General features: G+C 70.8%; 105 protein-coding genes, 1 tRNA gene and 1 pseudogene (2 of these 107 cut by a window edge). 43 read left to right on the forward strand and 64 right to left on the reverse strand.

The features are described from left to right. The 8 genes in view from nuoH to AZE13_RS14760 are tightly spaced (at most 50 nt apart) and all read right to left on the reverse strand, a layout consistent with a single transcriptional unit that may run on beyond the window. Positions 1–956, reverse strand: partial view of an NADH-quinone oxidoreductase subunit NuoH gene (gene nuoH, locus AZE13_RS14725; protein WP_066931093.1) — the 5' portion only. Its footprint begins 433 nt before the window's first position; 956 of the gene's 1,389 nt are visible here — the first part of the coding sequence; its start codon is at positions 954–956; its stop codon lies beyond the left edge, outside the window. Continuing rightward, complete coding sequence (locus AZE13_RS14730) at positions 956–3,484, reverse strand: NADH-quinone oxidoreductase subunit G (RefSeq protein WP_066931095.1); 2,529 nt, start codon at positions 3,482–3,484, stop codon at positions 956–958. Before AZE13_RS14730 ends, nuoH begins: the two co-directional genes overlap by 1 nt. Continuing rightward, entirely contained in the window at positions 3,481–4,863 is a 1,383-nt protein-coding gene (gene nuoF, locus AZE13_RS14735) for an NADH-quinone oxidoreductase subunit NuoF (protein ID WP_066931097.1), read from the reverse strand. Before nuoF ends, AZE13_RS14730 begins: the two co-directional genes overlap by 4 nt. Then, on the reverse strand, positions 4,863–5,633 hold the full coding sequence (gene nuoE / locus AZE13_RS14740) for an NADH-quinone oxidoreductase subunit NuoE (protein ID WP_066931099.1): 771 nt from the start codon (positions 5,631–5,633) through the stop codon (positions 4,863–4,865). Before nuoE ends, nuoF begins: the two co-directional genes overlap by 1 nt. A 50-nt stretch (positions 5,634–5,683) precedes the next feature. Next, positions 5,684–7,060 carry an NADH-quinone oxidoreductase subunit D gene (locus AZE13_RS14745; RefSeq protein ID WP_258527795.1) on the reverse strand — a complete coding sequence of 459 codons (1,377 nt, stop codon included), beginning with the start codon at positions 7,058–7,060 and terminating at the stop codon, positions 5,684–5,686. Then, positions 7,060–7,902 carry an NADH-quinone oxidoreductase subunit C gene (locus tag AZE13_RS14750; RefSeq protein WP_079123995.1) on the reverse strand — a complete coding sequence of 281 codons (843 nt, stop codon included), beginning with the start codon at positions 7,900–7,902 and terminating at the stop codon, positions 7,060–7,062. Before AZE13_RS14750 ends, AZE13_RS14745 begins: the two co-directional genes overlap by 1 nt. Continuing rightward, positions 7,899–8,453, reverse strand: a complete 555-nt coding sequence (locus AZE13_RS14755) for a NuoB/complex I 20 kDa subunit family protein (RefSeq protein WP_066931101.1) — start codon at positions 8,451–8,453, stop codon at positions 7,899–7,901. Before AZE13_RS14755 ends, AZE13_RS14750 begins: the two co-directional genes overlap by 4 nt. A 9-nt stretch (positions 8,454–8,462) precedes the next feature. After that, on the reverse strand, positions 8,463–8,822 hold the full coding sequence (locus tag AZE13_RS14760) for an NADH-quinone oxidoreductase subunit A (RefSeq protein ID WP_066931103.1): 360 nt from the start codon (positions 8,820–8,822) through the stop codon (positions 8,463–8,465). Between the two features lie 790 nt (positions 8,823–9,612). On the opposite strand from AZE13_RS14760, the gene AZE13_RS14765 reads away from it, so the two are divergent. Next, positions 9,613–10,470, forward strand: coding sequence for a C40 family peptidase (locus tag AZE13_RS14765; protein WP_066931422.1), 858 nt, complete (start codon positions 9,613–9,615; stop codon positions 10,468–10,470). 78 nt (positions 10,471–10,548) lie between these two features. Here AZE13_RS14765 and AZE13_RS14770 read toward each other — a convergent pair whose 3' ends face one another. Next, positions 10,549–11,868, reverse strand: a complete 1,320-nt coding sequence (locus AZE13_RS14770; protein WP_066931424.1) for a geranylgeranyl reductase family protein — start codon at positions 11,866–11,868, stop codon at positions 10,549–10,551. Positions 11,869–12,104: 236 nt separating this feature from the next. Between AZE13_RS14770 and AZE13_RS14775 the strand changes: the two genes are divergently transcribed. The 3 genes from AZE13_RS14775 to AZE13_RS14785 all read left to right on the forward strand — a co-directional run bounded on the left by AZE13_RS14775 (position 12,105) and on the right by AZE13_RS14785 (position 15,899). Next, positions 12,105–13,016: a LysR family transcriptional regulator gene (locus tag AZE13_RS14775; protein ID WP_220127577.1), complete on the forward strand. Its 912-nt coding sequence runs from the start codon at positions 12,105–12,107 to the stop codon at positions 13,014–13,016. A gap of 193 nt (positions 13,017–13,209) precedes the next feature. Then, a complete protein-coding gene (locus tag AZE13_RS14780) occupies positions 13,210–14,430 on the forward strand; it encodes an MFS transporter (RefSeq protein ID WP_066931105.1) in 1,221 nt (406 codons plus the stop codon). Between the two features lie 167 nt (positions 14,431–14,597). After that, entirely contained in the window at positions 14,598–15,899 is a 1,302-nt protein-coding gene (locus tag AZE13_RS14785; protein ID WP_066931107.1) for a glutamate--cysteine ligase, read from the forward strand. A 38-nt stretch (positions 15,900–15,937) separates the two neighbouring features. Here the strand turns inward: AZE13_RS14785 and AZE13_RS14790 are convergent, their stop codons facing one another. The 3 genes from AZE13_RS14790 to mqnC form a co-directional block, all read right to left on the reverse strand. Continuing rightward, on the reverse strand, positions 15,938–16,639 hold the full coding sequence (locus AZE13_RS14790) for a demethylmenaquinone methyltransferase (RefSeq protein WP_066931109.1): 702 nt from the start codon (positions 16,637–16,639) through the stop codon (positions 15,938–15,940). Between the two features lie 556 nt (positions 16,640–17,195). Further along, on the reverse strand, positions 17,196–17,933 hold the full coding sequence (locus tag AZE13_RS14795; protein ID WP_066931111.1) for an imidazolonepropionase-like domain-containing protein: 738 nt from the start codon (positions 17,931–17,933) through the stop codon (positions 17,196–17,198). 46 nt (positions 17,934–17,979) lie between these two features. Next, positions 17,980–19,179 carry a cyclic dehypoxanthinyl futalosine synthase gene (gene mqnC / locus AZE13_RS14800; protein ID WP_066931113.1) on the reverse strand — a complete coding sequence of 400 codons (1,200 nt, stop codon included), beginning with the start codon at positions 19,177–19,179 and terminating at the stop codon, positions 17,980–17,982. A 519-nt stretch (positions 19,180–19,698) separates the two neighbouring features. Here mqnC and AZE13_RS14805 point away from each other — a divergent pair. Then, positions 19,699–20,628, forward strand: a complete 930-nt coding sequence (locus AZE13_RS14805) for an alpha/beta hydrolase (protein WP_309302191.1) — start codon at positions 19,699–19,701, stop codon at positions 20,626–20,628. 42 nt (positions 20,629–20,670) lie between these two features. Here the strand turns inward: AZE13_RS14805 and AZE13_RS14810 are convergent, their stop codons facing one another. Then, positions 20,671–21,570 carry a menaquinone biosynthetic enzyme MqnA/MqnD family protein gene (locus tag AZE13_RS14810; RefSeq protein ID WP_079123998.1) on the reverse strand — a complete coding sequence of 300 codons (900 nt, stop codon included), beginning with the start codon at positions 21,568–21,570 and terminating at the stop codon, positions 20,671–20,673. Between the two features lie 253 nt (positions 21,571–21,823). Between AZE13_RS14810 and AZE13_RS14815 the strand changes: the two genes are divergently transcribed. The 4 genes from AZE13_RS14815 to AZE13_RS14825 all read left to right on the forward strand — a co-directional run bounded on the left by AZE13_RS14815 (position 21,824) and on the right by AZE13_RS14825 (position 24,030). Then, a complete protein-coding gene (locus AZE13_RS14815; protein ID WP_031008279.1) occupies positions 21,824–22,027 on the forward strand; it encodes a cold-shock protein in 204 nt (67 codons plus the stop codon). A 546-nt stretch (positions 22,028–22,573) separates the two neighbouring features. Then, the gene (locus AZE13_RS36890) at positions 22,574–22,711 is read left to right on the forward strand and encodes a hypothetical protein (protein ID WP_181690354.1); all 138 of its coding nucleotides are present in this window, start codon (positions 22,574–22,576) and stop codon (positions 22,709–22,711) included. 35 nt (positions 22,712–22,746) lie between these two features. Then, on the forward strand, positions 22,747–23,058 hold the full coding sequence (locus AZE13_RS14820) for a hypothetical protein (protein ID WP_066931117.1): 312 nt from the start codon (positions 22,747–22,749) through the stop codon (positions 23,056–23,058). Positions 23,059–23,361: 303 nt separating this feature from the next. Further along, positions 23,362–24,030, forward strand: coding sequence for a hypothetical protein (locus AZE13_RS14825; RefSeq protein WP_066931119.1), 669 nt, complete (start codon positions 23,362–23,364; stop codon positions 24,028–24,030). A 49-nt stretch (positions 24,031–24,079) separates the two neighbouring features. Here the strand turns inward: AZE13_RS14825 and AZE13_RS14830 are convergent, their stop codons facing one another. Next, positions 24,080–24,811, reverse strand: coding sequence for a TetR/AcrR family transcriptional regulator (locus AZE13_RS14830; RefSeq protein WP_258527796.1), 732 nt, complete (start codon positions 24,809–24,811; stop codon positions 24,080–24,082). 246 nt (positions 24,812–25,057) lie between these two features. Here AZE13_RS14830 and AZE13_RS14835 point away from each other — a divergent pair, with 246 nt between their 5' ends. Then, entirely contained in the window at positions 25,058–25,933 is an 876-nt protein-coding gene (locus AZE13_RS14835; protein ID WP_066931124.1) for an alpha/beta fold hydrolase, read from the forward strand. An 86-nt stretch (positions 25,934–26,019) separates the two neighbouring features. On the opposite strand, the gene AZE13_RS14840 is transcribed toward AZE13_RS14835, so the two are convergent. The 4 genes from AZE13_RS14840 to AZE13_RS14855 all read right to left on the reverse strand — a co-directional run bounded on the left by AZE13_RS14840 (position 26,020) and on the right by AZE13_RS14855 (position 30,358). Next, positions 26,020–27,453 carry a dicarboxylate/amino acid:cation symporter gene (locus AZE13_RS14840; protein ID WP_066931430.1) on the reverse strand — a complete coding sequence of 478 codons (1,434 nt, stop codon included), beginning with the start codon at positions 27,451–27,453 and terminating at the stop codon, positions 26,020–26,022. A 494-nt stretch (positions 27,454–27,947) separates the two neighbouring features. Beyond that, entirely contained in the window at positions 27,948–28,235 is a 288-nt protein-coding gene (locus tag AZE13_RS14845) for a DUF4229 domain-containing protein (RefSeq protein ID WP_066931126.1), read from the reverse strand. Positions 28,236–28,384: 149 nt separating this feature from the next. Then, positions 28,385–29,548: an aminofutalosine synthase MqnE gene (mqnE, locus tag AZE13_RS14850; RefSeq protein WP_066931127.1), complete on the reverse strand. Its 1,164-nt coding sequence runs from the start codon at positions 29,546–29,548 to the stop codon at positions 28,385–28,387. Positions 29,549–29,899: 351 nt separating this feature from the next. Next, complete coding sequence (locus AZE13_RS14855; protein ID WP_066931129.1) at positions 29,900–30,358, reverse strand: Lrp/AsnC family transcriptional regulator; 459 nt, start codon at positions 30,356–30,358, stop codon at positions 29,900–29,902. A gap of 121 nt (positions 30,359–30,479) precedes the next feature. On the opposite strand from AZE13_RS14855, the gene AZE13_RS38065 reads away from it, so the two are divergent. Beyond that, entirely contained in the window at positions 30,480–30,614 is a 135-nt protein-coding gene (locus AZE13_RS38065) for a hypothetical protein (protein WP_258527797.1), read from the forward strand. A gap of 98 nt (positions 30,615–30,712) precedes the next feature. Here the strand turns inward: AZE13_RS38065 and AZE13_RS14860 are convergent, their stop codons facing one another. After that, complete coding sequence (locus AZE13_RS14860) at positions 30,713–31,384, reverse strand: UbiX family flavin prenyltransferase (protein ID WP_066931432.1); 672 nt, start codon at positions 31,382–31,384, stop codon at positions 30,713–30,715. A 404-nt stretch (positions 31,385–31,788) separates the two neighbouring features. Here AZE13_RS14860 and AZE13_RS14865 point away from each other — a divergent pair, with 404 nt between their 5' ends. Next, entirely contained in the window at positions 31,789–32,445 is a 657-nt protein-coding gene (locus AZE13_RS14865; RefSeq protein ID WP_066931131.1) for a rhomboid family protein, read from the forward strand. Between the two features lie 135 nt (positions 32,446–32,580). Here the strand turns inward: AZE13_RS14865 and mqnP are convergent, their stop codons facing one another. Next, complete coding sequence (gene mqnP / locus AZE13_RS14870) at positions 32,581–33,483, reverse strand: menaquinone biosynthesis prenyltransferase MqnP (protein ID WP_066931133.1); 903 nt, start codon at positions 33,481–33,483, stop codon at positions 32,581–32,583. After that, a complete protein-coding gene (locus AZE13_RS14875; RefSeq protein ID WP_066931135.1) occupies positions 33,480–34,940 on the reverse strand; it encodes a menaquinone biosynthesis decarboxylase in 1,461 nt (486 codons plus the stop codon). The genes mqnP and AZE13_RS14875 overlap by 4 nt, the downstream gene beginning before the upstream one ends. Positions 34,941–35,028: 88 nt before the next feature. Here AZE13_RS14875 and AZE13_RS14880 point away from each other — a divergent pair, with 88 nt between their 5' ends. Further along, positions 35,029–35,436, forward strand: coding sequence for a PLD nuclease N-terminal domain-containing protein (locus tag AZE13_RS14880; protein ID WP_066931136.1), 408 nt, complete (start codon positions 35,029–35,031; stop codon positions 35,434–35,436). A 188-nt stretch (positions 35,437–35,624) separates the two neighbouring features. On the opposite strand, the gene ccsB is transcribed toward AZE13_RS14880, so the two are convergent. The 7 genes from ccsB to hemL form a co-directional block, all read right to left on the reverse strand. Beyond that, the gene (gene ccsB / locus AZE13_RS14885; protein WP_066931138.1) at positions 35,625–36,713 is read right to left on the reverse strand and encodes a c-type cytochrome biogenesis protein CcsB; all 1,089 of its coding nucleotides are present in this window, start codon (positions 36,711–36,713) and stop codon (positions 35,625–35,627) included. Then, on the reverse strand, positions 36,710–38,581 hold the full coding sequence (locus tag AZE13_RS14890) for a cytochrome c biogenesis protein ResB (RefSeq protein WP_066931140.1): 1,872 nt from the start codon (positions 38,579–38,581) through the stop codon (positions 36,710–36,712). The genes ccsB and AZE13_RS14890 overlap by 4 nt, the downstream gene beginning before the upstream one ends. 3 nt (positions 38,582–38,584) lie before the next feature. Beyond that, positions 38,585–39,343, reverse strand: a complete 759-nt coding sequence (locus tag AZE13_RS14895) for a cytochrome c biogenesis CcdA family protein (protein ID WP_066931142.1) — start codon at positions 39,341–39,343, stop codon at positions 38,585–38,587. Between the two features lie 4 nt (positions 39,344–39,347). Continuing rightward, positions 39,348–39,986 carry a TlpA family protein disulfide reductase gene (locus tag AZE13_RS14900; protein WP_066931144.1) on the reverse strand — a complete coding sequence of 213 codons (639 nt, stop codon included), beginning with the start codon at positions 39,984–39,986 and terminating at the stop codon, positions 39,348–39,350. A gap of 142 nt (positions 39,987–40,128) precedes the next feature. Further along, the gene (locus tag AZE13_RS14905; protein WP_066931434.1) at positions 40,129–41,346 is read right to left on the reverse strand and encodes a twin-arginine translocation signal domain-containing protein; all 1,218 of its coding nucleotides are present in this window, start codon (positions 41,344–41,346) and stop codon (positions 40,129–40,131) included. Between the two features lie 159 nt (positions 41,347–41,505). Then, on the reverse strand, positions 41,506–42,186 hold the full coding sequence (locus tag AZE13_RS14910) for a histidine phosphatase family protein (RefSeq protein WP_066931436.1): 681 nt from the start codon (positions 42,184–42,186) through the stop codon (positions 41,506–41,508). 20 nt (positions 42,187–42,206) lie between these two features. Continuing rightward, entirely contained in the window at positions 42,207–43,532 is a 1,326-nt protein-coding gene (gene hemL / locus AZE13_RS14915) for a glutamate-1-semialdehyde 2,1-aminomutase (protein ID WP_066931438.1), read from the reverse strand. 321 nt (positions 43,533–43,853) lie between these two features. Between hemL and AZE13_RS14920 the strand changes: the two genes are divergently transcribed. After that, a complete protein-coding gene (locus AZE13_RS14920; RefSeq protein ID WP_079123999.1) occupies positions 43,854–44,405 on the forward strand; it encodes a hypothetical protein in 552 nt (183 codons plus the stop codon). A gap of 136 nt (positions 44,406–44,541) precedes the next feature. Here AZE13_RS14920 and AZE13_RS14925 read toward each other — a convergent pair whose 3' ends face one another. Together AZE13_RS14925 and AZE13_RS14930 are read right to left on the reverse strand one after the other, a co-directional pair. Further along, on the reverse strand, positions 44,542–45,042 hold the full coding sequence (locus tag AZE13_RS14925) for a cupin domain-containing protein (protein WP_066931146.1): 501 nt from the start codon (positions 45,040–45,042) through the stop codon (positions 44,542–44,544). A 191-nt stretch (positions 45,043–45,233) separates the two neighbouring features. Continuing rightward, positions 45,234–45,884: a TetR family transcriptional regulator gene (locus AZE13_RS14930; RefSeq protein WP_079124000.1), complete on the reverse strand. Its 651-nt coding sequence runs from the start codon at positions 45,882–45,884 to the stop codon at positions 45,234–45,236. 250 nt (positions 45,885–46,134) lie between these two features. Here AZE13_RS14930 and AZE13_RS14935 point away from each other — a divergent pair, with 250 nt between their 5' ends. Continuing rightward, a complete protein-coding gene (locus AZE13_RS14935) occupies positions 46,135–47,958 on the forward strand; it encodes an FAD-dependent monooxygenase (RefSeq protein ID WP_079124001.1) in 1,824 nt (607 codons plus the stop codon). On the opposite strand, the gene AZE13_RS14940 is transcribed toward AZE13_RS14935, so the two are convergent. Beyond that, on the reverse strand, positions 47,912–48,655 hold the full coding sequence (locus AZE13_RS14940) for an AAA family ATPase (RefSeq protein ID WP_066931148.1): 744 nt from the start codon (positions 48,653–48,655) through the stop codon (positions 47,912–47,914). The two genes, AZE13_RS14935 and AZE13_RS14940, sit on opposite strands and share 47 nt — an antisense overlap. A 245-nt stretch (positions 48,656–48,900) precedes the next feature. Between AZE13_RS14940 and AZE13_RS14945 the strand changes: the two genes are divergently transcribed. Further along, positions 48,901–49,659, forward strand: coding sequence for an SDR family NAD(P)-dependent oxidoreductase (locus AZE13_RS14945; RefSeq protein WP_066931150.1), 759 nt, complete (start codon positions 48,901–48,903; stop codon positions 49,657–49,659). A gap of 157 nt (positions 49,660–49,816) precedes the next feature. On the opposite strand, the gene AZE13_RS14950 is transcribed toward AZE13_RS14945, so the two are convergent. Then, the gene (locus tag AZE13_RS14950; RefSeq protein WP_066931152.1) at positions 49,817–51,010 is read right to left on the reverse strand and encodes an RtcB family protein; all 1,194 of its coding nucleotides are present in this window, start codon (positions 51,008–51,010) and stop codon (positions 49,817–49,819) included. Positions 51,011–51,172: 162 nt separating this feature from the next. Between AZE13_RS14950 and AZE13_RS14955 the strand changes: the two genes are divergently transcribed. Together AZE13_RS14955 and AZE13_RS14960 are read left to right on the forward strand one after the other, a co-directional pair. After that, positions 51,173–52,207, forward strand: a complete 1,035-nt coding sequence (locus AZE13_RS14955) for a hypothetical protein (protein ID WP_066931155.1) — start codon at positions 51,173–51,175, stop codon at positions 52,205–52,207. 171 nt (positions 52,208–52,378) lie between these two features. After that, on the forward strand, positions 52,379–53,119 hold the full coding sequence (locus AZE13_RS14960; RefSeq protein ID WP_066931157.1) for a DUF3558 family protein: 741 nt from the start codon (positions 52,379–52,381) through the stop codon (positions 53,117–53,119). Positions 53,120–53,205: 86 nt separating this feature from the next. On the opposite strand, the gene AZE13_RS14965 is transcribed toward AZE13_RS14960, so the two are convergent. Further along, complete coding sequence (locus tag AZE13_RS14965) at positions 53,206–53,427, reverse strand: hypothetical protein (RefSeq protein ID WP_066931159.1); 222 nt, start codon at positions 53,425–53,427, stop codon at positions 53,206–53,208. A gap of 112 nt (positions 53,428–53,539) precedes the next feature. Then, positions 53,540–55,279 carry a lysine--tRNA ligase gene (gene lysS, locus AZE13_RS14970; protein ID WP_066931444.1) on the reverse strand — a complete coding sequence of 580 codons (1,740 nt, stop codon included), beginning with the start codon at positions 55,277–55,279 and terminating at the stop codon, positions 53,540–53,542. Between the two features lie 165 nt (positions 55,280–55,444). Here lysS and argS point away from each other — a divergent pair, with 165 nt between their 5' ends. Continuing rightward, positions 55,445–57,202, forward strand: coding sequence for an arginine--tRNA ligase (argS, locus tag AZE13_RS14975; protein WP_066931161.1), 1,758 nt, complete (start codon positions 55,445–55,447; stop codon positions 57,200–57,202). Positions 57,203–57,275: 73 nt separating this feature from the next. On the opposite strand, the gene hemB is transcribed toward argS, so the two are convergent. After that, positions 57,276–58,265 carry a porphobilinogen synthase gene (gene hemB / locus AZE13_RS14980; protein WP_066931163.1) on the reverse strand — a complete coding sequence of 330 codons (990 nt, stop codon included), beginning with the start codon at positions 58,263–58,265 and terminating at the stop codon, positions 57,276–57,278. Between the two features lie 291 nt (positions 58,266–58,556). Between hemB and AZE13_RS14985 the strand changes: the two genes are divergently transcribed. Together AZE13_RS14985 and AZE13_RS14990 are read left to right on the forward strand one after the other, a co-directional pair. Then, on the forward strand, positions 58,557–59,444 hold the full coding sequence (locus AZE13_RS14985) for an MBL fold metallo-hydrolase (protein ID WP_066931165.1): 888 nt from the start codon (positions 58,557–58,559) through the stop codon (positions 59,442–59,444). A 104-nt stretch (positions 59,445–59,548) separates the two neighbouring features. Continuing rightward, complete coding sequence (locus AZE13_RS14990) at positions 59,549–60,112, forward strand: YbaK/EbsC family protein (protein ID WP_066931445.1); 564 nt, start codon at positions 59,549–59,551, stop codon at positions 60,110–60,112. Positions 60,113–60,226: 114 nt separating this feature from the next. Here the strand turns inward: AZE13_RS14990 and AZE13_RS14995 are convergent, their stop codons facing one another. The 4 genes from AZE13_RS14995 to AZE13_RS15010 are packed head-to-tail and all read right to left on the reverse strand — an operon-like array spanning position 60,227 to position 65,062. After that, entirely contained in the window at positions 60,227–61,879 is a 1,653-nt protein-coding gene (locus AZE13_RS14995) for a uroporphyrinogen-III synthase (RefSeq protein WP_066931167.1), read from the reverse strand. Continuing rightward, positions 61,876–62,856, reverse strand: a complete 981-nt coding sequence (hemC, locus tag AZE13_RS15000; protein ID WP_066931169.1) for a hydroxymethylbilane synthase — start codon at positions 62,854–62,856, stop codon at positions 61,876–61,878. The genes AZE13_RS14995 and hemC overlap by 4 nt, the downstream gene beginning before the upstream one ends. Beyond that, on the reverse strand, positions 62,853–64,247 hold the full coding sequence (locus AZE13_RS15005; protein ID WP_066931171.1) for a glutamyl-tRNA reductase: 1,395 nt from the start codon (positions 64,245–64,247) through the stop codon (positions 62,853–62,855). The genes hemC and AZE13_RS15005 overlap by 4 nt, the downstream gene beginning before the upstream one ends. Next, positions 64,244–65,062, reverse strand: a complete 819-nt coding sequence (locus AZE13_RS15010) for a redox-sensing transcriptional repressor Rex (protein ID WP_066931173.1) — start codon at positions 65,060–65,062, stop codon at positions 64,244–64,246. Before AZE13_RS15010 ends, AZE13_RS15005 begins: the two co-directional genes overlap by 4 nt. Positions 65,063–65,429: 367 nt before the next feature. Between AZE13_RS15010 and AZE13_RS15015 the strand changes: the two genes are divergently transcribed. The 4 genes from AZE13_RS15015 to AZE13_RS15030 all read left to right on the forward strand — a co-directional run bounded on the left by AZE13_RS15015 (position 65,430) and on the right by AZE13_RS15030 (position 69,640). Beyond that, positions 65,430–65,708: a glutaredoxin family protein gene (locus AZE13_RS15015; RefSeq protein ID WP_066931447.1), complete on the forward strand. Its 279-nt coding sequence runs from the start codon at positions 65,430–65,432 to the stop codon at positions 65,706–65,708. Positions 65,709–65,841: 133 nt separating this feature from the next. Continuing rightward, positions 65,842–66,819 carry an HAD family hydrolase gene (locus AZE13_RS15020; RefSeq protein WP_066931175.1) on the forward strand — a complete coding sequence of 326 codons (978 nt, stop codon included), beginning with the start codon at positions 65,842–65,844 and terminating at the stop codon, positions 66,817–66,819. A 550-nt stretch (positions 66,820–67,369) separates the two neighbouring features. After that, the gene (locus tag AZE13_RS15025) at positions 67,370–68,152 is read left to right on the forward strand and encodes an ECF subfamily RNA polymerase sigma factor, BldN family (protein ID WP_066931177.1); all 783 of its coding nucleotides are present in this window, start codon (positions 67,370–67,372) and stop codon (positions 68,150–68,152) included. Positions 68,153–68,446: 294 nt separating this feature from the next. Continuing rightward, positions 68,447–69,640 carry a DUF5667 domain-containing protein gene (locus tag AZE13_RS15030; protein ID WP_066931179.1) on the forward strand — a complete coding sequence of 398 codons (1,194 nt, stop codon included), beginning with the start codon at positions 68,447–68,449 and terminating at the stop codon, positions 69,638–69,640. Positions 69,641–69,745: 105 nt separating this feature from the next. On the opposite strand, the gene AZE13_RS15035 is transcribed toward AZE13_RS15030, so the two are convergent. The 7 genes from AZE13_RS15035 to bldG form a co-directional block, all read right to left on the reverse strand. Then, positions 69,746–70,738 (reverse strand): lysophospholipid acyltransferase family protein, encoded by a 993-nt coding sequence (locus AZE13_RS15035; RefSeq protein ID WP_066931181.1) that lies wholly within the window; start codon positions 70,736–70,738, stop codon positions 69,746–69,748. 14 nt (positions 70,739–70,752) lie between these two features. Continuing rightward, positions 70,753–71,802 carry an NAD-dependent epimerase/dehydratase family protein gene (locus tag AZE13_RS15040; RefSeq protein WP_066931183.1) on the reverse strand — a complete coding sequence of 350 codons (1,050 nt, stop codon included), beginning with the start codon at positions 71,800–71,802 and terminating at the stop codon, positions 70,753–70,755. 253 nt (positions 71,803–72,055) lie between these two features. Next, positions 72,056–72,154: a 30S ribosomal protein bS22 gene (locus AZE13_RS34030; RefSeq protein ID WP_003948845.1), complete on the reverse strand. Its 99-nt coding sequence runs from the start codon at positions 72,152–72,154 to the stop codon at positions 72,056–72,058. A 132-nt stretch (positions 72,155–72,286) separates the two neighbouring features. After that, complete coding sequence (locus AZE13_RS15045) at positions 72,287–72,496, reverse strand: helix-turn-helix domain-containing protein (RefSeq protein WP_014144137.1); 210 nt, start codon at positions 72,494–72,496, stop codon at positions 72,287–72,289. Positions 72,497–72,624: 128 nt separating this feature from the next. After that, positions 72,625–73,440, reverse strand: coding sequence for a phosphatase (locus AZE13_RS15050; RefSeq protein WP_066931449.1), 816 nt, complete (start codon positions 73,438–73,440; stop codon positions 72,625–72,627). Between the two features lie 260 nt (positions 73,441–73,700). Then, the gene (locus AZE13_RS15055; RefSeq protein WP_066931185.1) at positions 73,701–74,147 is read right to left on the reverse strand and encodes an ATP-binding protein; all 447 of its coding nucleotides are present in this window, start codon (positions 74,145–74,147) and stop codon (positions 73,701–73,703) included. A 107-nt stretch (positions 74,148–74,254) separates the two neighbouring features. Then, positions 74,255–74,596 carry an anti-sigma factor antagonist BldG gene (gene bldG / locus AZE13_RS15060; protein WP_066931187.1) on the reverse strand — a complete coding sequence of 114 codons (342 nt, stop codon included), beginning with the start codon at positions 74,594–74,596 and terminating at the stop codon, positions 74,255–74,257. A gap of 162 nt (positions 74,597–74,758) precedes the next feature. Between bldG and AZE13_RS15065 the strand changes: the two genes are divergently transcribed. Further along, positions 74,759–77,158, forward strand: a complete 2,400-nt coding sequence (locus AZE13_RS15065; RefSeq protein ID WP_258527798.1) for a DEAD/DEAH box helicase — start codon at positions 74,759–74,761, stop codon at positions 77,156–77,158. A 111-nt stretch (positions 77,159–77,269) separates the two neighbouring features. Here the strand turns inward: AZE13_RS15065 and AZE13_RS34035 are convergent. The 7 genes and pseudogenes from AZE13_RS34035 to ssd form a co-directional block, all read right to left on the reverse strand. Further along, positions 77,270–77,542: pseudogene (locus AZE13_RS34035) on the reverse strand (Rv3654c family TadE-like protein); the annotation flags it as partial. After that, complete coding sequence (locus tag AZE13_RS15070) at positions 77,517–77,909, reverse strand: TadE family type IV pilus minor pilin (protein ID WP_079124003.1); 393 nt, start codon at positions 77,907–77,909, stop codon at positions 77,517–77,519. The gene AZE13_RS15070 and the pseudogene AZE13_RS34035, both read right to left, overlap by 26 nt. Before the next feature lie 22 nt (positions 77,910–77,931). After that, complete coding sequence (locus tag AZE13_RS15075) at positions 77,932–78,216, reverse strand: DUF4244 domain-containing protein (RefSeq protein WP_258527799.1); 285 nt, start codon at positions 78,214–78,216, stop codon at positions 77,932–77,934. Between the two features lie 182 nt (positions 78,217–78,398). Then, on the reverse strand, positions 78,399–79,343 hold the full coding sequence (locus AZE13_RS38070) for a type II secretion system F family protein (RefSeq protein WP_258527800.1): 945 nt from the start codon (positions 79,341–79,343) through the stop codon (positions 78,399–78,401). Next, positions 79,340–80,011, reverse strand: a complete 672-nt coding sequence (locus tag AZE13_RS15085; RefSeq protein ID WP_309302192.1) for a type II secretion system F family protein — start codon at positions 80,009–80,011, stop codon at positions 79,340–79,342. Before AZE13_RS15085 ends, AZE13_RS38070 begins: the two co-directional genes overlap by 4 nt. 311 nt (positions 80,012–80,322) lie before the next feature. Further along, positions 80,323–81,471: a TadA family conjugal transfer-associated ATPase gene (locus tag AZE13_RS15090; RefSeq protein WP_066931455.1), complete on the reverse strand. Its 1,149-nt coding sequence runs from the start codon at positions 81,469–81,471 to the stop codon at positions 80,323–80,325. A gap of 146 nt (positions 81,472–81,617) precedes the next feature. Then, a complete protein-coding gene (gene ssd / locus AZE13_RS15095) occupies positions 81,618–82,889 on the reverse strand; it encodes a septum site-determining protein Ssd (protein ID WP_079124004.1) in 1,272 nt (423 codons plus the stop codon). Between the two features lie 504 nt (positions 82,890–83,393). On the opposite strand from ssd, the gene AZE13_RS15100 reads away from it, so the two are divergent. Further along, positions 83,394–84,296, forward strand: coding sequence for an HAD family hydrolase (locus tag AZE13_RS15100; RefSeq protein WP_066931193.1), 903 nt, complete (start codon positions 83,394–83,396; stop codon positions 84,294–84,296). Between the two features lie 427 nt (positions 84,297–84,723). Here AZE13_RS15100 and AZE13_RS15105 read toward each other — a convergent pair whose 3' ends face one another. Beyond that, on the reverse strand, positions 84,724–85,581 hold the full coding sequence (locus tag AZE13_RS15105) for an oxidoreductase (RefSeq protein WP_066931195.1): 858 nt from the start codon (positions 85,579–85,581) through the stop codon (positions 84,724–84,726). Positions 85,582–85,681: 100 nt separating this feature from the next. On the opposite strand from AZE13_RS15105, the gene AZE13_RS15110 reads away from it, so the two are divergent. From AZE13_RS15110 to AZE13_RS15140, 7 genes are all read left to right on the forward strand, one after another. Then, positions 85,682–86,668, forward strand: a complete 987-nt coding sequence (locus AZE13_RS15110; protein WP_066931197.1) for an ATP-binding protein — start codon at positions 85,682–85,684, stop codon at positions 86,666–86,668. A gap of 308 nt (positions 86,669–86,976) precedes the next feature. Beyond that, entirely contained in the window at positions 86,977–89,325 is a 2,349-nt protein-coding gene (locus tag AZE13_RS15115; RefSeq protein ID WP_066931199.1) for a SulP family inorganic anion transporter, read from the forward strand. 147 nt (positions 89,326–89,472) lie between these two features. Then, on the forward strand, positions 89,473–91,461 hold the full coding sequence (gene acs / locus AZE13_RS15120) for an acetate--CoA ligase (protein WP_066931457.1): 1,989 nt from the start codon (positions 89,473–89,475) through the stop codon (positions 91,459–91,461). Between the two features lie 367 nt (positions 91,462–91,828). Further along, positions 91,829–93,181, forward strand: coding sequence for a Na+/H+ antiporter NhaA (gene nhaA / locus AZE13_RS15125; protein WP_220127581.1), 1,353 nt, complete (start codon positions 91,829–91,831; stop codon positions 93,179–93,181). 45 nt (positions 93,182–93,226) lie between these two features. After that, a complete protein-coding gene (locus AZE13_RS15130) occupies positions 93,227–93,685 on the forward strand; it encodes a phage holin family protein (RefSeq protein ID WP_066931201.1) in 459 nt (152 codons plus the stop codon). Further along, positions 93,682–94,620, forward strand: a complete 939-nt coding sequence (locus AZE13_RS15135; RefSeq protein ID WP_066931203.1) for an alpha/beta fold hydrolase — start codon at positions 93,682–93,684, stop codon at positions 94,618–94,620. Before AZE13_RS15130 ends, AZE13_RS15135 begins: the two co-directional genes overlap by 4 nt. 188 nt (positions 94,621–94,808) lie before the next feature. Further along, on the forward strand, positions 94,809–95,006 hold the full coding sequence (locus AZE13_RS15140) for a hypothetical protein (protein ID WP_066931205.1): 198 nt from the start codon (positions 94,809–94,811) through the stop codon (positions 95,004–95,006). A 25-nt stretch (positions 95,007–95,031) separates the two neighbouring features. On the opposite strand, the gene AZE13_RS15145 is transcribed toward AZE13_RS15140, so the two are convergent. The 3 genes from AZE13_RS15145 to nth all read right to left on the reverse strand — a co-directional run bounded on the left by AZE13_RS15145 (position 95,032) and on the right by nth (position 98,048). After that, entirely contained in the window at positions 95,032–96,231 is a 1,200-nt protein-coding gene (locus AZE13_RS15145; RefSeq protein ID WP_066931207.1) for a MarP family serine protease, read from the reverse strand. A 13-nt stretch (positions 96,232–96,244) separates the two neighbouring features. Beyond that, positions 96,245–96,997, reverse strand: coding sequence for an NUDIX hydrolase (locus AZE13_RS15150; protein WP_066931209.1), 753 nt, complete (start codon positions 96,995–96,997; stop codon positions 96,245–96,247). Between the two features lie 67 nt (positions 96,998–97,064). After that, positions 97,065–98,048: an endonuclease III gene (gene nth / locus AZE13_RS15155; protein WP_066931461.1), complete on the reverse strand. Its 984-nt coding sequence runs from the start codon at positions 98,046–98,048 to the stop codon at positions 97,065–97,067. A 418-nt stretch (positions 98,049–98,466) separates the two neighbouring features. Here nth and AZE13_RS15160 point away from each other — a divergent pair, with 418 nt between their 5' ends. Continuing rightward, entirely contained in the window at positions 98,467–99,141 is a 675-nt protein-coding gene (locus AZE13_RS15160) for a Crp/Fnr family transcriptional regulator (RefSeq protein ID WP_003981529.1), read from the forward strand. Positions 99,142–99,241: 100 nt separating this feature from the next. Here the strand turns inward: AZE13_RS15160 and AZE13_RS15165 are convergent, their stop codons facing one another. The 4 genes from AZE13_RS15165 to AZE13_RS35630 form a co-directional block, all read right to left on the reverse strand. Then, positions 99,242–100,081 carry an MBL fold metallo-hydrolase gene (locus AZE13_RS15165; RefSeq protein WP_066931212.1) on the reverse strand — a complete coding sequence of 280 codons (840 nt, stop codon included), beginning with the start codon at positions 100,079–100,081 and terminating at the stop codon, positions 99,242–99,244. Further along, positions 100,078–101,250 carry an NUDIX hydrolase gene (locus tag AZE13_RS38080; protein ID WP_258527803.1) on the reverse strand — a complete coding sequence of 391 codons (1,173 nt, stop codon included), beginning with the start codon at positions 101,248–101,250 and terminating at the stop codon, positions 100,078–100,080. Before AZE13_RS38080 ends, AZE13_RS15165 begins: the two co-directional genes overlap by 4 nt. A 119-nt stretch (positions 101,251–101,369) precedes the next feature. After that, positions 101,370–101,834, reverse strand: a complete 465-nt coding sequence (locus tag AZE13_RS15175; protein ID WP_066931214.1) for a RidA family protein — start codon at positions 101,832–101,834, stop codon at positions 101,370–101,372. Beyond that, positions 101,831–101,989, reverse strand: coding sequence for a DUF4177 domain-containing protein (locus AZE13_RS35630; RefSeq protein WP_107288346.1), 159 nt, complete (start codon positions 101,987–101,989; stop codon positions 101,831–101,833). Before AZE13_RS35630 ends, AZE13_RS15175 begins: the two co-directional genes overlap by 4 nt. Positions 101,990–102,205: 216 nt before the next feature. Between AZE13_RS35630 and AZE13_RS15180 the strand changes: the two genes are divergently transcribed. Further along, complete coding sequence (locus AZE13_RS15180) at positions 102,206–103,294, forward strand: ArsA family ATPase (protein WP_066931216.1); 1,089 nt, start codon at positions 102,206–102,208, stop codon at positions 103,292–103,294. Further along, the gene (locus AZE13_RS15185; protein ID WP_066931218.1) at positions 103,291–104,649 is read left to right on the forward strand and encodes an ArsA family ATPase; all 1,359 of its coding nucleotides are present in this window, start codon (positions 103,291–103,293) and stop codon (positions 104,647–104,649) included. Before AZE13_RS15180 ends, AZE13_RS15185 begins: the two co-directional genes overlap by 4 nt. 173 nt (positions 104,650–104,822) lie before the next feature. Here the strand turns inward: AZE13_RS15185 and AZE13_RS15190 are convergent, their stop codons facing one another. Continuing rightward, positions 104,823–105,164, reverse strand: a complete 342-nt coding sequence (locus AZE13_RS15190; protein WP_066931219.1) for a WhiB family transcriptional regulator — start codon at positions 105,162–105,164, stop codon at positions 104,823–104,825. A gap of 382 nt (positions 105,165–105,546) precedes the next feature. Between AZE13_RS15190 and AZE13_RS15195 the strand changes: the two genes are divergently transcribed. Then, positions 105,547–107,778, forward strand: coding sequence for a transglycosylase domain-containing protein (locus AZE13_RS15195; RefSeq protein WP_066931221.1), 2,232 nt, complete (start codon positions 105,547–105,549; stop codon positions 107,776–107,778). A 120-nt stretch (positions 107,779–107,898) separates the two neighbouring features. Here AZE13_RS15195 and AZE13_RS15200 read toward each other — a convergent pair whose 3' ends face one another. Continuing rightward, positions 107,899–108,363 carry a GatB/YqeY domain-containing protein gene (locus AZE13_RS15200; RefSeq protein WP_066931223.1) on the reverse strand — a complete coding sequence of 155 codons (465 nt, stop codon included), beginning with the start codon at positions 108,361–108,363 and terminating at the stop codon, positions 107,899–107,901. A 185-nt stretch (positions 108,364–108,548) separates the two neighbouring features. On the opposite strand from AZE13_RS15200, the gene AZE13_RS15205 reads away from it, so the two are divergent. From AZE13_RS15205 to AZE13_RS15225, 5 genes are all read left to right on the forward strand, one after another. Next, positions 108,549–109,475, forward strand: coding sequence for a metallophosphoesterase (locus AZE13_RS15205; RefSeq protein ID WP_066931225.1), 927 nt, complete (start codon positions 108,549–108,551; stop codon positions 109,473–109,475). A 166-nt stretch (positions 109,476–109,641) separates the two neighbouring features. Continuing rightward, a tRNA-Pro gene (locus AZE13_RS15210) sits at positions 109,642–109,715 on the forward strand. 618 nt (positions 109,716–110,333) lie between these two features. Next, entirely contained in the window at positions 110,334–110,789 is a 456-nt protein-coding gene (locus AZE13_RS15215) for a very short patch repair endonuclease (protein ID WP_066931227.1), read from the forward strand. After that, positions 110,786–111,793, forward strand: a complete 1,008-nt coding sequence (locus AZE13_RS15220; protein WP_066931229.1) for a DNA cytosine methyltransferase — start codon at positions 110,786–110,788, stop codon at positions 111,791–111,793. The genes AZE13_RS15215 and AZE13_RS15220 overlap by 4 nt, the downstream gene beginning before the upstream one ends. Further along, positions 111,790–113,109, forward strand: coding sequence for a DNA cytosine methyltransferase (locus tag AZE13_RS15225; RefSeq protein WP_066931231.1), 1,320 nt, complete (start codon positions 111,790–111,792; stop codon positions 113,107–113,109). The genes AZE13_RS15220 and AZE13_RS15225 overlap by 4 nt, the downstream gene beginning before the upstream one ends. On the opposite strand, the gene AZE13_RS15230 is transcribed toward AZE13_RS15225, so the two are convergent. Beyond that, on the reverse strand, positions 113,078–113,467 hold the final stretch of the coding sequence (locus AZE13_RS15230; RefSeq protein WP_066931233.1) for a DUF6339 family protein. 498 nt of this gene lie beyond the right edge of the window; only the last 390 of its 888 coding nucleotides appear in the window; its start codon lies off the right edge, out of view; it ends in the stop codon at positions 113,078–113,080. The two genes, AZE13_RS15225 and AZE13_RS15230, sit on opposite strands and share 32 nt — an antisense overlap.

Raw genomic sequence — 113,467 nt, forward strand, 5'->3', positions numbered from 1 at the left:
AACAGCAGCAGCTGCACCTTGACGGTGAACCAGAGCATCGGCCACCAGCCGTGGTTCGCACCCTCCCAGAACGTGGAGACCGGGTACGGGGCCCGCCAGCCGCCGAGGAAGAGGGTGGTGGCGACCGCCGAGACCGTCACCATGTTCACGTACTCGGCGAGCATGAACATCGCGAACTTGATGGACGAGTACTCGGTGTTGAAGCCGCCGACGAGGTCGCCCTCGGACTCCGGCATGTCGAACGGTGCCCGGTTGGTCTCCCCCACCATCGTCGCGATGTAGATCAGGAACGACACCGGCAGCAGCGCCACGAACCAACGGTTCTGCTGGGCCTCCACGATGGTCGACGTCGACATCGACCCGGAGTAGAGGAAGACCGACGCGAAGGCGGCGCCCATCGCGATCTCGTACGAGATCATCTGCGCGCACGACCGCAGACCGCCGAGCAGCGGGTACGTCGAACCGGACGACCAGCCCGCCAGCACGATGCCGTAGATGCCGACCGAGGCCGTGGCGAGGACGTAGAGGACGCCGATCGGCAGGTCGGTGAGCTGCATCGGGGTGCGGACGCCGAAGACGGAGACCTCGTTGCCGGCCGGGCCGAAGGGGATCACCGCGATCGCCATGAAGGCCGGGATGGCCGCCACGACCGGCGCGAGGAGGTAGACCGCCTTGTCGGCCCGTTTGACGACCAGGTCCTCCTTCAGCATCAGCTTCACGCCGTCGGCGAGCGACTGGAGCAGCCCCCACGGACCGTGCCGGTTGGGGCCGATCCGCAGCTGCATCCAGGCGACGACCTTGCGTTCCCAGACGATCGAGAACAGCACCGTCAGCATCAGGAAAGCGAAGCAGAACACCGCCTTGATGACGATCAGCCACCACGGGTCGCGGCCGAACAGCGACAGGTCCTCCCGGGCCAGCGCACCGCCCGCCGCGGCCAGTTGGTCGAGCCGCATCACGCGTCCACCTCCTTGGCCGCCGCCGGCGTGCCCGGGGCGGCGGAGATCCTCACCAGGTCCCCGGGGCGGGCCCCGGTGTCGGCGGCGACACCGCCGCCCGTGGAGTTGAGCGGCAGCCACACCACCCGGTCGGGCATCGGCGTGACCTTCAGCGGCAGGCGGACCGAGCCGGCCGGGCCGCTGACCGCCAGCAGGTCGCCGTCCTTGACGCCGGTCTCCTCCGCGGTGGCCGGCGACAGCCGGACGACGACGGCGTGCCGGGTACCGGCCAGCGCCTCGTCGCCCTCCTGCAGCACCCCTCGGTCCAGCAGGAGCCGGTGTCCGGCGAGGACCGCCTCACCGGTGTCGGGGCGGGGCAGCGGCCGCGCGGTCTCCAGGGGGGCGGCCGCGTACGGGCCGTCCCAGCTGCCGAGCCGGTCCATCTCGCGGCGTACGGAGCGGACGTCGGGCAGGCCCAGACGCCCCGCGCCGGAGCCGCCGGCGGCCGCCGCCATGGTGTCCGCGAGCATGGTCAGCACCCGGCAGTCCGGCTGGAGTTGCCGGCGGGTCATCTGGTCCGGTTTGACCGCCGCTTCGAACAGCCGGGCCCGTCCCTCCCAGTTGAGGAACGTTCCGGCCTTCTCCGTCACCGCCGCCACCGGGAGGACCACATCCGCCCGCTCGGTCACCTGGGAGGGCCGCAGCTCCACACTCACCAGGAAGCCGACCTCGTCCAGCGCCGTCAGGGCGCGGGCCGGGTCCGGGAGGTCGGCCGCCTCGACGCCCGCCACCAGGAGCGCGCCGAGTTCACCGGTCGCCGCGGCCTCGATGATCTGGCCGGTGTCCCGGCCGTGCCGGTGCGGCAGCTCGGCCACGCCCCAGGCGGCGGCGACCTCGTCGCGGGCCCGCGGGTCGGTGGCCGGCCGGCCGCCGGGCAGCAGACCGGGCAGCGCGCCCGCCTCCAGAGCACCGCGTTCGCCGGCCCGGCGGGGGATCCACACCAGGTGGGCGCCGGTGGCGGAGGCGGTACGGGCCGCGGCGGTCAGCGCGCCGGGCACCGCCGCCAGCCGCTCCCCGACGACGATCACCGCGCCGTCCGCGCGCAGCGCCTCGGCCGCGGCCCGCCCCTCGTCGTCCAGGGCGACGCCGCCGGCGAGTGCGTCCAGCCATTCGGTCTCGGTGCCGGGTGCGGCCGGGAGCAGCACGCCGCCGGCCTTGATCAGGCCGCGGGAGGCGTGACTGGCCAGCCCGTAGGTGCGCTGGCCGTGCTTGCGGTGGGCCTTGCGCAGCCGCAGGAAGACGCCGGGCGCCTCTTCCTCGGCCTCGATACCGGCCAGCAGGACGGCCGGGGCCTGCTCCAGGGAGGTGTATGTGACCCCGCCGTCCTCCAGGTCACGCCCCCGGCCCGCGACCGTCGCCGCCAGGAAGTCGGCCTCCTCGGCGCTGTGCACCCGGGCCCGGAAGTCGATGTCGTTGCTGTGCAGCGCGACCCGGGCGAACTTGGCGTACGCGTAGGCGTCCTCGACGGTCAGCCGGCCGCCGGTCAGGACGCCGGTGCGGCCCCTGGCCGCGGCCAGTCCGCGGGCCGCCGCCTGAAGGGCCTCCGGCCAGCTCGCGGGCTCCAGTTCACCGGACTCCCGGTTGCGCACCCACGGGTGCTCCAGCCGGTCGCGCAGCTGCGCGTAGCGGAACGCGAAGCGCCCCTTGTCGCAGATCCACTCCTCGTTGACCTCCGGGTCGTTGGCGGCCAGCCGGCGCAGGACCTTGCCGCGCCGGTGGTCCGTACGGGTCGCGCAGCCGCCCGCGCAGTGCTCGCACACCGACGGCGAGGAGACCAGGTCGAAGGGGCGGGAGCGGAAGCGGTACGCGGCGGAGGTGAGCGCGCCGACCGGGCAGATCTGGATGGTGTTGCCGGAGAAGTACGACTCGAAGGGGTCGCCCTCCCCGATGCCGACCTGCTGGAGGGCGCCGCGCTCGACGAGGTCGATCATCGGGTCGCCGGCGATCTGGTCGCTGAAGCGGGTGCAGCGCGCGCACAGCACACAGCGTTCGCGGTCCAGCAGCACCTGGGTGGAGATCGGCACCGGCTTGGCGAACGTGCGCTTGTGGCCCTCGAAGCGCGACTCCGGGTCGCCGACCTGCATCGCCTGGTTCTGCAGCGGGCACTCACCGCCCTTGTCGCAGACCGGGCAGTCCAGCGGGTGGTTGATCAGCAGCAGCTCCATCACCCCGCGCTGGGCCTTCTCGGCCACCGGGGAGGTCAGCTGCGTTTTGACGACCATGCCGTCGGTGCAGGTGATCGTGCAGGAGGCCATCGGTTTGCGCTGGCCCTCGACCTCGACGATGCACTGCCGGCAGGCGCCCGCCGGGTCCAGCAGCGGGTGGTCGCAGAAGCGCGGGATCTCGATGCCGAGCATTTCGGCGGCGCGGATGACCAGCGTCCCCTTCGGGACGGAGATCTCGATGCCGTCGATGGTCAGGGCGACGAGGTCCTCCGGGGGGACCGCGGCGGAGCCGCTGTCCGGCCCCGTTGTCGTGACGGTCATGCGTTCACCCCCAGGTGAGCGTCGTTGTCGGCCCAGAGGGTCGACCTGGCGGGGTCGAAGGGGCAGCCCCGGCCGGTGATGTGCTCCTCGTACTCGTCGCGGAAGTACTTCAGCGAGGAGAAGATCGGTGAGGCGGCGCCGTCGCCGAGGGCGCAGAAGGACTTGCCGTTGATGTTGTCGGCGATGTCGGCGATCTTGTCGAGGTCGCCCGGCACGGCCTCGCCGGCCTCGATGTCCCGCAGCAACTGGACCAGCCAGTACGTCCCTTCGCGGCAGGGTGTGCACTTGCCGCAGGACTCGTGTGCGTAGAACTCGGTCCAGCGGGTGACCGCCCGGACGACGCAGGTGGTCTCGTCGAAGCACTGCAGCGCCTTGGTGCCGAGCATCGAGCCGGCCGCGCCGACGGCCTCGTAGTCGAGCGGGACGTCGAGGTGTTCGGCGGTGAACATCGGCGTCGAGGAGCCGCCGGGGGTCCAGAACTTCAGCCGGTGGCCGCGGCGCATCCCGCCGCTCATGTCGAGCAGTTGGCGCAGTGTGATGCCCAACGGGGCTTCGTACTGGCCGGGGTTGGCGACATGGCCGCTGAGTGAGTAGAGCGTGAAGCCCGGGGACTTCTCGCTGCCCATCGAGCGGAACCATTCTTTGCCGCGGTTCAGGATCGCGGGAACTGACGCGATGGACTCGACGTTGTTGACGACAGTGGGGCAGGCGTAGAGGCCGGCCACGGCAGGGAAGGGAGGACGCAGCCGGGGCTGTCCGCGACGGCCCTCCAGGGAATCGAGCAGCGCGGTTTCCTCACCGCAGATGTACGCGCCGGCGCCCGCGTGCACGATCACATCCAGGTCGAGTCCGGAACCGAGGATGTTCCTACCGAGGAAGCCCGCCGCGTAGGCCTCGCGTACGGCTTCGTGCAGCCGGCGCAGTACGGGTACGACCTCACCGCGCAGGTAGATGAAGGCGTGGTGCGACCGGATCGCATGACAGGCGATCACGATCCCTTCGATGAGGGCATGCGGGTTCGCGAAGAGGAGGGGGATGTCCTTGCAGGTCCCCGGCTCCGATTCGTCGGCGTTGACAACTAGATAGTGCGGTTTGCCGTCGCCCTGCGGGATGAACTGCCACTTCATCCCGGTGGGGAAGCCCGCGCCGCCACGGCCGCGCAGGCCGGAGTCCTTGACGTAGGCGATGACGTCGTCGGGGGGCATCGCGAGCGCCTTGCGCAGGCCCTCGTAGCCCTCGTGCCGACGGTAGGTCTCCAGCGTCCAGGACTCCGGCTGGTCCCAGAAGGCGGACAGGACCGGTGTGAGGAGCTTCTCGGGGCTCGCCTCTCCCCCGGCCGGCGGCCGGGAGGCGCCTCCGTAGTCGGCTGCCACGGTCATCACTCCCCCTCCTCTGCGGTGGAGCCGGGATCGCCGGCGGGGCCGTCGGCGGCGGGGCCGTCGGTAGTCGTCCGCGGGGCGACGACGTGGTCGGTGCCACGGGCGGGGGCGGCCTCGCCCTTGGCCAGGCGCAGGCCGATCAGGGAGGCGGGGCCGGCGCCTCCGGTGGCCTCGACGGCACCGGGCCGCTCGTCCGGGAAACCGGCGAGCATCCGGGCGGTCTGCCGGAAGGTGCACAGCGGGGCGCCGCGGGTGGGCTCCACGGTCCGGCCGGCCCGCAGGTCGTCGACCAGCTGCCGGGCGGACTCCGGCGTCTGGTTGTCGAAGAACTCCCAGTTGACCATCACGACCGGGGCGAAGTCACAGGCCGCGTTGCACTCGATGTGTTCGAGGGTGACCTTGCCGTCCGCGGTGGTCTCGCCGTTGCCGACGTCGAGGTGCTCGGTGAGTTCCTCGAAGATGGCGTCGCCGCCCATCACCGCGCACAGCGTGTTGGTGCAGACCCCGACCTGGTAGTCGCCGCCGTCCCGGCGCCGGTACATGGTGTAGAAGGTCGAGACGGCGGTGACCTCGGCGGTGGTCAGGCCGAGCAGCTCGGCGCAGAAGCGGATGCCAGTGCGGCTGACGAACCCTTCCTCCGCCTGGACGAGGTGCAGCAGCGGCAGCAGGGCCGAGCGCGCCCCGGGGTAGCGCGCGATCACCTCCTTGGCGTCCGCCTCCAGCCGGGCCCGGACGTCGGCCGGGTAGTCGGGGGCGGGGAGCGCGGGCATCCCCAGTTCGGTGGGGGGTTCGGGGGTTTCCCCCCGGGGAGACACAGTGGTCACCGGTCGACGCCTCCCATCACGGGGTCGATGGACGCGACGGCGACGATGACGTCGGCGACCTGGCCGCCTTCGCACATCGCCGCCATGGCCTGCAGGTTGGTGAAGGACGGGTCGCGGAAGTGCACCCGGCAGGGGCGGGTGCCGCCGTCGCTGACCGCGTGCACGCCCAGCTCGCCCCTGGGTGACTCGACGGCCGCGTAGGCCTGTCCGGGCGGGACGCGGAACCCCTCGGTCACGAGCTTGAAGTGGTGGATCAGGGCCTCCATCGAGGTGCCCATGATCTTCTTGATGTGGTCGAGGGAGTTCCCCAGGCCGTCCGGCCCGAGGGCCAGCTGCGCGGGCCAGGCGATCTTCTTGTCCGCGACCATCACGGGGCCGGGCTCCAGCCGGTCCAGGCACTGCTCGACGATCCGCAGCGACTGCCGCATCTCCTCCAGCCGGACCAGGAACCGGCCGTAGGCGTCGCAGGAGTCGGCGGTCGGCACGTCGAACTCGTACGTGTCGTAGCCGCAGTACGGCTGCGCCTTGCGCAGGTCGTGCGGGAGCCCTGCGGAGCGCACGATCGGCCCGGTGGCGCCGGTGGCCATACAGCCGGCCAGGTCGAGGTAGCCGATGCCCTCCATGCGGCCCTTGAAGACCGGGTTTCCGGTGGCGAGCTTGTCGTACTCGGGGAGGTTCCTGCGCATCTTCCTGACGAAGGAGCGGACCTGGTCCACGGCGCCCGGGGGCAGGTCCTGGGCCAGGCCGCCGGGCCGGATGTAGGCGTGGTTCATCCGCAGGCCGGTGATCAGCTCGTAGATGTCCAGGATCAGTTCGCGGTCCCGGAAGCCGTAGATCATGATCGTGGTGGCGCCCAGCTCCATCCCGCCGGTGGCGATGGCGACGAGATGGGACGACAGCCGGTTGAGCTCCATCAACATCACGCGGATGACCGTGGCCCGGTCGGGGATGTCGTCGGTGATGCCGAGCAGCCGCTCCACGGCCAGGCAGTAGGCGGTCTCGTTGAAGAAGGGGGTGAGGTAATCCATCCTCGTGACGAAGGTGGTGCCCTGCGTCCAGGTCCGGTATTCGAGGTTCTTCTCGATGCCGGTGTGCAGATAGCCGATACCGCAGCGGGCCTCGGTGACGGTCTCCCCGTCGATCTCCAGGATCAGCCGCAGCACACCGTGCGTGGAGGGGTGCTGCGGCCCCATGTTGACGATGATCCGCTCGTCGTCGGACGTCACGGCGGAGGCCGCCACCTCGTCCCAGTCGCCGCCGGTGACGTTGTAGACGGTTCCCTCGGTGGTCTCACGGGCCAGGGACTGCGGTGTGTCGAAGTCGCTGGACGTGTGGTGGCCGCTGGAGGAGTGGGAGTGCGGTGCAGTAGTCATCAGCTGTACGACCTCCGCTGGTCGGGAGCCGGAATCCGGGCGCCCTTGTACTCGACGGGGATGCCGCCGAGCGGGTAGTCCTTGCGCTGCGGGAAGCCCTGCCAGTCGTCCGGCATCATGATCCGGGTCAGTGCGGGATGGCCGTCGAAGATCAGGCCGAAGAAGTCGTAGGTCTCGCGCTCGTGCCAGTCGTTGGTTGGATAGACCCCGACCAGCGACGGGATGTGCGGGTCGGCATCCGGGGCGGAGACCTCCAGCCGGATCAGCCGGTTGTGGGTGATCGAGCGCAGGTGGTAGACGGCGTGCAGCTCGCGGCCCTGGTCGCCGGGGAAGTGCACCCCGCTGACGCCGGTGCACAGCTCGAAGCGGAGCGCCGGGTCGTCCCGCAGGATCCGGGCGACGGCCGGCAGAGACTCCCGCGCGATGTGGAAGGTCAGCTCGCCACGGTCCACGACGGTCTTCTCGATGACGTTCTCGGGGACCAGCCCCTGCTCGTCGAGGGCGCCCTCCAGCTCGTCGGCGATCTCGTCGAAATCGCCGGACCCTCCCCCGTCGCCGCCCGGACCTCCGTACGGCCGCTGGGAGGCGCCGGGCAGCCGGACGGTCCGCACGAGGCCGCCGTAGCCGCTGGTGTCGCCGCCGTTGCCGGCACCGAACATCCCTCGGCGGGTGGCGATCACCTCGCCGGTGTCGTCGCGCTGCGCCGGGAGGGCGTCGGCGGTGCCGCCCGGCTCGCCGGGACGCTCCTGGGCCCGGCGCGCGGAATCCTGACCAGCGGGATCCTGACGGCCGGGATCCTGACCTCCGCGGCCCCGGTGCTCGGGGTTCTTCCGCTCACTCATCGCAGCAGCCCCTTCATCTCGATCAGCGGGCGTGCCTTGAGGGCCGCTTCCTCGGCCTCGCGGGCGGCCTGCTGCTGATTGACCCCGAGCTTGGAGTGCTGGATCTTGTCGTGGAGCTTGAGGATGGCGTCCATCAGCATCTCGGGACGCGGCGGGCAGCCCGGCAAGTAGATATCGACGGGGACGATGTGGTCGACCCCTTGCACAATCGCGTAGTTATTGAACATTCCACCCGATGAGGCGCAAACCCCCATGGAGATCACCCACTTCGGGTTCGGCATCTGGTCGTAGACCTGCCGCAGTACGGGGGCCATCTTCTGGCTCACCCGGCCGGCCACGATCATCAGATCCGCCTGCCGCGGGGAGCCGCGGAAGACCTCCATACCGAAGCGGGCCAGGTCGTACCGCCCGGCGCCGGTCGTCATCATCTCGATGGCGCAGCAGGCCAGTCCGAAGGTCGCGGGGAAGACCGATGACTTGCGCACCCAGCCCGCGGCCTGTTCGACAGTGGTCAGCAGAAAGCCGCTCGGCAGCTTTTCTTCCAGTCCCATGTGTGGCCCCTAGTCCCATTCCAGGCCGCCACGACGCCAGACATAGGCGTAGGCGACGAAGACGGTGAGCGCGAAGAGGAGCATCTCGACGAGCCCGAACAGCCCCAGGGCGTCGAAGGTGACGGCCCAGGGATAGAGGAAGACGATCTCGATGTCGAAGACGATGAAGAGCATCGCCGTCAGGTAGTACTTGATCGGGAAACGACCGCCACCGGACGGTTGTGGTGTCGGCTCGATTCCGCATTCGTACGCCTCGAGCTTGGCCCGGTTGTAGCGCCGCGGCCCGACGAGCGAGGCCATGACGACGGAGAAGATCGCAAAGCCTGCCCCGAGGGCTCCCAGTACGAGGATGGGCGCGTAAGCGTTCACCGTCCTCGCTCCCTTCAGTCGACGATGACTGGATGGCGGTCCGCTCGGGCTCTTCGAGTGCCCCCTGATTGCCCTATGGAGATCTCTCCCTGCCCTCACGGAGATCGTGCACATGTGAGGCAGTTCACAAGCCCAAGCCGCCTGCATCTTATGCCCGCCGGTCTGTGATCTGCGACACGGGGGCGGTCAACGCCTTTGTGATCTTTACCACCCGGCGAAGGATCATGAAGCGGGGCGAGGGGCGATCTTCATACGTGAAGCGCGCAAGTGATCACGAGAGGTGACATTCGCATGGGTTACCGCTGGCCAGGATCGACTGGCCAATATCAAGTGGTGGCCGCCACAGGCAAATTGGCACCCGGTGCCCCCAACTGATATAGGAGGCAGGCCCGTCGGCGCGACCCCGGCGCGCGGCGGCCGTCCGGGCGGATGGCACGCCGGCGCGCACGCCCTTTCACGGGCGATACCCGGACCGCGACCCGCTCCAGATCACGGTCGCATCACGGGAACATAACGGGCACTCAAGAGTGACCTATCCCACCCGAATTGCCGCGCCAGATCCTTGACGCCCGAGAGCCCTTGGCGTGGCGCGCGGAGAAGTGGTAAGCGCCCCGCAGGCCCGTACGGGGCAGCAAATGCCGTGCGCAGGAACATGATCACGAAATCCGGACATCGCGCCGCCGACTCGACGGGTAGTCAAAAGTCCGTTTTGTTCGTCGCGTACGCGTCAAGTGTGGCGCAACACACCTTTGTTGGCAGCAACCTGAGGCTCCTGATAGCCGTTATGCCCATGTCCCCGAACGCACTCATACCCAGCCACCGGAAGCCCCGTCGCTCCGCGTCCTCGCGCGCGCTGCGCGCGGGTGTGACCGGTGGCTTCCTCACTCTCGCCGTGACCGGCGCGACCGTACCGGCCAACGCCACGGACAAGCCCGTCGCCGAAACCCAGGAGATGCCGACGATCACGGCCGCGCTGGCGACCAGCGCGGCCAAGAGCGCCGACACCGCCGAGCAGGTCGCGTTCACCTACGAGCGTCAGGCGCTCCAGGACACCGCCTTCTCCCAGGCCGCCAAGGCCGCCGAGGAGCAGGCCACCGAGGCCGTGGAGAAGGCCAAGGCCGAGGCCGAGGCGAAGAAGAAGGCCGAGGAGGAGCGGAAGGCCGAGGAGGCCGCGCAGGCCCGCGCCTCGCGCTCCGCCGACCGTACGACCCTGACCGGCTCGTCGGCCGGTTCGTCCGACAGCTCGTCGTCCGGGTCCTCCGCCTCGACCTCGACCCCCTCGTCGTCCGCCACCGGTTCCGCCGCCACGCTGGTCTCCTTCCTCAAGGCGCAGCTGGGCAAGGCGTACGTGCTGGGCGCCACCGGCTCCTCGTCGTACGACTGCTCGGGCCTGACCATGGCCGCGTTCAAGCAGATCGGTATCGACCTGCCGCGCGTCTCGCAGGACCAGTCCACCACCGGTACCCAGGTGAGCCTGAGCAACCTCCAGGTCGGCGACATCCTGTACTGGGGCAGCGCGGGCAGCGCCTACCACGTCGCCGTCTACACCGGGGACGGCAAGTTCATCGGCGCCCAGAACCCGAGCACCGGCATCGTCGAGCGCCCGCTCAACTACGACATGCCGACCGGCGCGGTGCGCGTCCTCTGAGGACCCGTCCTCTGAGGAATCCCTCGCCGGAACCGCCCCTCCCGCCGCCCGGGAGGGGCGGTTCCGCGCGTACGGGCGTCACGCCTTCGGCGCGACCTTGCTCAGCCCGTTGATGATCCGGTCCATGGCGTCGCCGCCCGTGGGGTCGGTGAGGTTGGCCAGCATCTTGAGGGTGAAGCGCATCAGCAGCGGGTGGGTCAGGCCGCGCTGGGTGGCGATCTGCATGACCTTGGGGTTGCCGATGAGCTTCACGAAGGCGCGGCCGAGCGAGTAGTAGCCGCCGTAGGTGTCTTTGAGGACCTTCGGGTAGCGCTGCAGGGCCAGCTCGCGCTGGACGTACGTGGCGCGGGCGTGCGCCTGGACGATGACCTCGGCGGCGATCGCTCCGGACTCCATGGCGTACGCGATGCCCTCGCCGTTGAACGGGTTGACCAGGCCGCCCGCGTCGCCGACCAGCAGCAGTCCGCGCGTGTAGTGCGGCTGCCGGTTGAAGGCCATGGGCAGCGCCGCGCCGCGGATCGGACCGGTCATGTTCTCCGGCGTGTAGCCCCAGTCGGCGGGCATAGAGGCACACCACGCTTTGAGGATCTCCCGCCAGTCCAGCTCCCGGAAGCCCGCGGAGGTGTTGAGCACCCCCAGGCCGACATTGCTCGTACCGTCGCCCATGCCGAAGATCCACCCGTAGCCGGGCAGCAGCCGGTCCTGGGCGCCGCGACGGTCCCACAGCTCCAGCCAGGACTCCAGGTAGTCGTCGTCGTGCCGGGGCGAGGTGAAGTACGTGCGGACGGCCACGCCCATGGGGCGGTCCTCGCGCCGGTGCAGGCCCATGGCCAGCGACAGCCGGGTGGAGTTGCCGTCGGCGGCGACGACGAGCGGCGCATGGAAGGTGACCGGGGTCTTCTCCTCACCGAGCTTCGCGTGCACGCCGGTGATGCGGCCGGTCAACTCGTTGATGACGGGCGCGCCGACGTTGCAGCGCTCGTAGAGGCGGGCGCCGGCCTTCTGGGCCTGCCGCGCCAGCTGCTCGTCGAAGTCGTCGCGCCTGCGGACGAGCCCGTAGTCCGGGAACGAGGCCAGCTCCGGCCAGTCCAGCTGCAGCCGGGAGCCGCCGCCGATGATCCGCAGCCCCTTGTTGCGCAGCCAGCCCGCCTCCTCCGAGATGTCGATACCCATCGCGACCAGCTGCTTGACGGCGCGCGGCGTCAGACCGTCACCGCAGACCTTCTCGCGCGGGAACGCCGTCTTCTCCAGCAGGAGTACGTCCAGACCGGACTTGGCGAGGTGGTAGGCCGTGGTCGAGCCGGCGGGACCGGCCCCGACGACGATCACGTCCGCGGTGTGCTCCGAGCGGGCTGTGGTCACGGAATCGGTCACGGACGCGGACGCGGACTCGGTCACGGCGTAGTCTCCCGGAAGTCGATAGAAGTCGATATCCGGATATCTGGGCATCTGGGTACCGACCGGCACTGGGCACGCTCAGTCTATGGGGGCCCCGGCCGCGCAGAACCTGAAGGGTTGGCCCGTAGACGTCCCGTGGACGTCCGGCCCGTAGGCGTCAGGTGGGCGATCCGTGGCGTCCCGTGGGCGGGCATACCGTGCGCACGGTATGTGCGCGGCGTGAGTACCGTTACCGGATGCTGGACCGACTGGAGATCGAGAGCTTTCTGACCCTCGCCGAGGAGCTGCACTTCGGCCGCACCGCCGAACGCCTTCAGGTGTCGCGCGCCAGGGTGAGTCAGATCGTCCAGCGGCTGGAACGCCGGGTCGGCGCACCGCTCTTCGACCGCACCAGTCGCCGCGTACGGCTCACCCCACTCGGCCGGCGTCTGCTCGACGACGTGGAGCCGGGCTACCGCCGCATCGAACGCGGCCTGGCGGCGGCACAGGCCGCGGCGAAGGACATGGCGGGGCACCTGACCGTGGGCTATCTGGGCGCCGCGGCCGGGGAGTTCGTGCTGGACGCGATCCGCGTCTTCACCCGCCGCCACCGGGAAGCCGACGTCCAGATCTACGAGACACAGGTCAGGGACCTGCTCGGACCGCTGCGCTCCGGCGAGGTGGACCTCCTGGTCACGCAGTTCCCCGTGGAGGAACCGGACCTGGTCCGTGGCCCCGTGGTGCTCCGCGTCCCGCGGATGCTGGCCGTCCCTGCCAACCACTCCCTCGCCAAGCAGAACACCGCGTCACTGGAGGACCTGGCCCGTGACCGCGTCTTCGCCTGCTCCGGACACGTACCGGACTACTGGCAGGAACACCTGACGCCCTCGTCCACGCCGAGCGGCCGGCCGATCCGGCGCGGGCGGTCCGCGGCGACCGTGCAGGAAACACTGGCCATGGTCGGGGCGGGGCAGGGCATCTCCCCCGTGGGAGCCGATGTCGCCGCGTACCTCACTCCCGGAAACGTCGTCTACCTCCCGTTCCGCGACGCCGCCCCGCTGGAGTACGGGCTGGTCTGGCGCACGTACGGGACGACCGCCCGCAGCAGGGAGTTCATCGACGTGGCCACGGAGGTCGCGGCGGATACCCGTACCGCACGTGATCGGTAAACGTGGCTAACCGGTCGTTGAGCAACCAGTAGCTGATCAACAGCGATCGGGCCACAAAGCTGGCGGCATGACCAACGACCTGTCAGCCGCACCACCCCCCGGGCCCGCTGCGTCCTCTGTGTCGCCTGCGTCCTCTACGTCCGCTGTGTCTTCTGCATCGTCTGTGTCCTCTGTACCGTCCGCGCCTCCTGACATGGACAAGCGCCGCCCGGCCCGGGGCCGAGGCCGGGGCCGGGGATCCGCAGCCGGCACCCTGCCGGCGCTCGCGCTGGGGGCCTTCGCCGTGGGAACCACCGAAGTCGTCATCGCCGGCCTGTTGCCCGAGATCGCGGGCGACCTGGGCGTCCCGCTTCCCACCGCCGGACTGCTGGTGTCGGGCTACGCGCTGGGCATGGTGATCGGTGCTCCGCTGCTGGCCGTACTCGGGGCGAGAGCCCCCCGGAAACGGTTGCTGCTGTGGCTGGTCGGCCTGTTCATCGCCGCGAGCCTGCTCAGCGCCGTGGCGCCCGGATACGGAGTGCTGCTGGCGGGCCGGGTGCTCACCGCACTCGCCGGTGGCGCCTACGTCGGCACCGCCTCGGTGGTGGCCGCCGGCATCGTCGCCCCGCACCGGAAGGCCGGCGCGATCGCCGTCGTCTTCATGGGGCTCAGTATCGCCAACGTGCTGGGCGTGCCCGGCGGGACGGCGCTGGGGCAGGCACTCGGCTGGCGGGCCACCTTCTGGGCCGTGACCGTGATCGGCGTGGTCCTGCTGGTGGCACTGGCCCTGCTCGTTCCCTTCGTCCCCGCCGAAGAGGGGGCCGGCTTCCGCGCGGAACTGGCCGTCTTCCGGCGCGGCCGGGTATGGCGCGCCCTGGCCGCGACCGCCTTCGGCTGGGCTCCCTTCCTCACCGTGCTCACCTACATAGCGCCGATACTCGTGGACGTCACCGGATTCAGCGAGCGGACGGTACCGCTCATGCTGGTGCTGATCGGCGCCGGGATGGTGGCCGGAACCCCGCTCGCGGGCCGGCTGGCGGACCGGGCCCTGGCTCCCACGCTGTACGGGGCACTGACCGGTGTCGCCGTCGTGTCCCTGGCGCTTCTGGCGGCCGTACACAGCAAGCCCGCCGCGGTCGTCGGGTTCTTCCTGTTCGGCCTGGTCGGGGCCGCCGTCATCCCGCCCTTGCAGACCCGGGTCATGGCCACGGCCCAGGGCGCGGACAATCTCGCCTCGGCCGCCAACATCTCGGCCTTCAACATCGGCAACGCCGGTGGGCCCCTCCTGGCCGGAACCGCGCTCGCCGCCGGGGGCGGCTACACCGCCCCCCTGTGGATCGCCGCGCTGCTGGGGTTCGCCGGCCTGCTTCTGGCGTACACACCGAAGCCGAAGGCCTCACCACCGGCAACACCGGCAACACCGGAACCTCGATAGCGCACAACGGCGGGCACAACGCAGGCAGCCGAGGGCGGAGGCAGACCAAGCGAGGGCAAACCAAGGGCGAACCGAGAATGCCTCATTCGTGCCCAGCGCATCGCCCCGTGCCTCCCTACTGTGGGAGCCGCTTGGTCGTGCTGCGTGGTGTGGAGGGTGGAGGCGGCATGCGGGAGTCCTACGCGGTGGGTGCGGTGGGTGCGGGAGCCCGGGCAGGGCGCGGGGAACTGACGGTGGGGGTGGAGGAGGAGTTCATCCTGGCGGACCCGGTGACCCGCGAGGCGGTGCTCACGGCGAACGGCGTGGTGGAGACGGCCGACCGGCTGGCGGGGCACGGGCAGGTGGTGGCCGAGCTGGCGCTGGGCCAGGTGGAGACCGTCGGCGGGGTGTGCTCCGACGCGCGGCAGCTGCGCGCGGAGGTCACGCGATTACGCCGGTGTGCTGCCCGCGCCGCACATGAGGCCGGCCACCTGCTGGTGGCCTGCGGCACGGCGCCGCTGGGCGATCCCGGGCCGCCGCCGGTCGTGGACACCCGGCGCAATCACGCGATCACCGCCCAGTTCCGGAGCCTGGTGGACCAGCAGTGCGTCAACGCCTGCCATGTGCACGTAGGGGTGCCGGATCCGGAGGAGGCCGTCCAGGTGGTCAACCACCTGCGCCCGTGGACACCGCTCCTGCTGGCCCTGACCGCGAACTCCCCCTTCTGCCTCGGCCGCGACACCGGCCACGCCAGCTGGCGGGCGATGCTGTGGGGCCGCTGGCCGACCGCCGCGCCGCCGCCGTACCTGCGCTCGGCGGACCACTACGAGCGGGTCGTCTCCGCACTGGTGGACAGCGGGGCGGCGATGGATCCGGCCATGGTGTACTGGTCCGTCCGGCCCTCCCGGCACGTGCCCACCGTCGAGATCAGGGTCGCCGACGTCCTGCCCGGCGCCGAGGACACCGTCGCCTACGCCCTGCTGGTGCGCGGCCTGGTCGCCACGGCGCTGACCAAGATACGCAAGGGAGAACCGGCCCCGCCGGTGGAGGACAGCGTGCTGCGCGCGGCAGCCTGGCGCGCGGCCCGTGACGGAATGTCAGGCCGGCTGCCGGCCGTACCGCTGCCCGGCCCGGTCCGGACCGTCCCGGCCTGGTATCTGGCCACGGCCCTGGTGATGCGCGTCCAGGGCCACCTGCACGCCGCCGGCGACTTCGACACGGTCCGGCGCTGGCTGTCGCGCCTGCAAGGGCACGGCACGGGCGCCGCACGGCAACGCGCCGTGTACCGGCGCACCGAACGCCTGGAGAACGTGGTCGACACCCTGGCCGTCCCACTCCACGAGCACGCCGCCCCCGACTCCGACCGCGATCCCGATCACAGCCCCGCTCCCGATCACGGCCCCGGCCCCGGCCCTGATCATGGCCCCGGGCCCCGCCCCGGCGCCGGCCCCGACGACCGGACGACCTACGACACCGCCCAGCCGACCTGAGCCACCACCGGAGTCGGGCCTGAGTCACCCAGGATCTGTCATCCGCCGGACGGCTTCGCCCCCCGGTGCAGCGCCACGATCCCGCCCGTCAGATTGCGCCAGGCGACCTTGGTCCAGCCCACACCCTGCAACCGGGCGGCGAGTTCGGGCTGGTTGGGCCAGGTACGGATGGACTCGGCGAGGTAGACGTACGCGTCCGGGTTACTGCTGACCGCGCGGGCGACCGGCGGCAGCGCGCGCATCAGGTACTCGGTGTAGACGGTCCGGAACGGCGCCCAGGTCGGCTCGCTGAACTCGCAGATCACCAGCCGGCCGCCGGGCTTGGTGACCCGGTACAGCTCGGCCAGCGCGGCATCGGTGTCCTGGATGTTGCGCAGCCCGAAGGAGATGGTGACGGCGTCGAATACCCCGTCCGCGAACGGCAGCCGGGTCCCGTCGCCGGCGGTGAACGGCAGCCACGGGTGCCGCTTCTTGCCCTCCGCGAGCATGCCGACGGAGAAGTCGCACGGCACGACGTACGCACCGGTCCTGGCGAACGGCAGCGAAGAGGTGCCGGTACCGGCCGCGAGGTCGAGTACCCGCTCGGCGGGCCGTGCGGCCACCGCGCGGTCCACTTCCTTGCGCCACAGCCGCGCCTGCCCCAGGGAGAGCACGTCGTTGGTGAGGTCGTACCGCGCCGCCACGTCGTCGAACATCGCGGCGACTTCGTGCGGCTGCTTGTCCAGGGATGCTCGGGTCACCCGGCCATTGTCCACCGTGCCCCGGACGACGCCCGCACCGGGACGACCGCACCGGGCACGACCCCGGCCCTGCGCCCGACATACCCCCGGCCCGCCGCCGGTCCCCCGTCCGCCGCCGGTCCCCGGTCCGCGGCCAGTCCCCGGCTGGTCGGTAGCTGGTCGGGGACGGCCGGGATGCCCCCCTCAGAACATCCCGGCGGTCCAGCGGTGCGTACTGCTGCTGCCTGCATCTGCGTACTGCATCGCGAGCGGCCAGGTGCCGGCCGTCCCCGCGCCATCGATCTTGCCGACCCGAATCCGTCGTTCCGCTTGCGTTGACGCTGCCCTGACGCGCAAGGAAGGCGCGCTGACGGGTCCTTTACGGGCGACGGGTTCTTTACGGGGGCGAGGGCGGGTACCTTTCAGCGCGCTTTCCTTACGGGGCGAGGCAGGGCGGCCGGGTGGGCTTGGGCCTGCTCTGCACCTTTCGGGCCTCGTGTGCTGCGTCTCGGGCCTTGCGTGCTGCGTCCTTCGTTACTTCGGCAACGATTACGGAGAGTTATTTGTTCCTGCGTCGTCACAATGAGTGACGGAACGGTGGGGAGGGTGACGCCGGGCGCGGGCGGCGGTGGACGAGGCGGCCGGCGAGGACGGTGGCGAGGGCGGTGCCGTCGTCGGCGAAGACGGCGAAGGTGGCCACACCGCCAGGGGCCAGGGCTCGTGGGCCAGGACCGGAACCGAGGCCGGAGCTGGAGCCGGGGTCAGGGCTGGAGCCGGAGCCGGGGTCGGACAGTACGTCGAGGCCGGAGCGCTGGACGGCCGTACGTACCGCGGGGCGGGTGAACGGGCCGGTCAGCGCTGTCGTCCCGGATGCCAGCAGTCGCTGCAGGCCCCGGCGGGCGCTGGCGCCCCAGCGCATCTCGGTCATGCCGAGGGCCGCGAGCGCCTCGCCCGTGATCGGCTCGGTGCCGAGTTCATCGGCCTCGCGCGGGTCGGGGTGGTAGGCGGCTTCCAGGAACGCCCGGCCGTCCGGTTCGTGACGTCCGGGAGTCAGCACCCCGTCCCACTCACGGAGGCGGACCCGCCCCCGGACCGTCGACTCCTCCCCCGCGTCGCCGGCGTCCCCCGCGTCCTCCGCACCCTCCACGTCTTCCGCGTCGTCCACGGACAAGCCGTACGTCGCCGCCAGTTCCTCGTACGGGCCGATGGCGGCGATCCGTGCGCCGTCGACAACGACAGCCTGCACCGCATGCCCGGGGTCCAGCGGGCCCTCGTGCACCCGCCGGACTCCCCGCACCCGGTGAATCGTCAGCACGACCGCTCAATCCGCTCGACCACTCGCCCGCCGGCCGCCCTGCCGACTACTTGGCCTCGACGATCTGCAGCTCGGGATGGGCCTTGCCGCTCTCGATGGCCGTGGAGGAGAGGTGCGAGACGGCCTTGTCGTCGACGGGGTCGTCGGCCGGGTCGTCGTGCACGAGCAGGTGCTCGTACGTCGTGGTGCGCTGCGCCGGGACCCGGCCCGCCTTGCGGATCAGGTCGATGATCTCCATACGGTTGGAGCGGTGCTTGGCACCGGCCGAGGAGACCACGTTCTCCTCCAGCATGATCGAGCCGAGGTCGTCCGCGCCGTAGTGGAGCGACAGCTGGCCGATCTCCTTGCCGGTGGTGAGCCACGACCCCTGAATGTGCGCGACGTTGTCGAGGAAGATCCGGGCGATGGCGATCATGCGCAGGTACTCGAAGAGGGTGGCCTGCGTCCGGCCCTTCAGGTGGTTGTTCTCCGGCTGGTAGGTGTACGGGATGAAGGCGCGGAAGCCGCCCGTACGGTCCTGGACGTCGCGGATCATGCGGAGGTGCTCGATCCGCTCGGCATTGGTCTCGCCCGTGCCCATGAGCATGGTGGAGGTGGACTCGACACCCAGCTTGTGGGCCACCTCCATGATCTCCAGCCAGCGCTCGCCGGACTCCTTCAGCGGCGCGATGGCCTTGCGGGGGCGGGCCGGGAGGAGTTCGGCGCCGGCGCCCGCGAAGGAGTCGAGACCCGCCGCGTGAATCCGCTGGATCGCCTCCTCCACCGACACCTTGGAGATCCGGGCCATGTGCTCGACCTCGGAGGCGCCGAGGGAGTGGATGACCAGCTGCGGGAACTCCTTCTTGATGGCGGCGAAGTGCTTCTCGTAGTACTCGACGCCGTAGTCCGGGTGGTGGCCGCCCTGGAACATGATCTGGGTGCCGCCCAGTTCGACGGTCTCCGCGCAGCGGCGCAGGATGTCGTCGAGGTCGCGGGTCCAGCCCTTGGCGGTGTCCTTCGGCGGGGCGTAGAAGGCGCAGAACTTACAGGCCGTCACGCACACGTTGGTGTAGTTGATGTTGCGCTCGATGATGTACGTGGCGATGTGGTCGATGCCGGCGTAGCGGCGGCGGCGTACGGCATCGGCGGCCTGGCCCAGCGCGTGCAGCGGCGCGGAACGGTACAGGTCGAGGGCTTCCTGCGGCGTGATGCGACCGCCCTGCGCAGCGCGGTCGAGTACGGACTGGAGGTCGGCGTTCTCGGTCACCGGGCGTCCCTTTCGCAGGCGGGCATCACGACTCGACCAGCGTACGCCAGGGGTCCGACAGCCCCGCTGGGGGCCGGGACATGGCCCTGTGACGGCCAGGCCATGACCCCGCGGCGGGCCCGTGCGCGTCATACCGGTGACCCATGTCATGCCGGGTCACCGAAACCATCGCTCCGCTTTCCGCATCAAACAGGGAGCAACACGACCCATAAGACGCGCCCCCAAAGACGCGATCCAGAACGACGCGACCTCAGACGACGCGACCCCAGACCACGCCGCGCGACTCGACGAGCCCCACATCGACGAGCCGAAGAGAACCGAACTGGGCCCGCCCGCCGCGGTCAGCCGAACTCGACCATCTGCCCCCGGAGAGAGCCCGTGCCGCAGCCCGCGCCCCTGACCGTGCGCCCGCCCGTGCCGCAGCCCACGCCCCCTCCTGCCTCTCAGCCCGCACATCACCGCAGGTCAAGGCGGCGGGCGCGGCTTGTCACGGCGATCGTCGCGGCCCTGGGGATCGGCTTGTTCCCCGTCGTCAAATACGGAGACGTCCTCCCCGACACCGGCACTCCGATGTCGTTCGGCGGCCGGCCGACGGCCGGAGTGCGCGCGGACGGCCCGCAGGCGCGGTTCCTCACGGCCGACACCCTCGCGGACGGCACCAAGATCGGCGTCACCACGTTCCGCGGGAAGAAGTCCGGCTTCAGCGGCAAGGTGTGGGCCTGGGCGCCGCCGGAGTACTACGAGGAGCGCTACCGCGACAGTGCGTTCCCGGTACTGATCGCGCTGCCCGGCAGTTATGGCTACCCGCTCAACTACTGGATGCGTCCGAAGCTCGGGCTGGAGAGCGCCGTCACGGACCTGGCGGCGCTGGGCCGCGGCAAGCCGTTCATCCTCGTCATGCCGCAGCTCAATCCGGAGAAGCGCTACCACGACGGCAGTGACATACCGGGCCGGCCGAAGATCGGCACCTGGCTGGCCGATGACGTCCCCGACCTGGTCAGGGCCACTTTCCGGACGTTCGACACCCGCGACGGGTGGGCCTTCATGGGTTCCTCGTCCGGCGGCTTCGTCGCCCTCAAGCAGGTACTGCAGCATCCGGACCGCTTCCGGGCGGTGATCGCCAGCGGCCCGGACACGCGTCCGGACTCCCCGCTCTGGCGCGGCCACGAGAAGGAGCGGCGCGCGAACGACCCCGAGCGCCTCGCCGCGCACCTGTCCGCCCGTCCCGACGCGCCGCCCGTCCACCTCCAGTTCCAGATAGGTACGGAGGAACGCGGCCGGGCCAGGCTGGAGCAGTTCATCCGCCGGTACGCCAAGGGCCCGATCAGCGCCGATCTGCACGTCATCCAGGGCGGCGGCCACAACGCCAAGAGCTACGTCCGCGGTATGCGGGACGCGAGCCTGGAGGCGATCAGCAAGGTACTGCGCGGCCCGACGCCGAAGGACTGAGCGGGCCACCGAGAGCCGGGCAGGCCGCCGGCCGGCCGGCCCCTACGCCTGCCCCAGCAGCTCGACGCGCACATCCGCCGGGAACCCGGTCGTCGGCCCGACGCGCCGGGCGAATTCCGTCACGCCCCGCAGCTGGTCGGCACCGAAGCGGAAGTCCAGCGTGGTGAAGTACCGCTCCAGTACGGACTCGTCGAAGGCCTCCCAGCGCGCCGCCTGCTCGGCGACCTTGGCCACCTCCTCCAGCGACAGGTCACGCGAGGCCAGAAAGGCCTCATGCACCTTCTGCACCATGACCGGCTCGCGCGCCAGGTACTCACGCCTGGTCGCCCATACGGCGAAGACGAACGGCAGCCCCGTCCAGTCCTTCCACATCTGCCCGAGGTCGTGCACCTCCAGGCCCAGCCGCGGCCCGTCGTGCAGATTGGCGCGCAGCGCGGCGTCACCGATCAGCACCGCCGCCTCCGCCTCCTGCATCATCAGGCCGAGGTCCGGCGGGCAGGTGTAGTAGTCGGGCCGCACCCCGATCTTCTCGGCCAGCAGCAGCTGCGCCAGCCGTACGGAGGTCCGCGAGGTCGAGCCGAGGGCGACCCGGGCGCCGTCGAGCTGGTCCAGCGGCTTCTGCGAGACGATCACGCAGGACATCACCGGCCCGTCGCAGCCGACGGCCAGGTCAGGGAAGGCGACGAGGTCGTCGGCCGCTCGCAGGAACTCGACGAGCGTGACCGGCGCGACGTCGAGCTCCCCCCGGATCAGCTGTTCGCTGAGCTTCTCCGGCGTGTCCTTGGTGAGGTCCAGATCGAGCAGGGTGCCCGTACGGGCCAGGCCCCAGTAGAGGGGCAGGCAGTTCAGGAACTGGATGTGGCCCACCCGCGGCCGGCTGCGACGGGGGCCGGTGTCGGCGCCGGGTTCTGCGGGTGTGTCTCCGAAGGTTGAATTGTCCACATGCGGAGGCTAGACCTGCCGCGCTTCGCGGAGCGCGCCGGGGGGGGCAACGTATGGACGTTAGTGCTGACGGTTAAACGTGATCTTTGGCTCTTCCGCGTCGCGAGTCCACCATGCTAGGCTCAGCGCAAGTTGCAGTTTGGTTTCCCTTGCAGTACAGAGCCTGCGGAGCATGTGACCCGCAGGCTTTTGTAGTTTTCAGACTTGTTTGCAGGTTCTGGAGCAGGGCAACCCTTTGGCCCAAGGAGGGCTTATGGCTACCGGAACCGTCAAGTGGTTCAACGCTGAAAAGGGCTTCGGCTTCATCGCCCAGGACGGCGGCGGCCCGGATGTCTTCGTCCACTACTCCGCGATCAACGCCACCGGCTTCCGTTCTCTTGAGGAGAACCAGCAGGTGAACTTCGATGTCACCCAGGGTCCGAAGGGCCCGCAGGCGGAGAACGTCACCCCCGTCTGATCGCGCAGAGCTGAGTTGCCCGACCGGAATTAGTCCCGGTCGCTCCATGCAGTACCCAAGGAGCCCTGCTCCGCCATTCGGCGCCGAGCGGGGCTCCTGCCTTTTGTCGCACGCCCTCCCCTCGCGTGCTCACGCGCTCACGCGCTCGCCGACTTCATGAACATTTACGGTCGGCCGCATTACGCCCCACGAAACTCGAGCCCGGCCCATAATTCGCCGGGCAATGCGCGTGTCGGGTTGCTTACGTAGATCACTCACGTCACCAGAACCGACCGCCTCGCCCACCTTTTTCGGCCGCCGGCCGCAGTCGTATGCGCGTGGTCGTATACGCGCAGCTGTACGTGAGTAGCTGTACGTGGGCGTCCGTCGCGATCGTTGAGTACGACGGCGGATACGCGGGTGATCGGCGGTTCCGTAGCGTTCACGGTGGGCCGGGCCCGGGCGGGCACCATCGACCGCCCCGCTTCACCCGGCTCGGCTCGGCTCGGCCAAAGCGATCACGGAAAGTGGTCACATCGCGACTTGCTGCGGCCTACCGTGGGCAGAATGAGCGAGCACTTGCCACCGGAGAAGCCCTGCCCCGACTGCGGAGGCAGAGGCACCGTGGACTGGGAGACGCCGGCCGGCGACGAGGTCACCACACAGTGCTCCGGATGCGGTGGCACCGGAACGGTCCTGGCGTGAGAGGCCCAAGAGACGCAAGAGGAGACAGAGGCGACGTGGCGGCGTTGAGCAGGAACGGGAAGCCGGTCGGCCTGGATGCGCAGTACGTCGGCAAACTGCCGTGCTCCACCTGCGGAATACGGTCGATGAAGCTGCCCGGCCGGCAGGGCGGAGTCTGCATTCCCTGCTATGCGGAGGAAAGCGTGGCCATGGGGCGACGGGGCGCGACGGCGGGCGCCTGGGTGACCGCCATGTTCGTGGGCGACCCGTGCCTGGCGTGCGGCTCACGGGCCGTGGACGCCAACGGCTGGGCCTTCTGGTGCAATTCATGCGAGCTGCAGACGGCGGTGGCCCTGCCGCCACGTTAGAGAGCGCCCCCTCCAGGCTGCCATTTTCCTGGGGAGTTGCCCTCTGGCCTGCGCAACTCGCCACCACCACTACCTGCCGGTTGCCCTGCGCAGTCGGCTTTCTCCCACGCCGCGCGGGAGCTCCAGCGACCCGCCCGGGACTTTCGCCTCTGGGCGAGGAGGCGAGGCCTAGCCCTTATGGGCGGATCAGGACGGGGTGATTACGGCCATTTTTCCGATGTATCCGGTATTGGCCGAGAAATAGCGTGAAGGGCATCGGGTCGACACACAACGAGGACGCACAACGAGAAGGGTTACGCGCCAATGAGCAAGATCACCCGCACCTCCCGCTCCCCTCGCCCCTCCCCCTCCCGCCCCCATCCCCACCTCCGCTCCCGCTCCCGCCGCATCTCCGTACGTGCCGCCGTGGCCACCGCCGTCCTCGTCGGGACCATGGCGATCCCGACGACGACCGCGATCGCCGCAGGGCCGACCGGCGCCCGGGCCGATGACGCCGCATCCGCGTCCGTCGGCAGCCCCGCCAAGATCAAGCCCAAAACCAGGGTCGTGGATATCGGCGCCGGCCACCAGGAGAAGCAGGGCAAGCAGGAGGAGACGGTGCGCCGGACCGACGGTCTCCGGACCGACGTCATGCTGCAGACGTCCTCGGCCGGTCCCGTCATGGCCGACGAGCAGAAGCGACGCTGCCGGATACCGGACGATCAGGCACACTACGGCCAGCGGCAGGCCCATCAGGAGCGGCACCGTACCCGTGCGCACCACGAGAAGGCGCACGGCGCGAAGGCGAAGAAACTGCACGCCGGCCGACGGGTCACCGCCGTGGAGCAGAAGCCGACCGCGCAGATAGCCGACGACCGCGAGGAGCGGAACGGGACCCACGCGGCCCTGATAGCCGGAAGAGGCGGAGCGGCGGCCGCCGCAGTGGTCGGCGGCGGTGTGCTCGCCATCGCCCACTGCGGCGACCAGCGGTAGAGCCCCTCACGGAACAGGTCAGTGCCTGCCGGAGCCCGTCAGGGCCCCGTCAGTTGGGAGTTCCGGGAACGCCGTGAGTTCCGGGAACGCCGTGAATGCCGGGCGGACCCTCCCCGTCGGAGGGTCCGCCCGGCGTCCAGCGTTCGCCGCCCATCAGATGACCGAGGCCGGTCCAGGCGAAGTTCATCATCGTGGCGGCGGCGTCCTTCGGTGTCGGGTGCACCCGTTCCCCCGAAGGGCCCTCGTCCGTACGGACGTTGACCCACTCGGCGAGCGACTCGGCGGCACCGACCAGGGCGTGCGCCAGGCCCGCCACCTCGCGTTCGGCCAGCTCACCGGCGCAGCCCGCCTCCTTGGCGGCCATACCGATCAACTCCGTCACGAATACGGCGATCTCCGCCCGCATGACGGCCACTTCGCGCGCGAACGGCTCGCCGTGCGTCCGGGCCTGCTGGTGGAGTACGGCCCAGCCGTCCGGGTTCCGCGCGGTGTGCGCGAAGAAGGCCTGCAGGCCGCTCCACAACTGACAGTCGGCCGCCTCCCCCGGCTCGACGGCGGCCGTCACGGCCGCCACCAGCGCCGCCCGCTCCCGTCGGATCACCGCGCTGAAGAGTTCTTCTTTCGAATGCAGGTAGAGGTAGACCAGCGGCTTGGAGACCCCGGCCACCTCGGCGATCTCATCCATCGAGGCCGCCCGGTAACCGCGCCGGGCGAACGTCAGCACTGCGGCGTCGAGCATCTGCTGCTCCCGGACGGCGCGCGGTACCCGCTTGCTCTTCACAGCTTCCACCCTGAATAGCCCTTCATCCCCGCCCCTTTACCGCCGAGTAAGTTTACGATCTTCGCCCCCGCCCCTCGCGGCTTTCACTGTTTGACATGATCCCCTCTCTGGCGAGACGATACGTCTCGCATCGCCTGGGGAGGCCCAGGCGCAAGCACAGACGCAGTTGCAGATGCAGCCCCAGACGCAGGCGCAGCCCCAGCCCCAGACGGGGCTGCACCCGCTCGCCCATCGGAGGACAGATTCGTGCAGCAGTTCCTTGACGCCGCCCCCGGCATCCGCCTGTGGACCGAACAGCGCGGGGCTGCCGACGCACCTCCGCTGCTGCTCATCATGGGCGCCCAGGCGTCCGGCGTCGGATGGCCGGAGCCACTGGTCGACGCGCTGGCCGCGCACCACCGGGTCATCCGATACGACCACCGCGACACCGGCCGCTCCACGTGGGCGTTCGAGGAGCACCCCTACCGGATCGCGGATCTCGCCGAGGACGTGATCGCGGTCCTGGACGGACTGGGTGTCGAACGGGCGCATCTCGTCGGCTTGTCATTGGGCGGCATGCTGGCCCAGATGGCGCTCGCCGACCACCCCGACCGGCTGATCAGCGCCACCCTCATGGGCACCAACGCCCTCAGCGCCACCCCCTACACCCGCCCGGACGGCAGCACCGTCCCGGTCGACGAACTCCCTGGTATCGCGCCCGAGGTCCTGGAGATGTGGGCCCGCCCGGTCGAGGACCACGGCCGGGCGGCGGAGGTGGAGCGGCGGGTCGAACACTGGCGGGTACTCGCCGGTGACCACCTCCCCTTCGATGACACGTACTTCCGCACGCTGGAGCAACGGATCATCGAGCACACGGGGCACTACCGGACGAGCACCGCATTCGCCCGTGCGGACGCCGGCGGCCTGCTCCGGACCGAGCAGCTCGCGCGGAACGAGGTTCCGACGCTGGTGATCTCGGCGCCCGCGGAGCCGGTGTTCCCGCCGCCGCACCCCCAGCACCTCGCGCAGTGCGTGAACGGCGCGTCCGTCGTCGAAATCCCGGGGATGGGGCACGCGCTGCCGGCGGCGGTACTGGGGCCACTGGCCGACGCCATCCTGGCGCATACGGCCGCGGCCCACTGACCCGCCTCGGCGCGCGGTGCATACGACGGCGCCCCCACAGCCGGTGTGCAGTGGCTGTGGGGGCGCCGTGCGGCGGACGCCGGGGATCAGCTCGCGGTGGCCGCGGCGGGGACGGGCGCGGGCGCCGGCTCGTCGGACGCGTCACTGCCACTGCTGGCGCCAGTGCCACTGCCGGTGCCGGTGTCGCTGCTGGTGCCGCCGATGCCGGCGGCGTGGGCGTACGCCTCGCGGTCCAGGATGTTCTCCTTGGCGGAGACCAGGATCGGGATCACCGACTGGCCGGCGACATTCGTGGCCGTCCGCATCATGTCCACGATCGGGTCGATGGCCATCAGCAGACCGACGCCCTCCAGGGGCAGGCCCAGGGTGGACAGGGTCAGCGTCAGCGTGACCGTTGCGCCGGTCAGGCCGGCGGTGGCGGCCGAGCCGATCACCGAGACGAACGCGATCAGCACGTAGTCGGCGATGCTGAGGGGAACGTCGAAGATCTGGGCGATGAAGATCGCCGCGATCGCCGGGTAGATCGAGGCGCAGCCGTCCATCTTGGTCGTCGAGCCGAACGGCACGGCGAAGGAGGCGTATTCGCGCGGTACGCCCAGCCGTTCGGTTACCTGCTGGGTGACCGGCATGGTGCCGACCGACGAGCGGGAGACGAACGCCAGCTGGATGGCGGGCCAGGCGCCCTGGAAGAACTTCAGCGGGCTGACCTTGCCGACGGCCGACAGCAGCAGCGGGTAGACGCCGAACATCACCAGCGCGCAGCCGACGTAGATGTCGACGGTGAAGGTCGCGTACTTGCCGATCAGGTTCCAGCCGTACGTCGCGATGGCGTGGCCGATGAGGCCGACGGTGCCGATCGGGGCGAGGCGGATGACCCACCACAGCGCCTTCTGCAGCAGCTCGAGAGCCGAGCGGCTGATCTTGAGGACCGGCTCGGCCTTGTCACCGAGCTGCAGAGCGGCGATACCGGCGACGGCCGCCATGAAGACGATCTGCAGGACGTTCAGCTCGGTGAACGGTGTGATCACGTCGCTGGGGACGATGCCGGTGAGGAAGTCGATCCAGGAGCCGGTGTGGGCGGGGAGCTTGCCGTCCTTGGGAGTCAGGCCGGTGCCCGCGCCGGGGTTGGTGAGCAGGCCGATCGCCAGGCCGATCGCGACGGCGATCAGCGAGGTGGTCATGAACCACAGCAGCGTGCGGGTGGCGAGCCGGGCGGCGTTGTTGACCTGCCGCAGGTTGGTGATCGACACCAGGATCGCGAAGAACACCAGCGGGGCCACGGCCAGCTTCAGCAGCTGGACGAAGAGATCGCCGATGTGCTGCAGCGTGGTGGTGAGCCAGCTGACGTCGCCGCTCTTGGCGATCCCGCCCAGCACCACGCCCAGTACGAGACCGGCGAGGATCTGGGCCCAGAACGGGAACCTGGGTATTCGGGAGGACTTGGGGGCCTTGGGGGCGTTGGCGGCCTGAGGGGCTCGCGGGGTCTGGGCGGACTCGGCGGTCTCGGCAGACGTGGACAACGGACACACTCCGGGAACGGGGAAGACGTCGGGAAACGGCGTGGTTGAGCGCCAGGAGGTCCGTACTTCAGACAGGATCTCCGGCCACTGCGTGAGGTCGGTCAGCGGCGGCGACAGGCCGCGGACATACAGCGGCAAAGATCGACATGCAGGCGCGCCACGAGCGGAACGCTCATGGGGGACGGGGGCGCGGCTGCGGTCTTCATGACAAGCACGTTAACACTTGAACTTTGAGGATCCCAAAGAAAATCTTTGGGATCTGCGACGGGGCCCGGGAGAGACGGGGGAGACGGAAGGCGATACGGGGAGGGGAGCGGCGGAAATGCAGAGCCCCAACGCCCGCCCTTACAACGCAACAAGCGCCCGGCGCCGTGGAGATCTGTCCACGGCGCCGGGCGCCTGCGAAGTGTGCTGTGCGGTGTGCTGCGAGGTGTGCGGTGGCTGTGACGCGTCTTACAACCTGTCCTCCTGCAGCCCGTCCTACGGCCCGCCGGTTACAGCCCGTCCTCCTGGCTCGCGTTGGCGCTGATCCGGGCACGCTGGCGGTCGACCTTGGCGACGATCTGCTCGGACATCGCGTCCCGCTGCTTGCGCAGCAGCACAAAGCTGAGCGGGGCGGAGATCACGATGGCGAGCAACAGCATCCAGATGGTGTTGGACGCGCCCACCCCGAGCGGAATGACGTGGAAGTAGGCCAGCACCCACACCACCGCGAAGCAGGCGATGAACAGGCCGATGCGAAGGGCGGTGTAGCGGAGTGTGGCGAACTTGTGGCTGCTCACGGCGGGGACCTTTTTCTCAACGGCAACCGAAAGGGTCGCCTTCCAGTCAAGCACAGCACCCGGGGCGTTCTTCCGGGCCCCGGACGCGCCCGGACCGACAGGCTCGGGGACCGGCTCAGGACCGGCCCGGGGACCAGCCCGGAACCGGCTCAGACGCGCATCGGCTGCGGCGATTCGCGGCGCTCGGCATCCGGGCCCGGGTACTCGCGGATGACCTCGTACCGGGTGTTGCGCTCGACCGGGCGGAAGCCGGCGTCGCGAATCAGCTCCAGCAGGTCCTCACGGTTGAGCTTGTTCGGCGTACCGAAGTTGTCCGCGTCATGCGTGATCTTGTACTCGACGACCGAGCCGTCCATGTCGTCCGCGCCGTGCTGCAGCGCGAGCTGGGCGGTCTGCACACCGTGCATCACCCAGAAGCACTTGACGTGCGGAACGTTGTCGAAGAGGAGGCGGGAGACCGCGAAGACCTTCAGCGCCTCGGCGCCGGTGGCCATGCTCGTACGCGCCTGGAGGCGGTTGCGGACCTTGCCGTCCTTCATGTCCACGAAGTCGTGCTGGTAGCGCAGCGGGATGAAGACGTGGAAGCCGCCGGTCTCGTCCTGGAGTTCGCGCAGCCGCAGGATGTGGTCGACGCGGTGGCGGGGCTCCTCGATGTGCCCGTACAGCATCGTGCACGGGCCCTTGAGGCCCTTCTCGTGGGCGAGGCGGTGGATGCGCGACCAGTCCTCCCAGTGGGTGTCGTGATCGACGATGTGCTGGCGGACCTCCCAGTCGAAGATCTCCGCGCCGCCGCCGGTCAGCGACTCGAGACCGGCGTCGATCAGCTCGTCGAGGATCTCGGAGGCGGACAGTCCCGAGATCTTCTCGAAGTGCTGGATCTCGGTGGCGGTGAACGCCTTCAGGGAGACGTTCGGCAGCGCCTCCTTGAGGGCCTTCAGCGACCGGGGGTAGTAGCGCCAGGGCAGCGTGGGGTGGAGCCCGTTGACGATGTGCAGCTCGGTGAGGTTGTCGCTCTCCATGGCCTTGGCGAGACGGACGGCCTCCTCGATGCGCATGGTGTACGCGTCCTTCTCGCCCGGCTTGCGCTGGAACGAGCAGTAGGCGCACGACGCGGTGCACACATTGGTCATGTTGAGGTGGCGGTTGACGTTGAAGTGGACGACGTCGCCGTTCTTGCGGGTGCGCACCTCATGGGCGAGGCCGCCGAGCCATGCCAGGTCGTCGGACTCGTAGAGGGCGATGCCGTCCTCGCGGGTCAGCCGCTCCCCGGCGTGGACCTTCGCCTCCAGCTCGCGCTTGAGGCCCGCATCCATCGACGCAGCCATCCGGTCGCCTCCCAGTCTCCGCCGCCCGGTCGCCAGGCGTATATCTCTCTGGCCGTCTGTCTCTGGCCGTCTGTCTCTGGCCGCCGCTTCGGCCGGGCGGGCCCCGTGGAGCCGCGCCGACCGCGCTTTCAGCCGTGCTGTCAGCCGTGTTGTCACGCCGTACCGCTCGCCGTTCCGATGCGCAAAACGAGCTCCGCCGAGCCTACTCCCCCGCTGTGACAGCGGACGGGGCACCCTGGCGCGGCGGGCGGCGCCCCGTGACGACGCACACGACACGCACGACGCGCACGACACATACGACGCACGCGACGCGCACCGCCCGCCGCGGTCCGGAGGTGCCTACGCGACCTCGTCGGGCAGCTCACCGACGCGATTCTCCCACTTGGTGGAGAGCACGATGGTGGTACGCGTACGGGAGACGCCCTTGGTGCCGGAGAGCCGCCGGATGGTGCGCTCCAGGCCGTCCACGTCGCCCACCCGCACCTTGAGCATGTACGAGTCGTCGCCGGCGATGAACCAGCAGTCCTCGATCTCGGCGAGGTCGCGCAGCCGACGGGCGACGTCCTCGTGGTCGGCCGCGTCCGAGAGCGAGATGCCGACCAGTGCGGTGACGCCGAGGCCGAGCGAGGCGGCGTCGACCGTCGCGCGGTAGCCGGTGATCACTCCGGCCGCTTCGAGGCGGTTGATCCGGTCCGTGACGCTGGGCCCGGAAAGGCCCACGAGCCGGCCGAGCTCCGCGTACGAGGCGCGGCCGTTCTCGCGAAGTGCCTGGATGAGCTGCCTATCCACCGCGTCCATGCCCTCAAGCCTTCCAATCTTTACGCATTTTCGAGTTTTGCATGTAGAATCTAAGGCATACAGGGCCTAGGCCCTGCGATTCTTTCCAGCGATCAAAGAAGATCCCACAGGAGTAGTCACCGTGTACTCGATCGAGATGGCCTACGCCCGCATGCGCGAGCTGCAGGACCAGGCCAATCGTTCACGTGCCCACAAGCTCGCCCAGCCGCAGTCCCGGCGCCGCTTCGGCCGCGCCACCACGGCCAAGAAGCGCTGAGCGCTGAGCCCTCGAAGAGCTACGAGCCAAGAGCAGCGAACAGCCACGAGCTGCGAGCTGTCACGAACAGCCACGAGCCACGAGTTGCGAGCTAAGACTTAAGAAACGTCCGGGGCCTCCTTCTCTCCCTTGGAGCCACCCCGAAGCTCCCCCTCCCAGCGCCGGTACAACCCGTGCGGCACCTCGGCCGCATCGAGCACCCGGCCCGCGACGAAGTCCACCAGATCCTGGATGTGCGTCGCCCCCGCGTAGAACGCCGGCGAGGCGGGCAGCACCACAGCGCCCGCCTCGTCCAGCGCGACCAGATGCTTCAGCGTCGGCCCGTTCAACGGCGTCTCACGCACCGCCACCACCAGCCGCCGCCGCTCCTTGAGCGTCACGCTCGCCACCCGCTGCAGCAGGTCCTTCGACAGCCCGAGCGCCACTCCGGCCACGCACGCCGTGCTCGCCGGGACGATCAGCATCCCCTTCACCGGATACGAACCCGACGAGGGCCCGGCCGCCAGATCCCCGGCCGGCCAGTAGCGCACCCGCGCCAGATCCGTCTCCGGCACCGGGAACGTGGCCGGCTTGCCGTCCGCCCCACGCGCCAGCCACTCCCGCAGGTCGGTACGCCAGTGCGCATCCCGGAAGGCGATCCCGGTCTCGTCCAGCAGCGTCAGCCGCGACGCCCGGCTGACGATCAGGTCCACCGCCTCGCCGGCGGCGAGCAGCCCGCGCACGACGGAAGCCGCGTACGGCGTCCCGGACGCGCCGGAGATCCCCACCACCCAGGGACGGCGGGGGCCGGCGCCGCCGTCCGGCGCGCCGGCGAGTGCCTCGCCGGCACCAGCGGCGTTGCTCTTGCCGGTGCCGGCATTCCCGACGTTGCCGGCGTGGCTGCTGTTGTTGTCGGTGTCGTTGCTAGTGCTGTTGTGCCGCGGCTCCACGCATCGAGCCTATCCGGCGGAACCACCGAGCCCCTCACGTCCGTTCTTACGATGCGCCCCTCGCCACGCCTGGACGGGGGACGCCCCGCCGAGGACAGCCGAGGGGGCCCACCCCAGCGCGGGGACTCGGGGACGAGCCCGAGGGCATGGGGACAAGCCCGGGGACACGACCGGGACGAATCCGGGGACTAAGCCGGGGGGACGAAGCCGGGACCCCGCCGGGGGACGAGAAGGGACGACCGGAGATGGCAGCACGGACGACGGGCTGGGCCGCGGCAGGGAAGCCGACAGGCCGAGCGAGGGCGGTACGGGCGGGACGGGCCGGGCCCGCGATCTTCCTGATGCTGGGCTGGGTGGCGCTGCTCTGGCTGCTGGAGGGCGTCGACTTCGTCACCGGGGGCGCGCTGGACACCTTCGGCATACAGCCGCGCGACCCCGACGAGCTGGTCGATGTCGTGCCCGCCGCGTTCATGCACTTCGGCTTCGGTCATCTGGCCGCCAATACCGTGCCGTTGCTGGTGCTCGGCTTCCTCGCCGCACTGCGGACCGGCGTGCGCCGCTTCCTCGCCGTCGCCCTGGTGATCACCCTCACCAGCGGCCTGGGCGTATGGCTGACCGCCCCGCCGGACAGCAACACCGCGGGCGCCTCCGGTGTCGTCTTCGGCCTCTTCGGCTACCTCCTGATACGCGGCTTCATCGAACGCAAGCTGCTCGACATCGGCATCGGCCTGGCCGTCGGGGCCCTCTACGGATCGATCCTGTGGGGCGCGCTGCCCACGGACAGCGGCATCAGCTGGCAGGGCCACCTCTTCGGCCTGATCGGCGGCGTACTGGCCGCCTTCCTCCTCCGCGCACGCCCCCGCACCACCCCGCCCGCCCCCACCATCCGCCCCATCTCCTAACCCAAAGCAAACAAGCCACTACGCTACGGAATTAATCGCTCTCCGTAATCGTTGCCGTAAATAAGGAAGGCGGCACAGAGGCAGGAAGGCAGTACAGAGGCGGGAGGCCAGTACGGAAGCGCGGCCCGCGAAAGGTCAGACCGTCAGCCCCCGCACCAGCAGATCCAGCAGTGCGCAGACGAAGAGCGCGATGCCGATGAACCCGTTGACCTGGAAGAAGGCGCGGTTGACGCGGGTGAGGTCGTGCGGCTTGACGATCGTGTGCTCGTACAGGAACGCGGCCACCACGATCACCAGGCCCAGCCAGAAGAACGCGCCGGCACCGGTCGCCAGCGCGTACCAGACGAACAGGGCCGTCGTGACGAGGTGGCAGCCGCGCGCCCCCCAGATCGCGGCCGGAATGCCGAACCGGGCGGGGACGGACCGCACGCCGATCTCGCGGTCGGTCTCCACGTCCTGGCAGGCATAGATCAGGTCGAAGCCGCCGATCCAGATGCCGACCGCGAGGCCGAGGATCACCGCCTGCCAGGACCAGGATCCGCTGATCGCGAGCCAGGCGCCGACCGGGCCGATCGCCTGGGCGAGGCCGAGGATCGCCTGCGGGAAGTTCGTGAACCGCTTGCCGTACGGGTAGACCACCATCGGCACCACGGCGAGCGGCGCGAGCGCCAGGCAGAGCGGGTTCAGCAGGGCCGCCGCGCCGAGGAAGACGACGAGCGCGATGAGGGCGCCGGTCCAGGCCGACTTCACCGACACCGCGCCGGTGACCAGTTCGCGGTGCGCGGTGCGCGGGTTACGGGCGTCGATCTCGCGGTCGATGATGCGGTTCGCGGCCATGGCGAAGGTGCGCAGGCCCACCATGCAGACGGTGACGAGGAGCAGGCGGCCCCAGTGGATGCTCTTGTCCCACTCGTACATCGCGGTCAGGGAGGCGATGTAGGCGAAGGGCAGCGCGAAGACCGAGTGTTCGATCATCACCAGGCGCAGGAACGCCTTGGTGCGGCCCGGCTGCGGGATGGCTGCGGAGGCGCTGGTCATGAGAGGCCGTACTCCTTCCAGCGGCGGTCCACCAGGGCCGCCGTTCGCGGGTCGGACTCGACCATGTCCGGCCAGCCGCCGTCTCTGGTGTAGCCCTCCTCGGGCCACTTCTTCGTGGCGTCGATGCCCGCCTTGCCGCCCCAGAACTGCTGGTAGGAGGCGTGGTCGAGGTGGTCGACGGGGCCTTCGACGACGGTCAGGTCGCGGGCGTAGTCGGTGTTGCCGAGCGCCCGCCAGGAGACCTCGTGGAGGTTGTGGACGTCGCAGTCCGCGTCCACCACCACGATGAGCTTGGTCAGCGACATCATGTGCGCGCCCCAGATGGCGTGCATCACCTTCTGGGCGTGTTTGGGGTACTTCTTGTCGATCGAGACGATCGCGCAGTTGTGGAAGCCGCCGGACTCGGGGAGGTGGTAGTCCACGATGTCCGGGACGATGATCTTGAGGAGGGGGAGGAAGAACCGCTCCGTGGCCCGGCCCAGCGGGCCGTCCTCGGTCGGCGGGCGGCCGACCACGATCGACTGGAGCAACGGCCGTTTGCGCATCGTGACGCAGTCGATCTTCAGCGCGGGGAACGGCTCCTGGGGCGTGTAGAAGCCGGTGTGGTCGCCGAAGGGGCCTTCGGGGAGCATCTCGCCGGGTTCCAGCCAGCCTTCGATGACGACCTCGGCGTTCGCCGGGACCTGGAGCGGGACGGTCTTGCAGTCGACCATCTCGATCCGCTTGCCCTGGAGGAAGCCCGCGAAGAGGTACTCGTCGATGTCGCCGGGCAGCGGGGCGGTCGAGGCGTAGGTGACCGCCGGCGGGCAGCCGAAGGCGATGGCGACCGGCAGCTTCTCCCCGCGCCGGGCGGCGACCTGGTAGTGGTTGCGGCTGTCCTTGTGGATCTGCCAGTGCATGCCGATGGTGCGCTTGTCGTGGCGCTGCAGGCGGTACAGACCCAGGTTGCGTACGCCGGTCTCCGGGTGCTTGGTGTGCGTCAGCCCCAGGTTGAAGAAGGAGCCGCCGTCCTTGGGCCAGGTGAACAGGGCCGGCAGCTTCTCCAGATCGACCTCGTCGCCCTGGAGGACGACCTCCTGGACGGGCGCGTTCTCGCCCTTCACCTTCTTCGGCGGGACGTGCGTCATGCCCGCGAGCTTGCCGAACGCCTCGCGGATCCCGACGAACCCATGCGGCAGTTCGGGCTTCAGCAGCCCGCCGATCCTGGTGCTGATCTCGTCGTACGACTCCAGGCCGAGTGCCTTGAGGAGGCGGCGGTCGGTGCCGTAGACGTTCATGGCGAGCGGCATCGCCGAGCCCTTGACGTTCTCGAAGAGCAGCGCCGGCCCGCCGGACTTCTGCACCCGGTCCACGATCTCGCCGACTTCGAGGTACGGGTCGACCTCGGCCTTGATGCGCTTGAGGTCGCCGTCCCGCTCAAGGGCGCGCAGGAACGAGCGGAGGTCGTCGTAAGCCATGCGCTCCAGTATCGGGTACGGACTACCCTGGACGGGTCACCGGGCCCCGTCGAGGGCCCGCCGCCGTACGCAGGGGGCTCGTTCCGCAATGCTCAGGTATCTGCCGTTCCTCTTGGTCCTGGCGCTGTGGATCTACGCGTTCATCGACTGCGTCAACACCCCTGAGTCGCAGGTGCGTGGCCTGCCCAAGGCGGTGTGGGTGATCATCGTCCTGCTCTTCGGTGAGGTGCTGATCGGCCCGGTCGCCTGGTTGGTGGCGGGCAAGCAGCGCGGGGCGGACGGCGGCTCCCCTGCTCGGGCGAAGCCGGGAGCGCGGGGATGGGTCGCCCCGGACGACAACCCCGAGTTCCTCAGGTCTCTCGCGGAGGAGAGCAAGAAGGAAGAGAACAAGAAGGACGAGGCGCTGCTGAAGGACTGGGAGGCGGATCTGCGGCGGCGCGAGGAGGAGTTGCGGCGCAAGCGGGGCGAGGCTCCGGAGAGCCGCGACGACAACTAGCTTCCGGACGGCAACTGGCTCTTCCGGACGGCAACTGGCTCTTCCGCGCGGCGTCGCCGCACGCACGTCGTCGCCGCACGCACGCGTCGCCTCTCCCGTCGTGGGGATGGGGCGGGAGAGGCGACAACGTGGGGAGGCAGGCCCGGCAGACGAGCCCTGGCTTACGAGCCCCGGCGTACTGGACGCGTCTAGACCCCGGCGTAGGAGTGCAGGCCCTGCACGAAGATGTTCACGCCGTAGTAGTTGAACAGGTAGCAGCCGAAGGCGATCAGGCCCAGCCAGGCGGCCTTGCGGCCCTTCCAGCCAACGGTGGCGCGGGCGTGCAGGTAGCAGGCGTAGGCGACCCAGGTGATGAAGGTCCAGACCTCCTTGGGGTCCCAGCCCCAGTAGCGGCCCCAGGCGGCCTCGGCCCAGATGGCGCCCGCGATGATGGTGAACGTCCACAGCGGGAAGACGGTGGCGTTGATGCGGTAGGCGAACTTGTCCAGGGAGGCGGCGGAGGGCAGCCGCTCCAGGACGGAGCGGGCGAAGGCGCCGGGCTGCTTGCCGGCCGGGTCGGCGAGCTTGGCCTCGTAGCGGTCGCGGAAGAGGAACAGCACGGTGGCGACCGCGCCCATGTAGAGCACCGCGCCGGAGATGATGGCGCAGCTGACGTGGATCCACAGCCAGTAGGAGTGCAGGGCGGGGACGAGCTGGTCGCTGGCGGTGTAGAGGACGGAGACGGCCAGGCCCAGGTCGAGCAGGACGGTGGTGACCAGGGGCAGGCCGAGCCAGCGGATGTTCTTCTTGAGGGTGAGCAGCAGCAGGTAGGCGCCGACCGCGACGGCGGCGAAGGTGGTGGAGAACTCGTACATGTTGCCCCAGGGGGCACGCTGTACGGACAGGGCGCGGGTGAGGACGCCGCCGACGTGCAGCGCCCAGGCCAGGACGGTCAGGGAGATGGCGATCCGGCCGTAGAGGTCGCCCTTCTCCGTGCCGCCGGCGGCGCCGGGGCCGTCGGGGACGTCGCGGCTGCCGGCGGCGGTCTTGGTGATGACCTGGGGGCGTTCCAGTACGGCCGTGCCGCCGCCCTGCTGGGTCGACCGGACGGTGACGGCCGCCGGTGCGTTGGCGTGCGCGGTGAGGGCGGCGGCGGTGCGGCCGACCTTGCTGCGGCTGCCGAACACCCACTCGGCCATGTGCGCGAGGAAGGCGAGCGTATAGACCGCCATCGCGGAGTAGACCAGCAGATTGCTGTTGTGCGCCAGTGTCTCGTTGGCTGCGGCAGCGATGTTCACGCGCGCGCTCCTTCGGAGGGGTCAGCAGGACCGTCAGAGTCGGTGGGCTCCGCGGGGTTCTTGGCCGGGAGGGGGCCGGTGTCGGCTTCGGCCTCTGTGCCCGTGCCCAGGTCCGGATCGGAGTCGGCGACCGGCGCGACCGGCGCGGCGGGCGCCAGAGCCCCCGCGAGGTCCGCGAGTTCCTCGGGCAGTCTCGGGGCCTCGCTGCGGCCGAGGCCGGCCATCTCGACGACGGTGACGCCGTCGGCGCCCGTCTCGGCCCGGACCCAGACCCGGCGCCGCTGGATGAACAGCGAGCCGGCCACGCCGAGCAGGGCGGCGACCGCGCCGGTCAGCGCGAGGCCGTTGCCGGGCTGGTGGCTGATCTTGAAGCTGGCCCAGGGCGTGACGCCGTCGAAGGTGATGCTGCCGTCGCCGCCCGGCAGCTGCATCGTCTCACCGGCCCGCATCATCTGGGCGACCGCCCGGCCGTCGGCCTGGTACTGCTTGAGGCCCTTCATCTTCAGCTGGTAGACGTTCTGCGGCAGTCCGGAGCCGAGGCCCAGGTCGCCGTGGTAGGCGGTCAGCACGAGGCGGGGGTTATCCAGCGCCGGGAACTGGGAGAACATCGACCCGGAGCCCTTGCCGCCGTACGTCGGGATGAAGAAGCCCTGGAAGCCGAGCTGGTTGGGCTTGCCGTCCTTGGTCCGGGCGCCGGGCACCTTGACCACGCCGGTCGAGGTGAAGTTCTTGCTGTCCTGCGGGAGGAAGGGCACCGCGCCCTGGTAGACGGTCTTGCCGCGGCCGTCCTTGACGGTGACCTGCGGCGCGTAGCCGTGCGAGAGCAGGTAGACCTTGGAGCCGGCGATGTCGAGGGGGGTGTTCACCTCGATCGAGGTCCGGTGCTCCTTGCCGTCCGCCCCGGAGAAGTACGAGATGTCGGCGCGGAAGACACGCGGGGTGCCCTTCTGGGGGCCGGTGCGCTCGTAGGTGGCGGTGAATTTGTGGAGGGTGAAGCCGAAGGGCTCCATGGTGTCGGTGTCGAAGAAGGCACCGGACGTGAAGTCGTCGTACTGGGTGAGGCTGTTGGCGAAGCCGTCGCCTTCGGTGATCAGCTTGCCGCCTTCGGACTTCCACAGGCTGCCGACGGCGAACGCGACCAGCATCACGATCAGCGCGAGGTGGAAGACCAGGTTGCCGACCTCGCGCAGGTAGCCCTTCTCGGCGGCGACCGCGGTGCCGGCCCGGTGGGCGCGGAAGCGGCGCTTCTTCAGCATCCGCTCGGCGGCGGCGAGGACGTCGTCGGGGGCGGCGTCGGTGCGCCAGGTGGTGTAGGCGGGGAGCCGGGTGAGCCGGCGCGGGGCGGCCGGCGGGCGGCGGCGGAGCTGTCCGACGAACTGCCAGGTGCGCGGCACGATGCAGCCGATGAGGGAGATGAACAGCAGCAGGTAGACCGCCGAGAACCACACCGAGCTGTAGACGTGGAACATCCCCAGCTTGTCGTAGAGCGCGCCCAGGGTTTCGTGGTCGGCCTTGAACTCCTCGACCTTGACGGGGTCGATGCTGGTCTGGGGGATGAGCGAGCCGGGGATGGCGCCGATCGACAGCAGGAAGAGCAGCAGCAGCGCGACGCGCATGGAGGTGAGCTGCCGCCAGAACCAGCGCACCCAGCCGACCGGGCCGAGCGAGGGGAGCGAGATGTCTTCCCTGGGCGCGGTGGAGAGCTGGGATCCGGCCGCGCCGAGGTCGCTGCCCGCGGCGCCGGTGGTCTCCGCGGCACCGCCGGCCTCCGCGGCGCCGGCGTCCGAGGCACTACTGCCGGCCGGGGCGCCGGTGTCCGAGGCGTCGCTGCTGTCCGGGTCGCGGGGGCTGTCGGTCGTGGTGGACATCAGTCAGATCCCAACGGTGATGCTTTGCGTCCAGCTCTGCAGCTCGGACATGAGGCTGTCCCAGACGCCGGTGACGAGGAGGATGCCGAGCGCGACCATCATGCCGCCGCCGGCCCGCATGACCCATACGTAGTGCCGTTTGACCCAGCCGAACGCGCCGAGCATCCGGCGGAAGGCGAGGGCGACGGCGATGAACGGCAGGCCCAGGCCCAGGCAGTACGCCACGGTGAGCAGGGCCCCGCGGCCGGCGCTGGCGTCCTGGAAGGCGAGGGCGTTGACGGCGGCGTAGGTGGGGCCCAGGCACGGGGTCCAGCCGAGGCCGAAGAGCAGCCCGAGCACCGGCGCGCCGGCCAGTCCCATCGCGGGCCGCTTGTGGAAGCGCAGCTCGCGCTGGCCGAAGCGGCGCAGGACGCCGGCGAAGGCCAGTCCGAGGAGGATCATCAGGAGCCCGAGGACGCGCGAGATGACGTCCTTGTACTCCTGCAGGGTGCGGCCGAAGAACCCGAAGAGCGCGCCGCCGGAGACGAAGACGGCGGTGAATCCGAGGATGAAGAGGGTGGCGCCGGCCAGCATCCGGCCGCGGCGGGCCTGGGCGAGGTCGGTGCCGGTGACGCCGGTGACGTACGACATGTAGCCGGGGACCAGCGGGAGGACGCAGGGGGAGAAGAACGAGACGAGCCCGGCCAGCAGCGAGAGGGGGACGGCTGCGAGCAGGGTGCCGTTGAGGATGGTCTGGTTTCCCGCGACGGCGAGCTGGATCACGGCGTCACTTCTCTGCGATCAGCGGGTCGACCATCTCGCGCAGCTCGTCCTCGGTGAGCGGACCGAGGGAGCGGGCGGCGATCTTGCCGTGCCGGTCGATGGCGATCGTGGACGGGATGGCCTGCGGGTTGAGGCTGCCCTTGGGGAAGCGCAGGATCTGGCGGCCGCCGGTGGGGTCGTAGAGGCTCGGGTAGGGCACCTTGTGGTCGTCCTCGAAGCCGACGGCCTGTGCCTTCTCGGCGTCCCGGGTGTTGATCCCGATGAACTGGACGCCCTTGCTCTTGGTCTCGCGCGCGACCTTGGCGAAGTTGGGCGCCTCGGCGATGCAGGGGTCGCACCAGGATCCCCAGACATTGACGATGATGATCTTGCCCCGGTAGTCGGCGAGGTCCAGCTTCTCGCCGCGGGTGGTCTCGCCGGACAGGTGGGGTGCGTCCTGCCGGTCGGCGGGCTTGACGGTGTCGATGCCGTTCTTGCCCTGGACGAACCTGGTCTGGGCGGAGCCGCCGGAGGCGCCGTCGCCGCAGGCGCTGAGCGTCAGCGAGGCGGCCGCGGCCCCTGCGGCGAGCAGGGCCAGACGGCGGCGGCGCGTTCGGCGGGCGGCGCGGTCAGCACTGCGATCAGCACTGCGGTCAGCACTCATGTGAAAAGTTTCGCATGGGGCTTTCGCGGATCTTCCACGCCCCCCTGGCGTGGCCGAGGCCGGGGCCGAGGGGCAGGTCAGGCGGGTGAGGCGGGCGCTGCGGCGTGTCGGGGAGGCCGCCCGGTGCGCCGGGGCGGGCGCGTCAGGCCGCCGAGAGGTACGCCTTCCAGCCCTCGCCGGGGCGTTCGCCGACGGGTATGCGCTGGAGCTTGTACAGCACCTCGGGGTCCTGGGCGTCCAGCCAGTCGGTGAGCTGCCGGAAGGACACCAGCCGGACGTCCCGGTTCCGCTCGTGGGCGATGTGCTTGAGGGCGTCCTCGACGGCGTCCATATAGATACCGCCGTTCCACTGCTCGAAGTGGTTGCCGATGAAGAATGGTGCGCGGTTGGTCTCGTAGGCGCGGCGGAATCCGGATATATAGGCGTCGGTGGCCTGCCGGCGCCAGCCGGGATAGTGGGCCGGCGGGGCTTTCGTGGAGTTCTTCGACTGATTGGCGAGGATGTTGTAGTCCATCGAGAGCACCTCGAAGGAGTGCCCGGGGAACGGTATCTGCTGGAGCGGATAGTCCCAGACACCCAGCTTTTTCCTGGGCCACATCTGAAGTCCGCCGGGCGAGCTGGCGTCATAGCGCCAGCCGAGTTCCCTGGCGGTGGGCAGCAGGTTTTCCTGGCCGAGCAGACAGGGCGTACGGCTGCCGACCAATTCCTTCCGGTAGTCGAAAGGGAGCGGTTCGAGGTCGGTGAAACCGGTGTTGGTCTTCCATTGGGTGACGAATTCCATCGCCTGGTCGATCTCGGCGCGCCACTGCCCGGGTGTCCAGTAGGTGACGGAGGTGCGGGCGGCGCCGCAGAAGTGGCCGTTGAAGTGGGTGCCGACCTCGTGGCCGTCGAGCCAGGCCCGGCGGACGTACGTCAGGGTCTCCCTGATGTGGTCGTCGCCGAGGTAGCCGATGGCGGAGGCGCCGCGCGGGTTGTTCGGCGGGGTGTAGCGGTGCCGCTGGGATTCGGGGAGGAGGTAGAGCCCGGTGAGGAAGAAGGTCATGGCCGCGCCGTGGTCCCTGGCGAGCTTGAGGAAACGGGGGAAGAGGCCGTTGCCGGCCTCTCCCGCACCGTCCCAGGAGAACACCACGAACTGCGGAGGGGTCTGTCCGGGCTCCAGCCGTTCGGGGGTTTTCGGCTGGTGGGGCTGGGGGCCGTAATGCGCGGTGGAGCCGTCTCCGATGAGCCTGGGGCGGGCCTGGACGGAGTTCCTCACCTTGTCCGCGCCGTTCGGGCCGGGCGCGGAGCAGCTGGCTATGCCGAGTGCGGCGGCTGCCCCGGCCCCCATCCCCAGCAGGTTCCGCCGGCTTATCGCGCCCATGCCCTCGTCCCCATCCGTGGTCACCCGAACTCGATATCCATATAAACGGACATTCGAGGGGAGGGCATGTCGGCCGGCGGGACTCCGGGCTATTCGCTCGAACAGGTTGTTCCGCTCGTCGTCGGCGGCCTCATTGACGCTCCGCCATATGAGGTGAGGTCAGGCCCCGAAAGCCTTGGCCTTTCCCTTGACGGGTTTGGCGCCCGCCAGAAGGTGGGAGGGCACAAGGTCGCGCGCCGGTTCGCTGTACCCCACCGAAACGATCTTGTCGCCGTGGAAGGTGAACGACGTCAGCGAGGCCAGCGTGCACTGCCGCTTCCGCGGGTCGTGCCACAGCCGCCGCCGCTCCGCGAAGCTGCGGACGATCCAGATCGGCAGCTGGTGGCTGACCGCCACCGCCTCGTGCCCCCGGGCCGCGTCCCGGGCCGCGCCGAGCGCCGCCATCATCCGTACGACCTGCTCGATGTACGGCTCGCCCCATGACGGCCGGAACGGATTCGTCAGGTACTTCCAGTTCCCCGGCTTCTTCAGCGCACCGTCGCCGACCCCGAAGGTCTTCCCCTCGAAGACGTTGGCCGCCTCGATCAGCCGCTCGTCGGTGGCCAGCGCCAGGCCGTGCGCGTCCGCGATCGGCGCCGCGGTCTCCTGCGCGCGCTCCAGGGGCGAGGCGACGACATGGGTGATGTCGCGCTGGGCGAGGTGCTCGGCGACCCGGTCGGCCATCTTCCGGCCCAGATCGGAGAGGTGGTAGCCCGGCCGGCGCCCGTACAGCACGCCCTCGGGGTTGTGCACCTCGCCGTGCCGCATCAGATGGACGACGGTGATGTCTTCGCTGCTCATGCCGCTCATACCGCCCCTCCTCATTCCGTCGCTTCGGCGGCGGCCCGGGCGGCGGCCGGCAGGGCGGCCGCGATCCGCTCGACGGCCCGGGTGTCGTGCGCGGTGGAGACGAACCACGACTCGAAGGCGGACGGCGGGAGGTAGACGCCCTGCGCCAGCATCGAGTGGAAGAAGGCGGTGAAGCGGAAGGTCTCCTGCGCCTTGGCCTGGTCGTAGTTCGTGACGTCCGCGTCGGTGAAGAAGACCGTGAACATGTTGCCCGCGGCCTGGACGCGGTGCGCCACGCCCTCCTTCGTCAGGGCCTCGCCGACCAGGCCCCGGATCTCGGCGGAGACGGCGTCGACCTTCGCGTACGCGGCGTCGTCCAGCAGTCGCAGCTGCGCGACACCGGCCGCGGTGGCGATCGGGTTCCCGGACAGGGTGCCCGCCTGGTAGACCGGGCCGGCCGGGGCCAGGTGCGCCATGACGTCGGCACGGCCGCCGAAGGCCGCGGCCGGGAAGCCGCCGCCCATCACCTTCCCGAAGGTCATCAGGTCGGGACGTACGCCATCAATTCCGTACCAGCCGGACTTGCTGACGCGGAAGCCGGTCATCACCTCGTCGGAGATGAAGAGCGCGCCGTTCTCGGAGCACAGGTCCTTCAGCCCCTGGTTGAAGCCCGGGCGGCCGTCGGCGGCGGGCAGCGGCGGCACCACGCCCATGTTGCCGGGCGACGCCTCGGTGATCACACAGGCGATCTCGCCGGGGTGCGCGGCGAAGGCGGCCCGCACCGCCTCCAGGTCGTTGTAGGGCAGCACGATCGTGTCGCCGGCCTGCGCGCCCGTGACGCCCGGCGTGTCGGGCAGGCCGAAGGTCGCCACGCCCGAGCCGGCCGCGGCCAGCAGCGCGTCCACATGCCCGTGGTAGCAGCCCGCGAACTTGATCACCTTCGGCCGGCCGGTGAACCCGCGCGCCAGCCGGATCGCCGACATCGTCGCCTCGGTGCCGGACGACACCAGGCGCACCTGCTCGACCGGCTCGACCCGGGCGACGATCTCCTCGGCCAGCTCGACCTCGCCCGCGCCGGGCGTACCGAACGACGTACCGCGGGCGACCGCCTCCTGGACCGCGGCGATCACCTCGGGGTGTGCGTGGCCGAGGATCATCGGACCCCACGAGCACACGAGGTCGACATACTCGCGGCCGTCGGCGTCGGTGAGGTACGGGCCGGTACCGGACACCATGAACCGGGGCGTACCGCCCACGGCCCGGAACGCCCGCACCGGAGAGTTGACGCCGCCCGGCGTCACCACGGACGCGCGCTCGAACAGCGACTGTGAAACAGGGGCTTCATAAGGAAAAGACACGACGATCCTGACCTGCATAATCGGGGAGGGCGGCGGCGCACGGACACGGCCCGGCTGACAACGTGCGGGAATCCCCACTTGGACCCCCTGGGGGGCCGTACGGTTCCCGCTCGATCCTTTTTTGCTTCCTCTCGCTTTCGACCGGGCGTCAGCCCCCAGTCGTCTGCGAAACTGGGGCGACGTACGAGTAAGTCACGCAAGCAATGGTCTCAGAGGCGCACGGGGGCGTGCGGCCGGGCGTTTCATGCGCTGGCGACGGGGGAGGTCTCTGAGACGATGATCGGGTTGCGCGGCTGGGGCTGCGAGTAGTCGGGTGGAGATATGCATCGCGGTGGCGAACTGGGCGAAGGAACCGATGACCGGGGTTCCGGGCGCGCCCAGCGCGGCCGTCACCGGCGCGAGGGAACCAAAGGCGGGGACATCAGGGGCGGCCGCATGGGGGTGACGTACAAATATTTCGGCGCGCCCAATGGTGCGACCGCGGCCCGCGTCCCGATCTCCATGCGTCCCGAGGAACTCGGCGGTGACGAGCTCGGTATGGGCGGAATGTTCTCCAAGATCAAGCCGGAGACGATGGCCGCGATGGTCCTCACCGGTATAGAGGGCATACCGCTCCACAAGGTCCCTCCGCTGGAGCTCGTCGTCCTGCACCCCGACTACGCCGTCGTCAAACTCCCGATGACCGTGGTCGACCCCCTGCGCGGGGTCGGCGAGGAGTCGGTCGGCGCGGCGGCCTTCATCTGGTCCACCGTCCCCGACCGCGGTGGCCCGCGGGACGCCTTCACCGTGTACCAGCTGCTGCACGAGTGGCAGGACTTCAGCCACCGGCTGCACGAGGCGGGGCATCAGGCGTACTGCCTGGTGTGGCCGTAACGGTTCAGCGGGGCCGGGTCCGGGGCCGGCGCGACCCGGGGGAACGGTTCGGCGCGCCCTGAGGGAACGGTTCGGCGGCCTGCTCACGACGTGAAGGGGCCGCCTTCCCCATGTGGGCGGGCCGCTCGCATCCCCGTCACGGCCGGCTCAGCTCCGCTATCCGCGCCGCCTCCCGGGGAAAGCGCGCGGCCAGTTCGGCGGCGTCCCCGTGCTCGTAATCCTCGTACGTGAATCCGGGCGCCATCGTGCAGCCGAAGAGCGTCCAGGCTCCGCCGCCGGCGACCTCGGCGGCCATCCACGTACCGGCGGCCACCGTGAACTGCACCTGCTGTCCTCCCAGGACGTCCGGGCCGAGCACGACCGTACGGGCCGGACCGTCCTCGGGGAGGAGGAACAGGCTCAGCGGGTCGCCGGTGTAGAAGTGCCAGACCTCATCGGCCGGCAGCCGGTGCAGCGCGGAGAAGTCGCCCGGCTCCGCGGTCAGCAGCATCAGTATCGCGGTCCCCTCGGGCCGGCCGTCGGGGCGCTGCGCCCCCAACCAGGTCTGCCGGAACCGCCCGCCCTCCCGCGGCAGGGGCACCAGCCCGTAGAGCTCGATCAGTGCCTCGGGTCCTGGGGTGCAGAGGTGCCTGTCCATCCGTGGGGTACCCCTCCCACTCGTCCGCGGCCCATCGGTGAGGGCCGGCGGGTGCCGGCGGTCCGTCGGTGGTGAATCACCCTAGGCACCGAGGCGGCGCGGCGACGGCCACTTTCAGGCCATGTCCGCCGCCTCCGCCGACGGGCCGGCCGTCGGTCGTCGGTCGTCGGCCGAGGCGTAGGACGTGGACCTCAGGGCGTTTCGGCCGTCAGATAGCGCTGGACGGTGGGGGCCACCCAGGCGATGACCTCGTCATGGCTGAGGGCGACGGCCGGCGGAATGTGCAGGACGTAGCGGCACAGGGCCAACCCGAGCATCTGGGAGGCGATCAGCGCGGAACGGACCTCCGCCTCCTCCGGTACGGGGCAGACCGCGGAGAGGATCGGGCCGACCTGCTCGGCGAACACGCCACGCATCCGCTCCGCACCCGCCTCGTTCGTGGCGCCGACGCGCAGCATGCCGGTCATCGTCTCGTCGCTCTCCCAGCGCTCCAGGAAGTGGCGTACGAGGCGGGAGCCGAGCTCGTCGTGGGGGACGTGGGTGAGGTCGGGGGCGTTCACCACGATCTCGGAGGCGGCGGCGAAGAGGCCCGCCTTGTTGCCGTAGTAGCGCATGACCATCGACGGGTCGATGCCCGCGTCCCTGGCGATGGCGCGGATGGTGGCGCGGTCGTAGCCGTCGGCGGCGAAGCGGTCGCGGGCGGAGGCGAGGATCGCGGCCCGGGTGGCGGCGGAGCGGGGGCGTGTGCCGCCGTCGGCCGTGGCGTCGTCGGAAGCGTCGGAGGCGTCGGGCAGCGGGTCCGGTCCGGTGCCGGCGGCGGCGAGGGGGGCGTGCTTTGCCATGCCAACGAATGTAGGCCAACGACCGTTGACATGCCAGCGCACGACGCCTTACGCTTGCCAACAAGCGTTGACCAACGAGCGTTGGCACACATGCGTTGACTCACGCACGTTGACCACGCACGTGGATATTGGCTCGCACCGACACGGACTGACTCGCACCGACACGGACTGAGCAGAGACAGCAAGGACAGCGAAGACAGAGACGGAAGCAGACACAGAGGCAGAGGCACGGCCAGAGGAGGCAGCCGCCATGAATGCCATGAACCATCCGCCCGACGGCACCACCGGCACCACCCACGGCACCGACCACCCCACCCACCACGACACCGCCCCACCAGCCCACGACGCGGATGTCCTCGTCGTCGGCGCCGGCCCCACCGGGCTGCTGCTCGCCGGGGATCTGGCCCGGGCCGGCCTCGCCGTGACCCTCCTCGAACGCCGCGCGAGCACGGTCGGCAACCTCACCCGCGCCCTGGCCGTGCACGCCCGGACCCTGGAGCAGCTCGACGCCCGCGGCCTCGCCGACGAGCTGGTCGACGGCGGCCATCCGGTCACCCGCCCCCGGATGTTCGGCTCCGTCTCCCTCGACCTGAGCCGGCTCCCGACCCGCTTCCCGTTCGTGCTGATCACACCGCAGTACGAGGTCGAGCGGGTACTGGAACGCCGGGCCCGCGAGGCCGGGGTGACCTTCCGTCACAGCTGCGAGGTGCTCGGGCTCGAACAGGACGCGGACGGTGTGACGGTGCGGATGCGCACCACCGGCGACAGCCCGGCTTCCGGTGACGCTGCGGAGAGCGGAGGCGGAGCGCAGCGGAGCAGCAGCATCCGCGCCACCTACCTCGTCGGTACCGACGGCGTACACAGTACGGTGCGCGAGGCCGTCGGGCTGCCCTTCCCCGGGAAGTCCGTGCTCCGCTCCGTGGCCCTCGCCGATGTCCGGCTGGACCGGAAACCCGAGTCGCCCTTGCTCCTTGCCGCCACGGATGACGCCTTCGCCCTCATCGGCTCCTTCGGCGACGGCTGGTACCGCGTCATCGGCTCCCTCCGCCGCCGGGCCGACGACTCCGCACCCGACGACCTCGCCGAGATCCGCGAGGCGGTCCGGCTCGTCTTCGGCAGCGACTACGGCATGCACGACGCCCGCTGGGTCTCCCGGTTCCACAGCGACGAGCGCCAGGTCCCCGCCTACCGCGTCGGCCGGGTCTTCCTCGCCGGCGACGCCGCCCATGTCCACTCCCCCGCCGGCGGCCAGGGAATGAACACCGGCCTCCAGGACGCCGCCAACCTCGGCTGGAAACTGGCGGCCGTCCTCCAGGGCCACGCCCCCGAAACCCTGCTGGACAGCTATCACACCGAGCGGCACCCCGTCGGCAGGCAGGTACTGCGCAGCAGCGGCGCCATTCTCCGCATCGCCCTGCTGCACGGCGCACGCGGCCGCGCTGCCCGCGCCCTCGCCGCCCAGCTCCTCAGCCGCCTACGGCCGGCGTCCCGCCGTGCGGTCCGCACGGTCTCCGGTCTCGGCATCGGCTACCCGGCCGGTCCCGGCGCCCACCGCCTCGCCGGCCGGCGCGCCCCCGACATCCACCTTGCCGACGGCAGCCGCCTCTACGAACTCCTCCGCCACGGCACGTTCGTCCTCATCACCCCAGACGGCGAACCAGGCCTCCCCCAGCCTCCGGCCCATCCCGGCGCCGACAGCCGGCAGCACCATGACGCCACTGCCCGCACCGCCCGCACCGCCCGCACCCTCCACGCCGCCTGGCGCGGTGACCGGCGTACCGCCGTCCTGGTACGCCCCGACGGCTATATCGCCTGGGCCACCGACGCCACGGCCCCGGAGGAGCGCGCCGCGGCCCTGCGCACCGCCCTCCGCCACTGGACCGGCTCCGCCCACTCCACCCCCGCCACCGGCCTCAGGGGCGCTCCCGAATCCGTGGGGGCTACCGGGCCCGTGGGCACTCCCGGATCCGTGGGGGCTACCGGGCCCGTCGACGAGGGGCGCCTCATAGGCCCGGCGTCCGCGGCCGTCATCCCGGCGCCAGGACATGGCGCAGATACGCCCGCGGGTCGTTGAGGTAGCGCCGCCAGTGGTCGACGACCCCCAGCTCAGCCCACTCCACCGACCGCATCCCGTGCTCACCGACCTCCACGATCTCCGCGCCGGGGAGCGCCGTCAGCAGCGGGGAGTGCGTGGCGCAGATGACCTGCGCTCCGCTGCTCGCCAACTCGTCCATCAGCCCTATCAGTTCAAGACAGGAGGAGAACGACAGCGCCGCCTCCGGCTCGTCCAGTACGTACAGCCCCCGCTGGGAGAACCGCTCCCGGAAGGCCAGCAGAAAGCCCTCACCATGGCTCATGTCGTCCGGATCCCGCGAGATCCGCCCCCACCTGCACTCGCCGCTCAGCGCCTCCAGCGCCGTCTCGGCCCGCAGGAAGAAGCCCCGTCGGCGGACCCGCGGTGCCCGCACCATCGCCCGCCCCTCGCGGGTCGGATCGAACCGCATCCGGGCGCCCAGTGGCGACACCTCCCGGGGACTCGCGTACTTGTAGCCCGCCGACCCGCCGTACGAGTCCAGCCCGAATCCCTCCGCCAGCGCCTCGGCCAGCGTCGACTTACCCGAACCGTTCTCCCCCACCAGGAACGTCACCGGCGCCCGGAACACCAGGCCCTCGTCGGCCAGCTGGCGCACACAGGGCACCGTCCAGGGCCAGCCGTCCTCGGCCGTCCCCTCGCCTTCCGGAAGGTCCACATAAGCCCGTTCGATCAGCATGCCCCCGAAACTCTCACAGCCCACTGACACCGCACGGGCACCCCACGGGCACCCACTGGCACCGCGCGGGCAGCCCACGGGCACCCACTGGCACCGCGCGGGCAGCCGCCGGCCCCTCCCACCGGGGCATGATCGGTACGCTGGCCGTCGCGCCGGCACGGCAGTGACACCGCAAGTACACATCAGCTACAGAGCAGCACAGTGCAGCACCGAGCAGTGATCGTGGATACACACCGAGGAGAGCCATGACCGCCGAGGCCCCCACCGCCGTCGTCACCGGAGCCAGCAGCGGCATCGGCGCCGCCACCGCACGCGCCCTGGCCGCCGCCGGCTATCACGTCATCCTCACCGCCCGCCGCAAGGACCGCATCGAGGCCCTCGCCGCCGAACTGCCGCACGCCGAGGCCTACGCGCTCGACGTCACCGACCGCGCCGCCGTCGACGCCTTCACCGCCGCCCTCGGCCACCGCCCGTCCGTCGACGTCCTGGTCAACAACGCCGGCGGTGCCCTCGGGGCCGAACCGGTGGCCACCGGCGACCCCGCCGACTGGCGCGCGATGTACGAGGTCAACGTCCTCGGCGTGCTCCATATGACGCAGGCGCTGCTGCCCGCGCTCACCGCTTCGGGCGAGGGAACCGTCGTCGTCCTCTCGTCCACCGCGGGCCATGGCACCTACGAAGGCGGCGGTGGCTACGTCGCCGCCAAGCACGGCGCCCACGTGATCGCCGAGACCCTCCGCCTCGAACTGTGCGGCGAGCCGGTGCGCGTCATCGAGATCGCACCCGGCATGGTCAAGACCGCGGAGTTCGCCACCACCCGTTTCCGCGGCGACACCGACAAGGCCGCCAAGGTCTACGAAGGCGTCGACCAGCCGCTCACCGCGGAGGACGTCGCCGACACCATCACCTGGGCCATCACCCGCCCCGCCCATGTCAATGTCGACCTCCTCGTGGTCCGCCCCCGCGCCCAGGCCTCCAACACCAAGGTGCACCGCACCACTTGAGCCCGAACCCCCACCGCCCCCCCACCGCACCGCACAGCGGCGCCAACCGCACCAAGGCGGCGTGACGCACCGCGCGCCACGCCGCCCTCACCCCTCAGTCGTCACCCGTCAGCCGTCACCCGTCAGGCTCCAGCCGGAACGGATCCGTCCCGCCGGGTCAGCCCTTCACGCACACCACCTGCTTGAGGTGGGCGACGACCTCCACCAGGTCCCGCTGCTGGTCCATGACCTTCTCGATCGGCTTGTAGGCGCCGGGGATCTCGTCGATCACCCCGGAGTCCTTGCGGCACTCCACACCCCGCGTCTGCTCCTCCAGGTCCTGCCGCGAGAAGCGCTTCTTCGCGGCGTTCCGGCTCATCCGGCGGCCGGCGCCGTGCGAGGCCGAGTTGAAGGACGCGGCGTTCCCCAGGCCGCGGACGATGTACGAGCCGGTGCCCATCGAGCCCGGGATGATGCCGTACTCGCCGCTGCCCGCCCGGATGGCGCCCTTGCGGGTCACCAGCAGGTCCATACCGTCGTACGTCTCCTCCGCCACGTAGTTGTGGTGGCAGGAGATGACCTCGTCGAAGGTCACCTTCGCCTTCTTGAACTCGCGGCGGATCACGTCCTGGGTCAGCGCCATCATGATCTCGCGGTTGTGCTTCGCGTACTCCTGCGCCCAGAACAGATCGTTGCGGTACGCCGCCATCTGCGGGGTCTCCGCGAGGAAGACGGCGAGGTCCCGGTCGACGAGCCCCTGGTTCTGCGGCAGCTTCTGGGCCACGCCCATGTGGTACTCGGCCAGTTCCTTGCCGATGTTGCGCGACCCGGAGTGCAGCATGATCCACACCGACTGGTCGTCGTCGAGGCAGATCTCATGGAAGTGATTCCCGGACCCGAGCGTTCCCATCTGCTTCGTGGCGCGCTCGTGACGGAACTTCACCGCATCGGCGATCCCGTCGAACCGCCGCCAGAAGTCCTCCCACCCGGCCGTCGGGACACCGTGCAGCCGGCCCGGATCGACCGGTGCGTCGTGCATCCCCCGGCCCACCGGAATCGTCTGCTCGATCTTCGAGCGGAGACGGGAGAGGTCTCCGGGCAGGTCGTTGGCGGTGAGCGAGGTCTTCACCGCGCTCATACCGCAGCCGATGTCGACACCGACCGCCGCCGGGCAGACCGCGCCGCGCATGGCGATCACCGAGCCGACCGTGGCGCCCTTGCCGTAGTGCACATCGGGCATCACGGCCAGACCCTCGATCCACGGCAGCGTGGCGACGTTGCGCAGCTGCTGCATCGCGACGTCCTCGACCCCGGCCGGGTCCGTCCACATCCGGATCGGCACCTGCGCGCCGGGCACCTCGACGTACGACATAACTTCCCCATTCCCCCGAATACCTGAAAAACGCAAAAACCGGACAAGTCATCCGATCTTGGACGCCGGACCGGCGTGCGCGGCGAGACGTGCGGTACACATTGTGTCCATCGGCCGCCGCCCGGCGGCAAGCGCATTTCGCAGGGGAAGGAGCCGCGAGCGATGCCACGGAGGTCGTTCGTACCCGGTGCCGCAGTAGTGGCCACCGCGGCCCTGGCCGCCGCTCTCACCGGCTGCACCAGCGGCTCCGACGGCGACGGCGCCGGCCCCGACGCGAAGGGCGGCGGCACCACCACGGCGAGCCAGGCCGCCGAGCCGGGCCGCTACCAGACCCTCAAGGAGCCCTGCGGACTGCCGTCCCGCAGCACCCTCCGGGGCATGCTGCCCGGCGACGACCAGCAGCCCTCCAGCGCGGACTCGGAGCGGGTCTACGGCGGCCAGGCCGAGATCACCTACGACACGGACCGCCGGGTCGGCTGCCACTGGACCCGCGAGACCGGCGCGGGCACCCGCCATCTGACCCTCGACATCCAGCGCGTGGTCTCGTACGACCCCAAGGTCAGCGACGACGACAAGGCGCAGAAGATCTACGACGGCAAGGAGCTGGCCGCGAAGATACCGGCCGGCGGCGGCACCGGCACCGGCCCCGCCTCCCCGGCGGCCTCCACGACTCCCCCCGCCACGGAGAAGGGCAAGGATGCCGATTCCGGCGCCGCACAGGGCGCGGCCCCCCAGGGCGGCGCCACGGACGGCGAGGGCGGGAAGCCCGGCGCGGACGGAAAGGACGGAGACGGAGGAGCCGGAGGAGACGCGTCCGGCAAGACGGGCCAGGACAGCAAGGCGGATCAGGACGGCAAGGCAGGCCAGGACGGCAAGGACGGCAAGGACGGCAAGACCGGGGCGAGCGCCTCGGGTGCCCCCTCAAAGGCCGCCGGCCCCGCCGCCGACCCCGGCGCGTCGACCGCCCCCCGCGTGCTGGACGACCTCGGTGACGCGGCGTTCCTCAACGACAAACTGGTCACGGCGGACTCCGGCGTCCACCGCGACATCACTGTGGTGTTCCGCACGTCCAATGTGATCGTGACGATCACCTACGACCAGTGGTCGACGGACAAGTCGACCCTGCCGAACAGCCAGGAACTGCAGGACAAGGCCCGTTCGCTGGCCGGCGAGCTGGCGGACAGCCTCAGCGAATAGTCCGTATTGGGCGAGTTGCCGCGCTTCGGCGACAAGTCCCGGATGTCGGCTCTCTGTGTCGTGCTCATCGACACGAAACGGTCACCCACCCCGCCGCGCCGCGTACCGTGCCGTCTGGGGCCCGTGTCGGAAGCCCCAGCCGATCCGACGACGACGAACAGCGAAGGAACCATGCACCGTTCAGCCAAGCGCCTCGCCAGCCTCCTCACCTGCGCAGCAGTACCGGCGCTGCTCGTCGCCGGCTGCTCCGGCTCGGACAGCGACAGCTCCGGTTCCGGTTCCGGTGACGCCTCCGCCTCCGCGTCCGCCCCCGGCCGCACGGCTGCGCCGTCGCCGACCGTCGCGCCCGCGAAGTTCAAGCAGCTGCCGAACCCGTGCGAGGTGTTCTCCAAGGACACCCTCAAGGAGCTGGTGCCCAAGGTGAAGGACGCCGCCGGGGAGCGGGGCCGGTCCTCGGACAACGCCTCGCACGGCACCTGCTCGTGGAACAGCTCCGACGAACAGGGCGTCGACGGCACCCAGTTCCGCTGGCTGGGCGTCGCGCTCCAGCGTTACGACTCGGACCCCGGCATCGGCGCGGCCGACAAGCGCGCCGCGGACTACTACGCCAAGCAGATCACCGCCGCGAAGGCCACCCAGGGCGCCGAGAAGCTGAAGGCGGCCACGACCTCCGGTACCGGCGACGAGGCGACCGTGATCACGTACGACGCGAAGAAGGAGGGCAATGACTACAAGAACACGACGATCATCGCCCGCCTGTCGAACATCGTCCTCACGATCAACTACAACGGCGCGGGCCTGGCCGGTGCGGACACCCCGAAGGGCGAGGACCTGCTGAAGGCCGCCCAGGCCGCCGCCAAGGAGGCGGTCGCCACCACCGCCAAGACCACCACCGCCAAGGCGAAGCCCTGACCCGGCCTTGACCGTCCCCGCCCCGGCGGCCCTGACCCGTCCCCACCCCGGCGGCCCCTCGGTCTCCTCGGCCCGCCGGTGACGCCCTACGCCGCCTCCGACCCCGCCGACTGCCCTCGCTTGCGGCGCTTCCTGTCCATGTCGCCCCATACGGCGAGGGCCGCTCCGGCCGCGAAGAGGCCGAGGTAGGCGACCGACGGCAGGTCGAACCAGTGGGCGAGCAGGCCCCAGGTGCGGTCGAAGAAGGTCTGGCTGACGAAACCCAGGGCGCCCTGGATCATGAAGATGAAGCCGATGATTCCCCTCATGACTCCAGCGTGACGGGTTCGGCCCCGGGGATCCTCCTCCCCGGGGCCGAACCCGTACTCCTCCTCAAGTCCCAGTGCGCACGCCGGGCCTCCGCCCGAGCGGCGCTTCCGCTCAGGCGCCCAGGAGCGTGCGCACCCGGTCGGCGCCCACCGCCAGCAGCAGCGTGGGCAGCCGCGGGCCGGTGTCCCGCCCCACCAGCAGGTGGTACAGCAGCGCGAAGAACGTCCGCTGCGCCACCTTGATCTCCGGCGGCAGCTCCTTCGGCGTCGCGTCGGCGGAGAAGCCGGCCTGGACCTTCGGCACGCCGTAGACCAGGTGGGTCAGCCCGTCCAGCGACCAGTGCGAGTCGAGGCCCTCCAGGAGCAGCCGGATCGAGTCGCGGGCCTGGTCGTCGAGGGACTTCAGCAGCTCGGTGTCCGGCTCGTCGCGTACGACGGTGCGCTGTTCGGCGGGGACGTGCTTGTTGATCCACGCCTCGGCCTTGTCGAGCCGGGGCCGGGCCTCGTCGAGCGAGGTGAGCGGGGCGGCCGGGTCGAGGTCGGAGAGGATCCGCAGCGCCTGGTCGGCGTGTCCGGCGGTGATGTCGGCGACCGACGCGAGCGTGCGGTACGGCAGCGGACGCGGCGTACGCGGCAGTTCACCGGCCGCGGTACCGGTCGCCCGGGCGTAGGCGGCGGCGTCCGCGGGCAGCGCCGAGCCGTCGGCGACCTTCCCGGCGAGCTTGTCCCACTCGTCGTAGAGCCGCTGGATCTCCTGATCGAAGGCGATCTTGAAGGACTGGTTGGGGCGGCGGCGCGCGTACAGCCAGCGCAGCAGCTGCGGCTCCATGATCTCCAGGGCGTCGGCCGGGGTCGGCACCCCGCCCTTGGAGGACGACATCTTGGCCATCCCGCTGATGCCGACGAAGGCGTACATCGGGCCGATCGGCTGCTCGCCGCCGAAGATGCCGACGATCTGGCCGCCGACCTGGAACGACGAGCCGGGCGAGGAGTGGTCGACGCCGGACGGCTCGAAGATCACGCCTTCCCGCGCCCAGCGCATCGGCCAGTCCACCTTCCAGACCAGCTTGCCGCGGTTGAACTCGCTCAGCCGGACCGTCTCGGCGAAGCCGCAGGCCGTGCAGGTGTAGGACAGCTCGGTGGTCTCGTCGTCGTACGAGACCACCGTCGTCAGGTCCTTCTCGCACCGGCCGCAGTACGGCTTGTACGGGAAGTAGCCGGCCGAGCCGCCGCTGCCGTCGTCCTCGGTGGCCGCGCCGGAGCCCTCGGCGGCCTCCAGCTCGGCCTCGTCGACCGGCTTCTGGGACTTCTTCGCCGGGGCCTTCTTCGTGCGGTACTGGCCGAGGACCGCGTCGATCTCCGCACGGTTCCGCATCGCGTGCAGGATCTGCTCGCGGTAGGCGCCGGAGGTGTACTGCTCGGTCTGGCTGATGCCGTCGAACTCCACACCCAGCTCGGCCAGGGCCTCGGCCATGGCGGCCTTGAAGTGCTCCGCCCAGTTCGGGTACGCCGAGCCGGCGGGCGCCGGTACGGAGGTCAGCGGCTTGCCGATGTGCTCGGCCCAGGACTCGTCGACCCCCTCGACGCCGGCCGGGACCTTGCGGTAGCGGTCGTAGTCGTCCCAGGAGATCAGGTGACGGACCTGGTGGCCGCGGCGGCGGATCTCGTCGGCGACCAGGTGCGGGGTCATGACCTCGCGGAGGTTGCCGAGGTGGATGGGGCCGGAGGGGGAGAGTCCGGACGCGACGACGACCGGTTTGCCCGGGGCACGACGCTCCGACTCGGCGATGACGTCGTCCGCGTAACGGGAAACCCAGTCCTGGGTCTCCGTGCTCGTGCTCTGGGCCACGATCGGGGGGTCCTTTTCGGTTCGGGGCTGGTGCGCGGCTGCTCTCCACGCCGGTGTCCATTCTCCCAGACGGCCACCGGTCGGAAATTCAGTGGTAGCCGCGTGGGATACTCCTTGGCAAACCCTTTCCCTCCAAAGACACCTTCGTCTAGAAGAGAGCGCAGCTTCATGGCCTCGGTCCCTTCCCTCGCAGCCACGGTCAATCAGCGCGTCGCGGACGCCCTCTCGGCAGCCCTGCCGGAGGCCGGCGCCGCGGACCCGCTGCTGCGACGTAGCGACCGGGCGGATTTCCAGGCCAACGGGCTGCTGGCGCTGGCGAAGAAGCTCAAGGGCAACCCGCGGGAGCTGGCCACCCAGGTCGTCGGGGAGATCGCGGGCGGTGAGCTGCTCGCCGACGTCGAGGTCTCCGGCCCCGGCTTCCTGAACATCACGGTCACCGACCAGGCGATCACCGAGGCGCTCGCCGCCCGCGCCGCCGACGGCGACCGCCTCGGCGTGCCGCGGAAGGCGAAGCCGGGCGTCACGGTCATCGACTACGCCCAGCCGAACGTGGCGAAGGAGATGCACGTCGGCCACCTGCGCTCGGCGGTCATCGGCGACGCCCTGCGCCACATGCTCGACTTCACCGGCGAGCGGACGATCGGCCGGCACCACATCGGCGACTGGGGCACCCAGTTCGGCATGCTCATCCAGTACCTGATCGAGAACCCCGGCGAGCTGGCCCCGGCGGCCGACGTCGACGGCGAGCAGGCGATGAGCAACCTGAACCGCGTCTACAAGGCGTCGCGCGCGGTCTTCGACGCCGACGAGGCGTTCAAGGAGCGGGCGCGGAAGCGGGTCGTCGCCCTGCAGTCCGGCGACAAGGAGACCCTCGACCTGTGGCAGCGGTTCGTGGACGAGTCGAAGGTCTACTTCTACTCGGTCTTCGAGAAGCTGGACATGGAGATCCGCGACGACGAGATCGTCGGCGAGTCCGCGTACAACGACATGATGGCGGAGACGGCGCGGCTCCTGGAGGAGTCCGGTGTCGCGGTGCGCTCCGAGGGCGCGCTGGTCGTCTTCTTCGACGACATCCGCGGCAAGGACGACCAGCCGGTGCCGCTCATCGTGCAGAAGGCGGACGGCGGCTTCGGCTACGCGGCCTCCGACCTCTCCGCGATCCGCAACCGCGTCCTCGGCCTCCAGGCGACGACGCTCCTGTACGTCGTCGACGTGCGGCAGTCGCTGCACTTCCGGATGGTCTTCGAGGCGGCCCGCCGGATGGGCTGGCTGAACGACGACGTCACCGCGCACAACATGGGCTACGGCACGGTGCTCGGCGCGGACGGCAAGCCGTTCAAGACGCGTGCGGGCGAGACAGTCCGCCTGGAGGACCTCCTCGACGAGGCGGTGCAGCGGGCCGCCGAGGTGGTGCGCGAGAAGGCGCGGGACCTCACCGAGGACGAGATCCAGGAGCGGTCCGCGCAGGTCGGCATCGGCGCGGTGAAGTACGCGGACCTGTCGACGTCGCCGAACCGCGACTACAAGTTCGACCTGGACCAGATGGTGTCGCTCAACGGCGACACGTCCGTCTACCTCCAGTACGCGTACGCCCGTATCCAGTCGATCCTGCGCAAGGCCGGTGACACCAAGCCGGTCGCGCACCCGGAGCTGGGCCTGGCCACCGCGGAGCGGGCACTGGGCCTGCACGTGGACGCGTTCGGCGACACGGTCTTCGAGGCGGCCGCGGAGTACGCACCGCACAAGCTGGCCGCGTACCTGTACCAGCTGGCGTCGCTGTACACGTCGTTCTACGACCAGTGCCCGGTCCTGAAGGCCGAGACCCCGGCCCAGGTCGAGAACCGCCTCTTCCTGTGCGACGTGACGGCCCGCACGCTGCACCAGGGCATGGCACTCCTGGGCATCAGGACGCCCGAGCGCCTGTAGGCGACACGCACAAGGCCGGTTCGCTCAACTGCGGTGGAGCGGACCGGCCTTGCGGGTACGGGCGGGGCGGGCGTCAGAGCCGACGCGCCACCTCCGTCGCCCAGTACGTCAGGATCATGTGCGCGCCGGCCCGCTTGATGCCGGTCAGGGTCTCCAGGATCGCCCTGTCCCGGTCGATCCAGCCCTTCTCCGCGGCAGCCTCGATCATCGCGTACTCACCGGAGATCTGGTACGCGGCGACGGGTACGTCCACGTCGGCCGCGATCTCCGCCAGCACGTCCAGGTAGGGCAGCGCCGGCTTGACCATCACCATGTCGGCGCCCTCGTCCAGGTCGAGGGCCAGCTCCCGCAGGGATTCCCGCAGGTTGGACGGGTCCTGCTGGTACGTCTTGCGGTCGCCCTTCAGCGACGAGCCGACCGCCTCCCGGAACGGGCCGTAGAACGCGGACGAATACTTCGCGGTGTAGGCGAGGATCGAGACGTCCTCGTGGCCGGTCTGGTCCAACGCGTCGCGGATGACGCCGACCTGACCGTCCATCATGCCGCTGGGGCCGACGACATGGACGCCCGCATCGGCCTGGACCTGCGCCATCTCGGCGTAGCGCTCCAGCGTCGCGTCGTTGTCCACCCGCCCGTCGGCATCGAGCACACCGCAGTGGCCGTGGTCGGTGTACTCGTCCAGGCACAGGTCCGACATCACGACGAGATCGTCGCCGACCTCGGCCTTCACATCGCGGATGGCCTGCTGGAGGATGCCGTCCGGGTCGGTGCCGGCGGTGCCCAGCGCGTCCTTCTTCGCGTCCTCGGGGACGCCGAAGAGCATGATCCCGGCGACGCCCGCCTCGACCGCCTCCGCGGCGGCCTTCCGCAGCGTGTCGCGGGTGTGCTGGACGACGCCCGGCATGGCGTTGATCGGCACCGGCTCGCCGATGCCCTCCCGTACGAACGCGGGGAGGATCAGGTCGGCCGGGTGCAGACGGTGCTCGGCGACCATCCGCCGCATGGCGGGGGTGGTACGCAGCCGCCGTGGCCGCGCCCCGGGAAAGCTTCCGTACTTCGTCATGCCACCCACGCTACGCCCGCCGCGCCCCCGCCTTTGCCGACGTCGCGTCGGCAGTCGCGGCAGCGCCCCGGCGGGTATCGGCGGGTATCGACGGGTAGCGGCGAGCGCCGGCGAGTACCGGCGGCACCAGGAAGCGACATTACACCCAAAGGGTGATGAACAGCCCTCGTCAGAGCAGCGGGCTGCCGCAAGTACAAGATCCGGACACTCTTCCTTTATCCGCACGGGACGGGATACCCCTGGAGAAGGAGCGGCCGGCCGGCGGCCGCAGCGCACCGAGGGGAGCGGGTCATGACCGATGAACGGTCTGCGCACGGCTGGTATGTGGATGAGCGGTGCACGAACTGCGACGTCGCCCGGCAGCTCGCCCCCGGCCTGATCGGTGAGGCCGACGGCCGCTCGGTCGTCCTGCGCCAGCCGCGCGGCCGCAGCGAGATCCGGCAGTTCCACGCCGCCGCACACGCCTGTCCCACCCGGTCGGTCCGTCCTCCGGACGGGCGGCTGGACGCGGCATCGGATCCCTTTCCGATGGCCCTGGACGACGTCGTGCAGCTGTGCGGACACAACTCCCCCCACACCGCGGGGGCCAACTCCTACCTGCTGCGCCGCCCTGATGGCAGCACGATGATGGTGGACACGCCGCGCTGGAGCGCTTCGCTGGCCCAGCGCTACGAGGCGCCGGGCCCCGTCACCGATGTCCTGCTCACCCACCGCGACCACGCCGCGCACGGCCGCCGCTACGCCGACCGCTTCGGGGCCCGGTTGTGGATCCACGAGGGCGACCTCGACGCCGCCCCGGACGCCGACCGTGTGCTGCGCGGCACCGATCCGGTGGAGATCGCCGAAGGGGTGATCGCCTTCCCCCTCCCCGGGCACACGCGAGGCAGCGTGCTCTTCCTCGCGGACGAGCGGTACTGCTTCAGCGGCGACAGCTTCTACTGGTCGCGTACGACAGCGGACATCGAGGTGGCCGACAGTGTCACCTGGTACTCCATCGAGGAGCTGGCCGCCTCCCTGGCCCGGACCGCCGACCGGCTGCGCTTCGAGTGGCTGCTGCCGGGCCACGGCGACCGCCGGCACCTGCCCGCCGACGACATGGCCCGGCGGCTGCGGCGGCTGACGGCGCGTACCCGCGAACTCCGGCCCCGCCCCGTCGACTTCAGCGCGCTGCGCTGGTAGCGGCCCGACCGAGCGGGCGCCACCGCCCCGGCGCGGCAAGATGGCGCATATGAAGCGGTGACGGACCCCGCATCACGACCGCCGGTGACTACGATGCCCTGGTGATCAACTCTCCCGTCACCGCACCGTTCGGCCGCTTCGACGAGGCCTGGCCGGCCGTCGACCGCCCGGAGCTGCTGGCGGTGTCCACGGCCGAGGCTCTGCGCGCGTGGGAGGGGCCCGAGCCGGTGGAGTCGGTGCTGGTCGTCGACACCGATCCGGAGAAGGCCGACACCGCCGTCTTCTGCGCGGCCTACGACGTACCGCCGGACGCCTCCGCGAACTGTGTGGTGATCGCCGCCAAGCGGGGCCAGGAGGTGACCTTCGCGGCGTGCGTGGCACTGGCGACCACCCGGGTCGACGTCAACAGGACGGTCCGCAAGCACCTCGGTGCCCGTAAGGCCTCCTTCGCGCCGATGGACACCGCCGTCGCCGAGACGGCGATGGAGTACGGCGGGATCTCCCCGCTGGGGCTGCCCGGCCACTGGCCCGTCCTGGTCGACGAAGCCGTGGCCGCGGCCCCGCACGTGCTCGTCGGAAGCGGCCGGCGCCGGGGCAAGGTGATCCTTCCCGGCCGTTTCCTGGCCCGGCTTCCGCACGCCGAGGTCGTTCCGGGGCTGGCCGGCTGAGGCCGTACGACGGGATACGAAGGGAACGGGCGCGCCTTGCGCAGGGAGGACAACACGCGGAAGGGGCGCCCCGGGAACCGGGACACCCCTTCTGAGCGGTCTGCCGAGCGGCTGCTACGGAGTGGCCCGCCGCCGGCGTGCCCCCGGGCGCCGTTCGCTCGGGCGGGTCACCGGGTCGCCCGCCTCCAGGGCGGTGTCCCGGCGCTTCGCGCCGAAGTCCGCGAGCGCCTCGGCCAGCTTGTGCACCGAGGGCTCGGGGGACATGACGTCCACGCGCAGCCCGTGCTCCTCGGCCGTCTTGGCGGTGGCCGGGCCGATACAGGCGATCACGGTGACGTTGTGCGGCTTGCCGGCGATGCCGACCAGGTTCCGGACCGTCGAGGACGAGGTGAACAGGACCGCGTCGAAGCCGCCGCCCTTGATGGCCTCGCGGGTCTCGGCCGGCGGGGGCGAGGCGCGCACGGTGCGGTAGGCGGTGACGTCGTCGACCTCCCAGCCGAGCTCGATCAGGCCCGCCACCAGGGTCTCGGTGGCGATGTCGGCGCGCGGGAGGAAGACCCGGTCGATGGGGTCGAAGACCGGGTCGTACGGCGGCCAGTCCTCCAGGAGGCCGGCCGCGGACTGCTCGCCGCTCGGGACCAGGTCGGGCTTGACGCCGAAGGCGATCAGGGCCTTGGCGGTCTGCTCGCCGACGGCCGCGACCTTGATGCCGGCGAAGGCGCGGGCGTCGAGGCCGTACTCCTCGAACTTCTCGCGGACGGCCTTGACGGCGTTGACCGACGTGAAGGCGATCCACTCGTAGCGGCCGGTGACCAGGCCCTTGACGGCGCGCTCCATCTGCTGCGGGGTGCGCGGCGGTTCGACGGCGATGGTCGGCACCTCGTGCGGCACCGCGCCGTAGGACTCCAGCTGGTCGGAGAGCGACTTGGCCTGCTCCTTCGTACGCGGTACGAGGACCTTCCAGCCGAACAGCGGCTTGGACTCGAACCACGACAGGCGGTCGCGCTGCTCGGCGGCGCCGCGCTCACCGACCACGGCTATGACCGGCTGGCCGCCGTCCGGCGAGGGCAGCACCTTGGCGGCCTTGAGCACCTGGGCGACCGAGCCGAGGGTCGCGGTCCAGGTGCGCTGGCGGGTGGTGGTCCCGGCGACGGTGACGGTGAGCGGGGTGTCGGGCTTGCGGCCGGCGGACACCAGCTCACCGGCGGCCGCGGCCACCGCGTCGAGGGTGGTGGAGACCACGGCGGTGGCGTCGCTGCTGCCCAGCTCGGACCAGCAGCGGTCGTCGGCGCTGCGGGCGTCGACGAAGCGGACGTCGGTGCCCTGTGCGTCGCGCAGCGGGACCCCGGCGTAGGCGGGCACGCCGACGGCGGCCGCGATACCGGGGACGACCTCGAAGACGATGCCTTCGGCCGCGCAGGCCAGCATCTCCTCGGCGACGTTGCCGTCCAGACCGGGATCACCGGAGACGGCACGGACGACCCGCTTGCCCGCGCGGGCGGCCGCCATGACAAGATTGGCGGTGTCCCTAAGGGAAGGGACGTCGGCGGGGATTGACGCCTCGTCAGCTGACGCCTGCAGCGGTGTGTCCACCTGTGCGCGCGCGTGCACACGCACGACGTCCAGCACCTGCGGGTCGGCGATCAGTACGTCCGCGGAGGCCAGCGCCTCCACCGCACGCAGCGTCAGCAGGCCCGGGTCTCCCGGCCCGGCACCGAGGAAGGTGACCTGGCCGGAGGCGGAGTGGTTCGGGGCGGTGGGGTTCAAAGTGCTCGCTCCCCCATAAGACCGGCCGCACCCTTGGCGAGCATCTCGGCGGCGAGTTCCCGGCCCAGCTGCTGCGGGACCGACACATCGTCGGGAGAGGCGGGTACGTGCCCGGTGGTGGACAGCTGCACCAGCGTGCTGCCGTCGGTCGTGCCGACGACACCGCGCAGGTGCAATTCGGTGACAGCCTGTTCACCGGCCAGATCGGCCAGCGCTCCCACGGGTGCGGAGCAGCCGGCCTCCAGGGCGGCGAGCAGGGAACGCTCGGCGGTCACGGCGGCCCGGGTACCCGGGTCGTCGAGCTCGGCGAGCGTGGCGACGAGGTCTGCGTTCGCGGCAGCGCACTCGATCGCCAGTGCCCCCTGGCCGGGGGCGGGCAAAACCACGTCGGGCGACAGCAGTTCGGTCGCCTCGTCGATCCGGCCGATCCGGGTGAGTCCGGCGGCGGCCAGGACCACCGCGTCCAGTTCACCCTTCGCGACGAAACCGATGCGGGTGTCGATGTTCCCGCGTATCGGGACGCACTCGATCCGCCGGCCCAGGGACCGGGCCCAGGCGTTGAGCTGCGCCATCCGCCTCGGGGAGCCGGTGCCCACGCGGGCGCCGTCGGGCAGCTGCGCGAAGGTGAGCCCGTCCCGGGCGATCAGCGCGTCACGGGGGTCTTCCCGTACGGGGATCGCGGCCAGGGCGAGGTCCTCGGGCTGCCCGGTGGGCAGGTCCTTGAGGGAGTGGACGGCGAAATCGATGTCCCCGGCGAGCAGCGCGTCGCGCAGCGCGGAGACGAAGACGCCGGTGCCGCCGATCTGCGCGAGGTGCTCGCGGGAGGTGTCACCGTACGTGGTGATCTCCACCAGCTCGACGGGACGGCCGGTCAGCTCGCGGACCGCGTCGGCGACCTGCCCGGACTGGGCCATGGCGAGCGCGCTGCGCCGGGTGCCGAGCCGCAGCGCTGTGGCGGTGGTGGTGCTGTCGTTCATGACCGCTCCCGTGCTTCGTGGCTGCCGCCGGGCGTGTCGGCACGGCTGACGGCAGCGACCGTCTGAGGGTCGAGGTCGAAGAGTTCCCGCAGCGCGTCCGCGTAGCCGGCGCCGCCGGGCTCGCTGGCGAGCTGCTTGACCCGCACGGTGGGTGCGTGCAGGAGCTTGTCGACGACGCGGCGCACGGTCTGGGTGATCTCGGCGCGCTGCTTGTCGTCCAGGTCCGGGAGGCGGCCGTCGAGCCGGGCGATCTCGCTGGTGACGACGTCGGCGGCCATGGTGCGCAGGGCGACCACGGTGGGGGTGATGTGCGCGGCGCGCTGGGCGGCGCCGAAGGCGGCGACCTCGTCGGAGACGATGCCGCGCACCTTGTCCACGTCGGCCGCCATCGGCCCCGCCGACGGAGTCGGCTGATCGGACGCCGTTGCGGACGCGTCGGCCAGCGACTCGATGTCGACGAGGTGCGCGCCCTCGATCCGGTGCACCGCGGCGTCGATGTCGCGGGGCATCGCGAGGTCGAGCAGGTACAGAGCGCTCTCACGGCCGCGGACCGCGGCTTCGATCATGCTGCTGGTCAGCAGCAGCCCGGTCGCTCCCGTGCAGGAGATCACGATGTCGGCGACCGCCAGCTCGTGCTCGATACAGCTCATGGCCGCGGCGCGGGCGCGCAGCTTGTTGACGGCACCTGGCCCGCCCGGCTCGGTGAGGAGCTGGACGAGCCGCTCGGCCCGCTCGACGGTGCGGTTGGCGACCGCCAGCTCACCGATGCCGTTGCGGACGAGGGTGGTGGCGGACAGCGACGACATCGAGCCGGCGCCGATGACCAGCGCCCGCTTGCCGTGCGCCCAGGCCGCCACGTCCTGGCCGGCCGCGAGCTGCTCGAGGCCGAAGGTGACCAGCGACTGGCCGGCCTTGTCGATACCGGTCTCGCTGTGGGCGCGCTTGCCGACCCGGAGGGCCTGCTGGAACAGGTCGTTCAGCAGCCGGCCCGCGGTGTGCACTTCCTGGGCGACGGCCAGCGCGTCCTTGATCTGGCCGAGGATCTGGCCCTCGCCGACGACCATCGAGTCCAGGCCGCAGGCCACCGAGAAGAGGTGGTGGACGGCGCGGTCCTCGTAGTGGACGTAGAGGTAGGGGGTGAGCTCCTCCAGGCCGACGCCGCAGTGCCGGGCCAGCAGGGTGGACAGCTCGGCGACACCGGCGTGGAACTTGTCCACGTCGGCGTAGAGCTCGATGCGGTTGCAGGTGGAGAGCACCGCGGACTCGGTGACCGGCGCGGCCGACACCGCGTCCCGCAGCAGCTTGCCGCGCGCCTCGGGGGCGAGCGCGGCCCGCTCCAGCACGCTCACCGGCGCGCTGCGATGGCTCAGTCCGACAACAAGGAGACTCATGCCGGCATCACGGCGGGCACATCCCCGTCAGGTCCCTTGCGGTCGCCCGTGATGGCGGCGGACTCGCCGGTGAGGGCGGCGGATTCGGCCGCCGCGACGGCGGCGGCGCGGCCGGCCGCGGCGGCCGGAGCGCCGGCCCCGGGCGCGGTCTCCTCGCCGGCCTTGCGCTGCTCGTGGAAGGCGAGGATCTGGAGCTCTATCGACAGGTCGACCTTCCGTACGTCCACCCCGTCGGGGACGGTCAGTACGGTCGGCGCGAAGTTGAGGATCGAGGTGACACCGGCGGCGACCAGGCGGTCGCAGACCTGCTGGGCGGCACCGGCGGGCGTGGCGATGACGCCGATCGAGACACCGTTGCTCTGGATGATGTCTTCCAGCTCGTCGGTGTGCTGGACGGCAATACCGGCGACCGGCTTGCCCGCCATGGCCGGATCGGCGTCGATCAGCGCGGCGACCCGGAACCCGCGGGAGGCGAAGCCGCCGTAGTTGGCGAGCGCGGCGCCGAGGTTACCGATACCGACGATGACGACCGGCCAGTCCTGGGTCAGGCCCAGCTCGCGGGAGATCTGGTAGACGAGGTACTCCACGTCGTAGCCGACGCCGCGGGTCCCGTAGGAGCCGAGGTAGGAGAAGTCCTTGCGCAGCTTCGCGGAGTTGACTCCCGCCGCGGCGGCGAGCTCCTCGGAGGAGACCGTGGGGACCGAACGCTCGGAGAGCGCGGTCAGCGCGCGCAGATACAGCGGAAGCCGGGCGACGGTGGCCTCGGGAATCCCTCGGCTTCGGGTCGCCGGTCGGTGTGTTCGGCCAGTTGCCACGGTGCTCCTGCGGGTAGAGCGGGGCTGCGGGCGCCCGTCTGGAACCCGACCGCCCTGTCCACTGCAGGCTATGTCTTTGTGAACGCGTGCACAAAGATGGTGTCCGGTTTGTCCGGCCAAAGTGATGGGGCTCACGCGGCCTTTACGGGCCCCGATGGAACCAACTCCCACGTCACACCGTTCACTCACGCCACTGGTGAAACACGGTGACGCCGACGGGAGCACAGCCCCTCACCTCTCACCGATACGCCCCGGATATGCCCCGGAAATCAACAAATCGCCCATCGATGGTAAGCGGCCTCCGCCCCGCGGAACGCCACCCCGGCGGCCCGCGGAGACCCCGCCACGACCGGGCACAATGGACGCCATGGCCCCCTTGTTCAGCCGCAGCCCCCGCCCCCGGCCCGCCGACCGGATGGTCACCCTCGTCGGCAAGCCGGGCTGCCACCTGTGCGACGCCGCCCAGGACGTGATCGAGAAGGTGTGTGCCGAGACGGGCGCGTCCTGGGAGAAGAAGGACATCACCGAGGACGCCGAGCTGCACCGCAAGTACTGGGAACAGATTCCGGTCGTCCTGATCGACGGCGCCCAGCACGACTTCTGGCGCGTCGACCCCCGGCGACTCCGCCAGGCACTGGGTGCCTGAGGCCTGGCACCGGGTGCCTGACACCGGCCCACCGGCCCGGAGAGGTGGCCGTAATACAACCGTCCGCGGTCCCAGGCCCGCATGACACGCGCCCGTAACCGGAAGCACCGAACAAACTGGCTACGCTAGCTTCATGTCGCCTGCTCGCCGATCCGGATGGCTGCCCTCCGCGGCACTCTTCGACCTGGGCCGGCTCCCCCGCCGCCGACGCCCCGCCACCGCCCGCAGCGTACTGGCCGGGGAGGCCGCGGCCGAGGCCGCCCGCAAGTCCTCGCAGGAGGCCGAGGCGGCCCGGTCCGCCGAGCAGCCCCCGGCCGAGCCCGAGTTCCCGGTCCCCGGGGACACCACCGCCGCCGCCTTCTTCGACCTCGACAACACGGTCATGCAGGGCGCGTCCCTGTTCCACTTCGGCCGTGGCCTGTACAAGCGCCACTTCTTCCACAAGCGCGAACTGGCCCGCTTCATCTGGCAGCAGATCTACTTCCGGGTGGTGGGCTCGGAGAACCCCGAGCACGTCGCGGACGCCCGCAACAGCGCCCTGTCCATCGTGCAGGGCCACCGGGTCTCGGAGCTGATGTCCATCGGCGAGGAGATCTACGACGAGTACATGGCCGAGCGCATCTGGCCCGGCACCCGTGCGCTCGCGCAGGCCCACCTCGACGCCGGCCAGAAGGTCTGGCTGGTGACCGCGGCCCCCGTGGAGACCGCGACGATCATCGCCCGCCGGCTCGGCCTGACCGGCGCGCTGGGCACCGTCGCGGAGTCCGTCGGGGGCGTCTACACGGGCAAGCTGGTGGGCGAGCCGCTGCACGGCCCGGCCAAGGCCGAGGCGGTCCGCGCGCTGGCGGCCGCCGAGGGGCTGGACCTCTCCCACTGCGCCGCGTACAGCGACTCGGCGAACGACATCCCGATGCTCTCACTCGTCGGGCACCCGTACGCCATCAACCCCGACAGCCGGCTGCGCAAGCACGCCCGGGAGAACGGCTGGCGGCTGCGCGACTACCGCACCGGCCGCAAGGCGGCCAGGATCGGCATCCCGGCGGCGGCCGGGGTGGGCGCCCTCGCCGGCGGCGCCGCGGCCGCGGTCGCACTCCAGCGCCGCCGCCGCTGACCCGGGCCACCCGCCAGCCGCCCCGGGCCGCCGCCAGCCGCCCGGGGCCGATCCATGGGCCGACCCGCTGGGCCGACCCGCTGGCCGGTCCGTTGACCGATCCCGCCCCAGGACCGCTTTCCCGGGGCCGCTTCCCGTGACCGCTTCCGCGGCCGCCGACATGACTGCCGGCATGACTGCCGACGGGACCGCTGACGGGCTCGCCGGCCGGTGCCCGTGACCAGGACTGATCGCCGGACGGCGCGACGAGCCATCCGCACTCTCTACCCACCCCGCCGCCCCGTCAGTCCCATTGCTGACGGTCAGCCACAACACGCCCTCCAACCAGGCAGATTGCGTCGCCTTCCGGTCAATTGTTGCTCGGCATTCGATACTTGATCTGCCACCAACCTGGCACGGACCGTAAGTAATCGGTGATTTGAGCAACTGGGTGTAGCGCTGCCTATACGAAGCGTTATTCTCCTCAGACGCAATCCGGAACCCACACGTCCCTACGACGAGTGAACGGTCCCGCACTGCACGTGATGGAAGCTCTGCCTCTGGGAGTCCCGTGTACCCACACGTCGGGGTTGACGCCTCGGGCCTGGCTACGCTGCGTACGACGCTCGTCGACCACCTGCGCAGTTTCGTCCCCACCGCGTACGCCGTCCCCGCATTCACCTCATCCGTCCCCGCCGCCGGACCCTGCTACGCCCTGGCCGACGGGAGCGCCACGGTCGGCAAGGCCGCCGGCCGAGCCCGCCGTTCCGGCGGTACGGCGACCGCCCGGCGCCCCGCCGACAGCGACAGCCGGCGCATGATGGACCTCGTCGAACGCGCCCAGGCCGGGGAGGCCGAAGCGTTCGGCCGCCTCTACGACCAGTACGCCGACACGGTCTACCGCTACATCTACTACCGCGTGGGCGGCCGCGCCACGGCCGAGGACCTCACCAGCGAGACCTTCCTGCGCGCCCTGCGCCGCATCGGCACCTTCACCTGGCAGGGCCGTGACTTCGGCGCCTGGCTGGTGACCATCGCCCGTAACCTCGTCGCCGATCACTTCAAGTCCTCGCGCTTCCGCCTGGAAGTCACCACCGGAGAGATGCTCGACGCCAACGAGGTCGAGCGCAGCCCCGAGGACTCGGTCCTCGAATCCCTCTCCAATGCCGCCCTGTTGGAGGCGGTACGCAAGCTCAACCCCCAACAGCAGGAATGCGTCACGCTGCGCTTTCTGCAGGGCCTCTCGGTCGCCGAGACCGCCCGCGTCATGGGCAAGAACGAGGGCGCGATCAAGACCCTCCAGTACCGCGCCGTCCGCACCCTGGCGCGCCTGCTTCCCGAAGACGCCCGCTGACCGGCCCCGCCCCTCGCCCCTGCCCCGTACGCCGCCCTCCCCGGCCGTTCCGTGCGCCTCGGTTTCCGCACGCCCGGTGACCGGCCATGCCCGATCGGTCAGATCATCGTGAGTGCGTAACCCGAGTGCCGCGCCGCTCGTTGTGCGGGATGCAGGCTCCATGCGGTCACGCCGTGCCCGCCGCCGCTCACTCGATCGAGTGGTTGCGCACGACCGGCGTGCAGCGTCCGGCCCGTCTGGATAGTCAATGCCAGTCCGGGGAGCCGAGCGGGATGACGAGAGGAGGTGCCGCCCGTGATCACAAATGTCTCCGTGCACCGGCGGGCCAACGCCTTCGCCCAGGCCCTGGAGGAGCAGGTCCTCGAGGGCGCGGCGGCCGAGGACCAGGTCGACAATCCGGCGCAGGCGCCGGGCGAAGCACGGCTGTTGGCGGTCGCCGACGGCCTCGGGAGGCTCCCGAGGCCGGAGATGGCAGCCGAGGTCAAGACTGTCCAGCGCGCCCAGCTCCTCGCCGCGATGGAGTCCGCCTTCGCCGAAGGCGCTTCCGACGGCACCGGGGCGCCCGATCAGCGCACACGCAAAGGAGCGCACCGCGCCACGGCGCCGCTCGGCCGTCTGCGGCCGCGCTCCCGCCTCTCCAAGGGGCTCGCCGCGGGCGGGCTGACGGTCGGCGTCGCCGCCGGCGCCTTCAGCGGTGTCGCCGCGGCCAGCTCCGACGCCCTCCCCGGGGACTCCCTCTACGGCCTCAAGCGGGGCATGGAGGACCTCATGCTCGACCTGGCTGGCGACGACGACACCGAGCGCGGCCGGCTCCTGCTCGACCAGGCCTCCACCCGGATGCAGGAGGCCCACCGCCTGATGGACGGCCCCCGGCGCGACCACGAGGCGCTCGGCCAGATCCGCAAGGCGCTCGCCGACGTCACCCGGAACGCGGGCGAGGGCCACCGCCTGCTGCACAAGGCGTACCAGCGGGACGGTTCGCTCGGCCCCATCCAGGCGCTGCACTCCTTCACCAAGTCCCACCGCCGCACCTGGTCGCAGCTGCGCGAGAAGCTCCCGGTGCAGCTCACGGACGTCCGTAACGAGGTCACGTCGGTCTTCGACGCCATGGACGACGAGGTCGGCCCGCTCCGCTCGATGCTCCCGTCGGCCCCGGGCGAGAAGCACCGGCCCCGCGACACCCCGGCCTCCTCGGGCACCGGATCCGGCTCCCACGGCCGGCCGGCACCGGCCGGCACCCACGGCCCTTCCGGCAAGCACTCCGGTGGCGCGCACGCCCCCCGCCCCTCGGCCTCGCCCTCCCAGGACGGCGGTCTGCTCGGCGGCGGCACGGGTGGTCTGCTCGAACCGCCCTCCAGGGCCGGCAGCCCCGCCCCGCACAAGGACGGCCACGGCCGGGACGCCGTCCGGCCCGAGGTCACCCTCCCGCCGCTGATCCCGGGCCTGCTCCCGCCGCTGGGCATCAACGGCGAGGACTCCCAGAAGTAGCGTCAGCTGAAAGGTGCTGCCCCTCCGGAAACGTTCCCGGAGGGGCAGCACCTTTCAGTTTCAGCTGTCAGGGGACGCGGCAGCCCCGCCCGGGGCGGCGCGCGGTCAGAAGAACACCGAGCGCCGCTGGACGAGCAGCTTGTACAGCGTGTGCTGAATCGTTTCCCGGACCTGGTCGGTCAGGTTGAACATCAGCATCGGATCGTCCGCGGCCTCCATCGGATAGCCGTCCGTCGGGATCGGCTCGCCGAACTGGATCGTCCACTTCGTCGGCAGCGGCACCACACCCAGCAGCCCCAGCCACGGGAACGTCGGGGTGACCGGGAAGTACGGCAGCCCCAGCACCCGCGCCACCGTCTTGGCGTTCCCGATCATCGGGTAGATCTCCTCCGCGCCCACGATCGAGCACGGCACGATCGGCACCCCGGCCTTCAGCGCCGTCGACACAAAGCCGCCCCGCCCGAAGCGCTGCAGCTTGTAGCGGTCCGCGAAGGGCTTGCCGATGCCCTTGAAGCCCTCCGGCATCACCCCGACGATCTCTCCGCGCTCCAGCAGCCGCTGGGCGTCCTCCGCGCAGGCGAGGGTGTGCCCGGCCTTGCGCGCCAGCTCGTTTATCCCCGGCAGGACGAACACCAAATCGGCCGCCAGCAGCCGCAGATGGCGCTGCGCCGGATGGTGGTCGTGCACCGCGACCTGGAGCATCAGGCCGTCCAGCGGCAGTGTGCCGGAGTGGTTGGCGACGATCAGCGCCCCGCCGTCCGCGGGGATGTTCTCGATGCCCTTGACCTCGACCCGGAAGTACTTCTCGTACACCGGCCGCAGCAGCGACATCAGGACCTGGTCGGTGAGCTCCTCGTCGTAGCCGAAGTCGTCGACCTCGTAGTCGCCGGTGATCCGCCGCCGCAGAAACGCCAGCCCGCCAGCGATCCGCTCCTCCAGGGACCGCGGGCCCGTCGGCGCAGGGGCCGCCGGCGGGTGCTCGGTCCGTGCCTCCGGTACGGGCACCAGCGCCGTACCGCCCGCCGCGCGCCCGGCCCGCCGGGCCTTCCTGCGTGCCCGGGGCTCCTCGCCGAAGGGAATGACCTTGGCATCCGCCATCGTGGGTGAACTCCTCACTGGGTCAGGGCACCGCGTGCGGGCAGCACGCCGGCGAGCCGGTCGACGGTGCGGGCGAGGGACGCGGGCGGCAGCAGCCCGGGTCCGCGGCTGCGGGCGAATTCCGCGAAGGTCTCCGCCGTCGTGTACTTCGGGTGGAACCCCAGTGTCTCGCGCATCTGTGTCGTCTCGACCACCCTGCCGTGTGTGAGCAGCCGGATCTGTTCCGGCGAGAAGTCCGTGATGCCGACCGACCGCAGCGCCGTACCGGCCCAGGTCACGGTCGGCAGGAACAGCGGCAGGGTGGGCCGCCCCAGCCGCCGGGAGGTCTGCGACAGCAGCAGGACGCCGTCACCGGCGATGTTGAACGTGCCGCTGTTGAGCGTGCCGCGGCGCGGCGCGGCGGCGGCGATCCGCAGGACGTCGATGGCGTCGTCCTCGTGGACGAACTGCAACCGCGGGTCGTAGCCGAGGACGGTGGGCAGCACGGGCAGCGAGAAGTACTCGGCGAGCGGGGAATCCGCGCACGGCCCCAGGATGTTGGCGAACCGCAGGATGCACACCGCCACATCCGGCCGGCGCCGGGCGAAGCCGCGTACATACCCCTCGACCTCGACGATGTCCTTGGCGAAGCCACCGCTGGGCAGTGACTTCGGTGTGGTGGTCTCGGTGAAGACGGCGGGGTCGCGGGGCGCCGAGCCGTAGACGCTGGTGCTGGACTTGATCACCACGCGCTGCACATGGGGGGCTTTCTGGCAGGCGCCCAGCAGCTGCATCGTCCCGATGACGTTGGTTTCCTTCACCCAGGCGCGGCCGCCGCGCTTGCCCAGCGGCGTGCCGTTGATGTCCATGTGGATGACGGTGTCGACGCCCGTCTCGGCCAGGACTCTGGCGATCGCCGGGTGCCGGATGTCGGCTCTGAGGAATTCCGCGCCGCCCAGATGGTGCTCCGGCGGCACGGCGTCCACCCCGATCACCCGGTCGACATCGGGATCGCGCTGGATCCGGCGCACCAGCCGCCCGCCCAGCTGTCGTGCGACTCCCGTGACGAGCACGACCTTGCCCAAGATCAGCCCTACCTTCCCGCCGCGACTTTTCCCGGGGCCTGTCCCGACATACCGCACGCATCGGGGAGACACACCCTGGCCCAGCTGTGCACGCCACGCTATCGGGTCGGTGTTGCCGGGTGATGACCACAGGATGCCCTCGGCCACATTTCCGCCCGACCGCCGTCCATACGGCCCACAACGCGCCGCAGCCCCCAATCGCACCATGGCGATGGGGGCTGCGAAATCGCGATCAGCGTCGCTGCTTCAGTGCTTACTTCTTGTTACGACGCTGGACACGGGTGCGCTTGAGCAGCTTGCGGTGCTTCTTCTTGGCCATCCGCTTGCGCCGCTTCTTGATAACAGAGCCCACGACTAACCCTCGCTCACTTCGATTACTCGGTGCGGGGCGTCCGAGCCCACACTACCTACAGCGGGTCAGCCTACCCGGCGCCGGACGAACGGCGTAATCCGAGGGTCGCGAAGAGACCCGTCAGGCTGAGCGTCAGGCCGATTCCACCCCCACATAGGACTCCCGCAGGTAGTCGTGGACCGCCTGCTCCGGAACCCGGAAAGACCTCCCCACGCGAATAGCGGGCAGATGACCGCTGTGCACCAGGCGGTACACGGTCATCTTGGACACACGCATCACCGTGGCGACTTCCGCCACTGTCAGGAACACGACCTCGTTCAGAGGCCTCTGGTCTGCAGCCATGCCACACCTGCACCTTCCGCATCAGACGGACACCGGCTTCCCCTCCGGTGACTCTTCGTCGCCATGCGCTCACTCCCCAGATTAGGGGCGCGTGATGCGAGTGGGGAAGAGGAGCAGCGAACAGCCGCTTATCCGGACAGACGCGCCTGATTAATCACATAACGGGCCAGCGGCCGATAGGACGCCGCCCGCGCGGAGTCATCGAGCGGCACCACCTCGGACACCCGCCCCTCGGCCTGCCCGACGAACAGCGCCGGATCGTCCGTATCGGCCAGCCCGATCGCCTCAATACCCAGCTGACCTGCTCCGCAGACCCAGCCGTGGTCCCCGATCACCAGTCCCGGCAGGGGCCCTCGGATGTCCGCCGCGGCCCCGAGAGCGGTCCGCACAGGAAGCGGGGAATGGGTGTGTACGCCCCCCACTCCGGACGCGCCCCGCACGCCGGTTTCTCGCATCAGCGCGACTCCCCGTACGTAGCCGAGGATCCGGGTACGTACGCCGAACCGGGTCGCTATGTCGACACGGGCGCCATACGCCGGGGTGAGGACGGGGCAGCCCGCCGACGAGAGAGCGTCTGCGAGTGCGGCGTAGAAGCCCAGCAGCCGGTGCGGATGCCCCGTACCGAGCAGCACCGGCGTCCGCCGCTCGGCCGCCGCGCGGATGCGCTCAGCGAACCGGTCAAGCGCGGCGATCGTACGCTCCGGATCAATCATGTCCAGGCCCGAAGTGTGCGCCGGATCGTCCAGCACCCCGCACTTCTGCCCCATCAGCCGCAGTACTTCCCCCAGCGGCCAGTCCCGTTCGGGATCCAGCCCCATCAACACCCGCGGATCGCGCGCTGCGAAGAGCCGGTAACGCCCCAGGCTCTTCTCCCGCGTGGTCGCGATCACCCCCGCGAGCCCCTCCTGGATCAGATGCGCCCGCAGCTCCCCGGTCCCCAACACACCCCCCATGCTGACCGGTTAACGCCCGCACAGACCCCCAACCAGCGGGAAGTCACACATCCGTGGAGCGCGCGCCATCCCCCGCCCGAGCCGCACGAAGCGCGTCGGGGGCGTGCCGGGCGTCGCGCCAGGGCGAACGTGGCCTGCCAGGGGCACAGCGCGTCCAGGAGGCCGGCAGTGACGACCAGTACGGGAGACAGAGGCTGCCAGGTCCTGTCCGATGGGTCGCCGCGGGCCCACGCGGACCCATCGGGCAGGCCCTAGGAGACGACCACGGCGGTTGTCGTCGGCCAGGTCATGCGGATCATCCCGCCCTCCTCGTCGGAGGTCACCTCGACGTCGTCGACCAGTCCGCTGATGACCGCGAGGCCCATCTCGTCCTCGCCCTCGGGCTCGCCCTCCGCCGGGCTCTCGTCGGTCACGGCGGCGCCGCGCGCGCCGGCCGTACCGGATCCGCCGGGCACCCCGTCGCCCACCTCGATCGAGAACTTCTTCTCGTCCTCGATCAGCACGACCCGTACCGGGTCCGCGATGTCATGGCTCTCATGCAGCCCTACGGCCCGGCTGCAGGCCTCGCCCACGGCGAGCCGCACCTCGTCCAGCACGGCCTCGTCCACCCCCGCGCGCCGTGCCACGGCAGCCGCGACCAGTCGCGCGGTGCGGACGTGTTCGGGAAGGGCGCTGAAGCGCAGTTCGACGGTGGCCATGCCATCCCCCTCGATATGCGGGCGTGCGGCGCAGGGGGCCGGACACCCGTCCGGGACCCCCCGCTGCTTCCTCCCCCGCGCCGACGGCGCGGGGGACCGGTGAACCGTCAGTCAGTGGCGTTGACGGCTTCCTCGACCGAGGTGTGAATCGGGAACACCTTGGTCAGACCGGTGATACGGAAGATCTTGAGAATGCGCTCCTGGTTGCAGACCAGGCGCAGCGAGCCCTCATGGGCACGCACCCGCTTGAGCCCGCCGACCAGCACGCCGAGCCCGGTGGAGTCCAGGAAGTCGACACGTTCCATGTCCACCACGAGGTGGTAGCTTCCGTCGTTCACAAGCTCGACCAGCTGCTCCCGCAGCTTGGGCGCGGTGTATACATCAATCTCGCCACCGACCTCGACGACCGTACGGTCGCCGACGGTCCGGGTCGACAGGGACAGGTCCACGGATCCTCCAGCACCTTGCTATCGAGCGGTCGCCCCCCTGGGGCCTCCCCACCGAAGGTAGGGGCGGATCTGGCAGCCGCCATGGCATTCAATCACTTACCGGCAGGCGTGCACGACGCCCTTTGAGCATTGTCCGTCACTCCGGTGACACACTCGGTGCCGATGGCCTCCAATCGACTCCCGCCGGATGCGGGCGCACGTCCTGCCCCAGGCATGATTCTCGAACGTCTCGCCCGGGGCGCGACCCGCGCTGCGCGCATCACTCATACGGAGCACTTGCCCCCGCGCATCGGCAGCCATGCCGCCTGGCCGGAACGGATCCGGCCGGAAGTGATCGACGCCATCCGTTCGACCGGAATCGACCGTCCGTGGACTCACCAGGCACGGACGTCCGAACACGCGCTGCGCGGCGAGTCGGTGGTCGTCGCCACCGGCACCGCCTCGGGCAAGTCCCTGGCGTACCTCGCGCCGGTCCTCTCCACGCTCCTGGACGGCTCCGAGGCGCCCAACGGACGGGGGGCCACGGCTCTGTACCTGGCCCCCACGAAGGCGCTGGCGGCCGACCAGCGGCGCGCCGTACGTGAGCTGGCCGCCCCGCTGGGCACGGCGATCCGGCCCGCGGTGTACGACGGTGACACCCCCGTCGAGGAGCGCGAGTGGGTCCGCCAGTACGCCAACTACGTCCTGACCAACCCCGACATGCTGCACCGCGGCATCCTGCCGTCGCACCCCCGTTGGTCCTCCTTCCTGCGGGCGCTGCGCTACGTCGTGATCGACGAGTGCCACACCTACCGCGGGGTCTTCGGCTCCCACGTCGCCCAGGTCGTCCGGCGGCTGCGCCGGATCTGCGCGCGGTACGGCTCCGAGCCGGTCTTCCTGCTGGCCTCCGCCACGGCCGCGGAGCCGGCCCGTGCCGCGACCCGGCTCATCGGACTGCCCGTGGCGGAGATCACGGAGGACACCTCGCCGCGCGGCGAGTTGGTCTTCGCGCTGTGGGAGCCGCCGCTGACCGAACTCCACGGTGAGCGGGGCGCCCCGGTCCGCCGTACCGCCACGGCGGAGAGCGCCGATCTGCTCACCGACCTCGCCGTCCAGGGTGTCCGCACCGTCGCCTTCGTCCGCTCCCGGCGCGGTGCCGAGCTGATCGCCCTGATCGCGCAGGAGCGGCTGGCGGAGGTCGACCGTTCGCTTCCCGGCCGCGTCGCCGCGTACCGCGGTGGCTACCTCCCCGAGGAGCGCCGCGCCCTGGAACGCGCCCTGCACAGCGGCGATCTGCTCGGCCTGGCCGCCACCACCGCGCTGGAGCTGGGAGTGGACGTCTCCGGTCTCGACGCCGTGGTCATGGCGGGCTATCCGGGGACCCGCGCGTCCCTGTGGCAGCAGGCCGGCCGTGCGGGACGCTCCGGGCAGGGCGCCCTCGCCGTGCTCGTGGCCCGCGACGACCCGCTGGACACCTACCTCGTCCACCATCCCGAGGCCCTCTTCGACCAGCCCGTCGAATCGACGGTGCTCGACCCCGACAACCCCTATGTCCTCGCCCCGCACCTGTGCGCCGCGGCCGCCGAACTCCCGCTGACGGAGGCCGACTTCCCGCTCTTCGGGCAGGCGAGCGCCGGACTGATGCCGCAGCTGGAGGCGTCCGGTCTGCTGCGCCGACGCGCCAGGGCCTGGCACTGGACCCGCCGCGAGCGGGCCGCCGACCTCACCGATATCCGTGGCCAGGGCGGCTCCCCCGTGCAGGTCGTGGAGACCGGCACCGGACGCCTGCTGGGCACGGTGGACGCCGCGGCCGCGCACACCACCGTCCACGACGGCGCGGTCCACCTCCACCAGGGCCGCACCTATGTCGTCCAGCGCCTCGATCTGGAGGACGATGTCGCCCTCGTCGAGGAGGCCAGTCCGCCATACTCCACGACCGCCCGGGACACCACCGCCATCGCCATCCTGGAGACCGACACCGAGATTCCCTGGGGCGATGCCCGGCTCTGCTTCGGGTCCGTCGAAGTCACCAATCAAGTCGTCTCCTTCCTTCGCCGCAAACTCATCACCGGCGAGGTCCTGGGCGAGACCAAGCTCGACCTGCCGCCCCGTACGCTGCGCACCCGCGCGGTGTGGTGGACGGTCACCGAGGACCAGCTCGACGCCGCCCGGGTCGGTCCCCAGCAGCTGGGCGGTGCGCTGCACGCCGCGGAGCACGCCTCCATCGGCATGCTGCCGCTCTTCGCCACCTGCGACCGCTGGGACATCGGGGGCGTCTCCGTCCCCCTCCATCCGGACACCCTGCTGCCGACCGTTTTCGTCTACGACGGCCACCCGGGCGGCGCGGGCTTCGCCGAGCGGGCCTTCCACACGGCCGCCGACTGGCTCACCGCCACCCGGGACGCCATCGCCTCCTGCGAGTGCGAGGCGGGGTGCCCTTCCTGCATCCAGTCCCCCAAGTGCGGCAACGGCAACGACCCGCTGCACAAGCGCGGGGCCATCCGCTTGCTGGCCGAACTCCTCCGGGGAATCCCCGGGGAGGCCGGGGGCCCGGAGGGAACTCCGGCCTCCCCGGGCACCTGACGAGGCAGCCGGCCCCAGGCCCGGCCGCGAGGTGGGAGCGGGGGCGCTGGGCGGGCCCGCCCGTGCCCTGAGCCGCGCCACGAACGGACGGCCGCCCGCCTCCACGGATACATCCGCGACGGCCCCGGTCACCGTGCACCGCACCAGGCGGGTGTGCTGCCCGGCCGCCACCCGCCGGGCCACCGCGCACGCGCGGTCCGGGCCCTGCACGGCACGGTCCGCCGCGGCCAGTGCGGCCAGGTCCGCGGCCCCGCCCGCCCGATGGCGTGCGGTGACGGCCTGGCCCACGGCGAGCAGGGCCAGGAAGACCGCGCACAGTGCCGCGCCGGCGAAGACCGTGCAGAGCGTCGCCGAGCCGTCATCCCCGTACCGTGTCCTCCGCAAGAGCTACCGCCTCCCCTCCGACCCGGAGGGTCAGCCGTCCCGCTCCGGGCAGCTCGGCCTCGACCCGTACCCGCACCAGATCTCCCTTTCGGTCCAGCACGATCCGTGCGCCCCGTGGAGCCACGCCCCGCGCCGCGGCGATCACCGCCGTCCGGGCTTCCGACCGCGCCGCCGCCCGCGCCCCGGCCCGTGCCGCGTCCACACACTCGATACGGGCGCAGATCGCCATCAGCCCCCAGATGAGCGCCGCGACGACCACCAGCAGTACGGGCATCACCATGGCCGTCTCCGCCGTCACAGACCCCGCGTCACGCGCGGTCCGCGGTATGCCACGGGCCCCTGGGCGGATGCGCTTGCCGCCGTCCATGCCCAGGCCTCCGCCTCCGCTGTCAGACCTGGGCATGGAGCGCCCGCTCGAGCAGCGACTGCAGCATCGCCTTGACCGCCGGGCTCGTCACCAGCTTGTAGAGCACCACGGCCAGCGCGCATGCCGCGAGCGTCACCATGGCGTACTCCGCCGTCGCCATCCCCCGGTCGTCGGCCGTCGCCCGGCGCAGCCTCGTCCACCACCGTCGGAACCGTGCACGCATTCCGGTGCTCGTCATCCCCGCGTCGGCCGTCCCCCCGCTGCTCGCGCTGCTCATCGCCACGCTCGTCTCTCCGGCCGTTGCCATGCCGTTCCCCCTCATGCCGTTCCTCGTCGTGCCGTTCCTCGCCGTCTCGTTCCTCGTCATGCCGTTCCTTGCCATGCCGCCCTCCGTTCCGGTCCGCCGGCCCTCCACCGGCTTCGAACATGCTTCGTCCACAGATCAGTTACGTCGGATCAGTTACGTGTACGCCGGATCAGTTACGCGGATCAGCCGCGTCCCAGCAGGGCGCCGGCCAGGCCGATCAGCACCGGTACCAGCCCGAGCAGCAGAAAGGCCGGCAGAAAGCACGCCGTCAGCGGAAGGGTGACCAGCACCCCGGCCCGCCGGGCCCGCGCGGCCACCGTTCTGGCCTGCTCCGCCCGGAGTTCGGCGGCGATCCGGGAGACCGGTTCGCCGGCCGGCACCCCGGCTGTCGCGGCGCGCTCCATGCAGCGGGCCAGCCCCTCGGCCCCGGGGAGGGCGGCCAGCCGCGGCCATACGACGGCTGGATCGCCGCCCAGCCGCAGCTCCGCCGCCACCTGGCGCAGCCGTTCGGCGACCGGGCCGTCGAGCGCGCGGCCCACGGCCTCCGCGGCCTCCCGTGGCCCGGCTCCCGCGGCGAGGCAGGCCGCCAGCAGGTCGCCGGCCGGCGCCAGTTCCGCGCGTATCCGCTCGGCCGTCAACCGCGCCGTCTCCGCCTGCTGTTGGCGCCGCAGCCAGCGGTACGCGCCGAGGCCCACGGCGAATCCCGCGAGGACACCGGGCACCCCACCGACGAGGATGGTGACGAAACCTGCTGCGGCGAAGGGCCAGGCCCAGGCCTGTGGCCCGCCGCCGCCCTGTCCACGCCCGTTGCGTCCACCCTGCTTTCGTCCACGCCTGATCCGTCCATGGCCGTCCTGACCACGTCCGTCCTGGCCACGTCCATCCTGGCCACATGCGTCCCGTCCGCCAACGGACCGCCGAGGACCGGCCGGTTGACCGGCCAGCTGACCTCCGACGGCGTCTCCCCGGCCATGCCGGCCCGTTCCGGCACCGGTGCCGCACACCGCCGGCACCCGTCGTCGTACGACCCGCTCGCGGTAGGCCTGCCGTACCAGAGCCAGGGCGCACACCACCGCCGACAGGGCGGCGAGCGCCATCCCCACCCTGTGGACAACCTCCACACTCATGCCACTCCCCCTCCCTCCGCACATTCCGCTTGCGCGACGATCCGGGCCGTCCAGACCACCCCGCCCCACTCCAGGAACCCGCCGGCCACCAAACAGGCCCAGCCCACCGGGGTGTGCAGCAGCACCCGCAGCGGGTCGGCGCCCAGTGCGCCGCCCATCAGGAGCCCGCCCACCGGGAGCAGCGCGAGCATCAGCGCGGTGACCCGCGGACCCGCCAACTGAGCCCGCAGATCCTCGCGTTGATCCCTCCGCGCGCGGAGTCCGGCCGCGATCCGCTCCAGTCCGGAGGCGAGTCCCGCGCCGCCCTCCACCGCCACCTGCCAGCACGCCGCCACCCCGGCCAGGCCCGCGGCCCCCGGCAGCCGCGCCGCGGCACGCAGCGCCCCTGGGACGTCACCTCCGTAGCGCGCGGCCGCCATCAGCGCCGAGCCCGCCGTTCCGAGGTCCGGCGCCCCTGTGGCGAGCAGGGCCGGGGCCGGCTGCCGGCCGGCCCGCAGCTCGCCCGCCACCGCCGCGCAGAGCCCGATCACCGCCGCGGCCCGGCGGCCCCGGGCCCGCTCCGCCGCACGGGCGGCCAGCCTGCGCCGCACGAGGTACCCGGCCACCGGCGAGGCGAGCACCGGCAGCACGGACCCGCCCAGCACCCCCAGCACCAGCCCCGCCGGCACGCACCAGACCTCCCGCCCAAGACCGCCCGGACCGCCTGGGTCACCTGGGCCGCCCGGACCGCCTGGACCGCCTGGGCCACCGAGGCCTCTTCGCCGTACCGCTCCCTCTTCGGCCGCCCGCCGCGCCCACCGCTTCCGCACCCCCTCGCCCGGCAGCAGCCGCCCCCGCCACCCCTCCGGCGGACGCTCACCACCGCGGTCCCCGAGGAGCGTCCGGGCGCGCCGCCGTACCTCGCCCCGGCCGGCGGCGGCCAGCCGGACCGCGGCTCCCGCACAGAGCGCGGCGGCCGACAGCGCCAACCCGGCCCCACTCATCGCAGCTCGCCCCCGCCCCGCTCACACAGCCGCCGCAACCGCTCCCAGCCGCGCCCCTCTTGGAAGCCGACCGGGCTCCAGACCGCGGCCGGAACGGTCACCACGAAGCCGTCCCGGTCCCGCTCCAGCACATGGAGCTCGGCGATCCGGCGCAGGCCGGCCCGGTCTCGTACGACATGGAGCACCACCGACAGCGCGGCCGCCAGCTGGCTGTGCAGCGCGGCACGGTCCAGGCCCGCGACCGATCCGAGCGCCTCCAGCCGGGCGGGGACATCGCCTGCGGCGTTGGCGTGGACCGTGCCGCAGCCGCCCTCATGCCCCGTATTGAGCGCGGCCAGCAGATCCGTGACCTCGGCGCCGCGCACCTCGCCGACCACCAGCCGGTCCGGACGCATCCGCAGCGCCTGCCGTACGAGGTCCCGTAGTGTCACCCGGCCGATGCCCTCCTGGTTGGCGGGGCGGGTCTCCAGCCGGACCACATGGGGGTGGTCCGGCCGCAGCTCAGCGGAGTCCTCGGCCAGCACGATCCGCTCGGCCGGGCCGACCAGGCCGAGCAGGGTGCTGAGGAGAGTGGTCTTGCCCGCGCCCGTACCACCACTGATCACGAAGGACAGCCGGGCCGCCAGGATCGCCTTGAGCAGCCGGTCGCCGCCCGGCGGGACCGTCCCGGCGGCCACCAGCTCGGCGAGGCGGAACGCGCGCGGCCGCAGCACCCGTAGGGACAGGCAGGTCCCGGCGACCGCCACCGGGGGGAGTACGGCATGCAGGCGGGTGCCGTCCGGGAGCCGGGCGTCCACCCACGGCCGGGCGTCGTCCAGCCGCCGGCCGGCCACCGCCGCCAGCCGCTGGGCGAGCCTGCGGACCTCGGCCGCGTCCCGGAAGCGGACGTCCGTTCGCTCCAGGCCGGCACCGCGGTCGACCCACACCTCGTCCGGTGCGGTGACGAGCACATCTGTCACCTCCGGCTCGGCCAGCAGCGGCTCCAGCGGCCCGCTGCCCACCATCTCGGACCGCAACGCGGCCACCACGCCCAGCACTTCGGCGTCCCCCAGGAGCCGGCCTTCCTCGCGCAGCGCCACCGCCATCCGGGCCGGCGTCGGCTCCGCCCCGCTCTCGGCCAGCCTTCGGCGCACCACGTCCAGCAGGTCCTGCGCCGACCCTCGGCCCGTATCCAGTCCTCTCGTCGCAGCCGACCCTCGCACCGCGCCCAACCCCCGCGTCATGCCCGGCCCTCGCGTCATGCCCGGCCCCCGCGTCGCGCCCAACTCCCGTGCCATGCCCGGCCCTCGCGTCATGTCCAGCCCCCGTCCCGGCCTTCCGCCCGGCCGCCGGCCGTACCGGCCACCGAGCCCTCACCCGCCGCCGGACCCGGACCGGCCCCCGCCGACGCCCCCGGGCGGGCCGGCCCCCGCAGGCCGGCGCCCGGACCGGGACCGGCCCGCTCCCCTTCCCCGCGGCCCTCGGCCGCCGCCCCGGCCCGCGCCCAGAACCCCGTACAGAACCGCGCCAGCGGGCCCCGCACCCGCGCTCCCGGCGGCACGCCGCGCGACAGATCCGTCGACAGACCGGTCTCCCAGGGCAGTTCACCGGCCAAGGGCAGGTCCATGAGGCGGGCGATATCGGCCGGGGGCAGGGCATGGCCGTGCCGTTCCGGGCCGGCGCGGGCCACGACGCGGAGATCCGTGAGCACCCGCTGTACGCCGACGGCCGCCCGCTGGGCCGCCGCGACCGCGCGCAGTTCCGTGGGGACGAGCAGCAGGCCCACGTCCATCTGGGCCAGTGCCTCCGCCGTCGCCTCGTCGACCCGCCGGGGCAGGTCCACCACCACGACACCGCCGCGCCGGCGGGCCGCGGCCATGACCGCCCGCATGGCGGGTGGCGGGATGATTACATCGGAGTCCCGGTCCCAGCTGAGCACCCGCAGGGAGTGCAACCGGGGCAGTGATTCCTCCAGTGCGGCGCAGGCCACCCGGCCCCGCGATTCGGTGAAGGCCGGCCAGCGGAGCCCCTTCTCCTTCTCGCCGCCCAGCAGGACGTCCAGGCCGCCGCCCAGCGGGTCCGCGTCGACGAGCAGGGTGCGCCGGTCCGTACGGGCGGCGGTGACGGCCAGCGCGCCGGCCAGGGTGCTCGCCCCGGCGCCACCGCGGCCGCCGATGACGCCGATGGTCAGGGCCGGCGGCCCCACGCCCTCGACCGCGTCGGCGATCCGGTCGACCAGCCAGTGTTCTCCGTCGGGGAGGGCGAGGACCCGCTCGGCCCCGATGGCGACGGCCCGACGCCACGGCTCGCGGTCGTCCGTGTCCGGCCCGATGAGGATGACGCCCGGCCGGCGCGATGCGCCGTCCAGGCGGTGTGCGCAGTCGTCGCCGACGATCACGAGGGGCGCGGTCCGCCAGGCGCCCGTGTGGGCCAGCAGGCCGGGTGCCACTTCGGGCAGGGCGCCGGCCGCGGCGCACAGCCGCAGCAGATCGTCGAGGAGGCGCTCGTCCTCGGTGATGATCAGTGGTCCGCCGCGGTTGTCGCCGCTCCGGACCGGTCGCTCCGATCGTGTGGTCGCCGCCATCTTCCGTCCCCCTGTCGCCGCCCGGCTCGCCCTCCGCGAGCACGCGGACTTTTACGATGCAGCGATCGGGAAATCCGGGCGGATCTTGATTCGAATCTGTGGACAACTCCGCGACTGTGGATATCTCCGTCACCTATTCCAGCGACGGGCGGCCGCTTCCGGGGGCTGAAGAGAGGGCCCTGCGGGGCTCCTCCGCGGCGCCGCCGGGAGCCCGTGAGAAGGGTTCCCCAGAGCATCACATTGGCTACTGTGAGTAACGAAAGCGGAACGCCCGCGACGGCGGTGCCGCGCGGGCGAGAAGAGCGGTTGAACGGCGTCCGACGGCGGGACATGCGGCCGGACATGCGACGACCCCCGCCGGGGGGGAGAGCGGGGGTCGTCCCCACGGCCGGCTCGGGGGGGGGAGGAGCCGGACCGGGTTAGCACGGTCGCGAACGATCCGTGACTTCCATGGTGTACCCGAGAGCCTTCTCAGGCAAACCCACGCGCCACACCTTACGCCGAATGGTGGGCGCCTATGCTCGCCCCGTGGAAAACCACTCCGTGCCCCACTCGACTCCCCGTACCGCCGCGTTCTTCGACTTGGACAAGACTGTCATTGCAAAGTCGAGCACGCTGACCTTCAGCAAGTCGTTCTACCAAGGCGGCCTGATCAATCGGCGGGCCGTCCTGCGCACCGCGTACGCGCAGTTCGTGTTCCTCGCCGGCGGCGCCGATCACGATCAGATGGAGCGGTTGCGTGAATATCTCTCCTCGCTGTGCCGCGGCTGGGATGTGGCCCAGGTGCGGGAGATCGTCGCCGAGACTCTGCACGATCTGATCGACCCGATCATTTACGACGAGGCGGCCTCGCTCATCGAGGAACACCACGCCGCCGGGCGGGATGTCGTCATCGTCTCCACTTCGGGCGCCGAGGTCGTCGAACCGATCGGTGAGCTTCTCGGCGCCGACCGCGTGGTGGCCACCCGTATGGTCGTCGGGGCGGACGGCCGCTTCACCGGAGAGGTGGAGTATTACGCGTACGGACCGACCAAGGCGGAGGCCGTCCGGGAGCTCGCCGCGTCCGAGGGATATGACCTCGAACGCTGCTACGCGTACAGCGATTCGGCGACCGACATCCCGATGCTTTCGGCGGTCGGGCACCCCTTCGCGGTCAATCCGGACCGGGCGCTGCGCCGCGAGGCAGTGGCGCGCGGCTGGCCGGTTCTCTCCTTCAACCGCCCGGTCCCGCTCAAGCAGCGGCTGCCCGCGCTGCCCTCGCGGCCGGCCCTCGCGGCCATGGCGGCGGTGGGTGCGGCGATGGCCACCGCGACGCTGGTCTGGTACGCCAGCCGCCGGAAATCCACAAAAGTGCGCCTCGGCGGTATTGGCCGTAAGCGGGACACTGCCCGTAATGCCTGCGTTTGAAGCCAAACGTAAAGATCTATGGCCCAGGGTTCCGCTTCCCCGGCACGAGTAGTACAAAGGACTTGACGGCCCGCGTGACCAAGGACATCCGAGAGGAACACCTATAACGCAGCAAGTGGCCCACGGACCGATGCATGAATGCCGGGCACCCACGCGACGCCGACCCGTCGATTACGGGCCAGCCGCACCAGGTAACCGGACGAAGAATCCGACCTGATGGGCACATATTCGAGCACGCTTGGTAACCCGGTGGACATGCCAGCGGCGGTACCACCGATTGGTACCGCCGCACCCCTGTTCAGACGCTGTTCAAGCCTGTTCAGGCAGCCGTTCAAGGCGCCGTTCGGCGCGATTGGCGAATGAAGCAAAGCTTCCGCAATTACCGGACAACGCTCCGGACCTTCGCCGTGCCGCTGCTTTCGCGGCCTTATGCCGCACCGCGCTGCAGCGCCTCACAGACCGCGGTGCTCTCCCGTACACCGAGTTCCACCGCGCGCCCACAGTGCGCGATCCATGCCGCGACGCCCTCCGGGGTGCCGGAGACATAGGCCTCCAGGGCGGCGAGATAGGCCGCCCGGCCCAGTTCGGCGTGCCCGACCTCGGCGGGGCAGATCGCCTTCGGGTCGAGCCCGCTGCCGATCAGCACGATCCGCTCCGCCGCCCGGGCGACCAGCCCGTTGTGCGAGGCGAACGGCCGGAGCGCGAGCAGCTCACCGTGCACCACCGCCGCGGCCACCAGTGCCGGCGCCGTGGTACCGGCGAGCAGCAGCCGCGACAGGCCGTCCAGCCGCCCGGCGACCTCGTCGGCGTCCGGCAGCGGCAGCTCGACGAGCGGTTCGGCCACCGGCTCACCGGCCAGCCGGGGCCGCCCCACGGTCTCGTCCGGCGCCTCCTTGCCTGCCGCCACGAGGTGGAGCCGCGCCAGCACCCGCAGCGGCGACTGCCGCCACACGCTGAGCAGTTGCCCCGCCTCGGCGGTCAGCCGCAGCGCCGCGCCGACCGTTCGCGGCTCCCCCTCGACGCCGAAGTCGGTGCGGCGCCTGAGCTCTTCGAGCGCCCAGTCGGCCCCGGCCAGCGCCGCGGAACCGCGCGCTCCGCGCAGCGCCGCCTCGGAGCTGACCTCATTGCTGCGACGCCGCATGATCCGGTGGCCGTAGACCCGGTCGACGCTCTCGCGCACGGCGTCCACGGAGTCGGCGACACCCGGGAGCGCGGCCAGGGCCGCCAGCGGATCGGCACTCGTGTGCGGGGGTGCGGGGGACGCCCCCCGGGAGATTCCAGCCATGGGTACGACCCTACGCACCACCGGGCCGGCCCCTCGAAGGAGTGGTCTTCTTCACGCAAACCTCTCACCCAGCGGAATATCGACATTACTCTTGGTGAACATGAAGATCGCTTTCGTAGGCAAGGGCGGCAGCGGCAAAACCACCCTGTCCTCCCTGTTCATCCGGCACCTCGCCGCGGCCCGGATCCCCGTGATCGCGGTGGACGCCGACATCAACCAGCACCTGGGTGCCGCGCTCGGCCTCGACGAGGCGGAGGCCGCCGCACTGCCCGCGATGGGCGCTCATCTCCCGCTGATCAAGGACTACTTGCGCGGCGGCAACCCGCGGATCCCGTCCGCCGGCGCCATGATCAAGACCACCCCGCCCGGGGACGGATCGCGACTGCTGCGGGTCGGCGAGAGCAACCCCGTCTACGACGCCTGCGCGCGGACGGTGGAGCTCGACGGCGCCGGCGTCCGGCTGATGGCGACCGGGCCGTTCACCGAGTCCGATCTGGGGGTGGCCTGCTACCACTCCAAGGTCGGCGCGGTCGAACTGTGCCTGAACCACCTGGTCGACGGGCGCGAGGAGTACGTCGTCGTCGACATGACGGCCGGCTCGGACTCGTTCGCCTCCGGTCTGTTCACGCGTTTCGACATGACCTTCCTGGTCGCCGAGCCGACCCGTAAGGGCGTCGCCGTCTACCGCCAGTACAAGGAGTACGCACGGGACTTCGGCGTGGCCCTGAGGGTGGTGGGCAACAAGGTGCAGGGTCCGGACGATGTGGCCTTCCTGCGCGAGGAGGTGGGCGACGACCTGCTGGTCACGGTCGGGCACTCCGAGTGGGTGCGCGCCATGGAGAAGGGCCGCCCGGCTCGTTTCGCCTACCTGGAGCAGGCCGCCCGCCGCGCCCTGGAGGCGCTGCACGACACGGCGGACGCGGCCTACGGGCGGCGCGACTGGGAGCGCTATACGCGCCAGATGGTGCACTTCCACCTCAAGAACGCGGAGAGCTGGGGCAACGCGAAGACCGGGGTCGACCTGGCCGCCCAGGTCGACCCCGCCTTCGTACTCTCCGAGGGAGCGGCCGCCCCGCAGCCCGTGTGACCCGCCACGTCGCGTACCCCAGGGCGGCCCGGAGTCTGCGGGCCGCCCTGTAGGCGCGGAGGCACCAGACGGGTTTTCCCAAAAAGCACACCATCATGGCATTCGCCCAATAGATGGACAGATTGGAGCGAATGCCCGCAAAGACTTCTCACTTCCTTTACCTGTCATTACGATCCATTTACCGATGCTTGAGGGTCACCGGATCGTCTCCCACCGCGACGCCCGCCGGTCGGCTCGCCTCCCGCCGCAGTACACCGCCGCCCCACGATCGCGCCCCGCGCGACCGCGTCGCCCCGGAGGAGACGGGAATGCCGCAGATCGAGAAGTCCCCGCCGCAGCCGCCGCGCACCCCGTGCCGTACCGAGCCCCCGCTCGGCGGGCTCACTCCCGGGCGGCGTACCCGCCGGACGGAACCCCGCGCACGGAAGGCGGGCCGGTCCGCCTTCCGCCGGGACCTCTCCGCCTCGGTCGTCGTCTTCCTGCTCGCCGTCCCGCTGTCCCTGGGCATCGCGCTGGCCACCGGCGCCCCACCGCAGGCCGGTCTGGTCGCCGCGGCCGTCGGCGGCATCGTCGCGGGACTGCTCGGCGGCGCCCCGCTCCAGGTGACCGGGGCGGCCACCGGCCTCCTGGTGGTCGTCACCGACCTCGTCCAGCGCTACGGATGGCGCGCCACCTGCGCCGTCACGGTCCTGGCCGGACTCGCCCAACTCACCCTGGGCGCCCTGCGTGTGGCCCGTGCGGCGCTGGCCATCAGCCCGGCGATCGTGCACGGCACGCTGGCCGGTATCGGCGTCACCATCGCCATCGGACAGCTCCATGTGGTGCTCGGCGGCAGCCCGGACAGCTCGGTGCTCGACAACACCGCCGCGCTGCCCGGCCAGTTGGCGCATCCGCATCTCGCCGCCCTGCTGATCGGCGCCACCACCGTCGCCGTACTGGCCGGGTGGGGGCGGCTGCCGGGCCGCGTCGGCCGATGGCTGCGGGTGCTGCCGGCCCCGCTGGCCGCGGTGCTCGCCGCGACGGCCGCGAGCGCGGGCACGGCCGTGCCGCGCGTCGAGCTGCCGTCCTGGGGGATGCCCGCGCTGCCGACACTGCCGGACGCGTCCGTTCCGGCCCTCGCGGCCGCGGTCCTGACCGTCACCCTCGTCGCCAGTATGGAGTCACTGCTGTCCGCGGTGGCCGTGGACCGATTGGCGGCCGAGCGGCCGGACGCCCCTACGGACCGCACCCGGCTCAACCGGGAACTGGCCGGCCAGGGGGTGGCCAATGCCGTCTCCGGACTCCTGGGCGGGCTGCCGGTCTCCGGGGGCGCGATCCGCGGCTCGGCCAACGTACGGGCCGGTGCGGCCACCCGCCGGGCCACTGTGCTGCACGGCGTATGGGTGCTGCTGTGCGCGGGCCTGACGGCAGCCGTACTGGAGCTGATCCCGCTGGCCGCGCTCGCCGCGCTGGTGCTGGTCGTCGGCGTACGGATGGTGAGCTTCGCGCACATCCGCCATGTGCAGCGGCACCGCGAATTCCCGGTGTACGCCGCCACCTTGGGCGGGGTCGTCCTCTTCGGCGTCTTCCAGGGCGTGCTGACGGGTATCGCGGTCGCGGCCTTCCTGGCACTGCGCCGGCTGACCCACACCCGGGTCACGGTCACCCAGGAGGGCGAGAGCTACCGGGTGTGCGTCAGCGGGCAGTTGACGTTTCTGGCGGTGCCGCGGCTGACCCGGGCGCTGGCGCTGGTGCCGGCGCACACCGAAGTGGTCATCGAGCTGCGCGGATCCTTCATGGACCATGCCGCGTACGAGGCGCTGCAGTCCTGGAGCAACGCCCATAGGGCGCACGGCGGCTGGGTGACCCTCGGCGGCCGTACGAGCCGCCCGCTCACCGAGCCGGCCGGCTCACACTCCTGCCGGCCGTGGACGCCGTGGCGCAATCACCACTGCACCCGGCCGACCCCGGACCTCACCGCGTCCCCGGAGAGCAGCGGCGGCCAACTGCTCGGCGGGCTCAGCGCGTTCCAGCGCCACACGGCTCCGCTCGTACGGGAGGAGCTCGCCCGACTGGCGCGCGAGGGCCAGCGGCCCACCCAGCTCTTTCTCACCTGCGCCGACTCCCGGCTGGTCACAAGCATGATCACGTCCAGCGGGCCGGGCGATCTGTTCACCGTGCGCAATGTCGGCAATCTGATGCCGCCGCCCGGTTCGGACGCCTCGTGCGACTCGGTGGGCGCGGCGGTCGAGTACGCGGTGGAGGTACTGCGGGTCGGCTCGGTCACGGTGTGCGGGCATTCCGGGTGCGGCGCCATGGGAGCGCTACTCGACTCCGCCGCCCCGAAGGAGGGCGAGCCGACGCCGCTCTCCCGCTGGCTGCGGCACGGGCGGCCGAGCCTGGCGCGGATGCAGCGCATCGGCCGACTGGGACGGGGCGATGTCGCGCTGAGCGGCCGTCCGGTGACGGAAGATCAGGAACGGCTCGCGCTCGTCAACGTCCGGCAGCAGCTCGACCACCTCCGGGCGCACGCGTGTGTCGCCCGCCGGGTGGCCGAGGGCACGCTCACGCTGCACGGCATGTACTTCCACGTCGGCGAGGCCCAGGCGTACCTGCTCGACGAGGCCACCGGGCAGTTCCGCGCGGTCCGCGGCGGGTCGGCTCCGCGGCCGGCCTGACCTGCGCGACGTCCTCCCCGCACCCCCGAACACCCCACCGGTCCACAGGTCTACACCAATCTTTTTCCACAGCCCTTGTCAGGGTCGGCCGCGGGCTGATGAGCTATGGCCTGGGACACATCGGACGCCCTGGGAATGGGAGATGTTGTGAGCAACGAAAGCCTGGCCAACCTGTTGAAGGAGGAGCGGCGGTTCGCCCCGCCCTCCGATCTGGCCGCGCGGGCCAACGTCACGGCCGCCGCGTACGAACAGGCCGCGGCGGACCGGCTGGGCTTCTGGGCGGAGCAGGCCCGGCGCCTGTCCTGGCACACCGCGCCCACCCAGACCCTCGACTGGTCCGGCGCGCCGTTCGCCAAGTGGTTCGCCGACGGCAAGCTCAACGTCGCCTACAACTGCGTCGACCGGCATGTGGAGAACGGCCTGGGCGACCGGGTGGCGATCCACTTCGAGGGCGAGCCCGGCGACAGCCGGGCGATCACGTACGCCGAGCTGCTTCGCGAGGTCTCCAAGGCCGCCAACGCGCTGACCGAGCTGGGCGTACGGGCCGGCGACCGGGTCGCCATCTACCTGCCGATGATCCCCGAGGCGGTCATCGCCATGCTGGCCTGCGCGCGCCTCGGCGCCCCGCACTCGGTCGTCTTCGGCGGCTTCTCCGCGGATGCCCTGGCGACCCGTATCCAGGACGCCGACGCCCGCGTGGTGATCACCGCCGACGGCGGCTACCGCCGCGGCAAGCCCTCCGCCCTCAAGCCCGCCGTCGACGAGGCGCTGGCCAAGCCGGGTACGGAGCACGTCCGCAGCGTGCTCGTCGTGCGCCGCACCGGCCAGGAGGGCATCGCCTGGCACGAGGGCCGGGACGTGTGGTGGCACGAGCTCGTCGAGCGGCAGAGCGACCGGCACACGCCCGAGGCCTTCGACGCCGAGCATCCGCTGTTCATCCTCTACACCTCGGGCACCACGGGTAAGCCCAAGGGCATCCTGCACACCACCGGCGGCTACCTCACCCAGGTGGCGTACACCCACCACGCGGTTTTCGACCTCAAGCCGGAGACCGACGTCTACTGGTGCACCGCCGACGTCGGCTGGGTGACCGGCCACTCGTACATCACCTACGGCCCGCTCGCCAACGGCGCGACCGAGGTGCTCTACGAGGGCACGCCCGACAGCCCGCACCAGGGGCGCTGGTGGGAGATCGTGCAGAAGTACGGCGTGACGATCCTGTACACCGCGCCGACCGCGATCCGCGCCTGCATGAAGTGGGGCGACGACATCCCGGCGAAGTTCGACCTGTCGTCGCTGCGCGTCCTGGGGTCGGTCGGCGAGCCGATCAACCCCGAGGCCTGGATCTGGTACCGCAAGCACATCGGTGCCGACCGCACGCCGATCGTCGACACCTGGTGGCAGACCGAGACCGGCGCGATGATGCTCAGCCCGCTGCCGGGCGTCACGGAGACCAAACCCGGCTCGGCGCAGGTGCCACTGCCCGGTATCGCCGCGACCGTGGTGGACGACGAGGCTCGCGAGGTCCCGGACGGGGCGGGCGGCTACCTCGTGCTGACCGAGCCCTGGCCGGCCATGCTCCGCACGATCTGGGGCGACGACCAGCGCTACCTCGACACCTACTGGTCCCGCTTCGAAGGGAAGTACTTCGCCGGTGACGGCGCCAAGAAGGACGAGGACGGCGACATCTGGCTGCTGGGCCGGGTGGACGACGTGATGCTGGTGTCCGGGCACAACATCTCCACCACCGAGGTCGAGTCGGCGCTGGTCTCGCATCCGAAGGTGGCCGAGGCCGCGGTCGTCGGCGCCACCGACCCGCAGACCACCCAGGCCATCTGCGCCTTCGTCATCCTGCGCGGCGGTGCGGCGGAGGCGGAGGCGTCATCCGCCGACGAGGAGGGGAGCCTGGTCGAGGAGCTGCGGGCGCATGTCGCCAAGCAGCTCGGGCCGATCGCCAAGCCCAAGCGGATCCTGCCGGTCGTGGAGCTGCCCAAGACCCGCTCGGGCAAGATCATGCGGCGGCTCCTGCGCGATGTCGCCGAGAACCGCGACCTCGGCGATGTGACCACCCTCACCGACTCCTCGGTCATGGACCTGATCCAGGCGAAACTGCCGAGCGCCGCAAGCGAGGACTGAGCCGCCGACGAGGCACCGGCGAGGAGGAACGGGACGGACCACGGAGGGGCATCCGGGCCACGGCGGCCGGGGTGCCCCTCCGGCGCGCTCCGGCGCGCTCCGTTGCCCCGGCGTCCGGGCCCCCTGCCCGCAGCCCGGCGGTCGGCGGCCACGCGCTGAGCGCCGCCCGATTTGCCCGTAAATTGAGACTGCCGAATAGCGCTTCTGGCGAGCCCGGTAAAGTAGGAGAAGCGTCAACGACGCGTAAAGATCTTGGGTGCGCCGGGAAGTCTGGTCGGCAACTGCCACAGCCATACGCAGCTGCCGAAGCCCGGAGGTCCCCCGCGTGACTGCACCCACCCCCCGCCGCTCCCTCTTCCTCGGGCGCATGTCGCTGCCCGAGCGGAACTTCATAGCCGACGCGCTGCGTACCGAGACGGTCGGCGGCGTCCTCCTCCTGGTCGCCGCCCTGACCGCCCTGATCTGGGCGAACACCATGGGCGGAAGCTACGAGGCGATCCGCGGCTTCCACCTCGGCCCGGCCTCCCTGGGCCTGGACCTGTCCATCCAGCACTGGGCCGCCAACGGACTGCTCGCGATCTTCTTCTTCGTGGCCGGTATCGAGCTCAAGCGCGAACTGGTCGCCGGTGAGCTCCGGGATCCGCGGGCCGCCGCGCTCCCCGTGATCGCCGCGGTCTGCGGTATGGCGATACCGGCGCTCGTCTACACCGCCGTCAACACCCTCGGCGGCGGCTCGCTGCAGGGCTGGGCGGTCCCCACCGCCACCGACATCGCCTTCGCGCTCGCCGTGCTCGCCGTCATCGGCACGTCCCTGCCGTCCGCACTGCGCGCCTTCCTGCTCACCCTCGCCGTCGTCGACGACCTCTTCGCGATCCTGATCATCGCGACCTTCTTCACCTCCAAGATCAACTTTGTGGCGCTCGGCCTCGCCGTCGCCGGCCTGGGGCTCTTCTACCTGCTCCTGCGCAAGGGCGTCCGCGGCTGGTACGTCTACGTGCCGCTCGCCGTGGTCATCTGGGCGCTGATGGAGAACAGCGGAGTGCACGCCACCATCGCCGGTGTCGCGATGGGCCTGATGCTGCGCTGCCACCGCCACGACGGCGAGAAGCACTCCCCCGGCGAGCACATCGAGCACATGGTCCGCCCGATCTCGGCCGGACTCGCGGTGCCGCTGTTCGCCCTGTTCTCCGCGGGCGTGGCGATATCCGGCAACGCCCTCCACGACGTGTTCACCCGGCCGGAGACGCTCGGCGTCGTCCTCGGCCTGGTGGTGGGCAAGGCGGTGGGCATCTTCGGCGGCACGTGGTGCACCGCCCGCTTCACCAAGGCCGAGCTCAACCCCGACCTCAAATGGCCGGACGTCTTCGCGGTCGCCTCCCTGGCCGGCATCGGCTTCACCGTCTCCCTGCTGATCGGCGAACTCGCCTTCGCCGACGACCTGGCACTGGCCGACGAGATCAAGGCCTCGGTACTGATCGGCTCGCTGCTCGCGGCCGTCTGCGCCGGCATCCTCCTCAAGCTCCGCAACGCCAAGTACAAGAAGCTCTGCGAGGACGAGGAGCGGGACGACGACCACGACGGCATCCCCGACATCTACGAACTCGACAAGCCCGACTACCACCTCCGGATGGCCGCGATCCACGAGGCCAAGGCCGCCGAGCACCGGCGGCTGGCCGAAGTGGCCTCCGGCGCGCACACCGGGGACGATCGTCCGGCATGATCTGAGAGGCTTTTGCATCCAGGTGACGAGAAGAGGGAGACGGCGATGAGCGCAGCCGACGCGGACGGGGAGCGCAGCCTCGGGCAGCTGGTGGCCACGGCCACCGCCGAGATGTCCGCACTGGTCCACGACGAGATCGCACTGGCCAAGGCGGAGCTGCGGCAGGACGCCAAGCGCGCGGGCATCGGCAGCGCCGCGTTCATCGTGGCGGGCGCGCTGGCGCTGTTCGCGCTCCCGGTGCTGAGCTTCGCGGCGGCGTACGGCATCCACAACCTCGGGCTGGGGCTCGCCTGGTCCTTCCTGATCGTGGGCGGCGCCTTCCTGGCCCTCGCCGGTCTGCTGGTCCTCCTCGCGCTCGCCAAGCTCAAGAAGATCAAGAAGCCGGAGAAGTCCATCAACTCCGCCAAACAGACCGCTGCCGTCCTGCAGAAGGCCAAGCCACACCCCCGAGTGGACGCTGCGGACCACCCGGTCCTGGAGTCTGTGACACGCTCATCGGTATGACAGCCCCCGACAGCACCGCCTCGGTCGTCCGTATCGACGTCCCCGGCGGGTACGAGGTGTCGCACCGTGACGTCGCGGCGAACGGCGCGCGCTTCCACATCGCCGAGATGGGCGACGGCCCGTTGGTGCTGCTGCTGCACGGCTTCCCGCAGTTCTGGTGGACCTGGCGGCACCAGCTCCCGGCGCTCGCCGAGGCGGGCTTCCGCGCGGTCGCGATGGACCTGCGGGGCGTCGGGGGCAGCGACCGCACCCCGCGCGGCTACGACCCGGCGAACCTCGCCCTGGACATCACCGGCGTCATCCGGTCCCTGGGCGAGCCGGACGCCGCGCTCGTCGGGCACGACCTGGGCGGCTACCTGGCCTGGACGGCGGCGGTGATGCGCCCCAAGCTGGTGCGCCGGCTCGCGGTGGAGTCCATGCCGCACCCCCGGCGCTGGCGCGCGGCGATGCTCGCCGACGTCCGGCAGAGCACCCGCAGTTCACACATCTGGAGCTTCCAGCGGCCCTGGCTGCCGGAGCGCGCGCTGACCGCCGACGACGCCGCTCTGGTGGGCCGGATGATCCGGGACTGGTCCGGGCCCCGCCCGCCGTACGACGAGGCGATCGAGGTCTACCGGCGGGCGATGAGCATTCCGTCGACGGCGCACTGCTCGATCGAGCCGTACCGCTGGATGGTGCGGTCGCTGGCCCGCCCCGACGGCATCCAGTTCAACCGGCGGATGAAGCTGCCCGTACGGGTGCCGACGCTGCATCTGCACGGCTCGCTGGACCCGGTGATGCGTACCCGCAGCGCGGCCGGCTCCGGCGAGTACGTCGAGGCGCCGTACCGGTGGCGGCTCTTCGACGGGCTGGGGCACTTCCCCCACGAGGAGGACCCGGTCGCGTTCTCCACCGAGCTGATCAACTGGCTGAAGGACCCGGAACCGGACCGGTAGGCCCCGGAGACCGGAACGCTGGGCCCGGGCGCCGGCGTACGCTGAGCGGTCGGTCCGGACCGCTCAGCGGTACCCGTTCGCACCGGGTTCGAACACTCGCCTGACGAACGGCCACTTGCCCGGCGCATAGGCCAATTGGCCGTCCCCGCGGCGGTTACGGACCTTGGGGCCCGGGCAGAGTCGAGGGTATGGGCTGGACGCACGACTACCGTGACGTGGCACGCAACCGCCGCAGCAGTGCCGCTGCCGTGGGCACGCAGGACAGGGGCACACCGGATTTCGAGTCCGGTACGTCCCCCGAGCCGGCGCACCCGATGGGCATCCCGCGCATCCTGCGCCGCAGAGCGCGCTGGATGAGCGCGCGCCTGCGCCATCCCCGCGGCTGAGCCGCTCCCCCGCCGGCGTGCGCGGTCAGATCGCGCAGCCCTGGCTGTCGACCTGCTGCCGGGCCGTACGGCCCTTGAGGACGTCCTGACGGACCTCGTCGGCGGTCAGCGCATATCCGGTGTTCGAGTCGTCCAGCGACTTCGCGAAGACGACACCGTAGACCTCACCCTCAGGGGTGAGCAGCGGACCGCCGGAGTTGCCCTGCCGGACCGTGGCGTAGAGGGAGTAGACATCGCGGCCGACCGTGCCGCGGTGGTAGATGTCCGGACCGTTGGCCTGGATACGGGCCCGGATACGGGCCGCGCGGACGTCATAGCCGCCGTTCTCCGGGAAGCCGGCGACGATGGCGCTCCTGCCGCCGCTCGCGTCCGCGTCGGCGAACCGCAGCGCGGGGGCGTCCAGCGAGGGCACGTCCAGGACCGCGATATCGCGCTCCCAGTCGTAGAGCACGACCGTGGCGTCGTACATCCGGCCTTCGCCGCCCACCTGGACGGTCGGCTCGCTCACCCCGCCCACGACATGGGCGTTGGTCATGACGCGGTGCCGCGCGAAGACGAAGCCACTGCCCTCCAGCACCTTGCCGCAACCGGGAGCGGTACCGACGACCTTGACGATGCTGCGCTTGGCCTGTGCGGCCACCGGGCTGGTGGCGAGACGGGGGTCGGGCGCCGGCACATGGGTGATCGGTTCGTTGGAGAACGGCGAGAAGACCTGCGGGAAGCCGTTCTGCGCGAGGACCGAGGAGAAGTCCGCGAACCAGGTGTTGGCCTGCTGGGGCATCACCCGGGACACCCCGAGCAGCACCTTGGAGTTACGGACCTCCTTGCCGAGCGTCGGCAGCGACGTACCGGCCAGCGCGGAGCCGATCAGCCAGGCGACCAGCAGCATCGCCACGACGTTGACCAGCGCGCCGCCGGTCGCGTCCAGGGCTCGCGCCGGTGACCAGGTGATGTGCCGGCGCAGTTTGTTGCCCAGATGGGTGGTGAGCGCCTGGCCCACGGACGCGCACACGATCACGATGGCGACCGCCGCGATGGCCGCGAAGGTGCCGGGGGTGGCATCGCCCGTGATCTCGTTCCAGATCACCGGCAGCACGTAGACCGCGACCAGCCCGCCGCCGAGGAATCCGATCACGGACAGGATGCCGACGACGAAGCCTTGCCGGTAGCCGACGATCGCGAACCACACGGCCGCGATCAGCAGCAGAATGTCCAGGACGTTCACGCCGGACACCGTCTCACGAGCGCCAGTCGAGCGGGACCTGCTTGTCGCGGTCCCACGGAATCTCCCACCCCGCGTAATGCAGGATGCGGTCGATCACACCCGCCGTAAAACCCCAGACCAGAGCGTTCTCGACGCGGAAAGCCGGACCGGTGTGGCCGCTGGGATGGCGGGTGGTCACGCGATGGGCGGGATCCGTGAGATCCGCCACGGGAACCGTGAAGACCCGGGCGGTCTCCGCCTGGTCGACCGCGCCCACCGGGCTCGGCCGCCGCCACCACCCCAGGACGGGCGTGACCACGAAGCCGCTGACGGGGATGTAGAGCCGCGGCAGCACGCCGAAGACCTGCACACCGGACGGGTCCAGGCCGGTCTCCTCCCGGGCCTCCCGCAGCGCCGCCCGCACCGGCCCGGGGCCCTCGGGGTCACCGTCCTCCGGATCGAGCGCGCCACCGGGGAAGGAGGGCTGGCCGGCATGGGAGCGCAGCGTACCGGCGCGCTCCATCAGGAGCAGCTCGGGGCCGCGCGGGCCGTGACCGAAGAGGATCAGCACCGCGGACTGCCGGCCGCCGTTCTCGGGCGGCAGGAAACGGCTGAGCTGGCGCGGCTCGACCGTGGCGGCCGCCCGGACCACCGGGTCCAGCCACCCGGGCAGGCCATCGGCCGTGATCGTGACCGTTGCGGCGGCCGCGGCCGCCGCCTCGTCGCCCGCCGCCGGGCCGCGGGGTTCCGCTTCCTCGCCGTACCGCTGCTCCCGTGCGCTCCTCATACGCGCCCCCTCGGGCCTGTCTTCGATCGTGGGGTCCTTGGGGTCCGTCCCGGCATCGCGGCCGCGGTCATGACGCGCTCACCGAGGGCGCCATCGGGGGCGCGGGCCGCCCCGGATAGTCGGCCGGCGGCTTCAGCCGCTGCCCCGGCTGGCCGCCGAGCTCGTACTTGAGCAGCTTCCTGGCCTTCTCCGGGTCCGTCTCGCCCTCGCCGTATGCGGGGCACAGCGGAGCGATCGCACAGGCCCCGCAGGCGGGCTTGCGGGAGTGGCAGACACGGCGGCCGTGGAAGACGACGCGGTGCGAGAGCATCGTCCACTCGCTCTTGGGGAAGATCTCGGCGACGTCCGCCTCGACCTTCTCCGCGTCCTGGTGGGTGGTCCAGCCGAAGCGGCGGGCCAGACGGCCGAAGTGGGTGTCCACCGTGATGCCCGGTACGCCGAAGGCGTTGCCCAGCACCACATTGGCGGTCTTGCGGCCCACCCCCGGGAGCGTGACCAGATCCTCCAGACGGCCGGGCACCTCGCCGCCGAAGCGGTCGCGCAGCGCCGCGGACAGACCCAGCAGCGACTTCGCCTTGGCCCGGAAGAAACCGGTGGGCCGGATCAGCTCCTCCAGCTTCTCCGGGGGCATCGCGGCCATGTCCTCGGGCGTCGGGCAGAGCGCGAACAGCCGCGGGGTGGTCTGGTTGACCCTCAGGTCGGTGGTCTGCGCCGACAGCACCGTCGCGACCAGCAGCTCGAAGGGGTTGGTGAAGTCCAGCTCGGGGTGGGCGTACGGATACAGCTCGGCCAGCTCGCGGTTGATCCGGCGGGCCCGGCGCACCATGGCGACCCGCGACTCGGGCTTCCGAGCGGGGACCTTCTTGGCCGGGGCCTTCTTGGCGGCGGTCTGCTCGGCGGTGGCCTTCTTGGCGGCGGAGGCCTTGGCGGTCGTCTTCTTGGCAGCGGTCGTCTTCGTGGTGACCGCCTTCTTGGTAGCCGCCTTCTTGGTGGCAGTCCTCTTGGTGGTGGCCTTCTTGGCGGCCGTCGGCGTCTCGGGGATCTCGTTCACGGCGGCCTTCTTCCCTGCCGAGGTCGTGCCTACCGGGCTGGTGTCCTGCGCCGTCGCGCGCGACGCGCCGGACTTCCGGGTGATCGACTTCCGGTTGCCGGTCACCCCGGAGGGCGATTTGTTACTTTTATCCGAATTACCTGCCCCGCCGGACGCCTGTTCGCCCACAGCGGAATCACGCCCCGTGCTCACCCGTCCGGCCCCCAGTCCTCTGCTCTCACCGGCGTATTGGACACTCGGCCAGACTAAGGCCACCCACTGACATCCGGCTTGATCACCGTAATTCGTCACCCCAATCGGCCCCCTGCCTTATGGCTGGGACCACCGGTCCGGCAAACTTGTGATTGATCGCACTGTTTTGCATTCCGGCATGATGGGGACCACAGTCCCCCGGAGCATGTCGACAAGGAGAGATCTCGTGGACGACGTTCTGCGGCGCGCACCGCTCTTCGCGGCGCTCGATGACGAGCAGGCGGCCGAGCTGCGCGCCTCGATGGGAGAGGTCACGCTCGCCCGCGGCGACGCCCTGTTCCACGAAGGGGACCCCGGCGACCGCCTCTACGTGGTCACCGAGGGCAAGGTAAAGCTGCACCGCACCTCCCCCGACGGCCGGGAGAACATGCTCGCCGTACTCGGCCCCGGAGAGCTGATCGGCGAGCTCTCCCTCTTCGACCCGGGCCCGCGCACCGCCACCGCGACCGCCCTGACCGAGGTGAAGCTGCTCGGCCTGGGCCACGGAGACCTGCAGCCGTGGCTGAACGCCCGCCCCGAGGTGGCCACGGCCCTGCTGCGTGCGGTCGCCCGCCGACTGCGCAAGACCAACGACCAGATGTCCGACCTGGTCTTCTCGGACGTACCGGGCCGCGTGGCGCGCGCCCTGCTCGACCTGTCGCGCCGCTTCGGCGTGCAGTCCGAGGAAGGCATCCACGTCGTGCACGACCTGACGCAGGAGGAGCTGGCCCAGCTGGTCGGTGCCTCGCGCGAGACGGTCAACAAGGCACTCGCCGACTTCGCCGGCCGAGGCTGGCTGCGCCTGGAGGCGCGCGCCGTGATCCTGCTGGACGTCGAGCGACTGGCCAAGCGCTCCCGCTGACCCGGCCCGCAGAACGGCCCCAGGGCCCCGCTCCGGCGGGGCCCTTCGCCGCCCCTGCCGCTACGGGTCGCTACGTGCCATGACGAGCCGCGACGTGCCGTTACGAGCCGTCGATCAGCCCGTGCTCCCCCAGGTAGTCCAGCTGCGCACGTACCGAGAGCTCGGCCGCCGGCCACAGGGACCGGTCGACGTCGGCGTACACGTTCGCGACGACCTCGGCAGGAGTGCGATGGCCGGCCTCGACCGCCGTCTCCACCTGGGCCAGCCGGTGGGCACGGTGCGCCAGATAGAACTCCACCGCCCCCTGGGCGTCGTTCAGCACCGGCCCGTGGCCCGGAAGGACGGTCGACACACCGTCGTCCACCGTGAGCGAGCGCAGCCGGCGCAGCGAGTCCAGATAGTCGCCCAGCCGCCCGTCGGGGTGTGCCACCACGGTGGTGCCGCGTCCCAGGATCGTGTCTCCGGTCAGCACCGCGCGGTCGCCGGGGAGGTGGAAGCAGAGCGAGTCCGCGGTGTGGCCCGGTGTGGGCACCACACGCAGCTCCAGACCACCGGTGGTGATGACATCACCCGCCGCCAGTCCCTCGTCACCGAGGCGCAGCGCCGGATCCAGCGCCCGTACGGCCGAACGAGTCAGCTCGGCGAACCGGGCGGCCCCCTCGGCGTGGTCCGGGTGACCGTGGGTCAGCAGCGTCAGCGCGATGCGCTTGCCGGCCCGCTCAGCGGTGTCGAGGACGGCCCTGAGGTGGCCCTCGTCGAGCGGCCCCGGGTCGATGACGACGGCGAGGTCGGAGTCCGGCTCGGCGACGATCCAGGTGTTGGTGCCGTCCAGGGTCATCGCCGACGGGTTCGGGGCGAGCACACAGTGGGCGCGCGTGGTGGCCGGCCCGGAGATCGCTCCGCCACGGGGCTGGCCCGGGAGGGCGGCTGCGTCGGTCATGTGGGGTTCCCTCCCTGGGTCCGTGCGGCGCCTGAGGGGCCGTCGGTGTGCTCAGCTGACTCGGTGGGCTCGATGGGCTCGGTGGAGCGGGTGTGCCGCGTGACTCCGATGTGCTTGGTGAATTCGTCGTGCCCCGGCCAGCTCAACACGATCTCGCCGCCCACCAGGCGCGCCTGAGCCAGCACCGGCGTCAGGTCCTGGCCCTCCGCGGCGGCCAGGACCTCGGCGGCGGTGGCGTACGGCTGGATCGCGCGCAGGGTCGCGATCGTCGGCGGCATCATCAGCAGCTCGCCCCGGTCGTAGCCGGCAGCGGCCTCCTCGGGGCGGATCCATACGGCGAGATCCGCCTCTGAGGGCATCGGGGGCGCAGAGGGCACGGCGGATGCGGCAGGTGCGATGGATGCGGTCGATGCGGCAGACGTGACGGACGTGACAGACGTGACGGACGCCCCCCGGGGATCAGAGCTGATCGGCGCTCCTTGGGGGAGGGTGTGCTGGCCCTCGGGCAGCGCGGCGACGAAGAACCAGGTGTCATAGCGCCGGGGCTCGAACTCCGGAGTGATCCAGCGCGCCCACACACCCAGCAGATCGGAGCGCAGGACGAGGCCGCGACGGCCGAGGAAGTCGGCGAAGGACAGCTCATGGGCGACCAGGGCGGCACGGTCCGCCTCCCACTCCTCGCCCGTGGTGTCCGCGACGACGGTGTCGGCCGAGGTGCCGGCGAGCAGCACGCCCGCCTCCTCGAACGTCTCGCGGACCGCCGCGCAGATGATGGCCTGCGCGGTGGCCGGGCCGACGCCCATCCGGACCGCCCACTGGGCGAGCGAGGGCCCGCTCCAGGCCACCGGACGCTCGTCCCGAGGGTCGACGCCACCACCCGGATAGGCGTACGCGCCTCCGGCGAAGGCCATGGAGGCGCGTCGGCGCAGCATGTGAACGGCAGGACCACCGCCGGACGCCGACGCCCCCGGCTTCCTCGGCTCGCCCGCGTTCCCCGGCTTCCCCGACTCCCTCGGCGTCCTCGATTCCTCCGGCGCCTCCGGGTCCCGCAGCAGCAGGACGGTCGCGGCCCGGCGGGGCTCGACAGGGGTCAGCTCACCGCGCGCGAGCGCCCGGATGCGGTCCGGCCACTCCGGCGGGTACCACTGGCCATTGGTCGTCGACGACATGGCCGGATGCTATGCGCTCGCGCGGCGATGTTCGAGGGCCACTTTCGAGCCAGTGGGTGGCAGGGCGGGCGCTTCTCCACCACTGATCGCGGCGGCACGAAGTGGCTGCGGCGAAGCCGCTACTCCGCCACCTCTACCTGGATCTCCACCTCGACCGGCGCGTCGATCGGAAGCACCGCCACACCGACCGCCGACCGGGCGTGCACACCCTTGACGCCGAGGATCTCGCCGAGCAACTCGCTTGCGCCGTTGAGGACGCCCGGCTGCCCGGTGAAGTCCGGTGCGGAAGCCACGAAACCGACGACCTTGACGACCCGCTGGATCTTGTCCAGGTCGCCGATGACCGACTTCACCGCGGCCAGCGCGTTGAGCGCACAGGTCGCGGCGAGTTCCTTGGCCTGCTCCGGGCTGACCTCGGCACCGACCTTGCCGGTGGCCGGCAGCGCGCCGTCCACCATCGGCAGTTGGCCGGAGGTGAAGACGTACGAGCCGGAGCGCACCGCGGGCTGGTACGTGGCCAGCGGCGGCGCGACCTCCGGCAGCTTGAGCCCGAGCGCTGCGATCTTGTCCTCTACGGCGCTCACGCCTTCTCCCGCTTCATGTAGGCCACCAACTGCTCGGGGTTGTTCGGGCCCGGTACGACCTGGACCAGCTCCCAGCCGTCCTCGCCCCAGGTGTCCAGAATCTGCTTCGTCGCGTGCACGAGCAGCGGCACGGTCGAGTATTCCCACTTGGTCATGGGCCGAGCGTAATGCCTGTCCCCGGCCGCGGTGGACGCCGCCGCCACGGCAGCCGGACCGCTCCACCGCCGTGGGGCTTGTTCCCCTACGGCACGTCCCTGACCATTCCCCGACCTGAACCCTGACCTCTCCCGGACAGTTCGCGGGCAGATCTCCGGGACTTGTCAGGTGTATCCGGTGCGTACCCGCGACGCGCACTGGTTAGGCTCCTGGACGTGAGCAGGCTCCATGTCGTCAGCGGCAAGGGCGGGACCGGCAAGACCACGGTCGCCGCCGCCCTCGCCCTCGCCTTGGCCACCGAGGGACGCCGTACCCTCCTGGTCGAGGTCGAGGGCCGGCAGGGCATTGCCCAGCTGTTCGAGACCGAGGCGCTTCCGTACGAGGAGCGCAAGATCGCGGTGGGTCCCGCGTCGGAAGGCCACGCGCGGCGGGCGGGCGAGGTCCACGCACTCGCCATCGATGCCGAACGCGCCCTCCTGGACTACCTCCAGATGTTCTACAAGCTCGGCAGCGCCGGCCGGGCACTCAAGAAGCTCGGCGCGATCGACTTCGCCACGACCATCGCCCCGGGTCTACGGGACGTCCTGCTGACCGGCAAGGCGTGCGAAGCGGTGCGCCGCAAGGACAAGAACGGCAAATTCGTCTATGACGCGGTGGTGATGGACGCCCCGCCGACCGGCCGCATCACCCGCTTCCTGAACGTCAACGACGAGGTCGCCGGCCTGGCGAAGATCGGCCCGATTCACAATCAGGCGCAGGCCGTGATGCGGGTCCTCAAGTCACCGGAGACCGCGGTGCATCTGGTGACGCTCCTGGAGGAGATGCCCGTACAGGAGACCGCGGACGGTGTCGCGGAGCTGCGCGCGGCCGGCATCCCCGTCGGCGGCATCGTCATCAACATGACCCGCCCGGCCCTGCTGGACAACGGCGACCTCGACGCCCTCACCGCCCGTGGCGCCCGCACAGGCGTTGCCGAGGCGCTCTCCCGAGCCGGCCTGGGCACCGTCCGCCGCAGCGGCAGGAAGGGGCAGAAGGGGCAGCGCGATGGGGGTCCCCCCGGACGAAGTCTGGGGGAGGTTCGTGCCGGGGCGGTGGCGGGTGACGGGTGGGCCGACCGGCTGATCGACCCGCTGCTGGAGCAGGCGCGCGAACACGCCCAGCGGGTCGAGCTGGAACGCGCCGAGCACGCCGAGCTGACCGCGCTCGGCCTGCCCACCTACGAGTTGGAGCTGCTCCCCGAGGGAGTGGACCTCGCCGGGCTCTACCGACTGGCGAGAGACCTGCGGAAACAGGGGCCCATATGACCTCGGACGACACCACACTGACCGCCTCGGCCCCTCGGCTGGAGGTCGACGCGCTGATCGACGACCCCCGCACCCGCATCGTGGTGTGCTGCGGCTCGGGCGGCGTCGGCAAGACCACCACCGCCGCGGCGCTGGGCGTACGTGCCGCCGAGCGCGGCCGTCGGGTCGTGGTACTGACCATCGACCCGGCCCGGCGGCTGGCCCAGTCGATGGGCATCTCCGAGCTCGACAACATCCCGCGCCGGGTGAAGGGTGTCGACGAGGCCGCAGGCGGCGAACTGCACGCGATGATGCTGGACATGAAGCGCACCTTCGACGAGATCGTCGAGGGGCACGCGGACGCCGACCGGGCCCGCGCGATCCTGGAGAACCCCTTCTACCAGTCGCTGTCGGCCGGTTTCGCGGGCACGCAGGAGTACATGGCCATGGAGAAGCTCGGCCAGCTCCGCGCGGACGACGAGTGGGACCTGATCATCGTCGACACCCCGCCGAGCCGTTCCGCGCTGGACTTCCTGGACGCGCCCAAGCGCCTCGGCTCCTTCCTGGACGGCAAGTTCATCCGGGTGCTGATGGCACCGGCGAAGGTCGGCGGCCGGGCCGGGATGAAGTTCCTGAACGTCGGCATGTCGATGATGACCGGGACGCTCAGCAAGCTCATGGGCGGCCAACTCCTCCGCGATGTCCAGACGTTCGTGGCCGCGATGGACACCATGTTCGGCGGCTTCCGCACCCGCGCGGACGCCACCTACCGCCTGCTCCAGGCGCCCGGCACGGCGTTCCTGGTCGTGGCGGCCCCGGAGCGGGATGCCCTCCGTGAGGCGGCGTACTTCGTCGAGCGGCTGGCCGCCGAGGAGATGCCGCTGGCCGGTCTCGTATTGAATCGCGTGCACGGCAGCGGCGCCGCCCAACTGAGCGCCGAGCGCGCGCTGGCCGCCGCGGAGACCTTGATGGATGACGGTCCGGCCCAGGGGGGCGGTGCCGCCGACGGCCCGGCCGACACTCCGGACGCACATGCCGAAAATAATCTTGAAACAACCGGCATTGTCGATCTAGGCGACGGGAAGACTCGATCCGGTACCGCTGGCGGCCTCTCCCCCGCTGCCGCGGCGGATCATGTGGCACCCACTTCGGCCTCGGCAGCTCAACTGGCTGCCGGGCTGCTACGACTGCACGCGGAACGCATGCAGGTCCTCGCGCGCGAACGACGCACACGAGACCGCTTCACCGCGCTGCATCCCGAAGTCCCGGTGACGGAGGTTGCGGCGTTGCCCGGCGACGTCCACGACCTCGCGGGCCTGCGCGCCATCGGCGACCGCCTGGCGCTCAACGGCGAGGATCTCGACGCCCCGTGCTGAACGGCGCGGATCCCGACACCGCGTACTGAACGATGGCGATCGCCAGACGCCCGGCCAAGCGTGACCGCGGACGGTCGAGACCGGTCAAGCCCGGTCGAGCCCAGCCAGATCCGACCCAACCGATCCACTCGACCCAGCCGACCCAGCCGATCAGCCGGTCAGCCGCTGGTCGGTCACCCGACCGCCGCGTACTCGTCGAAGGTCTCATCCTCGCAGCCCACCGGCAGAATGCCCGTGCTGCGCTCGTACTCCGTACGTGCCGTCTCCAGCAGGCGACGCCATGACGTCACGGTCGGGCGGCGGCGCAGCAGCGCCCTCCGCTCGCGTTCGGTCATCCCGCCCCACACGCCGAACTCCACCCGGTTGTCCAGGGCATCGGCGAGACATTCCGTACGTACCGGACATCCGGTGCACACGGCCTTGGCGCGGTTCTGCGCCGCCCCTTGAACGAACAGTTCGTCCGGATCGGTAGTGCGGCAAGCTGCCTGCGTACTCCAGTCGGTTACCCAGCCCATGCTGGCGCCGTCCTCTCCCGAATCGGGGCTCCCCCACGGCGGCAAACGGCATATTCACCGTTGCCAGTTGAGGACGTTACGGAAGGCAGACAGGGTGCAACACCCCCTTCGGGCCCAATCTTGAATGGCCCGAACGGACTATGCGTACGCGGCAGATCACCCAACGGAGTGACCGCAGGGCATACGTAACTTTCCTCACAAGACGGGACAGCGCACGGCTCTGACACGGGGGTTTGCGGCAGCACACATGTCCGCGCGAGGGCGCGGCCCGGGGGAGTCGGGGTTGACGAACTGAGGCGTAACCATTCCGCTGTGATGGCTGAGAACAGGCTAAACGAACAGGTGCGCCCCTGTCCGGCGATTGAGAACGTAGGCTGCTCCCATGCCCAAGAAGCGCGATGGCGGGGGTCTGTCCAAGACGCAGCAGGCCGCCAAGTTCCTCGGTGTCAGCGTCCTGGCCGGAGCGGTGCTCGCCGGTATCGCGCTCCCGGCGGCCGGGGCGCTGGGCCTGGCGGCGAAGGGGTCGGTCGAGGGGTTCGACGAGATCCCGGCGAACTTCAAGCGGCCGCCGCTCAGCCAGCGGACCACCATCCTGGACGCCAAGGGCGGTGAGATCGCCAAGGTCTACTCCCGCGACCGCACGGTGGTGGATCTCAAGGACATGTCGCCGTACATCCAGAAGGCGATCGTGGCGATCGAGGACGCGCGCTTCTACGACCACGGCGCCGTCGACCTGAAGGGCGTCCTGCGTGCGCTCAACAAGAACGCGCAGTCGGGCGGCGTCTCCCAGGGCGCCTCGACGCTGACCCAGCAGTATGTGAAGAACGTCTTCGTCGAGGAGGCCGGCGACGACCCGACCAAGGTCGCGCAGGCCACCCAGCAGACGATCGGCCGCAAGGTCAAAGAGCTCAAATACGCGATCGAGATCGAGCAAGAGCTCGGCAAGCGCAAGATTCTCCAGAACTACCTCAACATCACATTCTTCGGCCAGCAGGCGTACGGGGTCGAAGCGGCGGCCCAGCGGTACTTCAGCAAGCACGCCAAGGACCTGAACCTGGAGGAGTCGGCGCTGCTGGCCGGCATCGTCCAGTCGCCCAGCCGCTACGACCCGGTCAACGCCCCGCAGGAGGCGACCCGGCGGCGCAACACCGTGCTGCAGCGGATGGCCGACCTGAAGGCCGTCTCCCAGGCGCAGGCCGAAGCGGCCGCCCAGAAGCCGATCAAGCTGAAGGTCAGCCGCCCCAAGAACGGCTGTATCACCGCCGACGACGGCGCCGGCTTCTTCTGCGACTACATCCGCAAGGTCTTCCTCAGCGAGCGGGCGTTCGGCAAGACCCGCGAGGACCGCCTGAAGCGCTGGAACGAGGGCGGCATGACGATCCGCACCACTCTCGACCCGCAGACCCAGAAGGCGATACAGGCGTCCGTCGGAGCGCACGTCTACGAGGACGACCCGGTCGCCACCGCCGCCACCATCGTCGAACCGGGCACCGGCCGCATTCTCGGCATGGGCCAGTCCCGCCCGTACGGCTTCCGCGGGAACCAGACCGTGCTCAACCTCTCGGTGGACCACGACATGGGCGGCGGCGTCGGCTATCAGTCCGCCTCGACCTTCAAGCCGGTGATCGCGGCGGCCGCGCTGGAGCAGGGCATCAGCCCCGAGCAGCAGTACTCGTCGCCGTACCGGATGCCCTATCCGAGCCCGGTGGCGCAGTGCGACGGGGGCAGCTGGACGAACAGCAAGGCGCCCGCCGAAACCGCCGAGAACGAGAACAGGACCGAGGTCGGCCCGTACTCCATGAAGGAGGCGACCGCGAAGTCGGTCAACACCTACTTCGTCCAGCTGATCGGCGAGATGGGCATCTGCCCCGCCGTGAAGATGGCCGAGAAGATGGGGATCAAGCAGGCGAACGGCAAGCCCCTGAAACAGGTTCCGTCGATGGTCCTCGGCACTCCGGAAACGACGCCGCTCACCATGGCCTCCGGCTACGCCACCTTCGCCAACGGCGGCGAGTACTGCTCCCCCGTCGCCATCGACTCGATCACCGACGCGCGGGGCCAGGCGCTGAAGGTCCCGCGGACCAGCTGCCGCCGCGCGATGTCGAAGAAGACCGCGGACACGATCAACACCCTCCTCAAGGGCGTGGTCGAGGACGGCACCGGCAAACAGGCCGGCCTCCAGGGCCGCGACAGCGCCGGCAAGACCGGCACCACGGACGGCCGCTACGCCGCCTGGTTCGTCGGCTACACCCCGAACGCGGCGGGCGCGGTCTGGGTCGGCGACCCCAAGCGCGAGCGGCAGATGTACCACATCACCATCGGCGGCGTACCGCACGACAAGGTCTACGGCGCCGACACTCCCGGCCCCATCTGGCGCGACGCGATGTCCGGCGCCCTGGCCAACCGGCCCGCGCCCACTCTGCCCACCGTCCCGATCGGCGCACCCGAGAAGGACAAGGGCCCGGACAGCGGACGGGACCAGGGCGGCGACGGCGACAAGAACCCCGGCAAGCACCGGCCCGGCCGCGGCCACGACGGCGACGACAAGCCGGGCGGCGGCTGGGACATTCCAGGCTGGCCCGACTTCCTTGGCGGCGGCAACGGCGGCTGGTAGCAGCCAGGTTGGCGGCCGGAACCCACCGGCCGCCAACTCAGCGGATCCTCAGCTCAGCGACTCCGCCAGCTCAGCGACTCCGTCACTCACCGACTCCGCTGCGCGCCGGCCATGCGGCTCTCACCCGGCCAGCAGCTTCTTCACCATCGCCGCCACGCGGCCGCCCTCGGCACGCCCCGCCACCCGAGGATTGACGATCTTCATGACGGCGCCCATCGCCTTCGGCCCCTCGGCCCCGGCGCTCCTGGCCTCCGCCACGGCCGCCGTGACCAGCGTCTCCAGCTCCTCGTCGGTCAGCGGCTTGGGCAGGTACTCCGCGAGCACCTCACCCTCGGCCCGCTCCCGCTCGGCCTGATCGGTCCGGCCGGCCTGCTCGAAGGCGTCCGCGGCCTCCCGGCGCTTCTTCGCCTCCCGCGCGATGATCTTCTCGACCTCGCCGTCGGACAGCTCACGCGCCTCCTTGCCCGCGACCTCCTCCGTCTTGATCGCGGCCAGCGTGAGCCGGAGGGTGGCGGAGCGCAGCTCGTCGCGCGCCTTGATCGCGGTGGTGAGGTCGTCGTGCAGCTTGGACTTGAGCGTGGTCATGCCGTCGAGTATGCCTCCCCCCACCGACAACCGCCGCGCCTTTTCCCCCGGCCCGTCGCCCCACACCACTCCGCTCCCACGCCCCACACCTCCCCTCTCCCACGCCCCACACCACCCCCACGTCCCACCCCTCCCCCGCCCATCCACTACTGCGCCCACTCCCCGCACTCTGCAACGATGGGTTCATGCGCGCGCGATACGGAGTACCCCTGACCCTGACCGCAGTCGGCGCGGCCGGCCTCGCCTATGCCGCCGGCTTCGAAGTCCGCTCCTTCCGGCTGCGGCGCGTGACCGTGCCCGTACTGCCCCGCGGTATGCGTCCGTTGCGGGTCCTGCAGGTCTCCGACATCCACATGGTCCGCGGGCAGCGCAAGAAGCAGCGCTGGCTGCAGTCGCTCGCCGGCCTGCGCCCCGACTTCGTCATCAACACGGGCGACAACCTCTCCGACCCCGAAGGTGTCCCCGAGGCGCTGGACGCGCTGGGTCCGCTGATGGAGTTCCCCGGCGCGTACGTCTTCGGCTCGAACGACTACTACGGCCCCCGGCTGCGCAACCCCGCCCGCTATCTGATCGAGCGGGCCCAGGGACGGCACGGCCTGAACGGCAATGCCCCCGTCGTGGGCGCCGTCCACAACCCGTGGGAGGAGCTGCGCGACGCCTTCGACGCGGCCGGCTGGGTGGGCCTGTCCAACACCCGCGGCCGCCTCAAGCTCGAGGGCGTCGAGATCGCTCTGACCGGCCTGGACGACCCGCACATCAAGCGCGACCGCTACGCCGAGGTGGCCGGCGGCCCGGAATCCGGCGCCGATCTCTCCCTGGCCGTCGTCCACGCCCCCTACCTGCGCTCCCTGGACGCCTTCACCGCCGACGGCTACCCGCTGATCCTGGCCGGCCACACCCATGGCGGCCAGCTCTGCATCCCCTTCTACGGCGCCCTGGTCACCAACTGCGACATCGACACCGACCGCGTCAAGGGCCTCTCCACCCACACGGCCGCCGGCCGCACCTCCCTCCTCCACGTCTCCGCCGGCTGCGGCACCAACCGATACACCCCGGTCCGCTTCGCCTGCCCCCCCGAGGCGACCCTCCTCACCCTCACGGCACGAGACTGACCCGCCCCCTCACCGAAGCCACCACTCCCTCCCCCTTCCTTCCGCCCCACCCCTCCCCACCCCCTTGATCACCACCGCGACACCCCAGGTCAGGCCCGCTCTGCGGCCCCACAGGAACCGGATTTCGCGTACGGGGATCAGTCCGCTAAAGTAGAGCTCGTTGCTTCGGGGTGTGGCGCAGCTTGGCAGCGCGCTTCGTTCGGGACGAAGAGGTCGTGGGTTCAAATCCCGCCACCCCGACTGAAGAAACAACAGTAAGGGCCCGGCCCCCATGGGGGTCGGGCCCTTACTGTGATTACCGGTGGTCGCTTGAGAGATATCCGGGAGGAGGCCGCGGACGGCTTCTTCCAAGCGGGGAACCTCCGTTGATGCGTGACGTGCGCCACATTCCTCTCCGGGGCCCGGTATCCGCGAATCCGAGCGGAGGGCAGCTCGGGGGAGGTTTCCCGCGGCATGTGCAACAGTTTTTCGGGAGTACGCATGGCGTAGAGCCCGGCGCCCAGGCCGTCGTCGGTGTACGTCAGCGCCAGGCTGCCATGTGGTCCGTGCCGGCCGCAGCGGCTCCGCCACCTCACCCGGGAGGGTGACATCCGACGCGAGGGCATAGAGCAAAGGAATCTTCGCCACCCCGACTGGAGAAACACCAGGTCATCGGCTTGATTCGCAGTGCTGCCAGACTGTGCACCCGGTTGATCAAAGGTAATTTCGTCTACAGCCAGCGGGAGGGCTTCGTTCTCGTCGTGCCCACTCTCGCGAGCGGCGAGGCAGGATCTGTCCACGCCTGCACACCCGCCGCTCCCTCGCCATGACACCCGGATCACCCACCGCGATGGCGTCAGGAAGTGGGAAACTGGGGCAATGCGTGGCGCACTCCCCTCCAGCCCCGATGTCTCTGCCCGGATGAGCCGGCAGACCAACCGGGACACGAGTGCCGAACGCGCTGTGCGGCAGCTCCTCCATGCCTCCGGATACCGCTATCGGACCCACTATCCGGTGCCGGGCATGCCCAGGCGGAAGATCGACATCGCGTTCACGCGCGCGAGGTTGGCTGTCCTCATCGACGGCTGTTTCTGGCATGGGTGCCCGGAACACGCCACAAGTCCCAAGGCAAACGCGGAATGGTGGCGGCAGAAGCTCGATCGCAACATCGAGCGGGATCGGGAGACGAACGCACAGCTGCTGGCCGAGGGCTGGACGGTCCTACGCTTCTGGGAGCACGAGTCACCGGATGACGTCATGCGTCAGGTGGCCGCTGCCGTGGAACGGGCAAAGGAAAGCAGACGGAGACGACAGCAAAAGGGTGGGGGCCCATGAGCGGACTACGATTCGTCGACATGTGCGCGGGGGCGGGCGGCTTGGCCTTGGGGCTGGAAGGTGCCGACTTCGAACCCGTGCTGCTCCTGGACAAGAAGCCTGTGGCCTGCGACACGCTGAGGATGAACCGTCCGACGTGGCAGGTTCTCGAAATGGATCTGCTGGACTTCGCGCCTTCGCGGCACCAAGAGGTCTACGACGTCGATCTGCTGTCGGCCGGGCTGCCTCGCGTGAGGTCCGGCGCCACCTTCGCACGGGCCGAGTCCGATGACGAACTGCGCCTGCTGGAGGCGACCGTCTACCTGGCGCATGCCGTTCAGCCCCGAGCCCTGGTCATCGAGAATGTACCGTGCCTGGTCAGCGCGCCCGGCTTCGAGCCGATACGCGACTTCATCCGTAAGGAGCTGGATCATCTGGGCTACCGGTTCCGGTGGTTCGTTCTGAACGCAGCCGACTTCGGGGTGCCGCAGGACCGGAGGCAGGGACTACTCGTCGCACTCAAGGAGCAGTATTTCGACGCGTTCCGTCCACCGGAACCGACGGTGCGCGAGCATCTGTCCGTGGGACAGGCCCTGCACCGCTCGATGGCCCTGGGTGGTTGGCCGGATGCCGACCGATGGGCGGCCCAGGCACACAGCGCGGCGCCGACCCTGGTGGGCGGTTCGGACAGACGGGGAGGTGCGGACCTCGGACCGACAGGGACGAGGAAGGCCTGGGCCAGGATGGGCGTCGATGGAAGCACCGTGGCCGATGGCATCCCAGGACCGGACTTCGCCTGGGTTCCGGAGACGGGACGGCACGGGATGGTCAGGATAACGACCGAGCAGGCCGCTCTCCTGCAGGGATTCCCGGCCGACTGGAGATTCGCCGGGAAGAAGACGGCCCGCTATCGCCAGATCGGGCATGCCTCCCCGCCACCGGTGGGCAGCGCGCTGGGGCTGGCGATACGAGCCGCACTGGCGACCTCCGGGGCCCCCACCGGCGGATACACTTCACCCCCATGAACAGTCCAGGAAAGCACGAGCACCACCTCGACGGAGTCCGCATCCTGGACCTCTTTGCGGGCCCGGGTGGACTCGACGTAGCGGCGCATTTCCTGGGCTTCAAGAGCATCGGGATCGAGTGGGACCAGAACGCCTGCGAGACGCGCTACGCGGCCGGCCTGCCGACCATTCACGCCGATGTGAGCGTCATGCGCGAGACCCGCTTCGACGAGATCCCCGAATCGGTCGACGTGCTCGCCGGCGGACCGCCCTGTCAGTCCTTCTCCGTCGCAGGAAACGGCGCGGGACGGCGGGCTCTGGCCAAGGTGGAGGAGTACATCCACCGTCTTGTGGACGGCGAGGACGAAGCCAAGATCGACAAGGAGCTGCACGACTTCGGCGAAGACCCACGCACCGCCTTGGTGCTGGAGCCCCTGCGATGGATCCTGAAGGCGATCGAGACAGAGGGCCGCGACCCGTACAAGGTGATCGTTCTGGAGCAGGTACCTGCGGTCCTGCCCCTCTGGAAGGTCTATGCGGAGCTCCTGCGTGGCGGCGAAGGACGACTCAACGGCGTCAAGTACGAAGCGCAATATTGGGAGTTGAAGACCGAGGAATTCGGTGTGCCCCAGACACGCAAACGCGCCGTACTCGTCGCTCGCCTCCCGGGGCAAGGAGCCGTCAAACCGCCCGAAACAACTCACCTGCCCTTCGACCTGCATCGGCAGAAACGCAACACTGCTCAGGCGGACATGCTCCCAACCGATTCCTCGATTGCCAGGCCCAAGCAATCCTGGATCTCCATGGCGAAGGCGCTCGAGACAGCGAGCATGCTGCCGGGATCTCCCATGGATGTGTCCCGGCTCCGCACGGGAGACGAGATGGATTTCTTCGTCGTCTCGAACTACGGCTCCGGAGGCGACCCGAAGAACCGAGGCCGGCGCTTGTCCTCCGAGCCTGCCTTCACGGTCACCGGGAAGATCTCTCGGAACAAGGTGTACAAGAGCATCGCCGAGTACGAGGCCGAGAAATCCGACCGCTTCACCATCGCCGAGTCCGGGGTGCTCCAGACCTTCCCGCACAACTTCCCCTGGTCGGGTAACGACCAGGCGCAGCAGGTGGGAAACGCGGTACCACCCCGGCTCGGCATGCACGTACTCAGCAGGGCGCTACGCGGAAACGCGCCCTCGAAGGACGAGTTGGCGGCCGCAACCACGTGGCCGACTGTCCCTCGGACCACCACGGACGAACTGCGCGTCATCGGGTGCGGCGATCAGAGCCAGTGCCCTCCGAAGTCGCACAAGATCACTCGCTCTCGTCGGAAGTCCGCCCCCTGACCGGTGCGTCCGCGAACAGCTCCTCGAAATGAGCGATCAGCCTCCTCACTTCCCCCTCCGGCACACGCTCCTCCTCCGGGCCTTCAGGAAGGTTGTTCCGGGGGGACGGAAGGGCTGATTCGGCGCCCGCGATCCAGTCACGCAGAGGCTCCCCGTCACGCTCCACGTCCGGGGCGATGATGTCGTACATCAATGTCGCCGCGGCGGCGTTGACCGCGGGGGTCAGCGCATTGACCTCGCGCCCGGTGCGCACAGTCCCTCTCTCCATGAGTCCGACAAGGGCCTGAGCCGTCGGGCGATGGTCGACTATGTCCAGCCGCAGAGCGGAGTTGAGCATGTCCTGATTCCCACAGGCCAC

The organism is Streptomyces sp. NBRC 110611 (assembly GCF_001590865.1).
GTDB lineage: Bacteria > Actinomycetota > Actinomycetes > Streptomycetales > Streptomycetaceae > Streptomyces.

What these genes read in the sequence shown, in the direction of transcription:
- AZE13_RS14730 (WP_066931095.1), bottom strand. Translation starts at nt 3,484, where the DNA reads ATGACCGTCACGACAACGGGGCCGGACAGCGGCTCCGCCGCGGTCCCC.
- nuoF (WP_066931097.1), bottom strand. Translation starts at nt 4,863, where the DNA reads ATGACCGTGGCAGCCGACTACGGAGGCGCCTCCCGGCCGCCGGCCGGG.
- nuoE (WP_066931099.1), bottom strand. Translation starts at nt 5,633, where the DNA reads ATGCCCGCGCTCCCCGCCCCCGACTACCCGGCCGACGTCCGGGCCCGG.
- AZE13_RS14745 (WP_258527795.1), bottom strand. Translation starts at nt 7,060, where the DNA reads ATGACTACTGCACCGCACTCCCACTCCTCCAGCGGCCACCACACGTCC.
- AZE13_RS14750 (WP_079123995.1), bottom strand. Translation starts at nt 7,902, where the DNA reads ATGAGTGAGCGGAAGAACCCCGAGCACCGGGGCCGCGGAGGTCAGGAT.
- AZE13_RS14755 (WP_066931101.1), bottom strand. Translation starts at nt 8,453, where the DNA reads ATGGGACTGGAAGAAAAGCTGCCGAGCGGCTTTCTGCTGACCACTGTC.
- AZE13_RS14765 (WP_066931422.1), top strand. Translation starts at nt 9,613, where the DNA reads ATGTCCCCGAACGCACTCATACCCAGCCACCGGAAGCCCCGTCGCTCC.
- AZE13_RS14775 (WP_220127577.1), top strand. Translation starts at nt 12,105, where the DNA reads ATGCTGGACCGACTGGAGATCGAGAGCTTTCTGACCCTCGCCGAGGAG.
- AZE13_RS14780 (WP_066931105.1), top strand. Translation starts at nt 13,210, where the DNA reads ATGGACAAGCGCCGCCCGGCCCGGGGCCGAGGCCGGGGCCGGGGATCC.
- AZE13_RS14785 (WP_066931107.1), top strand. Translation starts at nt 14,598, where the DNA reads ATGCGGGAGTCCTACGCGGTGGGTGCGGTGGGTGCGGGAGCCCGGGCA.
- AZE13_RS14815 (WP_031008279.1), top strand. Translation starts at nt 21,824, where the DNA reads ATGGCTACCGGAACCGTCAAGTGGTTCAACGCTGAAAAGGGCTTCGGC.
- AZE13_RS36890 (WP_181690354.1), top strand. Translation starts at nt 22,574, where the DNA reads ATGAGCGAGCACTTGCCACCGGAGAAGCCCTGCCCCGACTGCGGAGGC.
- AZE13_RS14825 (WP_066931119.1), top strand. Translation starts at nt 23,362, where the DNA reads ATGAGCAAGATCACCCGCACCTCCCGCTCCCCTCGCCCCTCCCCCTCC.
- mqnE (WP_066931127.1), bottom strand. Translation starts at nt 29,548, where the DNA reads ATGGATGCGGGCCTCAAGCGCGAGCTGGAGGCGAAGGTCCACGCCGGG.
- AZE13_RS14855 (WP_066931129.1), bottom strand. Translation starts at nt 30,358, where the DNA reads ATGGACGCGGTGGATAGGCAGCTCATCCAGGCACTTCGCGAGAACGGC.
- AZE13_RS14865 (WP_066931131.1), top strand. Translation starts at nt 31,789, where the DNA reads ATGGCAGCACGGACGACGGGCTGGGCCGCGGCAGGGAAGCCGACAGGC.
- mqnP (WP_066931133.1), bottom strand. Translation starts at nt 33,483, where the DNA reads ATGACCAGCGCCTCCGCAGCCATCCCGCAGCCGGGCCGCACCAAGGCG.
- AZE13_RS14875 (WP_066931135.1), bottom strand. Translation starts at nt 34,940, where the DNA reads ATGGCTTACGACGACCTCCGCTCGTTCCTGCGCGCCCTTGAGCGGGAC.
- AZE13_RS14880 (WP_066931136.1), top strand. Translation starts at nt 35,029, where the DNA reads ATGCTCAGGTATCTGCCGTTCCTCTTGGTCCTGGCGCTGTGGATCTAC.
- AZE13_RS14890 (WP_066931140.1), bottom strand. Translation starts at nt 38,581, where the DNA reads ATGTCCACCACGACCGACAGCCCCCGCGACCCGGACAGCAGCGACGCC.
- AZE13_RS14900 (WP_066931144.1), bottom strand. Translation starts at nt 39,986, where the DNA reads ATGAGTGCTGACCGCAGTGCTGATCGCAGTGCTGACCGCGCCGCCCGC.
- AZE13_RS14905 (WP_066931434.1), bottom strand. Translation starts at nt 41,346, where the DNA reads ATGGGCGCGATAAGCCGGCGGAACCTGCTGGGGATGGGGGCCGGGGCA.
- AZE13_RS14910 (WP_066931436.1), bottom strand. Translation starts at nt 42,186, where the DNA reads ATGAGCAGCGAAGACATCACCGTCGTCCATCTGATGCGGCACGGCGAG.
- AZE13_RS14920 (WP_079123999.1), top strand. Translation starts at nt 43,854, where the DNA reads ATGCATCGCGGTGGCGAACTGGGCGAAGGAACCGATGACCGGGGTTCC.
- AZE13_RS14925 (WP_066931146.1), bottom strand. Translation starts at nt 45,042, where the DNA reads ATGGACAGGCACCTCTGCACCCCAGGACCCGAGGCACTGATCGAGCTC.
- AZE13_RS14930 (WP_079124000.1), bottom strand. Translation starts at nt 45,884, where the DNA reads ATGGCAAAGCACGCCCCCCTCGCCGCCGCCGGCACCGGACCGGACCCG.
- AZE13_RS14935 (WP_079124001.1), top strand. Translation starts at nt 46,135, where the DNA reads ATGAATGCCATGAACCATCCGCCCGACGGCACCACCGGCACCACCCAC.
- AZE13_RS14940 (WP_066931148.1), bottom strand. Translation starts at nt 48,655, where the DNA reads ATGCTGATCGAACGGGCTTATGTGGACCTTCCGGAAGGCGAGGGGACG.
- AZE13_RS14945 (WP_066931150.1), top strand. Translation starts at nt 48,901, where the DNA reads ATGACCGCCGAGGCCCCCACCGCCGTCGTCACCGGAGCCAGCAGCGGC.
- AZE13_RS14950 (WP_066931152.1), bottom strand. Translation starts at nt 51,010, where the DNA reads ATGTCGTACGTCGAGGTGCCCGGCGCGCAGGTGCCGATCCGGATGTGG.
- AZE13_RS14955 (WP_066931155.1), top strand. Translation starts at nt 51,173, where the DNA reads ATGCCACGGAGGTCGTTCGTACCCGGTGCCGCAGTAGTGGCCACCGCG.
- AZE13_RS14960 (WP_066931157.1), top strand. Translation starts at nt 52,379, where the DNA reads ATGCACCGTTCAGCCAAGCGCCTCGCCAGCCTCCTCACCTGCGCAGCA.
- AZE13_RS14965 (WP_066931159.1), bottom strand. Translation starts at nt 53,427, where the DNA reads ATGAGGGGAATCATCGGCTTCATCTTCATGATCCAGGGCGCCCTGGGT.
- argS (WP_066931161.1), top strand. Translation starts at nt 55,445, where the DNA reads ATGGCCTCGGTCCCTTCCCTCGCAGCCACGGTCAATCAGCGCGTCGCG.
- hemB (WP_066931163.1), bottom strand. Translation starts at nt 58,265, where the DNA reads ATGACGAAGTACGGAAGCTTTCCCGGGGCGCGGCCACGGCGGCTGCGT.
- AZE13_RS14985 (WP_066931165.1), top strand. Translation starts at nt 58,557, where the DNA reads ATGACCGATGAACGGTCTGCGCACGGCTGGTATGTGGATGAGCGGTGC.
- hemC (WP_066931169.1), bottom strand. Translation starts at nt 62,856, where the DNA reads ATGAACGACAGCACCACCACCGCCACAGCGCTGCGGCTCGGCACCCGG.
- AZE13_RS15005 (WP_066931171.1), bottom strand. Translation starts at nt 64,247, where the DNA reads ATGAGTCTCCTTGTTGTCGGACTGAGCCATCGCAGCGCGCCGGTGAGC.
- AZE13_RS15015 (WP_066931447.1), top strand. Translation starts at nt 65,430, where the DNA reads ATGGCCCCCTTGTTCAGCCGCAGCCCCCGCCCCCGGCCCGCCGACCGG.
- AZE13_RS15020 (WP_066931175.1), top strand. Translation starts at nt 65,842, where the DNA reads ATGTCGCCTGCTCGCCGATCCGGATGGCTGCCCTCCGCGGCACTCTTC.
- AZE13_RS15035 (WP_066931181.1), bottom strand. Translation starts at nt 70,738, where the DNA reads ATGGCGGATGCCAAGGTCATTCCCTTCGGCGAGGAGCCCCGGGCACGC.
- AZE13_RS15045 (WP_014144137.1), bottom strand. Translation starts at nt 72,496, where the DNA reads ATGGCTGCAGACCAGAGGCCTCTGAACGAGGTCGTGTTCCTGACAGTG.
- AZE13_RS15055 (WP_066931185.1), bottom strand. Translation starts at nt 74,147, where the DNA reads ATGGCCACCGTCGAACTGCGCTTCAGCGCCCTTCCCGAACACGTCCGC.
- AZE13_RS15065 (WP_258527798.1), top strand. Translation starts at nt 74,759, where the DNA reads ATGGCCTCCAATCGACTCCCGCCGGATGCGGGCGCACGTCCTGCCCCA.
- AZE13_RS15070 (WP_079124003.1), bottom strand. Translation starts at nt 77,909, where the DNA reads ATGGACGGCGGCAAGCGCATCCGCCCAGGGGCCCGTGGCATACCGCGG.
- AZE13_RS15075 (WP_258527799.1), bottom strand. Translation starts at nt 78,216, where the DNA reads ATGGCAACGGCCGGAGAGACGAGCGTGGCGATGAGCAGCGCGAGCAGC.
- AZE13_RS38070 (WP_258527800.1), bottom strand. Translation starts at nt 79,343, where the DNA reads ATGAGTGTGGAGGTTGTCCACAGGGTGGGGATGGCGCTCGCCGCCCTG.
- ssd (WP_079124004.1), bottom strand. Translation starts at nt 82,889, where the DNA reads ATGGCGGCGACCACACGATCGGAGCGACCGGTCCGGAGCGGCGACAAC.
- AZE13_RS15100 (WP_066931193.1), top strand. Translation starts at nt 83,394, where the DNA reads ATGGTGGGCGCCTATGCTCGCCCCGTGGAAAACCACTCCGTGCCCCAC.
- AZE13_RS15105 (WP_066931195.1), bottom strand. Translation starts at nt 85,581, where the DNA reads ATGGCTGGAATCTCCCGGGGGGCGTCCCCCGCACCCCCGCACACGAGT.
- AZE13_RS15110 (WP_066931197.1), top strand. Translation starts at nt 85,682, where the DNA reads ATGAAGATCGCTTTCGTAGGCAAGGGCGGCAGCGGCAAAACCACCCTG.
- AZE13_RS15115 (WP_066931199.1), top strand. Translation starts at nt 86,977, where the DNA reads ATGCCGCAGATCGAGAAGTCCCCGCCGCAGCCGCCGCGCACCCCGTGC.
- nhaA (WP_220127581.1), top strand. Translation starts at nt 91,829, where the DNA reads ATGTCGCTGCCCGAGCGGAACTTCATAGCCGACGCGCTGCGTACCGAG.
- AZE13_RS15130 (WP_066931201.1), top strand. Translation starts at nt 93,227, where the DNA reads ATGAGCGCAGCCGACGCGGACGGGGAGCGCAGCCTCGGGCAGCTGGTG.
- AZE13_RS15135 (WP_066931203.1), top strand. Translation starts at nt 93,682, where the DNA reads ATGACAGCCCCCGACAGCACCGCCTCGGTCGTCCGTATCGACGTCCCC.
- AZE13_RS15140 (WP_066931205.1), top strand. Translation starts at nt 94,809, where the DNA reads ATGGGCTGGACGCACGACTACCGTGACGTGGCACGCAACCGCCGCAGC.
- AZE13_RS15150 (WP_066931209.1), bottom strand. Translation starts at nt 96,997, where the DNA reads ATGAGGAGCGCACGGGAGCAGCGGTACGGCGAGGAAGCGGAACCCCGC.
- AZE13_RS15165 (WP_066931212.1), bottom strand. Translation starts at nt 100,081, where the DNA reads ATGACCGACGCAGCCGCCCTCCCGGGCCAGCCCCGTGGCGGAGCGATC.
- AZE13_RS38080 (WP_258527803.1), bottom strand. Translation starts at nt 101,250, where the DNA reads ATGTCGTCGACGACCAATGGCCAGTGGTACCCGCCGGAGTGGCCGGAC.
- AZE13_RS35630 (WP_107288346.1), bottom strand. Translation starts at nt 101,989, where the DNA reads ATGACCAAGTGGGAATACTCGACCGTGCCGCTGCTCGTGCACGCGACG.
- AZE13_RS15185 (WP_066931218.1), top strand. Translation starts at nt 103,291, where the DNA reads ATGACCTCGGACGACACCACACTGACCGCCTCGGCCCCTCGGCTGGAG.
- AZE13_RS15190 (WP_066931219.1), bottom strand. Translation starts at nt 105,164, where the DNA reads ATGGGCTGGGTAACCGACTGGAGTACGCAGGCAGCTTGCCGCACTACC.
- AZE13_RS15195 (WP_066931221.1), top strand. Translation starts at nt 105,547, where the DNA reads ATGCCCAAGAAGCGCGATGGCGGGGGTCTGTCCAAGACGCAGCAGGCC.
- AZE13_RS15200 (WP_066931223.1), bottom strand. Translation starts at nt 108,363, where the DNA reads ATGACCACGCTCAAGTCCAAGCTGCACGACGACCTCACCACCGCGATC.
- AZE13_RS15205 (WP_066931225.1), top strand. Translation starts at nt 108,549, where the DNA reads ATGCGCGCGCGATACGGAGTACCCCTGACCCTGACCGCAGTCGGCGCG.
- AZE13_RS15215 (WP_066931227.1), top strand. Translation starts at nt 110,334, where the DNA reads ATGCGTGGCGCACTCCCCTCCAGCCCCGATGTCTCTGCCCGGATGAGC.
- AZE13_RS15220 (WP_066931229.1), top strand. Translation starts at nt 110,786, where the DNA reads ATGAGCGGACTACGATTCGTCGACATGTGCGCGGGGGCGGGCGGCTTG.
- AZE13_RS15225 (WP_066931231.1), top strand. Translation starts at nt 111,790, where the DNA reads ATGAACAGTCCAGGAAAGCACGAGCACCACCTCGACGGAGTCCGCATC.